Raw genomic sequence first — 113,818 nt, forward strand, 5'->3', positions numbered from 1 at the left:
CTCCGTAAAGCAGACAGGACAAGGTTTAGAAGTGTGCTGGCTTGTTCCCCTGATGCGTTAAAGCAGTGAGGGTCAGAGCACCCAGCGCACCCACCCATTACTTTTACTCTCCAAACCCTATCAAATCCGCATCATCCAGAGGTTCAGAACTCAGCCAGAATTGTGATTCCTTTGCACCACCAAAAAAAGCCGCCCTAACCAAGGCGGCCCGTCCATTACTTCTTCAATCCATCTTCCAGCGTTTGAAGCATTTCCTGTTTTTCTGAAGTGTCTGCGTGCTGCCAGATGACTTCGAACAGCACTCCAAGTCCAGGAAGCATTTTTTCTTCTCCGCTTTGGATGGCGTCAACGATTGTGTGCTCCAGTTCGTCCTGTGAATTGCCAGTGACATTGTGAAGGACAGCATTTCTCAAATTCAGATTCATATCAGATTCCTCCTTTTAAAAATAACATCTGACCGTAGCTTTCTCGAATTTCAATTTTATTATGTACAAAAGAAAGGATATAATGAGGGAAAGCACGGATAAAGGAGTTAGGATTATTGAAGAGAATAGAATCAGTACAGAATCCACGCGTAAAACAGTGGCGGAAATTACATACGAGAAAAGAACGGGATAAAACCGGCACGTTTCTTGCAGAAGGGTTTCACCTTGTGGAAGAGGCGCTGAAAAATAAAGAGCTGGTTGCGGAAGTGATTACCGGGGAGACTACACTCATCCCGAAGGATTGGAATTTGGATCATACAGATATTTATTTAGTGACAGATGAAATTTTAACGTCACTTTCTGAAACTGAAACACCTCAGGGGATATTCGCAGTCTGCAGGCAAAATAAGGTGCAGGATGATCCACAGTGGAAAAGGGTGCTTCTTCTTGATGCTGTTCAGGACCCCGGCAATCTGGGGACGATCATCCGGACGGCGGATGCAGCCGGGATAGACGGCATTGTTCTTGGGGAGGGAACGGTGGATCCCTATAACGCAAAAACGGTCCGCTCCAGTCAGGGATCCGTTTTTCATATTCCGCTCGCAAAAGGGCAGCTTGGGGAATGGATCAGCCGCCTGAACGGCCGGCAAATCCCTGTATACGGCACTGCGCTGGAAGGAGCGGTCTCCTATAAAGAAGCGGAGTCGAAGGAAGCATTTGCGCTTCTTTTAGGAAATGAAGGAAAAGGCGTCTCTCCGGAATGGCTGGAGATGACGAATCAAAATCTTTATATTCCGATTTATGGAGGAGCTGAATCGCTCAACGTGGCGATCGCTGCCGGCATTCTTATGTATCATTTACGCGGATAAGGTTGCGGCCGCGCCTTTTTTTCCATATAATAAGGCTAGACAGGTTGTGAAATAAAATACAATAATCGGCGTTTACGGAGAGCAGTAGTTTGTGAAGCAGGCCAATCAGGGAAAAAATGCCTCAGACTGAAAGCATTTTTATGGCAGCAGCAAATGAATTCACCTCCTCAGCCGGCACCGGGACCGCAGTGATGCGTAAAGGTGCCCCGGTTCAAAACCGTTATCCTTTCCAAGCGACAGACGTATTTGCTGACGGCAGATTGTCTTGAACAAGGGTGGTACCGCGAATTCAAACCTCGCCCCTTTACCGGGGGCGGGGTTTTTTATTTATTTCATTACAGCCGATAAAAGGAGGATTTCCATGCAGGAGCAATTAAAGCAGTTGCAGCAAGAAGCACTTTTGAAAATTGAAGAAGCAGACGGGTTGAAGAGCCTGAATGATATCCGGGTAGCCTATCTTGGCAAAAAGGGCCCGATTACGGAAGCATTAAGAGGAATGGGCAAGCTTTCTGCTGAAGAGCGTCCGAAAATGGGCGCACTCGCGAATGAAGTGCGCGAAGCGATTGCTTCCAAGATCAGTGAAAAGCAGGAGCAGCTCGAGAAGGAAGAAACCGAGAAGAAGCTGGCGGGAGAAACGATTGATGTGACGCTACCCGGCCGTCCTGTGAAAAAAGGGAACCGCCATCCGATTACAGCTGTAGTTGAAGAGATCGAGGATCTTTTCCTGGGAATGGGCTATTCCATTGAAGAAGGGCCGGAAGTGGAAATCGATTATTTCAACTTTGAAGCACTAAATCTTCCGAAGGGCCATCCTGCCCGTGATATGCAGGACTCCTTCTACATCACTGACGAGATTCTGCTCCGTACGCATACTTCTCCGGTACAGGCCAGAACGATGAAGAAATACAGCGGCCAGGGCCCTGTGAAAATCATCTGTCCTGGGAAAGTGTTCCGCCGCGATGATGATGATGCGACACATTCCCATCAGTTCATGCAGATTGAAGGGCTCGTGATCGATGAGCAAGTGAGCATGAGTGATTTGAAGGGAACGCTTGAAGTCCTGGCGAAGAAAATGTTCGGGGAAGAGCGGGAAATCCGCCTCCGTCCAAGCTTCTTCCCTTTCACAGAGCCGTCTGTGGAAGTGGATGTTTCCTGCTTTAACTGCGGCGGGAACGGCTGCAATGTGTGCAAAGGCACTGGCTGGATTGAAATTCTCGGGGCCGGAATGGTTCACCCGAACGTTCTTGAAATGGCAGGCTTTGATTCGAAAAAATATCAAGGGTTTGCGTTCGGGATCGGTGCTGAGCGGATCGCCATGCTGAAATACGGAATTGATGATATCCGACACTTCTACACGAATGATCTTCGTTTTCTAAAACAATTCAAAAGAGCGTAACTGGAGGGAGTAACATGTTCGTTTCCTATAAATGGCTGAAAGATTATGTGGATTTAAACGGCATAACAGCTGAAGAGCTGGCAGAAAAAATTACCCGCAGCGGGATTGAGGTTGAAGCTGTTGAGGTCCTGAATGAAGGGATCAGCGGGGTTGTGATCGGCCATGTGCTCGAGAAAGAGCAGCATCCGGATGCAGATAAACTTAATAAGTGCCAGGTGGATATCGGGCAGGGTGAACCCGTCCAGATCATCTGCGGTGCACCGAATGTGGATAAAGGCCAGAAAGTGGCCGTCGCCTCGGTAGGTGCGGTTCTTCCGGGCAATTTTAAAATTAAGCGTGCCAAACTCCGCGGAGAAGAATCAAACGGAATGATCTGCTCGCTGCAGGAGCTTGGAATAGAAGGCAAGCTTGTACCGAAAGAGTTTGCTGAAGGGATCTTTGTTTTTCCTGATGATGTGAAGCCTGGAGAAAACGCTCTAGATTTGCTGAACCTTGATGATCAGGTGCTTGAGCTTGGATTGACGCCGAACCGATCTGATGCACTTAGCATGATTGGTGTAGCATACGAGGTGGCAGCATTACTTGACCGTGAAGTGATTTTGCCGGAGACGTCCTATGAAACAGGATCCGACCGTGCGTCTGATTACGTGAACGTAACCATTGAAGCGAAAGACGCAAACCCTCATTATTTGGCTGCGGTCGTGCGGAATGTGAAAATTGCGCCATCTCCGCTTTGGATGCAGACTCGGCTTATGGCTGCCGGCATCCGACCGCACAATAACGTTGTGGATATCACCAACTTTGTACTCCTCGAATACGGACAGCCGCTGCATGCATTTGATTATGACCGTTTCGGATCCAAGGAAGTAGTGGTCCGGATGGCGAAGCAAGGAGAAAAATTCGTAACGCTTGATGAAAAAGAACGTGTGCTGAAAGAAGACCAGCTCGTCATCACGAATGGTACAGAGCCGGTTGCACTTGCAGGAGTAATGGGCGGAGCGGACTCTGAAGTGAAAAATGATACGGTCAACATTCTTTTGGAATCAGCTTATTTTGACGGCCAGACGGTCCGCAGAGCTTCAAAAGACCACGGTCTGAGAAGCGAGGCAAGTGCCCGTTTTGAAAAAGGAGTCGCTCCTGAGAGAATTGAAGCGGCAGCACAGCGTGCCATTCAACTTATGGTTCAGTATGCAGGCGGAGAAGCGTGTGAAGGTTTTGCAGAAGTGAAGCTGCACAGCCCGGAACCGAAAGTCATCTCCATTTCCCAGGAAAAGATCAATTCTGTATTGGGGATGGACATCTCTGTACAGGATATTACGGTCATTCTCGGAAAGCTCGGATTTGAGGTTCAGGCGGAAGGCGCAGAGCTTTCAGTAACCGTGCCGACCAGACGGGGGGATATTACTCTCGAAGAAGACATCATTGAGGAAGTGGCACGGATTTACGGCTATGACAACATTCCGTCAACTCTTCCGCTCTTCCGTTCCAATCCCGGCAGGTTATCGGATTACCAGGCAAACCGCAGAAAGGTGCGCGCCTATATGGAGGGGGCAGGACTGCTTCAGGCGATCACCTACTCGTTAACGAGCAAGGAAAAAGCCCTTCAATATGCCCTTAAGGAAACAGAACTGACCCATCTTTCATTGCCGATGAGCGAGGAGCGCAGTGTGTTAAGGCAAAGTCTTCTGCCTCATCTTCTGGAGGTGCTGAAGCACAACCTTTCCCGTCAGATGAATCAGGCAGCGGTTTACGAAACAGGATCTGTATTCCTCACAAAAGGCCGCGATGAGCAGCCACTTGAAAAAGAGCACCTGGCAGGAGCCATCACCGGATTATGGGAGGAGCATTCCTGGCAGGGTGAGAAAAAAGCACTGGATTTCTTTGTCATTAAAGGCATTCTCGATGGCTTGTTTGAGAAGCTTGGGGCAACTGAAAAAGTCGAGTATAAACAGGCGAAGAGAGACGGACTTCACCCGGGGCGGACTGCAGAAATCTACCTGAATGGCCAGCTTGCCGGAATCACGGGCCAGCTGCATCCTACTGTACAAAAGGATTTGGATCTTCCGGAAACGTATGTTTTTGAACTGATGCTTGAGGATTTATTCAGTGCCGAAGCAGAAGAGATCCGCTACTCTGTCATTCCAAGGTTCCCATCGATCACACGCGATATCGCTCTAGTCGTGAACAAGGAAGTTCCTGCTGGCGAAATTCTGAACGTGATCAAGGAAACAGGAGGAAAGCTCCTTTCGGAAGCCGCTATTTTCGACCTTTACGAAGGTGAAAGGATGGAGGATGGAAAGAAATCGGTCGCGTTCTCTCTCATTTACCTCGATCCTGAACGGACACTCACAGATGAAGAAGTGACGAAAACACATGAAAAAGTATTAGAGGCCGTCTCCGGACAGTTCGGAGCCGTACTGAGGGGTTAACCAATTTAACCGTCTTTCCAATCGGAGAGGCGGTTTTTTTGCAGATTTTCTGCCCGATGACGGGACAAGACCATTTTTCTCTCTTATACTCATAGATTGGTGAAAAGGGGGCTAAGCAATGGAAAAATTGAAGGCTGAGGTCATACGAGCAGAGGAATATGAGGCATCACTTTCCAGACTGCTGAAAGCGACGGTCAATGAAGGCGCGGCGATAGGCTTTCTGCCGCCGATGGGCACAGAAGAGGCAGCATCTTATTGGAGAGCCCTTCCCAGCGGACAGAATGTGATTTTGTTTGCAGTAATGGCAGACGGCGAAGCGGCCGGAAGTGTTCAGCTTCATCTGGCAGACAAGCAAAACGGGCTCCACAGAGCAGAAATTGCGAAGCTGATGACACACCCGCAGCACCGCCGGAAAGGAATTGGACGTCTTCTCATGAACAAAGCAGAAGAGCGGGCACGGGAAGAAGGGCGCTCCCTGCTTGTGCTGGATACGAGAGAAGGGGACCCATCCAACCGCCTTTACCAGTCTCTCGGCTACAAGGAAGCAGGAAGGATTCCAAACTACGCAAAATCAGCTGACGGGACGCTTCATGCAACGGTGATTTATTATAAGGAGCTATAGGAAAGAGGGACGGCCGCTGCGGCGGACGTGAACGGTGGCGAATGGTGTCGGTTAATCGCTATTCGACATTATAGATCACTTAATCGACAGGATAAGTAGCGCAATCGACAAGATAAATAGCGCAATCGACAAGATAAAGGACACAATCGACAAAATAAAAGACACAATCGACAAAATACAGTACGCAATCGACAAACGCTTAAAACCATCAACACAAAACCTAACCCAACCGGCAAAACCAGTCAGCCGCTGTCTGCCCGAATGCGGCAAAAAAAGCAGCGGATTTGAGATCCGCTGCTGATTACCGTTTCCGCCTCAGCAGATCCAGCGCTTTCTGTTTATTGGCGAAATGCGTTTTGGCATAGGTGTGTAGTACCTCTTCGCCCTGCTTGCTGATCAGTTTGGCCGCTGCTTCGTCCACTTGTTTGCCTGCGCCCTTGGGCAGGGTCATCCCCGCTGCTTTGGACAGCTTTTCAAACTCCTTCACAAAGGAATAGCGGGCGATGATGGAGGCAGCGGCTACTGCAAGGTGAATGCCCTCTGCTTTCGTGCTGAAATATGTATTTTTCCTGGAGTATGTCTGGCCTCTGAGATGGTTGAAATAGATGTTCGGATCGACGAATTGGTCGATTAAGATGGCCTCTGGTTCTTCCGGGCTGATTTTGTCCATTAAATGCCGGATCGCCTGGTTGTGGAGCCAGGCTTTCATTTTGCCCTGGGTCATGCCTTTACTCTGCATTTCATTGTATTTTTCATTTTTCAGGACGAGCAGGCTGTAGGGGATCGTTTTGATCAAATCCTTCGCGATGGCGGTGATTTGGGGATCCTTCAGCCCTTTGGAATCACGTACACCCATTTCCTTGAGCAGTGGAAGCTGCTCCTTGCTGACATAGGCTGCTGTGACGGTCATCGGCCCGAAGAAATCGCCTGTTCCGACTTCATCGGATCCTATCGCCGACAGCCCGGCAATGTTTGGCGGAGGGGCGAAACCATGTACAGTTTTCGCGGCGGATTTTGCAGGTGCGGCTGCTCCTGTGCCCCCCCAGCGGCGGGATTCTTCTTCAGCCCGGCTTCCCTGAAACAGGATTTTGCCGGATTTATAGCCTGTAACCGTACAGCCGTCTACCTTTGCTGAAAAAACAGCACCCTGCGGCAGCTTGGGAGCGGCCGATTTTTTATAGTAAGCAGCTGCTTCGTTCAGCAGCTGTGGAGTGGCTTGAATGACAGAATGTGACAAAAACATCTTCCTTCCTTGATAAATTGCGGTTTTTAGACAACGCAGCATCTCGCTCTGCTTCCCATATCGGAAATAAACATGTTATGATAAAGCTTAGGATTCCTAGGAATGGAGGAAGTGCGTTGTCTAATCGTTCAAAGACCAAAACGACTGTCGATATATACGGGCAGCAATATGCCATCGTCGGCACCGAGAGCACGAGTCATATGCGCCTTGTCGCTTCAATTGTAGACGATAAAATGAGGGAAATGAACAGTCATAACCCTTCTCTTGATATAAATAAACTGGCTGTGCTTACAGCAGTCAATGTCGTGCACGAATATTTGAAACTAAAAGAAGAATGCGAGCTTCTTGAAAGGAAGCTTTCAGAAAAGGATTGAATGAAAGCATGCTTGATCTGATTATAGCAGTCATCCTTCTGGGTGGCATACTGACTGGTCTGCGGCGGGGCTTCATTATGCAGCTCGTTCATCTGACCGGATTTATCCTCGCTTACATTGTAGCATATTTATATTATGATGATTTAGCTCCGAAGCTGGAGCTGTGGATTCCATACCCTTCTATGGGACAGGGGCAGGGGGCCATCACATTTTTTGCTGGCGCGCAGCTTGAAGAAGCCTATTACAGGGCCATTGCATTTGCGATTCTTTTTTTCGGAACGAAAATCGCTGCTCAGATTATCGGTTCCATGCTTGATTTTATCGCGATGCTGCCGGTGCTGAAACAGCTGAACCGTTGGGGAGGGAGCATTCTCGGTTTTGCAGAGGTATACCTGATTGTGTTCATTTTGCTTTTTATCGGCGGACTGCTGCCGATGGAAAATATCCAAGACGCAATGGGAGGCTCATTCCTGGCTGATGCGATCGTTCATCATACCCCTTACTTTTCAGACAAGGTGGATGAACTTTGGATTCAGTATAGCGGCAAGTCATAAGCTTCTCGAAACAGAGAGGTTTTTTCCTGTGTTTAACGAAACTTTGATGAGGTGATCGGTATGGCTGTACATAAAAAAGATGTGATTAAGCTTCTTGAAACCATTGCAATCTATATGGAACTGAAAGGCGAAAATCCGTTTAAAATATCAGCATTCCGCAAAGCGGCGAATGCTCTTGAACAGGATGAACGAAGCCTTGGCTCGATAGAGGACTTCACAAAGCTCCAGGGAATCGGAAAAGGAACTGCTGCAGTCATTGAAGAAATGATACAAACCGGAGAGTCGGAAGTTCTGAATGATCTCAAAAAACAGGTGCCAGAGGGCCTTGTTCCGCTTTTGAAGCTGCCGGGCCTTGGCGGTAAAAAAATTGCGAAGCTTTATAAAGAATTAGGAGTGGACGGGGTCGATTCTTTGAAAAAAGCGTGCTTGGAGCATAAAATACAGGGACTGGCAGGCTTTGGCCCTAAATCGGAAGAAAAGATTCTTGCAGCCGTTGAAGAAATCGGCAAAAGACCCGATCGGCTGCCGCTCGCTTTTATGCTTCCGATCGCAGATGAACTGGAAGCCTATCTCGCCCAATGTCCGGATATCATCCGCTACTCAAGGGCAGGTTCGATCAGGAGGATGGCGGAAACGGTCAAAGACTTGGATTTTATTATTTCCGCTGCGGAACCTGAAAAAGTGAGAGACTTCCTTTTGAAAATACCCAATATCGGAGAAGTGATCGCAGGCGGCGGGACGAAGGTCTCCGTCGAACTGCAATATGACTTTACGGTGAGTGCAGATTTCCGCATCGTGAAGGACGAAGAATTTGCGACCACGCTGCACCATTTTACCGGCTCTAAAGACCATAATGTAAGGATGCGCCAGCTTGCAAAAGAGCAGGGGAAAAAGATCAGCGAGTATGGGGTAGAGGATCTGGAAACCGGTGCAATCCAGACGTTTGAAGATGAAGCTGCCTTTTTTCAAAGCTTTGGCCTGCCGTTTATTCCGCCTGAGCTTCGGGAAGACGGAAGGGAAATTGAAGAATCGGACAGCCTGGAAGGCCTCATTTCGGAAAAAAGCATCATCTCGGACCTTCATATGCACTCCACTTGGAGCGACGGGGCTTTTACGATTGAGGAAATGGCGCAGGCCTGCAAGGCGAAGGGCTACAAATACATGGCGATTACCGACCACTCGCACTACTTGAAGGTGGCGAACGGCCTTTCTCCGGAAAGACTGAGGGAACAGAGAAAGGAAATCGACCGCCTGAACGAGCAGTTTGAGGACTTTACGATTCTTGCGGGAGTGGAGATGGATATTCTTCCGGACGGAACGCTGGATTATGATGATGAATTGCTTGAGGAGATGGATATCGTTATCGCCTCCATTCATTCAAGCTTTTCACAGCCGCAGGAAAAAATCATGGAGCGCCTGAAAACGGCACTGAAAAGCCATCATGTGGACATTATCGCCCACCCGACCGGGAGGCTGATCGGAAAACGGGCTGGATACGACGTCGATATCAGTATGCTGATCCAGCTGGCGAAAGAAACGGATACCGCACTGGAACTGAATGCAAACCCTAACCGGCTCGACTTAAGCGCAGAGCACCTGAAGCTTGCACAGGAGGCCGGAGTGAAAATAACGATCAGTACGGACGCCCACAGCCTTGATATGCTGGAGCACATGCCGATTGGAGTTTCTACAGCCATTAAAGGAAATGTAAAAGAGGATCATGTCCTGAACACGTGGGAGCTTGAGAAGCTGAAGCAGTTTTTGAACAGGCATCATTCCTGAAGATTTGGGAGGTCTGCAATTTGCAGGAAAAAGGATTAAAAGTACTGGAGTTTCATAAGATCAGGCAGCAGCTGACAAACCATGCTGCGTCATCATTGGGAAAAGAAAAAGCAGAGGCGCTTCTCCCTGCCTTAACGCTTGAGGAAGCAGAAAAGCGGCAGCAGGAGACGTTTGAAGCGGCCGATGTCCTGAGAATCAGGGGCCATGCTCCATTCGGCGGCCTGACGGATATCCGTGCCAGTCTGAAACGGGCAAAGATTGGCGGGGTCCTGAGCGCACATGAATGCATGGGAACAGCAGGTGTGCTTTATGCGGGACGGCAGATGAAGCAGTTTATTCTAGAGCTCGCGGAGGAAGAAATCCTGTCCATTCCGCTTTCTGAGGAGAAAGTACGGCTGATAGAGCCGCTTACGGACCTGGAACGGAAGATCAATCAATGTGTGGATGACAACGGGGAGATTCTTGATCATGCGAGCGATTTGCTGCGCTCGCTCAGGCAGCAGCTCCGGACGCTTGAATCCCGTGTCCGCCAGAAGCTGGAGTCGATGATCCGCTCTTCTTCTGCACAAAAGATGCTGTCCGACGCTATCATCACGATCCGGAACGAACGGTTCGTCATTCCGGTTAAACAGGAATATCGTTCCTCCTACGGAGGGATTGTGCACGATCAATCCTCCTCCGGTGCAACCCTTTTTATTGAACCGCAGGCAGTGGTGGATATGAACAATTCCCTGCAGCAGGCAAAAATGAAAGAAAAGCAGGAAATTCAGCGCATCTTAAGAATGCTCTCGGAAGCCATAGCAGAGCATGCGGATCTAATTTTGGAAAATCTCGAAGTGCTCGCACACCTTGACTTCATGTTCACGAAAGCACGATATGCAAAAGCGATTAAAGCTTCCCGGCCGAAGCTGAACAGTGAAGGGTACATCAATCTGAAAAGAGCCCGCCATCCCCTTTTGGACCCGGAAGAAGTGGTCGCCAATGACATTCTGCTTGGAGACAGCTATTCTACGATTGTCATTACAGGGCCAAATACGGGCGGGAAGACCGTGACCCTTAAAACGATCGGACTTTGCACATTGATGGCGCAGGCCGGTCTTCAAGTACCGGCAGCAGAGGGCTCAGAAGCTTCTGTTTTTGATTCTGTATATGCCGACATTGGAGATGAACAATCCATCGAGCAAAGTTTAAGTACTTTTTCCTCCCATATGGTCAACATTGTGGATATTTTAAATAAAGCCGATGAAAACAGTCTTGTTCTGTTTGACGAGCTCGGAGCGGGAACCGATCCGCAGGAAGGGGCGGCCCTTGCCATTTCGATTCTGGATGAGGTGTACGGCAGAGGGGCGACCGTTGTCGCGACGACTCATTATCCGGAGCTCAAGGCATATGGCTACAACAGGGACGGAGTCATCAATGCAAGCGTTGAATTCAATGTGGATACATTGAGCCCGACCTACCGGCTTCTGATCGGCGTGCCCGGACGAAGCAACGCCTTTGAAATCTCCCGCAGACTCGGTCTGTCAGAGCATGTCATTTCATATGCGAAATCGAATATGACAGCGGAAAGCAATGAAGTGGATACGATGATCGCTTCCCTCGAAGACAGCAGGAAGGAAGCGGAGGAAGAAGCAAGGGAAGCAGAAGAACTCCGCAAAGAGGCAGAAGATCTCCACAAAGAGTTGCAGAAGCAGATCCTAGAATTCAACGAGCAGCGTGACCGGCTTTATGAAGACGCTGAAAAGAAAGCCTCAGAAAAGCTTGATGAAGCGAAAAAAGAAGCAGAAGAGATTATCAGCCATCTGCGAAAGCTGCAAAAGGAACAATACGGCTCGATAAAAGAGCATGAGCTGATCGACGCAAGAAAACGCCTCGAGCAGGCTCAGCCGGTTTTCGAAAAATCGGCTCCGCAAAAGAAAAAGGATCCTGTAAAAGAAGAGCGGAAGCTGCAGCCCGGGGACGAAGTGAAAGTGCTCAGCTTCGGCCAGAAAGGCATCCTGCTCGAAAAATCCGGAAACAGCGAGTGGCACGTCCAGATGGGAATCCTGAAAATGAAAGTCAAGGAGAAGGATATCCAGTATTTGAGCAGGCCGAAACCTGTCATCGAAAAGCCGCTCGCTTCAGTTAAAGGCAAGGATTATCACGTTTCCCTCGAGCTTGATTTAAGAGGCGAGCGCTATGAGAACGCCCTGAGCAGGACTGAGAAGTACCTGGATGATGCCGTTTTGGCAGGGTATCCGAGAGTCTCCATTATCCACGGAAAAGGAACAGGCGCACTCCGCAAAGGTGTCCAGGAGCTCCTCCAAAACCACCGCAGCGTAAAAAATACAAGATTCGGAGAAGCCGGAGAAGGCGGCAGCGGTGTCACAATCGTTGAACTTAAATAAGGGGAGGCAAACAGCAAGATGAATCCTTTCTGGGAAAATGACCTGGTCCAGACGGCAGCCTATTACAGTGTAGTCGTCCTGTGCATGATTGTATTCATGAGTATATTTGAGCTCGTCACCCGCTATAAAAACTGGGATGAAATTCAGAGAGGGAACCTGGCCGTTGCCATGACAACCGGAGGGAAAATTTTCGGAATCGCGAACATCTTCCGTTTTTCCATCGAACAGCACAACTCTCTTTTTGAAATGATCGGCTGGGGCTGCTATGGATTCTTTCTCATGCTCCTCGGGTATTTCATTTATGAATTTCTTACCCCGAAGTTTAAAATCGATGAAGAAATCGAAAAAGACAACCGAGCCGTCGGCTTCATTTCCATGGTCATCTCCGTCGGACTCTCCTACGTGATCGGATCGAACATCTAATGGAAACATTAGCGAAGGTCCTAATTGGCGTATGCGGTCTGTTTGTAGTCTTAGGAGTCCTCTATCTGCTGTTTTTCCAATAAAAAGAAGCCCCCGCCGGCCGCGGGGGTTTCTTCTATTCTCCAAGTTAAAGAATGCCTGTATTGGAGTTGGCCCTTAAACTTTATAAGCAGATCCGCAAAACCTCCAAGCTTGCCAATTACCCGAAAATAGACCGAAAAACCGCCCCCAATTCTATGATAGCCCGCTGCCTCATGGCTGCCCCCAAAAATCGATGAGATTTTATGTAAATTTCAGAATATACTGTTATAATCAACTCGTAAGCCAAAAGACACAAGGGGGTAAGAAAGATGGATTTGAACAGACCGTGGCTCGATCATTATCCTGATGAAATTCCGCCGGCTCTGGCGTTTGAACCGAAAACGCTGCCTGCTTATTTAGAGGAAACGGCCGCTGAATTTCCACAGAATACAGCCATTACTTTTTTCGGGAAGAAATTGGCGTATGCAGCACTGTTTGATGAAGCGAGAAAGCTCGCCGCCTATTTGCAGGGCCTTGGGATGAAAAAAGGAGACCGGGCTGCCATTATGCTGCCAAACTGTCCACAAGGGGTCATTTCCTACTACGGAGTTCTCATGGCGGGAGGAATTGTCGTATCAACGAACCCGCTCTATACGGAAAGGGAAATTGAATATCAGATGAATGACAGCGAAGCTGAATACATGATTACGCTGGATTTGCTATTCCCGCGGGTATCCAAAGTGAAAGCGCTGACAAAATTAAAGCATGTGATTGTAGCGAAGGTTCAAGACTATCTGCCATTCCCGAAAAATATCCTGTATCCGTTCGTCCAAAGGAAACAAACGAAGTTAAAGGTTCAAATCGAGCCGAGTGAAACCACCCATCTATTCTCGGAAATCATGAAAAAACCGGCTGGAACTATGGAGAAGACGGAAATAAATCCTGTTGAAGATGTAGCCCTTCTCCAGTATACAGGCGGTACCACCGGCTTTCCAAAGGGAGTTATGCTCACACATAAGAATATCGCCGCGAACACCATCATGTGCTCGGCATGGATGTACAACTGCCGCCGCGGCCAGGAGAAGGTGCTGGGTCTGCTGCCGTTTTTCCATGTTTACGGGATGACAACGGTCATGCACTTATCTGTAACAGAAGGCTACAACATGGTCCTCCTGCCAAAGTTTGACGCAACCGACACGTTGAAGGCCATTCATAAAGAAAAGCCGACTCTTTTTCCGGGTGCACCGACGATTTATATCGCGCTTTTGAATCATCCTGAACTGAAAAAGTATGATTTATCCTCCGTTCACAGCTGCATCAGCGGCTCCGCTCCGCTTCCTGTGGAAATTCAGGAACGGTTTGAAAAGGAAACCGGAGGGAAATTGGTGGAAGGATACGGGCTTTCTGAAGCGTCTCCTGTCACTCATTCCAACTTCTTATGGGGAAGAAGGGTAAAGGGAAGTATTGGTGTTCCATGGCCGAATACGGATGCGATGATTTTATCGGTCGAAACAGGGAACCAGGCCGAACCGGGGGAAAAAGGAGAACTGCTCGTCCGGGGGCCGCAGGTGATGAAAGGCTATTGGGGCAAGCCGGAGGAAACAGAAGCTGTTTTAAAAGACGGGTGGCTGTTTACCGGAGATATCGGGTATATGGATGAGGAAGGCTACTTTTATATAGTAGACCGCAAGAAAGATATGATCATAGCCGGAGGATATAATATTTATCCCCGTGAAGTAGAAGAAATACTCTACGAATATGATAAAATACAGGAAGTCGTAGTAGCAGGGGTTCCCGATCCATACAGAGGGGAAACGGTGAAAGCATATGTCGTGCCGAAGGAAGGGGTAGTCATCACAGAAGAAGAACTGAACCTCTTCGCACGAAAGCACCTCGCCGCCTACAAGGTCCCGCGGATCTATGAATTCAGGAGCGAGCTCCCAAAAACGGCTGTCGGAAAAATTTTGAGAAGAACGCTTATCGAAGAAGAGAAAGAAAAATTAAAGAACGCGAATTAATCTTCTCAAAAGGGATGTTCCGCCTTTGGGAATTTCCCTTTTTACCCTTTGTTTTCACTTGACACAGCCTTGCTTCTTTACTATTATAAAAATATGAATGATGATTCATTCATTTCGAAAAGGAAGGTAGTCCAGTGAAACAAAACAAACCGAAATACAAACAGATTATTGATGCAGCAGTCGTCGTTATTGCTGAAAATGGCTATCATCAGGCCCAGGTTTCGAAGATTGCCAAGCAGGCCGGAGTAGCGGATGGAACCATCTACTTATACTTTAAAAATAAAGAGGACATCCTCGTTTCTCTTTTTAAAGAAAAAATGGGGCTCTTTATCGAAAAGATTGAAGGAGAGACTTCAGGGAAAACGAAGGCAGCAGACAAGCTGTATGTGCTGATCGAAAAGCACTTTTCGCTTCTTTCCGAAGATCATCACCTGGCCATCGTCACCCAGCTGGAGCTCAGGCAGTCCAACAAGGATCTCAGGCTGAGGATCAATGACGTGCTTAAAGGGTATTTGAATGTTGTGGATTCCATTATCCAAATAGGGAAGGAAACTGGAGAATTCCGGGAGGATCTGGACTTGAGGCTTGCAAGACAGATGATCTTCGGCACGATTGATGAAATCGTCACGACCTGGGTAATGAATGAGGAAAAGTATGACCTGACGGCACTGGCCGGCAAGGTTCATCATATGATTGTCCGCGGTTTCGGGAGCAGTCAATAATAAAGGATCAGGAGGATCGATAGTGGGATACTTAACGATTGAAAAAGAAGAGTACGTTGCAGCCGTCAAAATAGACAATCCTCCTGCCAATGCACTCGGTTCTTATGTGCTTGAAGAACTGGCCGCTTTTATGGAGGATGCGGAGCATGATCCATCAATCCGGGTCATTCTCCTTTACGGGGAAGGCAAGTTCTTCTCCGCAGGGGCCGACATAAAAGAGTTCACACAGGTTGAATCCGGAGCAGAATTTTCAAAGCTCGCTGCCAACGGACAGCAGCTTTTTGAAAAAATCGAGAGCTTCAGCAAACCTGTCATCGCCGCGATTCACGGTGCAGCGCTCGGCGGCGGCCTGGAGCTTGCGATGTCCTGCCACATCCGTATTGTGACGGAAAATGCGAAGCTTGGCCTTCCGGAACTGCAGCTCGGTCTGGTCCCCGGCTTCGGAGGTACGCAGAGACTTCCGCGCTATGTAGGGCAGGCAAAGGCGCTGGAGATGATGGCAACGAGCGAGCCGATCAGCGGTTCAGAAGCTGCCAGGCTTGGACTGGCCAACAAAGCTGTTCAGGATGAAATGCTTCTGCATGAAGCGAAACAGCTTGCAGGTAAAATGGCATCGAAAAGCCCGAATACGCTCAAGGCTGCACTGGAGCTGCTTCAAACCAGCAAATCAGAAGCGTTCCATAAAGGAATGGAACGTGAAGCGGCTCTGTTCGGTGAAGTATTTGATAAGCAGGATGCAAAAGAAGGCATCCAGGCGTTCCTCGAAAAGAGAAAGCCGCAGTTCAAAGGGGAATAGTCGTTGGACGGGGGTTTCCCCGCAAGGTATAATGGAAACGCATACAATGGAAGAAACAGGGGGATGGAGAAATGAACATTTTTGTAATCATGAAGCGCACGTTTGATACAGAGGAGAAGATTTCCATCAGTAATGGCAGCATTCAGGAGGATGGAGCGGAGTTCATTATCAATCCGTATGATGAATATGCCATTGAAGAAGCCATCCGCCTCAGGGATGATCAAGGCGGCGAAGTGACGGTTGTGACCATCGGCAGCGAAGAAGCGGAAAAAGAGCTCCGTACAGCATTGGCAATGGGCTGCGATAAAGCAGTGCTCATCAACACAGAGGATGACCTCGAGGATGGCGACCAGTTCACATCCGCCAAGATCCTTGCTGAATTCCTCAAGGATAAAGAAGCAGACCTGATCCTTGGCGGGAACGTAGCCATCGACGGCGGTTCCGGACAAGTCGGGCCAAGACTCGCTGAACTGCTGGATATCCCGTATGTCACGACCATCACAAAGCTTGAGATTGAAGGAACGAAAGCGACAGTAACGCGTGACGTAGAAGGTGACTCTGAAGTGATCGAAACGTCTCTTCCGCTGCTTGCTACAGCTCAGCAGGGCTTGAATGAGCCGCGATACCCATCTCTTCCGGGCATTATGAAGGCGAAGAAAAAGCCTCTTGATGAACTGGAACTGGATGATCTGGACCTGGAAGAGGATGACGTGGAACCGAAAACGAAAACAATTGAAATTTTCATGCCTGCAAAAAAAGAAGCAGGGAAAGTTCTGCAGGGTGAATTGAACGATCAAGTGAAAGAACTCGTTGGCCTGCTGAGAAACGAAGCAAAAGTGATCTGACTGCACTTCAATACATGAATGTTCGGGAATCCGGAGAAATAGGGGGAAATCATAATGGCAAGAAAAGTTCTTATATTGGGAGAAGTTCGGGATCAGTCTTTACGAAATGTTTCATTTGAAGCGATCGCTGCAGGAAAAACGGTAGCAGAAGGCGGAGAAGTCGTCGCTGTCCTGATTGGAGACAGTGTATCCGGCCTCGCTCAGGAAATGATTCAGTACGGTGCAGACCGTGTAATCACAGTGGAAGACGAAAAGCTCGCCGCTTATACACCTGATGGCTACTCACAGGCATTGATGGCGGTCATTGAAGAAGAAAAGCCGGAAGGAATGATTTTTGGACACACAGCCCTGGGCAAAGATCTTTCTCCGAAAATCGCTGCCAAGCTGCAAACCGGTCTCGTATCCGATGCCATTCATGTGGAAGAGGCTGGCGGAAACATCGTCTTTACACGCCCGATCTACTCCGGGAAAGCGTTTGAAAAGGTCATCGTAACAGACGGCGTTCTTTTCGCAACCATCCGTCCGAACAACATTGCTCCGCTGGACAAGGACGACTCCAGAAGCGGCGATGTCAGCCAGGTCTCAGCAGAAATTAAAGATCTGCGCACCATTGTAAAAGATGTGATCCGCAAAGCAACAGAAGGGGTCGATCTTTCCGAAGCGAAAGTGATTGTAGCCGGAGGACGCGGTGTAAAGAGTGAAGATGGCTTCAGCCCTCTGAAAGAGCTTGCAGATGTACTTGGCGGAGCGGTGGGAGCATCCCGCGGAGCATGTGACGCGGACTATTGTGACTACTCCCTTCAAATCGGCCAGACTGGGAAAGTCGTGACACCGGATCTTTACATCGCCTGCGGAATTTCCGGAGCCATCCAGCATTTGGCCGGCATGTCCAATTCAAAAGTGATCGTAGCGATCAACAAAGACCCGGAAGCAAACATTTTCAAAGTAGCCGACTACGGAATCGTCGGAGATCTGTTCGAGGTAATTCCCATGCTGACGGAAGAATTCAAAAAATTAAAAGTACACTCCTAAAAAAGAAAGCCCCCGAAGTGCATGCCACATAAGCATTTCGGGGGCTTTAATTTTGTAAAACCGGCCTTTAGGGGCCTAACCGAAGAAGCTGCCAGTTATGTATTGAGTAGATAGAATTGTGATGGAAAAAACGGTTCAGGTGATGCAATAAACAGTTTAGGTGATGGAAAAAACGGTTCAAGTGATGGAATAAACAGTTTAGGTGATGGAATAAACGGTTTGGGTGATGGAATAAACAGTTTAGGTGATGGAATAAACGGTTTGGGTGATGGAATAAACAGTTTAGGTGATTGAAAAAACGATTCAAGTGATGGAATAAACAGTTTAGGTGATGGAATAAACGGTTTGGGTGATGGAATAAACAGTTTAGGTTATTGAAAAAACTTTCAGCCCGATGGAATAAACGTTCAACCTGATGGAATAATCAGATCACGCAGTCCGGAAATCAATCAACCGATCCTTTAAAAAAAGCAGCGCATACCCTATCTCTGGTACGCGCTGCCTGCTTAGTGAAATTTGCAAATGATTCCCTCAGTTTTAACTTACCGGTTCACCCGCAGTTGGCTTTGCTTTTTTTGACGATTTCGATGCAAGGAGAGGAATAACGAGCACGATGCCAATCAGGAAGAACACGGCGGACAGCTGATAAACCATGGTCAGGCTCAGAAATTCTTTGAATGCACCTGCGAGACTCATCATTAGAACCATGCTCCCCATGAACATCGGCATCATGATTCCGTTCACTCTTCCTACGTACGCTTCTTCGGCATTGTTCAAAATGAGTGTGTTTACACTAATATTAATAGCGGGCATTGCCAGGCCGCTGAAGAATTGGGCAGCGAGGGTGATCCAGAGAACGTCTGAGAATCCGATTATGGATAACATGACAGCATCGATGACCATCCCCGCAGCAAGCATCCAGATCGGCGGGATTTTTTTTGCGAATGCAAATGCCAGTGCACCACCAACAAGCATGGCCGCTCCATATACGGCTAAGAACCACTGAAGAAAGCTGCTTTGCATCCCAAGCTTTTCAGTCACAATAAAGATGGCTAAAGGCTGAGTCAATCCGACCCCCAGTCCGGCCGCGATAAAGTTTCCGCTGAGAATCACAAACGTGCGGTTCTTGAAGACATAACGGAATCCGGAGGCGAGTTCCTGAAAGATGGTGGTCTTTTCCTGTTTTTCAGTTTCTTTGTCAGCCGGCAGGAAAAACAGAACGGCTGCAGATAACAGGAACATGATTCCGGTGATGCCTATGGATACAAAAATGCCGAATTGCTGATAAACAAACGTTCCGAGTATCGGTCCGAGAATCATAAACACAGCAAACATCGTCTGGTAGATCGACATGCCCATCTGCATCTGTTCACCTGGGACATGGACTTTAAACAGCTTTAATCCGGACGGCTGTGAGAACTGGGATAGAATGGCCGAGATCAGCATCGCAAAAAAGACGGCCTGCCAGCCTGCAAACAGGAGCGCGCCTAAAACCGCAAACACAGACACAGCACTTAAGACGTCGCACCAGACCATGGTTTTTCTCGGTTTCCAGCGGTCGGCAAAGGCCCCGCCAATAATGGAGAACACAAAAATCGGGGCAAACTCAGCAACAGATATTAAAGAAATGGCATACGGGTTGCCATCTGTTTTTTCCACGATAAACAGCAGGACAGAAAAATTCCGGACCCAAATGCCGATTTGCAGGAAGAGACCTGAAAGGAGCAGGGCGCGGATCACCCGGTTCCTAAATAAACCAGATAAAGCAGGGGATTGGTTCATGTTTTAAATCCTCCATCATCTTAAATTCTATATAAACAGCCTTCAGCTGTATTTGTCTGGCTCACTAATTTTCAATTATATCCTGGATATAAGAAGATATGACTGGATGCACCCGAAAGCTCATATATTTACATTCTTTTATTTCCATTAATACCCTGCTTTTTCCGCTTCGTCAATCATCATTTTATAAAAATGCTGAGGGGTAAAAGAAGCACTTAAACCGGCGGATGATTACGGCTTCCTTTGGCAATAATGACATCGAGGCAAATTCTTCGCACACTGTATATGAAGGTGCTATACTTAGAGCATATTCTTGATGATTTTAGGAGGAATACACGATGGCTATTTCACACGTAACAGATCAAAACTTCTCCGCTGAAACAGGAGAAGGCGTCGTTCTTGCAGATTTCTGGGCACCATGGTGCGGCCCTTGCAAAATGATTGCTCCCGTTCTTGAAGAACTGGATCAGGACATGGGTGACAAAGTAAAAATCGTCAAATTAGACGTTGATGAAAATCAGGAAACTGCCGGTAAATACGGCGTAATGAGCATTCCAACCCTTCTTGTATTCAAAAACGGCGAAGTGGTTGACAAAGCAGTCGGCTACCAGCCGAAAGAAGCTTTGGCGGAACTGCTTAACAAGCACGCATAACAGCGAAAATCAGCCCGGTTCCGGGCTGATTTTTTTCATATACAGCCATAAGCCTGCTAATCTTCGTAATTTTTTTCATTCTATCGTACAATATAAGGCAAGAAACTGGATGGAAGTGGTGAAATGAAAGATAAAATCAGAGAGAAGCTGGCCCTTCTTCCCGATCAGCCAGGCTGTTATTTGATGAAGGACCGGCAGGGAACGATCATTTATGTAGGGAAGGCAAAAGTGCTGAAAAACCGGGTACGGTCCTATTTTACCGGTTCCCACGACGGGAAGACCCAGCGGCTCGTCAATGAAATCGAGGACTTTGAATACATCGTGACTTCTTCCAACATCGAAGCGCTGATCCTCGAAATGAATTTGATCAAAAAGCACGATCCGAAATACAATGTCATGCTGAAGGACGATAAATCCTTTCCATTTATAAAGATTACAGGAGAGCGCCATCCCCGTCTGATCGTTACAAGAAAGATTAAAAAGGATAAAGGCAAGTATTTCGGGCCTTATCCGAATGTCCAGGCTGCAAGGGAAACGAAAAAGCTGCTGGACCGGCTGTATCCGCTGCGAAAGTGCAATACGCTGCCGGACCGTGTATGCCTTTATTATCATATGGGCCAATGTCTGGCACCATGTGTGTATGATGTGACCGCAGAGACAAACCGGAAAATGGTCGATGACATCAGCAGGTTTTTAAACGGCGGCTATAAGCAGATCAAAGAAGATTTGACTGGGAAAATGTATAAGGCATCTGAATCCATGGATTTTGAGAGGGCAAAAGAGTACAGGGACCAGATCGTTCACATCGAAGCCACGATGGAAAAACAGAAAATGTCGCTTACCGATTTTGTGGACCGCGATATTTTTGCCTATGCCTATGATAAGGGCTGGATGTGTGTTCAGGTCTTTTTCATCCGCCAGGGGAAACTGATCGAGAGAGATGTGTCGATGTTCCCGCTCTACAGCGAGCCTGATGAGGAATTCCTGACTTTCCTCGGCCAATTTTATCAGCAGAGCAGCCATTTCCTTCCGAAGGAAATTATGATCCCGGACAGCGCGGATGCGGCCATGGCTGAACAGCTGCTGAACGTCCGTGTCCTTCAGCCGAAGCGCGGCGCCAAAAAGGATTTGCTTTTGCTGGCCCATAAGAATGCCAAGATTGCACTGAAGGAGAAGTTTTCGCTCATTGAACGGGACGAGGAACGGACCATCAAGGCGATCGAAAACCTTGGGGAAACGCTCGGCATTTCTGTTCCGCTGAGAATTGAAGCTTTCGATAACTCCAACATTCAGGGAACCGATCCGGTTTCAGCCATGATTGTTTTCATCGATGGCAAACCGGCGAAAAAAGAGTACAGGAAATATAAAATCCGGACGGTTACAGGCCCGGATGATTATGAATCCATAAGGGAGGTCGTCAGAAGAAGGTACAGCCGTGTGCTGAAAGAAAATCTGCCGCTTCCTGATCTCATTATTATCGATGGCGGAAAAGGACAGATTTCAGCAGCCAAGGATGTACTTGAAAATGAGCTCGCCCTGGAAATCCCGGTTTCCGGCCTCGTGAAGGATGACAAGCACCGCACATCCAATCTGATGATCGGCGATCCGCTTGAGCTCGTCCAGCTGGAGCGGAATTCCCAGGAATTTTATCTGCTTCAGCGCATCCAGGATGAGGTGCACAGGTTTGCCATTACCTTTCACCGGCAGCTCCGCGGAAAAAATGCAATCCAGTCGATCCTTGATGAGATCCCTGGAATCGGGGAAAAACGCCGCAAAATGCTGCTGAAGCATTTCGGCTCTGTGAAAAAAATGAAGGAAGCCACGATCGATCAGATCAAGGAAGCGGGCGTTCCTTATGCAACGGCTGAACTCATTTTTGAGAAACTGAAGGAATAGTCTTGTGCTTTTCCGAATCGTTTGCTAAAATACAAACTAATTCAATACGGTCGTTTAGTTCGTTAAATGACGATAGAGGTGCGAACTTCATCAGTAGGCATAAGCAGGAAAATGGATTCCGTTATGTATGCCGAAAGGGGAGGGTCGCCGAAGGAAAGCCGGTGCCATTGCCGATTTTTCTGGTTTTGCATTGAACAAATGCAGGGCTGTCAAGAGTAAATCTTGGAGAGCTATCTCATTGTATGAGCGAAGAACTCTTTTCGTTTATGCAAGCAATGGGATATCCCATTGCTTTTTATTTTGTGCTCTTATCGGAAGAACTTGCGATACACCATTAGTGAAAAGGGAGCGATACCGTGGGACTGATCGTGCAAAAATTCGGCGGAACATCCGTCGGATCTGCAGAAAGAATTTTGAATGTTGCGAATCGGGTCATTCAGGAAAAAGAAAGAGGCCATGATATCGTAGTGGTCGTGTCCGCTATGGGGAAGACCACGGATCAGCTCGTCTCTCTTGCGGACGAAATTACGTCCAAACCAAGCAGGCGGGAAATGGATATGCTGCTGACCACCGGAGAACAGGTGACCATCGCACTGCTGACAATGGCCCTGCAGGCAAGGGGCTATGAAGCTGTTTCTTATACAGGGGCACAGGCAGGAATCGTTACAGAGTCCCGTCATGGCAATGCGCGGATCACACAGATTAACGATGAGAAAATTTCTGAAAATCTGGCTGAAGGCAAAATCGTTGTAGCGGCCGGGTTCCAGGGAATGGATGAACACGGAGAAATCACGACTCTTGGAAGAGGGGGGTCTGATACAACAGCTGTTGCACTGGCTGCAGCGCTGAAGGCGGACAAGTGCGATATATACACGGACGTAACAGGTGTCTATACGACTGATCCGCGCTATGTAAAAGGAGCCCGCAAACTTGCAGGTATTTCCTATGATGAAATGCTCGAGCTCGCCAATCTTGGTGCCGGCGTTCTGCATCCGAGAGCCGTAGAATTTGCAAAAAATTATCACGTTCCACTGGAAGTGCGGTCCAGCATGCACGAAGAACGGGGAACGCTGATCGAGGAGGAAAGTACGTTGGAAGAGAATTTAATTGTAAAAGGCATTGCTTTTGAAGACCAGGTAACACGGGTGACCGTCTGCGGACTGCCAAACAGGCTTCAGACACTCTCCACCATTTTTACAACGCTTGCCGGCAAGGGCGTAAATGTGGATATCATTATCCAAAGTGTGACGGATCAAGACCACGCTTCGATTTCCTTTTCCGTCAAAACCGCCGATCTTGAGGATACGATTGAAATCCTGGAAAAAAACAAAAGCATGCTGAACTTCAGCAAGATTGAATCGGAAAAAGGATTATCAAAGGTTTCGATCGTCGGATCCGGAATGGTTTCCAACCCGGGAGTTGCAGCCGAAATGTTCTCGGTTCTGGCGGAGGAAGGCATTGCAGTGAAAATGGTCAGCACTTCTGAGATTAAAGTATCGACTGTCGTGAATCAGGAAGACATGGTGCGCGCCGTCGAGTCGCTTCATGAAGCATTTGAGCTTTCCGGGCGGAAGGCCTCTATTTCATAAACGAAAAAAACAGGAAGCGAAGCTGTCCTGTTTTTTTCTTTGCCTGTACACATTCATTCAGAAATGGAATCTTTTTTATCCCATTTTACCGACAGGACGACCTTTCCGGTGCGGCGCTTCACCTGCTCGTAGCCTTCCGCAGCGAAATCACCCTGTCTCTGGATCTGCTCTGCCAAAAAACCGGCCTCCATTAAAAAGGAAGGTTCTTTTTGGGTCTGCATCCTCTCTTGTATGAGGCTCGATTTTAATTCAAATTCCATTTCGCCCTGCTTTCTGTGCAGCAGCTCAAGTTCTCCCCATCCGGCCTGGATGAAAAACGGGATCAGGTCCTCCGCTGTTTCGAGCGGATAGCGCCTGGCAAGCTTTCTTCCTGCCCAGTAAAGCATGGCTGGATAATCCTGTCCGAGCAATTCGGGGAGGAGGACTTCGCGGAGGATCTCGCTGCTGAAAGCCGGAACCTGAAGCTCCTCCAAAGCGGCAGCATCTGGTTGATTACGGTTATTTTTCATATTCTTTCCCCTCTTTCTAAGGCCATTATATCTCAAGTGAAGGGGAGATTAACATGAAATAATAGGAAGAAGGAGGGGAAATCCCTGAACTCGCCGGCAGGAGCCGGATGCGTAAACGGATCCCCGATTTCAATGCCGCAAAATTAAATATATTGATAAAGTTAATTTAGTAGAAAGAAAGTACAATTCGGAAAATTGTAATTTATGAACACGTTTTCTTGACGCTCTATAAGGTTAGGAGTAAAATGAATTTGTCACATTTTATCAGTTTGAAGCTTGTTTTCTCGGGGTAAGTTAAAAGTTTCCAATAGCAGATTGCCAGTTTGGAATTTTGCTGTCTGCTTTCTTTAAAAATGAGAAAACAGACGGTCTTCCGGGAAATAATTTCCGGGGAAATGCTATTTCAGTAGCTTGCCATAACGCAGACTCCCCCCGGGTTCCAGACTGAAAAATGGGATGGCAGAACCCAATATAACGAGACAACTTAAACGTAGGGGGTAAAAGATTTATGGCTAGTAATAATGAGTTCGCGCTGCGCAGGCTGCACTCGCTGCTGGGGGTCATTCCTGTAGGGATCTTCCTGATTCAGCATCTTGTCGTCAACAACTTTGCCACAAGGGGCGAAGAAGCATTTAATGAAGCGGCCCACTTTATGGAAAGTCTTCCATTCAGGCTCCTCTTGGAGACGGTAATCATTTTCCTTCCGCTATTATTCCACGCTATTTATGGTGTTTATATTGCATTTACAGCGAAGAACAATGCTTCCCGGTACGGCTACTTCAGGAACTGGATGTTTGTCATGCAGCGTGTGACAGGAATCGTAACGTTCGTCTTCGTCGTTTGGCACGTATGGGAAACGAGGATCGCCGCGTTTTTCGGAGTTCCGGTGAACTTTGATATGATGGCAAACATCTTCAGTAACCCATGGATGATCGCCTTTTATGTAATCGGTGTCGTATCCACTGTATTCCACTTTGCCAATGGCCTATGGTCTTTCCTGGTTACATGGGGAGTCACAGTTACCCCGCGTTCCCAGCTGATTTCAACATACGTTACGCTTGCGATTTTCGTTGCTCTTGCGTACGTGGGTGTTTCGACCATTTTTGCATTCGTTTAATAAGCAGACGTCAATCGAGGGAGTGGGCTAGATGAATAACAATCGGATTATCATCGTCGGCGGAGGTTTAGCCGGTCTGATGGCTACAATAAAGGCTGCCGAAAAAGGCGCCAGTGTCGACCTGTTTTCACTTGTTCCTGTTAAGCGTTCTCATTCTGTATGCGCACAGGGCGGAATCAACGGGGCAGTAAATACAAAAGGGGAAGGCGATTCTCCTTGGGAACACTTTGATGACACCGTTTACGGCGGTGATTTCCTCGCGAATCAGCCGCCTGTTAAAGCGATGTGTGAGGCTGCGCCTTCCATTATCCATCTTCTGGACCGTATGGGCGTAATGTTCAACCGCACACCTGAAGGGCTTCTTGACTTCCGCCGGTTCGGCGGCACTCAGCATCACCGTACAGCATTTGCAGGTGCTACAACCGGACAGCAGCTTTTATATGCATTGGATGAGCAGGTGCGCCGCTATGAGGTAGCCGGGCTTGTCCGGAAATTTGAGGGCTGGGAATTCCTTGGAGCCGTGCTTGATGATGACCGTGTCTGCCGCGGCATTACGGCTCAGAACCTTTCATCCATGGAAATTAAATCCTTCCGCTCTGATGCAGTGATCATGGCAACGGGCGGACCTGGAATCGTATTCGGAAAATCTACAAACTCTGTGATCAACACAGGTTCTGCGGCATCCATCGTGTTCCAGCAGGGCGCCTATTATGCAAACGGAGAATTTATCCAGATCCATCCGACGGCTATTCCGGGAGATGACAAGCTGCGCCTGATGAGTGAATCGGCCCGCGGTGAAGGCGGACGGGTATGGACTTATAAGGACGGAAAACCGTGGTACTTCCTTGAAGAAAAATATCCGGCTTACGGAAACCTCGTACCGAGGGACATCGCAACGAGAGAAATTTTTGATGTATGCGTGAATCAAAAGCTCGGGATTAATGGAGAAAACATGGTGTACCTGGATCTTTCCCATAAAGATCCGAAAGAGCTTGATATCAAGCTCGGCGGCATCATTGAAATTTATGAGAAATTCATGGGAGACGATCCGCGCAAAGTGCCGATGAAGATCTTCCCGGCCGTTCACTATTCAATGGGCGGACTATGGGTCGATTACGACCAGATGACAAACATTCCGGGTCTTTTCGCTGCCGGAGAATGCGATTACTCGATGCACGGGGCAAACCGTCTGGGAGCGAACTCCCTGCTTTCAGCCATTTACGGCGGAATGGAAGCCGGTCCAAGTGCAGCTAGATATATCCAGGGTCTTGAAACCTTCGCGGAGGATCTTCCTTCCACAATCTTTGAACGCCATGAAAAAGAGGAACAGGCAAAATGGGATGGCATCATGAGCATGGACGGAAACGAAAATGCCTATGTTCTGCATAAAGAGCTTGGTGAGTGGATGACGGATAATGTAACAGTGGTCCGCTACAATGACCAGCTGCTGAAGACAGATGAGAAGATCCAGGAGCTTGCCGAGCGCTATGAGCGCATCAACATCAACGACACAGCAAAATGGAGCAACCAGGGCGCTGCTTTCACACGCCAGCTCAAAAACATGATCAATCTGTCCCGTGTGATTACTCTCGGAGCTTACAACCGGAATGAGAGCCGCGGAGCCCATTATAAACCGGACTTCCCGGAACGGAATGACGAGGATTTCCTGAAGACGACAATGGCTAAATTCACAGGTGATCACCAGGCACCTGCCCTGCATTATGAAGAAGTGGATACCTCCCTGATCGCACCAAGGAAAAGGGATTATTCCAAAAAGAAAGGAGTAAAAGCATGAGCGAGAAAAAAATCATCCGGTTCATCATTTCCCGCCAGGATTCTCCAGAAGCCGCTCCTTACGATGAAGAATTTGAACTGGAATACCGCCCGAACATGAATGTGATTTCAGCTCTTATGGAAATCAGGAGAAATCCTGTTAACTCCAAAGGCGAGAAGACTACTCCGATTACATGGGATATGAACTGTCTGGAGGAAGTGTGCGGAGCCTGTTCGATGGTCATCAACGGCAAACCGCGCCAGTCCTGTACAACACTCGTCGATCAGCTCGAGCAGCCGATCCGTCTTGCGCCGATGAAGACCTTCCCGGTCGTTCGCGACCTTCAGGTTGACCGGAGCAGAATGTTCGACTCCCTCAAAAAAGTGAAAGCGTGGATCCCGATTGACGGAACGTACGATCTTGGCCCGGGGCCGCGTATGCCTGAAAAGAAACGCCAGTGGGCGTATGAACTGTCTAAATGCATGACGTGCGGTGTCTGTCTTGAGGCGTGCCCGAACGTGAACAGCAAATCGAATTTCATCGGGCCTGCACCGATTTCCCAGGTCCGCCTGTTCAATGCCCATCCAACGGGCGCGATGAACAAATCAGAGCGTTTGGATGCTCTGATGGGAGATGGAGGCCTGCAGGATTGCGGGAATTCCCAAAACTGTGTACAGGCTTGCCCGAAAGGCATCCCGCTTACAACTTCCATCGCTGCCCTGAACAGAGACACAAACCTTCAGGCATTCCGGAACTTTTTCGGAAGCGATCAAGCATAATATCAAGCAGTCCGCCGATCCAGCGGGCTGTTTTTTTCTGTGAATGAGCCAATAAAAAATTCACGAAGAGGGGTTTAAATGAAAGAATCTTCGTCCAGCCCGGGCGCAGTTTTTCTGTCCTGAAAAAATGGACGCCCCATTTTTTCAATTCAGTCACCGCCATGCCTGAAAGCACATACTATAATTTGACTAATCGGATACCCAAGTGCAAGCGCAGCTCTCACTTAGCAAGGAGGGTTACAATAATTGAAGGACAACGAATTTCAATCTAAGCCACTGCTCACGAAAAGAGAAAGAGAAGTTTTCGAATTGCTGGTACAAGACAAAACAACAAAAGAAATAGCAGGAGAGCTCTTTATCAGTGAAAAAACAGTTCGAAACCATATTTCGAATGCAATGCAAAAGCTTGGGGTCAAGGGGCGTTCACAAGCGGTTGTAGAGCTCCTTCGAATGGGCGAACTTGAGCTCTGATTTACTGCCGGCCGGCCTACCCGTAGGACCGCCCGGTTTTTTTATGTTCATTCTGTCTCTGCGGTTGCAATTTTTCCTCAAAACAAGGAAAATAACAAAAGGAAACAGTCTTGTTTCCAATGCAAATGAGCGGGGTCGATGATGATGAACCATCCAGCCGTTTCCGGCCATGTAGCAGATATCGAAAAACTTCTCAGAAGGATTTCGGGAAACATTAAACAAAAAGGCAGAGAAATTCTGCATCCATATCAAGTCACCCCACCCCAGTTCGTCGCCCTGCAGTGGCTTCTGGATCATGGGGATATGACGGTTGGTGAACTCGCCGGCCGGATGTACCTCGCCTGCAGTACGACAACGGATCTTGTTGACCGGATGGAGAAGGCAGGCTTTGTGGAGCGGATCCGTGATGCAAACGACCGCAGGGTTGTAAGAGTGCATTTATTGGAGGAAGGCGCACGGATTATAGAAGAAGTAATCGAAAAAAGGCAAAACTACTTGAGCGACCTTCTTGTTCATTTTGATGAATCCGAAAAGCTGAGCTTTGAACGTCTCCTGAATAAACTGCAGCAGGAAATGAAAGAAGAATGAGGCGATTTTTTGAATAGACCGATTGGAGTCATCGATTCCGGAATCGGCGGCTTGACCGTAGCAAAAGAAATGATGCGGCAGCTGCCAAGAGAAGAACTGATTTATGTGGGGGACAGCGAGCGCTGTCCATACGGGCCACGCCCCGAATCAGAGGTTTTGCAGTACACCTGGGAGATGACAGACTATCTCCTCACTGCCCACAATATTAAAATGCTCGTCATTGCGTGCAATACTGCGACAGCGATTGCCCTGGAAGACATCAAAAGCAAAGTGGACATTCCCGTGATCGGCGTCATTCAGCCTGGAGCGAGAACCGCCATCAAGCTGCAGAGAAATGACCGCATCGGTGTCATCGGCACAGTCAACACAGTGAAAAGCGGTGCTTATGAAGAGGCGCTCAAATCCCTGAAAGAAACTGTAGAGGTGACAAGCCTTGCGTGTCCGGAATTTGTTCCGCTTGTCGAGAGCGGCAAGTACGAAGGCGAACTGGCAAAAGAAATCATCCGCCAGTCTCTTAACCCTTTAAAAGAGCTCTCTCTCGATTCACTTATCCTCGGCTGCACGCATTATCCGATCTTGAGGCCGCTGATCGAAGAATACATGGGCCCTCAAGTGAAAGTCATCTCTTCAGGCGATGAAACCGCCCGGGAGGTAAGCACCATTCTTTCCTATCACCAGGCATTAAGCGAAACCGATGGCCGCAAAAATCACCGCTTCTACACGACCGGCCCCCGTGACCTTTTTGAAGGCTTCGCTTTAAAATGGTTCGATGAAGAAATCGAACATGTAGAAAGCATTGATCTGGAAGCTGCCCTGCAAAAATCCCGCTGAGTATGAGAGCGGGATTTTTTGTTTGGATGAGTGTGTGGGGGCATGTGCCGTGTGCCGTGCACTGACCCCACATTCGCTAAAGCACTAAACCTCCGTCCCCTGTATCCAGGAGTGCGGACAGGACAAGAGCTTGCCGGAAAGAACCTTATGCCCCCGCTGCTTTAAAGCAAGTGGGGTCAGAGCTGAGCACTGACCCCACATTCGCTAAAGCATTAAACCTCCGTCCCCTGAATCCAGAAGTGTGGACAGGACAAGTGCTTACTGGAAAGAACCTTGTGCCCCTGCTCCTTTAAAGCTGTGAGGGTCAGTGCACGATAAGTGCTCGGTGCACCCATCATTTTACACCTGCAGCCCGGACAAAATATTCCCATCACACTCTGCATAAAATCCCTTAAGGCTCGTATACATGGTAGTACAAACTGCTTCAGGGGGGATTATTATGCCTTTTACGAAAAGGTTGGCTGTAGCTGTGTCTTCAATTGCGGTGACTTCTGTAGTGCTGTCTGGCTGCGGTTTATTTGGCGGAGGGGAGCAGGCAGTCAAGGAAGTGGATCCGCTGCAAAAAGTAACTTATACAGATGGCGGGAAGGAAGATGCGAAGAAGGGTGAAGAAAGCTCCGAGAGTGTCGCGAGAGATATTTACCTGATTGATAAAAATGGCATGGTGGTGTCGCAGACGCTTCCGCTGCCAAAATCAGAGGGTGCGGCAAAGCAGGTGCTTGAATACCTGGTGGATGGCGGACCGGTCAGCAATCTCCTGCCTGATGGATTCCGGGCTGTTCTGCCGGCTGATACGCAGGTGCTTGGTGTATCCATCAAAGATGGAACGGCTGTTGCCGACTTTTCCAAGGAATTTGCCAACTACAAGCGGGAAGACGAACTGAAAATCCTGCAGTCCATCACCTACACACTCACGCAATTCGATGCGGTGAAAAAGGTGAAAATCTGGGTGAACGGTCATCCGCTGGATGAAATGCCTGTTAACGGCACACCGATTTCAGAGGATTTAAGCCGTGCAGACGGAATTAACCTGGATACATCCGATGTAGCGGATATTACGAATACGCGTCCTGTAACCGTCTACTTTTTAGGCGAAAATAAAGAAGGCACGTATTATGTGCCGGTTACAAGAAGGGTCGACAATAAAGAGAAGGACCCGGTTGCAGCAGCGGTAGGCGAGCTCCTCAAAGGCCCGTCCTCCCAAAGCGGTCTCCTTGATGAATTCCAGGGGAGTGTCCGGCTGAATTCCGATCCGAAGGTTGAGAACGGAAAAGTGACGCTCGATTTTAATAAATCCATATACAGCAGCTATGATGATGAAAAGAAAACCATCTCTGAAAGTGTGCTGAATTCCATTGTCCTTACCTTAACTGAACAGCAGGGGATAGAGACTGTTGCTTTAACGGTTGACGGAAAGGCTGAACTTCAGAACGAAAAAGGGGAGAAGCTTTCCAAGCCGGTTGCCCGCCCGGCGAATGTGAACACCGGTAGTTTTTAAAAGCGGATTTTTGATATACTATAAGAAGGAAGCAGAGAGGCAAGCTTATTATGAAGCTGCCTCTTATTTGCGGGTAATGGTGAACGGAGGTTTTTTTAATGAGAAGTGATGGAAGAAGCAGCAGCCAGATCCGGCCGGTAGTGATGGAGCCGGGATACATTATGCATCCTGAGGGCTCTGTGCTGATTTCGGTAGGAAACACAAAGGTTATTTGCAATGCAAGTATAGAGGACAGGGTTCCGCCGTTCATGAGGGGACAGGGGAAGGGCTGGATTACAGCTGAATACAGCATGCTGCCGCGAGCAACCGGGCAGCGTACGATCCGCGAGTCATCAAAAGGAAAAGTGACAGGAAGAACGATGGAGATCCAGCGTCTGATCGGAAGAGCGCTCAGAGCGGTAGTGGATTTGGACAAGCTTGGAGAGCGGACTATATGGATTGACTGTGACGTGATTCAGGCTGATGGAGGAACGAGAACCGCCTCTATTACAGGTGCATTTACTGCCATGACCATCGCGCTTGGAAAACTGGTGGAAAACGGTGTCCTTGCCGAACTCCCTGTAACCGGCTTCCTTGCGGCAACTTCAGTGGGGATCGACCCGGAGCTTGGTGAAATACTTGATTTAAATTACGTGGAGGATTCATCTGCAGAGGTAGACATGAACGTTGTTATGACCTCTGAGGGCAGGCTTGTGGAGCTTCAGGGAACAGGCGAGGAAGCGACGTTTTCGAGAAATCAGCTGAACCGGCTATTAGATCTTGCAGAAGAGGGTATACATACATTAGTTGAGCATCAGAAATCCGTTCTCGGTGATTGGGCATCTCACATTATCAAAAACCTTGAGAAAGAGGGATGATCATATGAGCCAAGTCATTATTGCAACGCGGAACGAGGGGAAAGCGGCCGAGTTCAAAACACTCTTTGAACCAAGAGGCATGCAGGTTGTCTCCCTATCGGATCTTGAAGGCCTTCCTGACGTGGAAGAAACCGGACACAGCTTTGAAGAAAATGCCATCCTCAAAGCAGAAACGATCTCCAAACTGACAGGAAAGCCCGTTATCGCAGATGATTCAGGCCTATCCGTTGATTCCCTGGGCGGAGACCCCGGAATTTACTCAGCCAGATACGCAGGCGAACAAAAAGATGATGCAGCCAATATCCAAAAGGTACTTGAAGGCATGAAAGAAGTAGAAAAAGATCAGCGCACCGCCCGGTTCAGATGTGCGCTCGCCATTGCAGCACCCGGGAAAGAAACGAGAACGGTCGAAGGATCGGTGGAAGGGTACATCACTGAGGAACCCGCAGGAACAAACGGATTCGGCTACGATCCGATTTTTCTCGTCAAGGATAAAGGGACGACCATGGCCCAGCTGACACAGGATGAAAAAAATAAAATCAGCCACCGGGCAATGGCAATGAAAAAACTGGAGAAGCTCATAACCGAGTATTTTTAAGGAGGAATGCAGATTGAAGGTACTCATCCTAAGCGATACTCACGGAATGATGGAAGATGAACTGAAAGAGGTGACGGAGCGCCATAGAGATGAGGCAGAAGCCATCATCCACTGCGGCGATTCCGAGCTGCAGGCAGATGACCCTGCCGTGACCCCGATGTGGATCGTAGGCGGAAACTGTGACTTTGACTCAAGACTTCCTGACGAACTTGTAAAAGAAGCGGGGCAGCACCGCTTCTTCATCGCACACGGCCATCTTCACTCTGTCAAGACAACACTCATGAACCTGAAATACCGGGCCCAGGAAGAAGGAGCCACCATCGTCTGCTTCGGCCACACCCACATCGCCGGAACGGAAATGAACGATGGCATCCTCTTCATCAACCCCGGCAGTCTAAGGCTGCCCCGCACACGTCGGGAAAGGACATATGCGATCGTGGAACTCACAGACAGCGAGGCAACCGTCATGTTTTATGATTTTTCAGGAAACCCTTTAAAAGAGCTGGAAAAATCCTTTCAAATTGCATAAAATGAAAAGGAGGAACCATTTCCTCCTTTTCCATAAAAAAATTCTAAAAGTTATTGACTTTACTATCTGAATAAAATATAATAAATCTTGTCGCTGAGGAACACAGCACACCAAACACACTGTCCCAGTAGCTCAGCCGGATAGAGCATACGCCTTCTAAGCGTACGGTCGGGAGTTCGAATCTCTCCTGGGACGCCATATTATTACATATACACCCTCTTTGCTGATGCAGAGAGGGTTTTTTTGTGTTTATGTAATGGCCGGGGTCAGTCCCGCAGTGCTTTAACGCAGCGGGGGAAGGAGACCTGACGCTGTGAGGCCATGCGCTGCAAGAGCTTCGGGAGTCGGTGCCGGAGCTTTAATTCGATAGAGAATGTGGGGACTGGCACCGTGCCAGTCCCCACATCCTTTAACGCAGCGGGGGACAGAGACTGGCAGGTTTAAGCCCTTGGGCAGCAAGGGTTTGCAAAGACGGTGCCGGAGCTTTAGTGCTTTATCAGAGTGCGGGTCTGACACCCGGCCAGCAACTCGTACCCACCCAATTCCGATTTTGATCCACCACTCCGCTTCACCCTCCAAAACACTTGCACAATATAACAACCATCCCATTTATCTCTGTCCCCAACGAAAATTCCCTGTCAGAAAAAATTCCAAAAAATTTGCCAAAATGCTTTTCCTATTGTGGCGCGGATGTAAGCGGATACAAGTTGTTTAATTAATCGAAATTATCAGTTAATTTAGAAAAAGGGTGTTGACTCACGGTTGGAACGGGCGTAAGATAGGTTCAAACATTAACATTACACGGTACTTAGAGAACTTAAAATCATCCATATAACTTCGTTATAGGATTTTTTTTACAACGTTTATTGTATTCATTTAAAGCGTCTTAACTTTAAAGGAAAGGTGTGACCTGGGATGAGTGATCAGTGGATCTTCTTAAACGGGGAATTTGTACGGAAGGAAGATGCCAAGATTTCTGTATATGATCACGGCTTCTTATATGGAGACGGAATTTTTGAGGGAATCAGGGTATATAACGGGAACATCTTCCGCATGAAAGAGCATATGGACCGGCTGTATGAGTCGGGAAGATCAATTTTGCTCAACATGCCTTACAGCCAGAAAGAGCTGACTGAGCTGGTGATTAAGACGGTTGAGAAGAATGGATTGAGGGATGCCTACATCAGGCTGGTCGTATCGAGGGGACCTGGTGATCTGGGGCTCGATCCTTATAAATGCCCGAACGCAAATGTGGTCATCATCGTAGAGCCGCTGGCGATTTTTCCGAAGCAGCTTTATGAAACTGGAATCGATATCGTGACGGTGCCTACGAGGAGGAACCGGCCGGATGTCTTAAGTCCGAAAGTGAAATCCTTAAACTACTTAAATAACATTCTCGTGAAGATTGAAGCCCATCTCGCCAACGTGAGCGAAGCACTGATGCTGAATGATCAAGGATATGTAGCAGAGGGGTCGGCGGATAACGTCTTCATTTATAAAAAAGGGAAGCTGCTGACACCGCCAGGATATATCGGAGCACTGGAGGGAATCACCCGCAATGCGATCATCGATATTGCGAAGGAGCTCGGATACGACGTGGCGGAAGAGCCGTTCACACGCCATGATGTGTACACGGCAGAAGAAGTGTTCCTGACCGGGACGGCAGCAGAAGTGATCGCGGTTGTGAAGGTTGACGGCCGCGTGATCGGGGATGGCGTTCCCGGAGAGCATACGAGCCACCTTCTTAAGCAGTTCAGGAAGAAAGTAATTGAGGAAGGCGAGAAAGTAAACCTTCCGGATGAAAATCTGCATGTAAGCTGAGCCTAACCAAATAGGTAAAACAATGATGGGGATAAGTAGCTGTCCAGATCAGCCATCACCAGAGAGCCGGGTTGCTGGAAGCCGGCGCTGGCCCTGGCAGCGAACTCGCCCCTGAGTGCCTCTTTGAAAAAAGTAGAAGAGGCCGGGTGCAGCCGAAGCACTCGTTATTAAAACGAACATTTTTTGTTCCTGAGATGGCCCGCAGGCCATGAAAAAGGGTGGTACCGCGCAGAGGAATGAACCTCTTCGCCCCTTTGATCCGATCAATCCGGGTCTTATGAGGGGTGGAGAGGTTTTTATATGGGCTGATACAGCCCGGCAAGCATAAAAAACGTTTGAAAATGAGGAGGCCTACTTAATGAAACTGCAGGAAGAGATGGATGAAGCACAGCTCGAGAGCCCTGTCCGGATGACAGGCGGCAGTATGCTGATTGAAGCCCTGAAGCGGGAAAAGGTAGAGGTCCTCTTCGGGTATCCGGGGGGAGCCGTCCTTCCGTTATACGACAAGCTTTATGATTCCGGTCTGTTTCACATTTTGACAAGACATGAACAGGGAGCGATCCATGCAGCGGAAGGGTATGCAAGGGTTTCCGGCAAACCGGGAGTGGTCATTGCCACTTCGGGACCGGGTGCTACCAATCTTGTGACCGGCCTTGCTGATGCGATGATCGATTCGCTGCCGCTTGTCGTATTCACTGGACAGGTTGCAACCACAGTCATCGGATCGGATGCCTTCCAGGAGGCGGATGTCCTTGGAATTACGATGCCGGTAACGAAGCACAGTGTGCAGGTGAGGCATGTGGGCGAGCTGCCAATGGCGATTAAAGAAGCTTTTCACATTGCTTCAACTGGAAGACCGGGACCGGTCCTCATCGATATTCCAAAGGATATTGCCGTATCAGAAGGGGAATTCCGCTATGATCAGAAGCTGGAGCTACCCGGCTATCAGCCTGTCAGCGCACCGAATCATCTCCAGATCAGAAAGCTTGTCGAAGCAGTAAGTCGGGCGAAAAAGCCGGTCATCCTTGCCGGAGCGGGTGTTTTGCACGCTAAAGCGTCGGAATATTTAAAAAAATACGCTGAGCAGCAGGGGATTCCTGTAGTCCATACATTGCTTGGTCTAGGCGGTTTTCCTGCCGGCCATGAGCTGTTCCTCGGGATGGCAGGCATGCACGGGACGTATACAGCGAACATGGCGCTCTATGAATGCGATCTCCTCATTAACATCGGGGCGAGATTCGATGACCGGCTGACCGGCAATCTGGATCATTTTGCGAAATATGCCACAGTGGCTCATATCGATATCGATCCTGCAGAAGTCGGCAAAAACGTACCGACCCATATCCCGGTCGTAGGGGATGCGCGACTTGTATTGGAAGAACTGATCCATCAGAACGGGAAAGTCGCGGATGCTGCTGAGTGGCGGGAGAAACAGGAGCAGTCAAAGAAAGAGTATCCGCTATGGTATAAGGAATCCGCTGAGACGATTAAGCCCCAAAAACTGTTGGAAATGATCTGTACGTATACAGATGGAGAGGCGATCGTCACGACAGATGTCGGACAGCATCAGATGTGGGCGGCCCAATTTTATCCTTTCAAAAGCGCGGACAGCTGGGTCACCTCCGGCGGACTGGGGACGATGGGCTTTGGCCTTCCTTCTGCCATCGGTGCCCAGCTTGCAGATAAAACGAGAAAGGTTGTAGCTGTCGTTGGAGACGGGGGATTCCAGATGACCCTCCAGGAGCTTTCTGTCATATACGAACTGCAGCTGCCGATCAAAATCGTCATCTTAAACAATCAATCACTTGGAATGGTCAGACAGTGGCAGGAAATTTTCTATGAAGAACGATACTCGCATTCTAAATTTGTTTCTCAGCCAAACTTCAACAAGCTTGCAGAGGCTTATGGCATTAAAGGGCTGACTATCAACAGCATGGAAGAAGCTTACAGAGAACTTGAAGGGGCACTGCGGTCCGATGAGCCCATGCTCATCAATGTTGCAGTGGAACAAGAAGAGAACGTCTATCCGATGATTGCACCGGGCAAAGGAATCAATCAAATGACGGGGGTGAAACCGTGAAGCGCATCATCACCATCACCGTACTGAACCGTCCGGGCGTATTGAACCGGATTACAGGGCTTTTTACAAAACGGCTGTACAACATTGAGAGCATCACGGTCGGTCACACGGAGACCGAGGGGGTTTCGCGGATCACCTTCACGGTGGATGTAGAAGACCATAAGCAGGTGGAGCAGCTGACGAAGCAGCTCAACAAACAGATCCATGTGCTAAAGGTAAATGATATGACGAATGAAAATGTCGTGGCCAGGGAGCTTGCGCTGATAAAAGTGAATGCACCTGCGGCGATCAGGATGGAAATCTATGGAGTGGTTGAGCCTTTCCGGGCTTCTGTGATTGATGTAGGAAAAGACAGCCTCGTCATCCAAGCAACAGGGGAGCCGTCAAAGGTGGAAGCACTGATTGATTTGCTGAAGCCATACGGCATCAAGGAAGTAGCCAGAACCGGTACAACGGCTTTTACAAGAAGCAGCAAACGAGGCACTCAATCGAAAACAGCATTTATCGTCTAAAAAACATGGAAATGGAGAGATGCAGGATGGCAAAGGTCTATTATAACGGGGATGTAAACGAGCAGGCACTTCAAGGGAAGAAAATTGCGGTAATGGGATATGGATCACAGGGTCATGCCCATGCACTAAACCTGAAGGAAAGCGGCTTGGATGTTGTTGTCGGAGTAAGGAAAGGCTCTTCTTTTAATAAAGCGCAAGCAGATGGACACACCGTCTATACCGTAAAAGAAGCAGCGGAGGCAGCTGATGTCATCATGGTCCTCTTGCCGGATGAGCAGCAGGCGAAGGTATACAATCAGGAAATTAAGGAAGCGCTTGAGCCTGGGAAGTCACTCGTATTCGCCCACGGGTTCAACATCCATTTCCATCAGATTGTACCCCCTGAGTTTGTCGATGTATTCCTTGTTGCGCCGAAAGGACCGGGGCATCTGGTGCGGAGAACGTATACGGAAGGTGCCGGGGTTCCCGCTCTGTTCGCCATCCACCAGGATGTTTCCGGTAACGCGCGTGATACGGCACTGGCCTATGCAAAAGGAATCGGAGCAGGGCGCGCGGGAGTTTTGGAAACGACCTTCAAGGAAGAGACGGAAACAGATCTTTTCGGAGAACAGGCTGTCCTGTGCGGAGGGCTGACATCCCTTGTGAAAGCAGGCTTTGAAACGCTTGTGGAGGCAGGCTACCAGCCGGAACTCGCCTACTTCGAATGTATGCATGAATTGAAGCTGATCGTGGACCTGATGTACGAAGGAGGACTGGAGGGAATGAGGTATTCCGTGTCCGACACCGCACAATGGGGCGATTTTGTATCCGGTCCGAGAGTAGTAGATGCAAGAGTAAAAGAATCGATGAAAGCGGTTCTGGAAGATATCCAATCCGGGAAATTTGCGAAAGAATGGATTGTTGAGAACCAGGTGAATCGTCCACAGTTCAATGCGATCAACAAGAGAGAAAATGAACACCAGATTGAGCAGGTAGGAAGAACACTCCGAAGCATGATGCCGTTCGTCAAGCCAAAAGCGAAAGAGGCGGTGACCGCTGGTGCGGAAAATTAATGTCTTTGATACGACGCTGAGAGACGGGGAGCAATCAGCAGGGGTCAATCTCACTTTCGCAGAGAAGCTGGAGATTGCAAGGCAGCTTGAGAGACTGGGAGTCGACATTATGGAAGCGGGATTCCCCGCTTCCTCCAAGGCAGAGATGAAGAGTGTGCGGGAGATTGCAAGAACGGTAAAAAACGGGTCAGTCACTGGGCTTGCCCGCTCCGTAAAAAGCGATATTGATCTTGCCTGGGAGGCGCTGAAAGACGGGGCCCACCCAAGGCTTCACGTATTCTTGGCTACGTCCCCGATCCACCGGGAGCACAAGCTGAAAAAATCAAAGGAGCAGGTCGTGGAAGCGGCAGTGGAGGCTGTAAAATACGCGAAAAAGCTGTTCCCTGTTGTGCAGTGGTCCGCAGAAGATGCATGCCGGACAGAATTGGATTATTTGAGCGAAATCGTAGAAGAGGTCATTAAAGCAGGGGCGGATGTAGTCAATATTCCGGATACAGTCGGATACATCCATCCAAAGGAGTACGGGGAAATCTTTTCCTATCTAAAGAGAAATGTTGAGGGGATCGATGAGGTGATTTTATCGGCACACTGCCATAATGACCTTGGAATGGCAGTCGCCAATTCGCTTGCAGCCATTGAGCACGGGGCCGGGCAGGTGGAAGGGACGATAAATGGAATCGGAGAGAGGGCAGGCAATGCCGCGCTCGAGGAAATAGCTGTTGCCCTTAAGATCCGCCAGGACTACTATCAATCTTACTTTGATATAAAGCTGAATGAAATTAAGCGTACAAGTGATATTGTGAGCAAGCTGACCGGCATGGTCGTTCCTGGCAATAAAGCCGTGGTGGGGAAAAACGCTTTTGCCCATGAATCCGGTATCCATCAGGACGGGGTGCTCAAAGAAAAAACGACATACGAGATCATTTCACCGGAGATGGTCGGGGTTTCCTCGAATTCTCTCGTACTCGGAAAGCATTCTGGACGCCATGCATTCGGTGCCAGAATGAAAGAGCTGGGATACGAATTGGGAGATAAAGAGCTGAAACGTGCATTTGACCGCTTCAAGGATTGGTCGGAAAAAAAGAAGGAATTTACCGATGCTGACCTGCTCTCTATTTTAATGGAAGAAAGAGCCGCGAACGGGGCTGCCGGCTATGAACTGCTGACCCTGCAGGTGCAGTTTGGAACAGCCAACCTGACGACGGCAGCCATTACGTTGAAGGATCCGCACAAAGCGGTAGTCCAGGAAGCGGCAACAGGTGCCGGAAGTGTAGAAGCCATCTACAATACGCTGGAAAGGTGCATCGGCACCCCGGTTCATTTGAAGGACTACCGGATTCAATCCAACAGCAGCGGCCGTGATGCTCTTGCTGAAGTATATGTGAAAGTGGAATTCAAAGGAGTGGAAACAAGCGGCCGCGGAATGGCCCAGGATGTTCTTGAAGCCTCAGCAAAAGCCTATGTGAATGCAGTAAATCGTGTACTGCTGTTCAGCAGTGAGGAGCAGGAAGCGGTTCAGCTGCCAGTCTGACGAAATGGGGGATGGAGAATGAAGAAGACAATCGCGATGCTTCCGGGTGACGGAATCGGCAGGGAAGTGATGAACGGAGCAAGGGAAGTCCTCTCAGTCATTGCCGAGCAATACGGACATGAATTCAATTTCACCTCCGGACTGATTGGCGGGTCAGCGATCGATGAGCGGGGTGTGCCGCTTCCGGATGAAACCCTTGAGCTGTGCAGGAATGCGGATGCTGTGTTGCTCGGAGCGGTAGGAGGGCCGAAGTGGGAAAATCAAGCTCCTGCCAACAGGCCGGAAAGAGGTCTTCTGGCGATCAGAAAGGAACTGGGCCTTTACGCGAACGTCCGTCCCGTTAAAGCCTTCGAATGTCTGGAAGAGCGGAGCCCGTTCAAAAAGTCAGTATTGCAAGGCGTTGATTTTGTTATCGTCCGTGAGCTGACGGGAGGCTTGTATTTCGGGAAACCGAGCGGCCGCAGCGGAAGCGGGGAAAAAGAATCAGCCGTCGATACACTCGTTTATACAAAAGAGGAAGTGAGACGGATCATCAAAGCAGCCTTTGAAATGGCTTCGGGTCGCAGAAAAAAGGTCACGTCTGTTGATAAGGCCAATGTGCTTGAGTCCAGCCGGATGTGGAGAGAGACGGCCGAAGAGGTGAAAAAAGAGTACCCGGAGGTGGAGCTTGAGCATATGCTCGTGGATAACGCAGCGATGCAGCTTATTCAGAACCCGGCCCGGTTTGATGTCATCGTAACGGAGAATTTGTTTGGCGATATTTTAAGTGATGAAGCGTCCGTTCTGACCGGATCGCTCGGGATGCTCCCTTCCTCAAGCCTTTCACTGAACGGACTGCACCTGTATGAGCCGGTTCATGGCTCAGCTCCGGATATCGCAGGGGAAAATAAGGCAAACCCGCTCGCGATGGTATTATCCGCTGCGATGATGCTGCGCACCTCCTTTGGACTGGAGGAGGAGGCAAGTGCCGTGGAAAGTGCTGTGCAGCATGTGCTGAACGCCGGAAAACGTACGGGAGACCTGGCGGCAGCCGATGAACAGGTGCTTACGACCGAAGAAATGATTGCGGAGATCAAAGAGAGCCTGGAAGAAGATAATGCCATCATTCATATAATGGAAGCTTATGCTTAAAAGCAGCTGAAAAAGGAGGAGGAGAAACATGAAAAGGAAAACACTTTTTGAGAAGCTGTGGGACCGGCATGTCGTAGTAAAGGAAGAAGGCAAACCCGATCTTCTGTATATCGACCTGCATCTCATTCATGAAGTAACCTCTCCGCAAGCGTTTGAGGGACTGAGAACAAAAGGCCGGAAAGTAAGAAGGCCCGATTTAACCTTTGCAACGATGGATCACAATATTCCTACTGTCAACCCGTCTGTTATTAAAGATGAAACAGCGAAAAACCAGATTCATGCGCTGGAGCGCAACTGCACGGAATTCGGTATCCGCCTGGCGGATATCGGAAGCGAGGATCAAGGGATCGTCCATGTGATCGGTCCTGAGCTCGGACTGACTCTGCCGGGAAAAACGATTGTCTGCGGAGACAGCCACACGTCTACCCACGGAGCATTTGGCGCTCTTGCCTTCGGGATTGGAACGAGCGAGGTTGAGCATGTGATGGCCTCCCAGACCTTGTGGCAGCAGAAGCCCAAAACGTTAAACATCCGCATCGACGGGGAGCTCGGAGACGGCGTGACAGCGAAAGACGTGATTCTCTATATTATTGGAAAGCACGGAATCCGTTTCGGAACGGGTTATGTGATTGAATATACAGGCAGTGTTATCCGGAACCTTTCGATGGATGAAAGGATGACGATTTGCAACATGTCGATAGAAGCTGGGGCGCGGGCAGGATTGATTGCCCCTGATGAAACGACTTTCTCCTATATAAAAGGAAGAAAGTTCGCCCCTAAAGGTGCGGAGTTTGAAAAAGCGGCAGCAGAGTGGAAGCAGTTCGCTTCTGATGAAGGAGCTGTATATGACCATACGGTTGAAATCAAGGGTGGAGAGATTGCGCCAATGGTGACCTGGGGAACCAATCCGGGTATGACTCTCCCTGTTGATGGATCAATCCCGGTGCCGGAGTCTTTTCAGACTAAGGAATCAAGACGGGAAGCGGAACGCGCGTACCTCTATATGGGGCTTGAACCGGGACAGACGATTGATTCGCTCGAGGTGCAGCACGTATTTATCGGGTCCTGCACCAATTCACGGATCCATGATCTGAGGGAAGCGGCAGCTTACGTCTCCGGAAAGAAAGTGGCACCATCAGTCCGGGCGATGATCGTGCCAGGATCAGATGCTGTTAAGCGGAAGGCAGAAGAAGAAGGGCTGCATGATCTGTTTACGGCAGCGGGCTTTGAATGGCGGCATTCCGGCTGCAGCATGTGCTTAAGCATGAACGATGATGCGGTGCCGGACGGAGAACGCTGTGCCTCTACATCCAACCGGAATTTTGAAGGGCGGCAGGGAAAAGGGGCCCGTACCCATCTCGTCAGTCCGGTGATGGCCGCTGCCGCAGCCATTCACGGCCGTTTTGTTGATATCCGGAAATCGCCATACAGGGAGGGAGATCGTCATGCTGAAACCATTTCTGCTCCATAAAGGAAAAGCAGCCGTACTGGACAGAGACAATGTAGATACAGATCAGATTATTCCAAAGCAGTTTCTGAAACGGATCGAGCGGACAGGATACGGGAGATTTGCCTTCTTTGACTGGCGCTACAAAGAAAACGGGGACCCGGACCCTTCCTTCGAACTGAATGACCCGAAATTCAAGGGTGCTTCCATCCTTCTCGCCGGAGAAAATTTCGGCTGCGGATCTTCGCGGGAACATGCTCCATGGGCGCTGGGAGACTATGGGTTCAAAGTGATCATAGCCCCGTCCTTTGCGGATATTTTTCACCAGAATTGTCTGAAGAACGGCATCCTTCCAGTCAAGCTTGATGCAGCCAAGATCGCCGTTCTGATGGAAAAGGCAGCTTTTACAGATGGAGAGCTGACAGTGAACCTTGCCGATCAGACGATCTGGAGCAGCAGCGGCCTTGAAGCGGCCTTTGACATTGATCCGCACTGGAAAGAGATGCTTATGAACGGCAGGGATGAGATCGCCTATACCCTCCTTTACGAAGACCGGATTGCAGAATATGAGGGAAGAATGTGAGAAGAGAGCCGCTCCGCTGGAACGGCTCTTTTTACTGTGGTTTCAGGTCAAGGGACAGCCTGCTTTATTAGCCCTGGCTGCTTACCGTGCGGCATTCATGCTCCTGACCGCTCGGCAGTATTCAGCCCAATCTGGCGGAGCAGCTGACTCCCGGCAGATGCCCGGCTTGTGTTCCTGACTTCCCATTGGTAAACTTGAAAAAAATGAACGCGGAGTTGGTTTGTTCATGAAAAAAGATAAACATTCAAAGGTCATCCCTTTTCCAAACCTGAAAAAGCGGCTTGTCGACAAGGGAATGGATGCTTTGAAGGAAAAGCAGTTTCACCGGGCTCTGGAGTATTTTTCAGAAGCAAGAGGCATGGATGAGGACCAGGCTGAAATTCAGCTTGGAATCGCACTTTGCTTGATGGAGATGGGAGAACTGCAGGAAGCACGGGATGTATGCAAAAAGATGCTCCATGAGGACATCGGCCATTACTTTACGGTCCTGCAGGTCTATTTAACCATACTGATCCAGCTGCGTGAATATAATGAAGTTCAAGCCACGATTGAAGCGGTACTGCAGGAAAATCAGCTTCCCGCAGAAAGTGCCGAACAATTTTACCGCCTCCTGGATTTCAGCCGGAAAATGAGCGGAACAGAAGAAGCCGGGGAGATTCAAGATGAGCCATCCTCCTACGAACCGGAAGACTGGACAGAGTCAGAGGGGTTTATGGCGGATTCATCGCGGCAGATCGACTACATCCAATCCATCCGGGACCGCAACGCGGCGAAACATATGCCGACTCTCAAGTCCATGCTGAAGTCGGCTCATGTGCATCCGGTAATTAAAACGATGATCTTGCAGGTCCTGATGGAGCATGAGATAAACAAGCCGGTTGAAGTGGAGAAATTTGGAGACGAACTCACGGTTGTCCCCGCCTCACTCGCCGATTTATCGGATACTCCCTTCGCCAAACAGGTGCTGAATCTGCTCGATGACACACTCGGTGCAGAGAATCCGACCCTGTTCGAGGCGGTAAGGGAGCTGTGGATCCGCCATCTTTTTGTCCTGTTTCCGTTTCTGCCCAAGCCATCTGATGCGTCATTGTGGGCTGCTGCTCTTCATAAAACCGGATATGAGCTCCACGGGATCGATATTGAGGAAGAGGAAATCAGTGCCTCCTATCAAATTCCATCCTTTCAGCTTAGCGAGGCGTGCAGTAAAATCCGGCAGATCGAGAGAATGTCCTACCTTGGCGATGAGCAGGGCTGAGGCTAGAAATATATAGGAATAGGTTGAAACAACATTTTTCTGTGTTATAATGAAATGGTTTCATATCGTGATGTGGAGCGGAAGACGCTCGAATTTACATAAAGCGGCGAACCGTGCCGCTGATTTGCTGAATCATGAAACTAGTTACATACTATAGATTTTTGGAGGGAAACACATGTCTGCTAAATGGGAAAAACTTGAAGGTAATCAAGGGATTTTGACTGTTGAAGTGGATGCTGAAACATTCGACGGCGCGCTTGACCAGGCGTTTAAAAAAGTCGTACAGCAAGTATCCATTCCCGGTTTCCGTAAAGGAAAGGTTCCGCGCAGCCTGTTTGAACAGCGCTTTGGAGTAGAAACTCTATACCAGGATGCTCTTGATCTTCTTTTACCGGTAGAATACGGAAAAGCAATCGAAGAAGCGAACATCGATCCAATCGACCGTCCGGAGATTGACATTGAATCCATGGGCAAAGGTGAAACATTGACTTTCACAGCTAAAGTACAGGTGAAGCCTGAAGTGAAGCTTGGAGAGTACAAAGGCCTTGAAGTGGAAAAAGACGATGCACAGGTAACCGACGAAGATGTGGATAATGAACTGAAGCAGCTTCAGGAGCGCCAGGCTGAGCTTGTCGTGAAAGAAGAAGGAAAAATTGAAGAGGGCGACACAGTTGTGATCGATTTCGAAGGCTTCGTAGACGGAGAAGCATTTGAAGGCGGACAAGCGGACAACTACTCTCTTGAAATCGGATCCGGTTCTTTCATTCCCGGTTTCGAAGAACAGCTGACCGGCCTTGAGACCGGCGCAGAAAAAGAAGTGGAAGTAACATTCCCTGAAGAGTACCATGCAGAAGATCTTGCAGGAAAAGCTGCTGTATTCAAAGTGAAAGTCCACGAAATCAAAGCGAAAGAGCTTCCTGAGCTCGATGATGAATTCGCTAAAGATGTAGATGATGAAGTGGAAACTCTTGATGCTCTTAAAGCAAAAACAAAAGAGCGCCTTGAAGAAACACGCAAAACAGAAGCTGAAAACAAACTGCGTGATGCAGTTGTTGAAAAAGCAGCTGAGAACGCTGAAGTAGAAATTCCACAGGTTATGATCGACAGCGAAGTAGAGCGCATGATGAAGGAATTCGAACAGCGCCTGCAAATGCAGGGCATGAACCTGGAGCTTTACTTCCAGTTCTCCGGACAGGATGAAGAAGCGCTGAAACAGCAAATGAACGAAGATGCTGCAAAACGCGTGAAGTTCAATCTGACTCTTGAGGCAGTTGCTGCCGCTGAAAACATCGAAATCACAGATGCTGAAGTGGAAGAAGAGCTTTCCAAAATGGCTGAAATGTACAACATGCCGGTTGACGGCATCAAGCAGGCGCTTGGCAGTACAGATGCTGTTAAAGAAGACCTTAAAATCCGCAAAGCAATTGATTTCCTCGTGGAAAACAGCAAATCAGCTGCATAATAAGCAAGGCTTGGCAGGGCACGAATCAATCGTGCCCTGTTTTCTAAACATACGGACCTGCGGAAATTGGCGACATATACATGGAGGCAGGAACGTTTCTTATTAAATAAAAACATGATAAAATACATATACATACATCAATACATATCCCTTTATGGGAATCAGGAAGCCGGCTATCCGTCCCGAACATACCGTCATGTTTTTTCTTCAAAATTTAGGGTAGGATATAGGAAAGCATACATAACAGCAATGAATCTTCAAGCGTTTCATTTCCAACACTGCAGCATTTGTGATAGAATCCGCTACATATCTGACTTACCTGCAGCTTCCAGATCTTGCTGATTGAGGCAATCTTTAAGGTAAAGGCTCTCTGTTTACACTATTGGATCCGCTGCCGGTCGGAGTTTGATCGTATGAAGAGATAAAGAATAAGGGGTGAAACACAATGTTCAAATTTAATGATGAAAAAGGCCAGCTAAAGTGCTCTTTCTGCGGTAAAACACAGGATCAGGTGCGTAAGCTTGTAGCCGGTCCGGGCGTATATATATGTGACGAGTGCATCGAGCTCTGTACGGAGATTGTAGAAGAAGAGCTTGGCACAGAAGAAGAAGTTGAGTTCAAAGATGTACCGAAGCCAGCAGAAATCAGGGAAATCCTTGATGAATACGTGATCGGCCAGGATGCTGCGAAGAAATCCCTTGCAGTAGCTGTTTACAATCACTACAAACGGATCAATTCGAGCAGCAAAATTGACGATGTGGAGCTTTCCAAGAGCAACATCGCCATGATCGGACCGACAGGAAGCGGGAAAACCCTTCTTGCGCAAACTCTGGCTCGTATCCTTAACGTACCGTTTGCCATTGCAGATGCCACTTCCCTAACGGAAGCAGGATATGTAGGAGAAGACGTTGAAAACATTCTTCTCAAACTGATTCAGGCGGCAGATTATGATGTAGAAAAAGCCGAAAAAGGAATCATCTACATCGATGAAATCGATAAAGTGGCCCGTAAATCTGAAAACCCGTCCATCACACGTGACGTTTCAGGTGAAGGAGTTCAGCAGGCCCTTCTTAAAATTCTTGAAGGAACCGTTGCAAGCGTTCCGCCACAGGGAGGACGCAAACATCCTCATCAGGAGTTCATTCAAATCGACACTACGAACATTCTGTTCATCTGCGGTGGTGCATTTGACGGAATCGAACAGATTATCAAACGCCGTCTCGGCAAGAAAGTAATCGGATTCGGTTCAGATACTTCCAATGAAGAAATGGATTCGAAGGTTCTTCTTTCCAAAGTGCTTCCGGAGGATTTGCTGAAATTCGGTCTGATCCCGGAATTCATCGGCCGTCTGCCGGTTATCTCAAGCCTTACTCCTCTTGATGAGGAAGCGCTTGTAGAAATCCTGACTAAGCCTAAGAATGCTTTGGTGAAACAATACCAGAAGATGCTTGATCTTGACGGAGTAGAGCTTGAGTTTGAAGAAGGCGCCCTTCTTGAAATCGCCAAGAAGGCGATCGAGCGCAAAACAGGCGCGCGCGGACTCCGCTCCATCATTGAGGGCATTATGCTCGATGTGATGTTCGATCTGCCGTCCCGTGAAGACATCGAAAAGTGTGTGATTACCGGGGCAACTGTAGCGGATCAGGTTCCGCCTAAACTCGTAACAAATGACGGCACCGTCATTGAAAAAGATAAAAAGACTTCTGCTTAACCGCAAAAACCAGAAATGCTGAATGCATTTCTGGTTTTTCTTTTGCATGAAGAACGTTCGCCACTCTGCAGTTGAAATAAAAAGCCTCTGTAAGGCAGACTGATATCTTATCTTTCTCTAAACTTGAGAACCTTCTCCGCTTCAAAAGTTCCACAGGCCTGTCTATGTGAATTATGGTCATCCCCAGCCGCTTCCAAATCTTCTGCTAACTGAATTACTGGGTTTATTCCTGTTCTATGGAGGAGATACTAGTGAGAAGCAAGACCGGAGATCCGGATAAGAGAGGCAGACTCTTTTACATAGAAACAGGAAGCGGCAGGAGGGACCAATATGAGTTGGACGAGCATCGCATTATTTGTACAATTGTTTTTCGGGATTATCATCGGGCTGTATTTTTGGAATTTGCTGAAAAGCCAGAGGACCCAGAAGGTTTCCATTGACAGGGAATCGAAAAAAGAAATGGAACAGCTTAAGAAAATGCGGTCAATCCGCCTGAGTGAGCCGCTGGCAGAAAGGGTGCGCCCTAAAACCTTTTCAGACATCGTGGGGCAGGAGGATGGAATCCGTTCCCTCAGTGCTGCGCTATGCGGACCGAATCCGCAGCATGTCATCATTTACGGGCCTCCGGGAGTTGGGAAAACAGCAGCAGCCAGGCTGGTGCTTGAAGAAGCGAAGAAAAATGGCAAGTCACCTTTCAGACAGTCAGCCGTATTTGTAGAGCTGGATGCAACGACGGCCCGCTTTGATGAGCGGGGAATCGCAGATCCGCTCATCGGATCTGTCCATGATCCGATCTACCAGGGCGCCGGTGCTATGGGACAGGCGGGTATCCCTCAGCCGAAGCAGGGGGCTGTCACTCATGCACATGGCGGTGTGCTGTTCATCGACGAAATCGGTGAACTTCATCCAATCCAAATGAACAAAATGCTGAAGGTGCTGGAAGACCGGAAAGTCTTTTTGGAAAGTGCCTATTACAGCGAGGAAAACACGAATATCCCTACGCATATCCATGATATTTTCCAAAACGGACTCCCCGCTGATTTCCGTTTAATCGGAGCAACGACTAGAACGCCTCATGAGATCCCGCCAGCAATCCGGTCCAGGTGTGTGGAAGTGTTCTTTAGAGAACTCGACCAGCAGGAGCTGTCGATCGTCGCACATAAAGCGGCTGTGAAAATCGGGATGGCGGTTCCGGATGAGGGGATCAGCCTGATGACTTCCTATGCGAGAAACGGCCGGGAAATCGTCAACATGATGCAGATTATCGCCGGAATGGCAATGAATGAGGACCGTCATGAAGTAACGGTTAAAGATATTGAGTGGGTCATCCACAGCAGCCAAATGGCGCCAAGACATGAACGGAAAATTGGACCTGAGGCAAAAATCGGGCTCGTGAACGGCCTTGCTGTTCACGGACCGAACACTGGCTCTTTGCTGGAAATCGAAGTTACAGTCCTCCCTGCTAAGGAAAAGGGAAGCATAAACATCACAGGCATTGTCGAAGAAGAAAGCATTGGAGACAGAGGGAAATCCATCAGAAGGAAAAGCATGGCGAAAGGATCCGTTGAAAATGTAATCACCGTGCTGAAAGCAATGGGAGTAGAAGCGGAAGCCTATGATATCCATGTAAACTTCCCGGGTGGTGTTCCAGTGGATGGTCCTTCAGCAGGTATTGCGATGGCAGCCGGGATATTCTCAGCGATCCATAAGATTCCGGTCGACCACACTTTGGCGATGACCGGAGAAATCAGCATACACGGCCATGTGAAGCCGATTGGCGGAGTTGTTCCAAAAATCAAAGCGGCAAAGGCTGCTGGGGCGAAGACGGTTATCATTCCTGCCGAAAACTGCCAGGCTATACTCGAGGACATACCGGGCATACGGATTATCCCCGTCTCCCGTTTCGAGGAAGTGCTCGATCACGCACTTGTAAATCCTCCTGCGGAACACTATTTCAATGAGAAGAAATCTGTATAAGTTCAAGTGAAAACCTCCAGCTGGACTGGAGGTTTTCCTATGGAGCCGGTCCGATGGGCAATTTTTGAACATCCAAATAGACACTCTAAAAAGAATAAGTTAGAATTAGACAAGAACTCGCACATACGCTATCAAGAAAGAGACGGAGGTGCATAGGTATGGCGAAGAAAGAGGCAACCATTCCTTTGCTTCCATTAAGAGGGCTTTTGGTCTATCCAACCATGGTTCTTCATTTGGATGTAGGCAGGGAGAAATCAGTTCAGGCATTGGAAACAGCCATGATGGACGACCATATGATTTTTCTGGCAACACAAAAAGACATTTCAATAGATGAACCCGGAGAAGATGATGTGTACCGGGTGGGAACGTATACAAAAATCAAACAGATGCTTAAGCTCCCGAACGGGACAATCCGTGTATTGGTAGAAGGTCTGGAAAGAGGGGAGATCCGCTCCTTTCAGGAGGAAAACGATACGCTGACGGTTTCCATTCAAACGCTCGAGGAAAATGCTGACAAAGATGTCGAAAGCGAAGCGCTTATGAGAACGCTTCTTGAATATTTTGAGCAGTACATCAAGCTTTCCAAGAAGGTTTCAGCTGAGACGTTCGCCTCTGTGGCAGATATTGATGAGCCGGGCAGAGTCGCCGATCTTGTCGCTTCCCATCTTCCGCTCAAACTGAAGGAAAAGCAGGAAGTGCTCGAGACCATTGACGTAAAAGAACGGCTGCATAAAGTAATCAGCATGATCAATAATGAAAAAGAAGTGCTGAACTTGGAAAAGAAAATCGGCCAGCGCGTAAAGCGGTCAATGGAGCGCACCCAAAAGGAATACTACCTCCGGGAACAAATGAAGGCCATCCAGAAAGAACTTGGAGACAAGGAAGGCAAAACGGGGGAAATCTCTTCACTTTCCGATAAAATTGAAGATGCCGGCATGCCGGAGGAAATTAAAGCAGCTGCCTTGAAAGAGCTCGACCGGTACGAAAAAGTTCCATCAAGCTCGGCAGAAAGCGCCGTAATCAGGAATTACATCGACTGGCTCCTGGCCCTTCCATGGACGGCATCCACGGAGGACCGTCTGGATCTGCGCGTTGCTGAAAAAATTCTCAACGATGATCATCATGGACTTGAAAAGGTGAAGGAGCGGGTATTGGAATACTTAGCTGTTCAGAAGCTGACCAATTCCCTTAAAGGCCCGATTCTCTGTCTTGCAGGACCGCCGGGAGTGGGGAAAACGTCACTCGCCCGCTCGATCGCCAAGTCTCTGAACCGGAATTTTGTCCGCATCTCACTCGGCGGAGTCCGGGATGAATCGGAAATCCGGGGCCACCGGAGAACCTATGTAGGAGCGATGCCGGGCAGAATCATTCAGGGAATGAAAAAAGCAGGAAGCGTCAATCCGGTGTTCCTTCTCGATGAAATCGATAAGATGTCCAGCGACTTCAGGGGGGATCCTTCCTCTGCGCTGCTCGAGGTGCTTGATCCTGAACAAAACCACACATTCAGCGATCATTATATAGAAGAAACCTATGACCTCTCAAACGTCATGTTCGTCGCAACAGCCAACAATCTTGCTACAATCCCGGGACCTCTGCGCGACAGAATGGAGATCATCACGATTGCCGGCTATACCGAGCTTGAAAAGATTCAGATTGCGAAGGATCATCTTCTTCCGAAGCAGCTGGAAGCCCACGGCCTGAAAAAGGCGAATCTTCAAGTGAAAGAAACGGCGCTTCAAAATGTCGTCCGCTATTATACAAGAGAAGCGGGAGTGCGCGGCATGGAACGCCAGCTGGCAGCCATCTGCCGTAAAGCGGCTAAGAAGATTGTGTCGGAAGAAAAGAAAAAAATCATCATTACGGATAAGAATCTTCAGGAGTACCTGGGCAAAACGATTTTCCGTTACGGTCAGGCGGAGGTAGAGGACCAGATCGGGGTAGCTACCGGTCTTGCCTACACAACCGTTGGAGGAGATACCCTCTCCATTGAAGTTTCCCTTTCCCCGGGGAAAGGAAAGCTCATTCTGACAGGTAAGCTCGGAGATGTGATGAAGGAATCAGCCCAGGCGGCCTTCAGCTTTATCCGCTCCAATTCCAAAAGCCTGAACATCGACTCTGATTTTCATGAAAAACATGATATTCACATTCACGTTCCGGAGGGGGCCGTTCCAAAAGACGGACCGTCAGCCGGCATCACGATGGCAACAGCTCTTATTTCCGCGCTGACAGGGAAGCCTGTCCGCAAAGAAGTTGGAATGACCGGAGAAATCACACTCCGCGGCCGGGTATTGCCGATCGGCGGTCTGAAGGAGAAATCCTTATCAGCACACAGAGCAGGATTGAAAAAAATCATCCTTCCGCGTGAAAATGAAAAAGATCTGGAGGATATCCCGGAGAGTGTCCGCAACGACCTCACCTTTGTCCTCGTCTCAACTATAGAAGAAGTGCTCATGCATGCATTGACTGGAGAAATGAAATGAAAGTAACCTCATCTGAAATTGTAATAAGTGCTGTAAAGCCAGAGCAATACCCGGATGCCGGCATCCCGGAAATCGCTCTGGCCGGGAGGTCCAATGTTGGAAAATCCTCCTTTATCAACAAGCTGCTCAACCGTAAAAACCTGGCAAGAACCTCATCTAAGCCCGGAAAAACACAAACGCTGAATTTCTATATCATCAATGAAATTCTCCACTTCGTAGATGTTCCCGGCTATGGGTTCGCTAAGGTGTCCAAAAGCGAGCGGGATGCGTGGGGTCGGATGATCGAGACCTATTTGACATCACGGGAGGAACTCAAGGCAGTCGTTCTGTTGATCGACGTCCGTCACGCTCCTTCAAAGGACGACGTGCTCATGTACAACTTCCTGAAGCATTATGATCTTCCCGTGCTGATCATCGCAACAAAAGCGGACAAGATTCCAAAGTCCAAATGGCAGAAGCACGTGAAGATCGTAAAGGATACACTCGAACTCGAAGCAGAAGATTCCCTCATCCTGTTCTCATCTGAAACCGGACAGGGGAAAGACGAAGCCTGGGGCGCAATCAGAAGGCTGACAGAGATTTAGAGGAAGAGCTGACCATATGGATGGTCAGCTTTTTTGTGTTTATCTTGAAGGGGGATAACCGGTTGCTCTGACCCCACACGCTTTAAAGCAGCGGGGGAACAGGCATCTATCCTCCCAGCCCTTGCTGTGCCAGCGTTTGACGGGAGGGGGGACGGAGGTTTAGTGCTTTAGCGGAAGTGGGGTCAGAGCACAGCACTGACCCCACACGCTTTAAAGCAGCGGGGAACAGGCATCTATCCTCCCAGCCCTTGCTGTGCCAGCGTTTGACGGGAGGGGGGACGGAGGTTTAGTGCTTTAGCGAAAGTGGGGTCAGAGCACCACATGTTTCGTGTGGTAAGCAAAACAAGGTTAGAACACTTGTGTTAAGCAAAACAAGATCAGACCACCACAAATTTCGTGTGTTAAGTCAAAGCACCACAGGTCTAATGAGTTAATCAAAACAAAATCACCACCACCACATCTTACGCCCCTCTGCAAAAACAAGGCCAGAGCACCAAATGCCCTGACCCTGCTCATGCACAAAGAACACTAAATGTGCATTCCCTGCATAATCCCTCATTTTTTTCTAAATAATAACAATAAACCGGCAGCGATAAACAGGAACGGCCAGAAGTTCTCGATGGAGGAGATCCCTTGATCCAGCTGGCTGAAAGATGCGGTGATCTGCCTGAAATAGTGAAGGAACAAGCCTGCAAGCAGTACAGTGAGGCCTGCCGCATATCCGCTTTTCGCTTTGATCGAAGCGATCAGAAGCGAGGCGCCGATGATGATCGTGATTCCCGCCGGGTGACCGGGCCAGGCAGGGTTTTTGCCTGACATAAGAAAGTGGATGCCGAGCCCGGCAAGAATCAGGCCGGTCACAAGATATGTATCATCTTTGCCAATCAGGCTGTTTAATATAAAAACAGCTCCAAAGAGAAGGATGAGTCCCTGCCAGCTCTCCTGTCCGGGGAAGATGGCGATATTAAATTTCTGGAGTAAAAAATAGATGCCGATGGCTGTCAAAAAATAAGCCGGCAGTACGGAACGCTGTTTCATCTGTTACACCTCATTGAATAGATTCTCTTGAAAGAAAGCGCTTTTTTTGGTAATGTACTTGGTGGAATACATAATTAGACTGTACTTTTCCTTTCATACTCTTTTCACATTTTAACAAAAGAACACATTTCTATCATGTTATAATATAAATTAGAGCGTATGTAAATGATTAGACAAAGAATGATTTTTACTTTAGAATAATTATTGTTAGTAAGAGCGGAAGGGGGTATGAATAAAGAATGCATATTTTATCTGTTGGCATCAATCATAAGACTGCCCCTGTTGATATACGGGAAAAGCTCAGCTTCGATCCAGCAGAGCTCGGACCGGCAATGGCTAAACTTAAAACGCAGAAAAGCGTTCTTGAAAATATAATCGTGTCTACTTGCAACCGGACTGAAATCTATGCAGTAGTGGACCAGCTTCATACAGGCAGATACTATCTGAAGGCGTTTCTATCTGAATGGTTCTCCCTTGAGATGGAACAATTTGCTCCGTTTTTAACGTTTTACGAGAACGATGGAGCCGTCGATCATCTATTCCGTGTCTCCTGCGGGCTCGACAGTATGATTGTCGGTGAAACGCAGATTCTAGGCCAGGTGCGTACAAGCTTCCTGCAGGGACAGGAGCTGGAAACGACGGGTACAGTCTTCAACTACTTGTTTAAAGAGGCCGTTACGCTTGCGAAGCGGGCCCATTCCGAAACAGAAATTGCAAGCCATGCTGTCTCTGTAAGCTATGCCGCAGTTCAGCTTGCAAAAAAAATCTTCGGAAGACTGTCTTCCAAGCACGTATTGATTTTAGGAGCAGGAAAGATGAGCGAACTCGCTGCCCAGAATCTTCATGGCAATGGAGTCAGCAAGGTGACGGTCGTGAACCGGACGCTTCAAAAGGCTGAACAGCTTGCCGGCCGTTTCAGCGGCAGGGCACTTGCAATGAACCAGCTTGAAGAAGCCCTTCTGGAAGCTGATATCGTCATCAGTTCAACAGGCTCAAAGGATTTTATCGTGACGAAGGATATGATGGCAGAGGTGGAAAAACACCGCAAAGGGAATCCTTTGTTTATGGTGGATATCGCTGTACCGAGGGACCTTGATCCCGAAATCGCAACCCTTGAGAGCATCTTTTTGTACGACATCGATGATCTTGAAGGAATTGTCGAGGCAAATATTAAAGAGCGCGAGGCTGCTGCGGAGCGTGTCGGTGTCATGATCGAGCTTGAAATCGTGCAGTTCAAGCAGTGGCTGAATACATTGGGAGTCGTTCCCGTTATTACAGCTCTCCGTGATAAAGCTCTATCCATTCAGGCTGAAACGATGCAGAGCATCGAACGGAAACTGCCGGAGCTTTCAGAGCGTGAGATCAAGCTGTTGAACAAGCATACGAAAAGCATCATCAATCAGCTTCTGCGCGACCCGATCCTGAAGGTAAAAGAGCTTGCCGCAGAACCTGGCGGTGAAGATTCACTTGAGCTGTTTGCCGATATATTCAACATCAGCGAACAGGTCAGACAGAACAAGGATAGCCAACACGGCCATGAGTATGAATCTGCACCGGAGAATGTGCAGCGTGTTTCTTACCCATCCTACTAGAAAGGATATGGCTTTATGACTGGGCTGGACCTGAACCGCCTGAATGAAGCGGCGGTCATTGTTTATGCATGCTGCATTCTTTTCTATTTTATCGATTTTGTTCATACGGACCGGAAGGCAAGCAGGATTGCCTTCTGGTTGCTTTCTATTGTTTGGCTTCTGCAAACAATTTTTTTGTTTTATGAAATGGCTGTATACGGGACGTTTCCGATCCTGAATATTGCAGAAGGCCTTTATTTTTACACGTGGGTGCTGGTAACGATCTCGCTCATTTTGAACTGGCTGAAGAAAGCAGATTTTATTCCTTTCTTTTTGAGTATCGTCGGGTTTGCCATGCTTGCCCTCCACACGTTTGCTTTATCCGGAAAGCAGTCGGGCCAGCTGTCTGAGCAGCTGATTTCGGAGCTGTCCATCATCCATATCACGATGGCTATCCTGTCTTATGGAGCCTTTACATTAAGCTTTGTTTTCTCCATGCTTTATTTGCTTCAATACCGGTTGCTTAAGAAAAAGCGGTGGGGGAAAAGGCTGATCCGCATTAATGATCTGTCCACACTGGATCACATTGCGTACCTGCTGAATGTTACAGGGGTGCCGATGCTGCTCCTGAGCCTGATCCTGGGTTCTATCTGGGCTTATATTAAGCTGCCGGACTTCCAATGGTATGACCCGAAGGTAACCGGTTCATTCGGGGTCATAATCGTGTATAGCATGTACTTATATAGTAAGATTGTCAAAAATCAGCAGGGGAAGCCGATCGCCCTTTGGAACGCGGCTGCATTCCTTATTCTGCTGATCAACTTTTTCCTGTTTGGAAGTTTGTCCCGTTTCCATGAATACTCATAGATTGCGGGGATGAGATTGGGAGGATAAGCATGAGAAAAATTAAGATTGGATCCAGAAAAAGCAAGCTTGCCCTAACCCAGACGAATTGGTTTATCCAGCAGCTGAAGGACCTGGGTCTGCCTTACGAGTTTGAGGTCAAGGAGATCGTGACAAAAGGGGATAAAATTCTCGATGTCACCCTTTCAAAAGTGGGCGGAAAGGGCTTGTTCGTGAAGGAAATCGAACAGGCGATGTTTGACGGCGAGATTGACATGGCCGTTCACAGCATGAAGGATATGCCGGCAGAGCTTCCGGAAGGTTTGGTGATCGGATGCACGCCTAACCGGGAAGATGTGAGGGATGCCCTCATTACAAAAGGACACCGGAAGCTTTCTGAACTTCCGGCGGGCTCTGTCATTGGAACAAGCAGCCTGAGAAGAAGTGCGCAGATTCTGTCACTCCGGCCGGATCTTGAAATCAAATGGATCCGGGGGAACATTGATACCCGTCTTGCCAAGCTTGATACGGAAGAGTACGATGCCATTGTTCTTGCCGCAGCCGGTCTTGCCAGAATGGGATGGACCAGGGAAGTGGTAACGGAGTATTTAGAGCCGGAGCAGTGCCTGCCGGCTGTCGGGCAAGGGGCGCTCGCCATCGAATGCCGTGCGGATGATACAGAGCTTCTGCAGATTCTTGCTAAGATAAATGAACCGGCCACAGAAAAGACGGTAAAAGCGGAAAGAGCCTTTTTGAAAGATATGGAAGGCGGCTGCCAGGTGCCGATTGCCGGCTATGCCGTTTTGCATGAAAATGAAATTGAACTGACCGGCCTGGTCGCTGAGCCTGACGGTACAGCGGTTTACCGCCACACGATGAGGGGAACAGATCCTGAAGCGTTAGGCAAAAGTGTTGCCCGAGAGCTCACGGAGCAAGGAGCTAAAGAGCTCATTTCCCGCATCAGCAGGGAGCTCGATCCATCATGAACGATAAGAAGCCGCTTGAAGGGAAAAGGATCTTGGTAACAAGAGAGCGAAGCCAGGCGGCTTCTTTCGTGCGTCTGCTTGAACAAAACGGCGCCGTTCCGGTCATATGCCCAATGATTGAATTCAGGCCGGCCGGAAATGAACAAACTATTTTAAACGTGCTTGGCCGTCTGGACGCCTATGACTGGCTCATTTTCACAAGCGCCAACGGTGTACGGTACTTTGAAGCATTTATGAAGCAAGGGCGTTTTTCGGTTCCGGAAAAAATCCGGACGGCTGCGGTCGGTGTTAAAACTGCCGAATGCCTCGAAGCAATCGCCATCAAACCAGACATCATACCCGATAAATTTTCAGGCGAACAGCTGGCAGAAAAGCTTGCAGGAGCTGTGAAGAAGGGTGAGCGTGTTTTAATCATACGCGGAAACCTGTCCAGGCAGGCTGTTTACAAGAAGTTGAATGACATTCAGATCGCTGCAGAAGAACTGGTCCTTTATGAAAATAAACCGGTCCGCGGCAATGAGCAGGAGCGTACTAAACTCCTGCTGGATGCGGATTACATCACATTCACAAGCCCTTCCATCGCCGAAGCCTGCCTGAAGCTTCTGGAGGAAGCAGAAGCGCCGTTCCCGGTTTTTGCGTGCATTGGAGACGTAACAGCTGAAACGGTCAGAAAATACGGGTATGATGGGCTTATAGCCCGTCCTTTCACTGGAGAAGGACTCGTACAGGCCATGATTGCCCATGCAAACAAGGAGGAATAGAAATGGATTTGCAATTTGCCAGACACCGCAGACTTCGCTCAAGCGAAGGGATGCGCGCGATGATCCGCGAGACGTTTTTGCGTCCGGAGGATTTCATTTACCCGATATTTGTTGTAGAAGGAGAAAACAAACGGAACGCGGTAGCGTCCATGCCCGGAGTGGAACAGGTTTCCCTAGACCACCTGAACTCTGAAATGCAGGAGCTCGTGGATCTGGGTATCCGCTCTGTTATTGTTTTCGGCGTACCCGGAAATAAAGATGCTGTCGGCTCAGAGGCTTACCATGATCACGGGATTGTTCAAAAAGCGATTCGTCAAATCAAAGAGAATTTCCCTCAGCTCGTAGTCGTCGCGGACACGTGCTTATGCCAGTATACGGACCATGGCCACTGCGGAGTGATCGACAACGGGAAGATCCTGAATGACCCGACCCTTGACCTGCTCGCCCGCACTGCTGTCAGCCAGGCCAAAGCAGGGGCGGATATCATCGCACCTTCCAATATGATGGATGGATTTGTTGCCGCAATCCGCAAAGGACTGGATGAAAACGGCTTTGAGGACGTACCGGTGATGTCCTATGCCGTTAAATACGCCAGTGCTTTCTACGGCCCGTTCCGCGATGCCGCCCACAGCACCCCGCAGTTCGGAGACCGGAAAACGTACCAGATGGATCCTGCCAACCGTGCTGAGGCAATGAGAGAGGCAGAATCAGATGTCCTTGAAGGCGCTGATTTCCTCATCGTAAAGCCGGCACTATCCTATCTGGATATTATGCGGGACGTGAAAAACAGCTTCAACCTTCCGATTGTAGCCTACAATGTAAGCGGAGAATACTCCATGATCAAGGCCGCTGCGCAAAACGGTTGGGTCGACGAGCGCGCCATCGTTCTTGAAAAATTAACGAGCATGAAGCGGGCCGGAGCCGATCTGATTATTACGTATCACGCAAAGGATGCAGCTCGCTGGCTGAAGGAGCAGTAAAACGATAAAGATAGGGGCGATTGCAAATGAGAAGCTATGAAAAATCGAAGCAGGCATTTAAAGAAGCGCAGCAGCTGATGCCGGGCGGCGTAAACAGTCCGGTTCGCGCTTTTAAATCTGTTCACCTTGATCCGATTTTTATGGAGCGGGGAAAAGGGTCCAAAATCTATGATATCGACGGCAACGAATACATCGATTATGTTTTATCATGGGGGCCGCTGATCCATGGCCACACGAACGATCAGGTAGTCGAAGCGATTAAAAAAGTGACGGAATCCGGGACGAGCTTCGGGGCTCCTACTCTTGTCGAGAATGAACTCGCTAAGCTTGTCATTGACAGAGTGCCTTCTATTGAAATCGTGCGGATGGTAAGCTCCGGAACAGAAGCGACAATGAGTGCTCTCCGCCTGGCAAGAGGCTACACCGGCCGGAACAAAATTGTGAAATTTGAAGGCTGCTATCACGGACATGGAGATTCTCTGCTGATCAAAGCAGGCTCAGGCGTTGCCACTCTAGGACTTCCCGATAGCCCCGGGGTGCCTGAAGGAGTCGCTAAAAATACCATTACCGTGCCATACAATGACCTGGAAAGCATCCAGGCTGCGTTTAAAGAATTCGGTGAAGACATTGCCGGAGTCATCGTTGAGCCTGTAGCGGGCAACATGGGAGTCGTGCCGCCGCAGCCGGGCTTCCTGGAAGGCCTGCGTGAAGTGACGGAGCAATACGGTTCCCTCCTGATTTTTGATGAGGTTATGACCGGCTTCCGCGTAGACTATCAATGTGCCCAGGGCTACTTCGGTGTCACCCCGGATCTGACTTGCCTCGGCAAAGTCATCGGCGGCGGTCTTCCTGTCGGCGCCTACGGAGGCAAAGCGGAAATTATGGAACAAATTGCGCCGAGCGGTCCAATCTACCAGGCAGGAACGCTCTCCGGCAACCCGCTCGCCATGACAGCCGGCCTGGAAACCCTTCGCCAGCTGACTCCTGAAAGCTATCAGGAGTTTTCCAGAAAAGCAGATCTGCTTGAAACAGGACTGTCAGAAGCAGCTGTTAAGCATGGGGTCCCGCATACGATTAACCGTGCCGGCTCCATGATCGGACTCTTCTTTACAAATGAGCCGGTCATCAATTATGAAACAGCCAAAAAATCAGACCTCGAATTCTTCGCCGGCTATTACAGAGAAATGGCAAACGAGGGCGTGTTTCTGCCGCCATCCCAATTCGAAGGACTGTTCCTTTCCACCGCTCATACGGATGAGGACATCCAAGCGACTGTTGCTGCGGCCGAAAAAGCGTTCAGCCGATTGAAATAAGGAAAAACCGCCCGCTGGAGGGCGGTTTTTTTGTATGGAGATTGGAGGTGACGGGGTTTTAACGGCGGGGTCAGTCCCGCTCTGCTTTAACGCAAGCGGGGACAGAGACTTGCTGCTGTAACCCCTTTAGTAGCAAGGGTTTGCAGAGATGGTGCCGGAGCTTTAGTACGGTAGAGAAAGTGGGGACTGGCACGGTGCCAGTCCCCTGCTGCTTTAACGGAGCGGGGGACGGAGGCTTGAGTCTGTGAACCCGTTTATACCAAGGAATCGCAGAGTCGGTGCCGGAGCTTTAGTGCTTTATCAGAGCGGGGGACTGACCCCGCTCTATCCAATTAGCTGTGCCTTGACCCCATTTCCAGCCCGGAGCCTAACCTCAAAGTTCTTTTTCGCCTCGTTCGTTCATAAATTAGGAGTGTCAGTCTTATGAAAGGGGGAAACAGCTTGACACAGGATGCTGCGTTGCATTTTTCTGTTGAAGAGTCTGTGTGGTTCCAAAAGGGACAGGAAGTATTTGAACTTCTATCGATTTCTCTGGATCCGAATATAGCAATCGAAGAGCACGATCAATATGTTTCCATTAGAGGGGCGCTTCAGCTTACGGGTGAGTACCGTCCGGTGCTGAATCCGGAGGCGGAGAGCGAGGAGTTTGAGTTTTCGGCAGCAAGGTTTGTGCAGGAGGTCACGGTCCGCGAGGATGGAACCCATGAGCTGATTCACCGTTTTCCGGTGGATATCACGATTCCGAAAAACCGGATTGAGAGGCTGGAGGAAGTGTTTGTCTCGATTGATTCGTTCGATTACGATCTGCCGGAGACGAAGTGTCTGAAGCTTTATGCCGATCTGTCCATTACGGGAATCGGTGAGAGCAGGGAGTATGGGAACGTCCAGGCCATCGAAGAGGTGCAGGCGTACGAGGCGGAAGCGCGTGCAGAGGAGCAGCAGGAAGAAGGCGGCTTCGAGGAAGAAGCGGCCCGCTCTGAAGAGGAAAAAGAAGAGGCCTTTGAAGAGCTGTATGCTTTCAGGGGAGAAGAACAGGCGGTTCTGTACGAAGAAGAAGCAGAAGCTGAATACCCGGAAATCGAGATAGAGGTACGCAGGCAGGCGCATGAAATTGAAGAGATCCAGCCTCTTTATGCAGAGAAACAGAAGCAGGCACCTGCAGCGGAGCAGCGGTCTGAACGGAATGAGCAGCAGCAGGCGCAGGCCGAGAACTCTTTGCTGCTGACGAAACTGTTCGGACGGGAGGATGAGGAAGAGCAGGCTAAGCTGAAAATCTGCATCGTCCAGCAGGGAGATACGATCGATGCGATTTGCGAACGGTATGCCGTGACGTCACAGCAGCTGATCCGGGTCAACCATCTGGCAGCGGACAAAGAGGTATATGAAGGACAGACGCTTTATATTCCGCAATACGCCGCCAGCAAATAACCATTTGAAAAAGCTGAGGCAGCTCAGCTTTTTTCCATGACATATTGAATAGCGGGGAATTTGTATGGAGGATTTTCAAGCAATCCTGGATCAGTATCAAGTCAAACTTGAATTTGCCGAGCAGCATAGTCCGAGGCTGGTAAAGGTGTATTCACCTCAGGGAACGTTCGGGTTAAAGTCTTTAAGGAATTCAAGGACGAAGGATTTTGCGGAGCGGGTCCGATCGGTATATGAAAACGGCTATACCCATCTTGTGCCGATTTACCGGAATGTGTACGGATCGCTCGTAACAGCAGGAAAAGAGAGCTATTATTATCTCATGCCATGGCTTCCGGATTCGCAGGCTGATGAACGCAGCGCCAGACACGATTACTTATTTAAAGAGGCGGCGAGTCTGCACCGCCAGACCGTTCAGGAGATCAAGCTGCAGGGCGGAGAAGCGGAAGCGGGCTTTGAGGCCATGAAAAAGAAATGGGAAGACCAGAAGAATGCGTATGAGGCTTATGTAGAGCAGTGTGAGAAGCAATGGTATCTGTCGCCGTTCGAGCTGCAGGCTGTCACGTATTTTACGGAAACAGCACGAGCAACAGACTTTGCCATTGAGAAGCTTGAAGAATGGAATGAAGCGATGAAGGAGCAGGAGACGGTCCGGACCGCTTTTAACCATGGCAGTCTGTCTGTCCAGCATGTGGTGTATGACTCAAGCGAGAAAAGCTACCTGCTGAATTTTGAAAAAGCACACCGTGCTCCGCCTATGAATGATTTGCTGCAGTTTTTTAACAAAACGTTCCGCACCTACCCGATCCGCTGTGAAGAATGTGTAGACTGGTTTTATACGTATCAGAAGAACTTCCCGTTCAGAAAAGAGGAAATGCCGCTCTTTATCAGCTATCTCGCTTATCCTGAAGCGGTCTACCGGATCGTACTCTCTCCGGACCATCAGAACAATAAAGGCTCGCAGCTCCAAAAGAACCGGGAGCTGATCAAAGCATACTGGTACTTTAAAAACAACGAGTACTTTGTGATGAGGCTCGTGGACATCGAAAATAAGAAAAAGGCTGAAGCGCAGGCAGAGGGATGATTTCATTCCTCTTTTTGCGTTACAGCCATTCCATATGAAAGGACAGGGCCAGAAAAATCAGAGCAGCAAGCAAAATGACGTCAAAGGCGGTCGGGAAGATTAACGTCCGGACACCCTGGAAAATCGTCAGCGGGATAATAAACTGGACCGCTGTTACCCTTAACTCCTTCACCCAAGGCGGAACGGAATAGGAGCTGAATCTTTTTCTCAATGTGCATCACCTCTGAATGTAGTGGAGCCTAACGTATAATCAATGTATGAACAGAACCGCTGCTTGTGCATGGGAGGTATAATTTAATAAAAATAGGGGGAAGATGTTGACGGAAAAAACATTTTTATAATACTATTATGAGTAGATGCGAAACTGAATATGCTAAAAGCTTTGAAAGGGAAGAGTACAGGCTTGCCGCGCCAAAAGAGAGGGAGATCATCAGCTGAAAGATTTCCCGGGAAAGCGGAACTGGAAGGTCGCCCTTGAGCAGTTTTTCTGAACTCCTTTAGTAGGAAAAGCCGGCGCAGGCCGTTAAAACAGTTAAGAGCACAGGGATATGCTTTATTTCCTGTGAAAAAAGGTGGTACCGCGAAATCAGCTCCTTTCGTCCTTTTGGATGGGAGGAGTTTTTATTTTGGCTATAAATAGGAGGAACCCGAGAATGAATGAGCAGCAGCATAACCTGCCGACTAAATACGACCCGAGTGCAGTAGAACAGAACCGCTACCAGTTCTGGCTGGACGGAAAATATTTTGAAGCAGAGAACGACCAGGAAAAACAGCCGTACACGATTGTCATCCCGCCGCCGAACGTAACCGGAAAGCTTCATTTGGGGCATGCATGGGATACAACGCTTCAGGATATCCTGACGCGGATGAAACGGATGCAGGGATATGATGTTCTTTGGCTTCCGGGCATGGACCATGCAGGGATTGCCACCCAGGCGAAGGTGGAAGGAAAGCTGAAAGAAGAAGGAAAGTCCCGTTATGATCTTGGCCGTGAGGCGTTCGTTGAAGAAACGTGGAAGTGGAAGGAAGAATATGCGTCTCATATCCGGGAGCAGTGGTCGAAGCTTGGCCTTGGGCTGGACTATTCCCGTGAACGCTTTACTCTTGATGAAGGTCTTTCCAAGGCGGTACGTGAAGTGTTTGTAACGCTTTATAATAAAGGACTGATCTACCGCGGGGAATACATCATCAACTGGGATCCGGCAACTAAAACGGCTCTTTCTGATATCGAGGTCATTTATAAAGATGTACAGGGAGCGTTTTATCACATGCGTTATCCTCTTGCAGACGGAAGCGGGCACATTGAAATCGCCACGACACGTCCTGAGACCATGCTTGGGGATACAGCAGTTGCGGTTCACCCTGAGGATGAGCGCTATAAGCACCTGATCGGCAAGATGGTCACTCTTCCGATCACCGGCAGAGAGATTCCGATCGTAGGCGATGATTATGTGGATATGGAGTTTGGATCAGGCGCTGTAAAAATTACACCGGCCCATGACCCGAATGACTTTGAAATCGGCAACCGCCATGATCTTCAGCGCATTCTTGTAATGAATGAAGACGGAACGATGAATGACAAGGCCGGGAAATATGAAGGCATGGACCGTTTTGACTGCCGCAAGCAGCTTGTCAAGGACCTCCAGGAGGAGGGTGTTCTTTTCAAAATTGAAGATCATCTTCATTCAGTGGGACACAGTGAGCGCAGCGGGGCAGTAGTGGAGCCTTACCTGTCTACCCAGTGGTTCGTTAAAATGCAGCCGCTCGCCGATGCAGCAGTCGAACTGCAGCGGTCCGGAGAAAAAGTGAACTTTGTGCCCGAGCGCTTTGAAAAAACGTACTTGCACTGGATGGACAACATCCGCGACTGGTGCATCTCCAGACAGCTTTGGTGGGGCCACCGTATACCGGCATGGTATCATAACGAAACCGGTGAAGTGCACGTCGGGCATGAGCCGCCGCTCGACCCGGAGAACTGGAAACAGGATGAAGATGTGCTGGATACGTGGTTCAGTTCAGCACTATGGCCGTTCTCTACGATGGGCTGGCCGGATGAGGAATCGATTGATTATCAGCGCTTCTATCCGACCGATGTACTCGTAACAGGCTATGATATCATCTTCTTCTGGGTTTCACGGATGATTTTCCAGGGTCTTGAATTTACCGGGAAGCGCCCGTTCAATGACGTTCTGATCCATGGACTGGTGAGAGACGAGCAGGGACGCAAAATGAGCAAGTCACTAGGAAACGGCGTCGATCCGATGGAAGTGATCGAACAGTACGGTGCCGATGCCCTGCGCTACTTCCTTGCGACAGGTAGCTCACCTGGACAGGATTTGCGCTTTAGCTTTGAAAAAGTGGAGTCTACGTGGAACTTCGCCAATAAAATCTGGAACGCATCCCGATTCGCACTGATGAACATGGACGGTCTTAAATACGAAGATATTGACCTGAGCGGGAAAAAATCCGTTGCGGATGAATGGATCCTGACCAGACTGAACGAAACGATCGAACAGGTGACAAAGCTTGCCGACCGCTACGAGTTCGGCGAAGTCGGCCGTGTGCTGTACAACTTTATCTGGGATGATTTCTGTGACTGGTACATTGAGATGGCAAAAATTCCGCTGTATGGCGAGGACGAAGCAGCTAAACATACGACCCGTTCCATTCTTGCCTATGTTCTTGACCAGACATTGAGACTGCTGCACCCGATCATGCCGTTCATCACCGAAGAAATCTGGCAGAGCCTTCCTCACGAGGGAGAATCGATTACAGTAGCAAAATGGCCGGAAGTGAACGAGAAGCACACCAATGAACAGGCTGCAGCGGACATGAAGCTGCTCGTTGAAATGATCCGTTCTGTCCGGAACATCCGTGCAGAAGTAAACACGCCGATGAGCAAGCAGATCACGCTGAAAATCAAAACGAAGAATGAAGAAATCGCCGCACGTCTTGAAAGCAACCGTTCTTATCTGGAGCGATTCTGCAACCCTAGCTCTCTTGAGATCGGCACAGACCTTGCTGCGGATGACAAAGCGATGACCGCAGTCGTTTCAGGGGCGGAACTGATCCTGCCGCTTGAAGGACTGATCAACATGGAGGAAGAAATTAAACGCCTCGAAAAAGAGCTGGATAAGTGGAAGAAGGAAGTAGACCGTGTGCAGAAAAAGCTCAGCAATGAAGGGTTTGTAAAGAAAGCACCTGAGAAGGTCATTGAAGAGGAACGCGCAAAAGAAAAAGAGTATACGGAAAAATACAACTCGGTCCTTTCAAGAATAGATGAACTGAAAGGCTGATTGGTTTTGGGTGGTCACAAACGTGATCACCTGCTTTTTTATTCGCTTTGCTAAAGCGGGGTGCTGACGGAGCGGAAAGCAAACGCCTGCCGGCTGCAATCAGCATCCAAGTTTTACAGAACTTATACTAAAGGGAGGCAGACATACATGCTGCATACATATGAAGAAGCATTGCATTGGATTCACTCCCGGCTCCGCTTCGGAATCAAGCCGGGGCTTGAACGGATGCAGGGAATGATGGAGAAACTCGGAGATCCCCACCTGAACGTTCCCGTCATCCATGTTGCGGGGACAAACGGAAAAGGCTCGACCGTTTCCTACATGAGGTCCATGCTCAATGAAGCAGGGTACAAGGCTGGAACCTTTACCTCTCCTTATCTGGAATCCTTTAATGAACGGATCAGTATGGACGGCATGCCGGTCAGCAGTGCTGATCTTGTCAGCATAGCCAACAAAGTGAAGCCTGCAGCAGAGGCAGTTGAAGCGGAAACCGGAGAGGCTCCGACCGAATTTGAGATCATTACAGCGATGGCTTTTTATTATTTTGGAGAAGTGAACCGGCCGGATTTTCTGCTTCTGGAGGCCGGTCTCGGCGGCAGGCTGGATTCGACCAACATCACAGAGCCGGTGCTGTCTGTCATCACGAATATCGGCTATGACCATATGAATATCCTCGGATCATCTATTGAAGAAATCGCTTTTGAAAAAGCGGGCATCATCAAACAGGGCATCCCTGTCGTTACAGGTGCGGAAAAAGGGAAAGGCCTTCAGCAGATTAAGGAGAAAGCAGCAGAAAGGCAGTCAGAGATCTATGCCCTCGGTGCTGACTTTTTCATAACGAAAGCTGCTTCGAATGCGGAGGGGGAGCGCTTCTCCCTTGCCGGCACCTTCGGTAAATGGGACAATCTGCAGATCAGCATGTTCGGTGCACACCAGACCGGAAATGCCTCCCTTGCACTTGCTGCACTCTCTCTGATGGAGAAAAAGGGGCACCTTAAACTGGATAAGAAAGCAGCGGAAACGGGCCTTTTAAAAGCAGCCTGGAGCGGAAGGTATGAAATCTTCAGCCGCTCACCACGGATCATTCTCGATGGAGCCCACAATAAAGAAGGGGCGGCAAGCCTTGCGGATACGTTGAAAAGGCATGAAGCGGGCAGGAAAATCCATTTGCTGTTCACGGCCCTTGAGGACAAAGAATACAAAAGCATGCTGGACATTCTGGGGAAAGCGGCTGACTGCATGTATGTCACTCAATTTGATTTTCCAAGAGCAGCAGAAAGCGATGCCCTTTTTCAGGCATGCCAATCACCATGCAAATCCGCAGTCCCTGATTGGAAAGCCTTCCTGGATTCATTTCCTCTGCAGCTTAAAAAAGATGAGACACTTGTGATATGCGGTTCTCTTTACTTTGTGTCGGAAGCAAGGTCCCATTTAAAAGTTTTCGGGTAAAAAGACCTAAATAATTTACACAAACATCAGAAAATTTGCTAAAATATAGAATAATCAGGTATAGGGGAAGGGGGATTAGGTATGGCTAAGCGCAGGCAGATTATTCTATGGGCCGTTTGGGCGGTTGTTTCGCCAATTATTTTATATATGACCTATCAGATCTGGCCGCCCGAGCTCTCGGAAAATGCTTTCCGGGATTTCGGCCTCTTCCTCATACTTCTGTGTGCCGTTGCACTCATGCCGATTGTAGTGAATGGGACACCGGTCTTTTTTGTAGAAGGAGTGTCCCTTGCGGTCTTTTTATATTTCGGTATATTTGCAGAAATGGTGCTCGCCCAGCTCTCAATCATTGTACTGATGCTGAGGCTGCGGATCGGCTGGAAGGACCTTTACCGCTATCCGGTCAACTTCCTGATGTTCTTATTCATCTCCCTTATTAGCGGGGCCGTTTATGAATGGATGGGCGGGGCACACGGGCCGCAGAGCCTGTCTCTCATCTTTTTCGGCGAAGTATTCATCTATTTCCTCGTTTCCCTTACAGTCAATCAGTTTTTATTGAATAATATTGTCTGGAGATACATTTACAACCGAAAGTCCCCATTCTTTTCAAAGGATTTTATCTGGGAAGCTTTTGCTGCAAGCATTGTCTCTCTGTTCGGGGTGATTCTCTTCATCCTTTACAGCCAGATCGGCAATGTGGCCCTGGTTTATGCAGGCCTTCCCATCGTCCTGATCTCCGTCGTGCTGAATCACTATTATGCGGCGAAACTGATCAATGAACAGCTTCAGAAAGCAAGTGAAGTAGGCTATCAGCTGACAGAAAAACTCCACGTAAACGATGTATTGGACGTTTTTGTGGAGAAAATTGCAGACATTATCCAGGTGGACTACGCTTATATTGTGGATGTGATTGACGGAAAATCGTTAAAAGTGATCAGAAAAATGGAGAGCGGAAAGCAGCAGCAGAGTCCGGGTCATACAGTTCCGGTAAGTGAAGGAATAAGCGGGTTTGTCTTCGCAGCAAAAAAGAGCCTGCTCTACCATAAGCGGACGCAATGGGAGCATATGGGGATCTATATTCCGAAAGCTGCCCAAAGTCTGATGGCCTTTCCTGTTTTTCGCCATCAGAAGGTGGTTGGAGTGGTGATTCTCGCCTCTAATAAAAGAAGAAAATTTGAAAACCATCAGCTCATGCTCGTTAATCTTCTGATCGCCCATCTGGCAGTGGCCATTGAAAATGCACGCCATCACGAGCAGACAAGGGAACAGTCTGTGCGCTGCTCGCTGACCGGCCTCTACAATCACCGCTTCATGGAATCGGAGCTCGAGAGGGAGTTTGAGAGAATTCGGGAAGGAGACCTTTCCTGTCTTTCTTTTATCCTGTTTGATCTTGATCATTTTAAAAAGGTGAACGATACATACGGACATCAATCAGGAAATGAAGTCCTGATCCAGCTTGGACAGCGTTTAGAAGCTTTCATAGGGACGAAAGGCACAGCTGCCCGATACGGCGGGGAAGAATTTGTCGTCCTCCTCCCGGAAATGGAACGCAACCAGGCGTTAGCTCTCGCTGAAGGACTCCGCCATGAAATAGCATCCAAACCGTTCTGTATCGAACAGGATATGGTGAGCGGCAGCAGAAAGCAGATTTATGTCACTGCAAGCATCGGTCTTGCTACAGCCCCGGATGACGCCGATGATCCGCTATCCCTTGTTCGCCATGCCGACCGGGCCATGTACACTGGCGCCAAGCAGGCAGGCCGCAACAAAGTCGCCGGCTACTCAAAATAAAGAATCCAGCCTCAGGGCTGGATTTTTATTGTCGAAAAAATAACGCATATATGATAGGAGAAAAGTAGTATCTATTTCTATTAATTTGTTATAATGGTAAAGTCAAGACAAAGTATTGTACATTCTATGAGCCATTAGGAGGAGCACTAGATGATAAAAAGGATAACTGCCGCTTTATTGCTTATGTCGCTGCTGATTTCGTCATACTTTATTCCCGGTGAGCCTGCTGCGGCGGCCGAGGAAGATATTCGAATTGATTCGTCTGTTCGTGCGTCCTCTCAAAATATTAGAATGGTTCATGGGATTAATGCAGAGTCTATCTTGGATATCGAAGCCATACCGAAGGGGGAAGCGCCCAAAACAGAACGGCCTCCGATCGACGTGGTGTTCGTATTCGATAAATCAGGGTCGATGAATGACATCGTCCAGGGAAAAAGCAAACTGGAGCATGCTAAAGAAGCAATGGCAGCAGCACTGAAAATCTTTAATGAAAACAACAAGCCGAGAACAGTCAAAGACCGGTTCGCTTTCGTAGCATTTGATTCAGGCGTTAATCCGGACAACTCCCAGTTCACATTGAATTCAGATACTTCAGGGATTGCTTCAAAAGTGTCTGCCATTAAAGCAGAAGGCGGAACAAACTACACTAACTCTCTTGAAAAGGCGAGAATGATACTCGAGTCTGGTAAAGGTTCAGATGCCAGGAATCAGTACATTTTATTCATGACAGACGGCAAGCCGACCAATTCAGAAAAAACCGAGCAGACAAATAAAAGATACCTTGAATTAATAGAAGAAAATGAATACATCAGCAAGTACGGATACTATTGGTCTGGTTTAGGGAAGTATTGGTCAGGCAATGTGACAACTTTTAAAGACAAGACATACATGATTGGGGATTCCAATAACCGGACTGTCCAGATTTCAGGTGCGAAAAAAATGCACTTTGATACAAATCCGGGACGGAACTATATAATAGTGGAGCACAACGGCAAATATTATATTGAACGGAGTACCGCGTCTGCTGTGCAGGAGGAAATAAATAAGCACATTACGGACCAGGCAAAGGTTATTAAAGAAAAGAATATCATCCTGAATTCGATTGGGTTCGGGGAATCCTCGCAGGTCGATATGAAGCTGCTTGAAGACATTTCTTCACAGGCAAAAAATGCTACAGACGGAGGAATCGTTGAAATCTATCAGGAGCTGTCTAAAAAATGGTCTTCACCGACCCCTATTTTGTCAGACGTTCAGATTCAATTTAACCTTCCGGATGGGGCAGTTTTAAGAAATGCTGCTGATGCAGTTTTATTAAAAAACGGAAAATATAAAATCAGCCTGCCTGACGTGTTATACAATCCGCTGCCAGCGTTCCAGGATCCTAAAATGAAGGATCCGAGAAAATATACTGCACAGCTCCCGATTGTTTTTACGAAGCCGGGAGAGTATACGATAAATATGGAAGTGGTCTATACAAAGGACAATGCGGAGTTTAAAAAACCAATTGCTCCTGTAACCGTAAAGGTGGAAGAAGTGAAACTGGAAAAAGCGGTGTTTAAACCGATTGAGGTCAAAGTAGGAGAAACCGTTGTACTGAATGACAAAATCGAATATTTTCCTGCGGATGCAACGTACAGAGAGATACGCCAAATGCAAAAAGGACCATCCAACGCTTTTGAATTAACCTTTGAAAACGGGCAATTTAAAGCGAAAGGAATTAATCCTGGCTTCAACACAATCCAGGCAACGGTCGTAAGCGGAAGCGAACAAATCACAGCAAATGGAACAATCCAGGTTGTTTCCTCAGGAAATGATCAGCTTAAATGGTAACAAAAAGAACGCCTTTCCGGAGAAAGGCGTTCTTTTTTATCTTGTTATGATCGTTTCACCCATAATAATTTGGTACTGATCGACACGCGGGAGAGCATCAAGCTGGTCGATTAAGACGGTAGGATCGTGAGTGACACTGAATCTGGAATGCTGATTGTCTTGCCCTTGGAAAGAGGGGGTTTCGATCTGGAGCACTTTATTGCTCTGCCTGACAGAATTCTGGCGGATCGCATGGATCGTTAACTGATCCTCTGCGAAAATGCCGCCATTTATTTTGTAAATTGAGCCTACTCCGAAGAGTTCAGCTTTGGCGTCTGTGTAAAGAAAGGCATCAAGCGGATTCCTCTCGGCTTTGCTGTATTCAGTAAATTCGTTAATTCTTGAAACGTTCAAATCTTTCTTCGTCATTACGACAAGCTGACTGTCATCGAATCCTGACAAGTTTGTATTGGATATAGTCGTTCCACCTAGAGCATAGATGGTTGAATCTACTTGTATCGTATCATCCTCGACCGTTTCCGCTCCTCCTGATGCGTTCGTTTCGTTTCCTTTAATCGTCAGATTCCCCGTCACAAAGATGTTTCCCTGCAGTTTAATCGGCTGATTTGAATTGGCGAGGATTTCGAGATCCCCATGTACGATCATCCATTTTTTATCGGCCAGGGAAAAATCGGTTTGAATGGTTAGTTTATGCGGCAGAAAAACGAGATTATTTTGAATACTCGAGAAATTTGAAGCAACTACGTGTTTGGATAAACTGTTGGTAACAGAAAAGATGTCGGCCGGTTTTGCAAAACTGTTGATCGTTTTAATGGTTTGGGGACATTTATCGGTCAGTATAGGAATTCCGATAACAGGATTTAGTAAATTAAGCAGCTGGCCCTCACATTTTGTGCTTCCTGATGTCACAATTTGTTTAATCACTTGATCGAGCTTGGCAGAATTTGTGATGTCATTTTCTGTGATTTTTGATGCAGCCGTTCCTCCAACTTCTTTTATCACCTGCAGCAACGTATTCTCAAAATTGACCGGAATGTACAGATCATTCTCTTTTTGAAAAGTGACAGCGGACTTCTGATCAAAACGGCTTAGTAATGCAGGGCGGTCAGAAAAATTCGCTATCCCATTCACGTCAGATCGGATCAGGGCCTTTCCATTCACACGCGGGTACAATGTGGACGCACTTTTTGCTTTTCCGTTTGATGAAGCATCGTAATATTGAGCTTTGTTTTCTGTGATGAGTTTTTTTGTATAGATGTTTCCTTTAAATTCGGAGGCTCCATTTAAAAGCATCTCCCCCTCAGGACCGGTGCCTGCTGCGTAATTAAAAAAGGACGGTGTGGGGGAGAGAAACACTTTCTTTTTGACGGTCTTTTTTCTGGAACCGTCCTGAAGGGTGTAGCTGAATTCATAAACCCTCGACAGGTAATTCGTTGTATCAATTTTAAAACCGTCAGCAGCGGATGTGGATAAATCCCGGATCTGCAATGGCTCTCCAGTCCCTGTTTTAGCCTTCGCGATAAGGGTTTCACGGGCGTTGATCAGTTTCGAATTAATCAAGCTGATATCAGCGGGGCTGACGGCATTGGTTAATTTGAACGCGATGGGGTCGGTAACAGTCTTCGTGAATTCTGCGATCGCTTCGTTCAGCTTTCTTTCCACTTCTGCGGTTAACTCGATATCCCCTATTCTGATTTCCGTTCGTTTGGATCCGCCGAGTGCACTAGTGATGATGGCTGCACCCAGCACCGTGAAAATGAGGGAAATGACCATTACAGTCAAAAGACTTTGTCCTCTTTCATTATTGAACATTCAAGCACCTCCTTTTAAAATCCAAATTGGCTGTTCAGGATCATAGGTTTAACATGTATCGTACGGTCGCTACCGTAATCTGTATCCTGTATAGCGATCGTGATATCGACGATCCCTGCTTTGCATACATCCGGATTTCCGGCTGCCTCCTCGTAGCAGATCACTTCTACTTTGCTGTCTCCGGGAATGACCTCATATGGGTCAGAGATCAGCTGCTCTTCTTGGTTTTCATTGCCTTTTACTGTTTTCTTCACGGAATGATTAAGAAGGAAGGTTGTAGTGACGGATACATCCTCGTTTTCTTCCAAGAACACGCCGCTTTTTTCTGTGATTTTCTTATTTTGTGTGAATTCAATGCATGGAACAGAGGGAGATGAGCACTCTCTCATTTCATCAATTTTGGACTGCTGCAGAACATCCATTAGATCAGATAAAACATAGTCCGCTTCATCTCTTAGCTGAATTTCGACCCCTGTTTTTTGATAGGCAGTAATGCCCATGATAAAGACGTTGTAGAAAACCGTTAATACAATAGACGATATGACCAGCGTTCCCAAAACTTCAATTAATGTGAAGCCGCGCTGCTCCCTGAGCAGGTTACCGATTCTTTTCACTGGTGATATACCCCTCCAGACTGGTTTCGTTTTCCTCCCATTGAACGTTCACTGTCATGGGAATAAGCGAATCGCTTAAATCTTTGGCATCTGTCTTTTTATACGGAGAAAGGGTTACAGTCACCGCGAATGACCGGTTGTTGACCGTCGGAGTAAAAAACACCGGACAGTTCGAAAGTCCCTCATTAATCGATTGGTTCAAAACAAATTCTCCGGAGGGCATTTTATCGCTGCAGGCATCTTTATCGATGACTGTGCCATCGGAGGAAGTTTTAATGTATCGATCATTTATGTTCTGAAAGTTTTGCTGTTTCATAAAGTTCATCATGTTTCTTGCTACATAGATTCCAAGTGTTTTATCTTCATTTTTATTGGTGAAATCAAGGGCCTGGTTAAAGAATTGAAGCATGCCCAGCGTGAGAATGCTGAAAACTGTTATGGAGATCAGAACCTCTATTAACGTGAAACCCTGCTGCTTTTCACGGGAAAATATTCGTTCAATCAAAAGAATCCCTTCTTTCAAATTCAATAAAGTTATTATACAATAAGTGATAGTCGAATATTGTCTTTTTCAGGGATTTTTTTACTGGTTTTTGATTTTTATAGTTCAATACGCATAATTCTTTCGACTGAGGTGATGAATTGAATTTTACTAGTTGGAGTTTTATATGGTTTTTACTTGCCGGCCTTGCAATTTGGATTCCGGTATTCCTTTTGATTCCGATAAAGATGAGATCGGAAGGGAAATGGGTGATTACCGCTGCTTCTTTTCTGCTTGCACTGCTGTATTTTGGTGCTGCCCAGATTATGCCGGTATGGCAGGCTGTCCTCATTACAGCGATGCTGCTTGGAATGTGCGGTTATTTTCTGCATCAGAAGGGCAATCATTTAATCGCTGTGCAGGAACGTGCAGAAGATGAATCACCTTCGTTTGAGCAATCATATTTTAAAAGCTTAGAAGATTCATCGTTTTCTGCAGGAGAAGACGATCCTGAACGGGAAGAAGCAGATCAGAAGCCCGGGCAGGATGAATCCACTTTCAATGAGGGACCGGAACAATGGGAAGCGGACTGGTTTGAAGAGGAGAAGAAAGACGAAGAGCAGCCGGAACCCCAAATCGTGGGAGCTGATGACGAATCTGAGCTTGAGAGGATTCAGGATGAGGAAATTCATCATGCAGCCGCTGCAGAAGATGAAGAGTTTGATTTTGAACGGATGCAGTTGTCTGAGTCTGAATCAGACAGCGAAGTGGAAAGCCCTGCACAAGATTTAGAAAGCAGAGATTTCTTGAACGAACTTTCAGAACAAACCGAAGCTTCAGAACCTTCTGCGGAAGAGGATTGGTATGAAACAGAGGAAGAAGCTGAAGAAGAGGCCGTACCGTTAGAAAAGGAACAAATGGAGCCTTCGATTACAATGGAAGAGCGGGAAGTGTTTGAATCCTGGCTTGATGAAGATCTTCTGCATGAAGAAGAACTGAACGATGAAGGGGAAGAAGACAGCATACAGCCTGAAAACGTGAAAGCCGGGGAAAATGATGCTGACATCGCAATCGTTGATGAACGGGAAGAAGCGCAGCATGAACCTGAAGGGGTTGAAGATTCTTTCGGTCATGACGATGAAGAAGCAGAAGAATTCCCGCCGCCAGAGGAAACAGAAGCATCTATTTTTGAAGGCCAGAAAAGCATGCCGGATGATCTGCTTGAAGCCGTCCGGGAGCAGCTCCTTGTTTTAAGAGAAAACTCTTCAGGGCACGATTTTAAAGCCGTCATGAATGATGTGATCATCCAGTCAACAGGTGCCCGTGAATATTTTGTATTTGTTCAACTATATCTCAGCTATCTGGCGGAAGCCGGTGAAGAGACCGAATTCAGCAATCTGTATACGGAAGCATCTGAACACTTGAGTAACTATCCGTATTTAACCGAGCAGCTATCCTGGATTCAGCAGCACAAGGAAATTTACTAATTGATTAGGTGTGGTGAACGATGAAGAAGAGTATTGAAATTGTAGGGCTTCCAATCATCTGCATTACAGAGGGAACGGAAGCGGGAGAGGTCAAATCACTCGTTATTAACCCGGAGAAAGGAACCGTTGATTTTCTGACTGTTGAGCATGCCGAGTGGCAGGTCAGTGTGAAAGCCATCCCGTTTAAGAAAATTGTCGGAATCGGTGAATATGCTGTGACGATCGAGTCAGAAAACTCAATCATCGATCTGAATGAAATTCCGATCGCGAATCAGCTCGTGAATAAGCGGATCAAGATCAATGACACACGTGTCATGACGCGAAAAGGCCAGCTGCTTGGCGAGGCACGGGAATTTTATGTGGATGAAGATAACGGAACGATCCTAGGTTTGCAGATCGCTCAGCGCGATAAGCAGGTCATCATTCATTCCGAGGACGTTATGACGTTCGGAAAAGACATTCTTATCGTGAAAGAAGATGTCCGCTATTTCGAAACCCCTGAAAAATTAACAGCTGATGAAGCTGCTGCTGACGCGCAGGCTGAAATAGAAGAAATCGAGGAAATAACGAGCAGAATCATGCTTGAACCTGTTGAGGACGAAGACCACACGGAGAATGTCCCGGATCAAATGGAAGAGATTAAAGGGAAACAGCTGAAGCTGCTGCAAGGCAAGCGGGTTGTAAAAGATATTTATGCAAAATCCGGTTATCTGCTCGCATCAAAGGATAGTGTGCTGACGGAAGAAATCATCCGCCAGGCGCAGGATGAGGGACCCGGCATAATAGTAGAATTATCGATGAATGTTGAAATGTAAGGGGTAGAGTAAGGTGAGAAAATCGGGCTTAAACGTAGTCCTTGCCCTCTTGATTTGTACCGCCTATTTAACGGGGTTTTCCTACGCAGGCAATGCTGTGTGGGATTTCCTCGGCAACGGCGGCCGGTTTGAACCCAACACGACGATTGCCTCCATAGACATTTCAGGTCTGCCCCCTAAAGAAGCTGCACAAAAGGTAGAGGAAACGATCAACCAATGGAAAAATGAAAACCCTGTAACACTGACTTTTTTAAAAAAGGAAGCAATCCTTCCTGCGGATGCTCTTCAATTTAAAGTGGATAAAAGCGTACGTTCTGCAGTCGGCGGACAGCAAAATACGCTTGAAGTGTCGCTGGACAGTATGCTGGTTGATACGGTTTTGGCAGATCTTGCTTCAAACGAGGCTGACCTGATCGATCTGGACATGCTCAAAAAGCAGCTTGCAGATTCTGCCGCTGTGTTATCGACGGAATCAAGCTACAGCCTGGAAAAGTTTACAGCGGGAGAAGAAGGTGTAATCTACGAGTCTTCTCTTAATGTCCCGGCAGATGATCCGGAGATCCTCCAGTTCGTCCAGTCAAATCCAACAGTGAAAATAGCCGGCCAAGCGCAATGGTCCCTGCTGAAGCAGTTCCCTCAGGCGACAGATCAGAACTCACTCGGTTTTATCGCATCTGCTGTGTATCAGACTGTGCTGGGCACAAATTTTGTAATTGTAGAAAGGCATACAGGCATTATGATGCCGGATTATGCGAGTCCCGGTCTGGAAGCAAAAGCCGTTCCGGGTGAGATGGACTTTAAAATCTTCAACCCGAATGAGACGGATTATACGCTGGCCTTTGAACTTGCCGACGGGAAACTGAACGTCAGTATTTCAGGGAAACCGCTGCTGTATACGTATGAACCGGTCATTTCTGAGCCGGACTACTATCCGTTCAAACAAATTATTCGTTACAATCCGCTCCTTTCTGTCGGTGAGGAGAAAGAAGTGAGAAGCGGCGCAGAGGGAATTCTTGTTCAAACATCAAGGCGTGTATTGGACAGCCAGGGCTTTTCGCTCGGGATAGAGGAAATAGCCGAAGACTTTTATCCGCCGGTCCATGAAATTTTGGAGAAGCGTTACTATGTACCAATCGAAGCAGCGGACCCTGTCATTAATGATTTACTGAATCCGGAGACCGGACTGCCTGAAAACACGGTGCCTGTCCTGCCGGATGAAACGGACCCTGATAATCCTGATCCGGTACCGCCTGAAGCAGCAGAGCCTCCTGCAGACTCAGAACAGCCAGCGGCGGATTCAGAACAGCCTGCGGAGGAAGAGCCGGCAGCGGAAGCCGGGAACGAACAGGAACAGGAAGCACCAGAAGCAGAACCGGCCGGAGAGATGGATGAAGAGCCTGTTGAAAAATAATACACCGGGGGCGAAAAAGGCATGACGACAACCCGAAAAAGGCTGGGTGATCTGCTTGTCGAGGCTGGTCTCATCTCAGAAGAGCAGCTTAACCAGTCCTTACAGGACAAGCAAAAGGGGCAGAAGCTTGGAGATGTCCTTGTAGAGAAGGGTTTTGTAACGGAGCAGCAGCTGATCGAAGTGCTCGAGTTCCAGCTCGGCATTCCTCATATCAGCCTGTACCGCTATCCGTTTGATGGTAAGCTCATGAATATTGTCCCGAAGGAGATGGCGAAACGAAATCTTGTCGTCCCTTTAAAGAAAGAAGGGGACAAGCTGTTTGTTGCCATGGCAGATCCGATGGATTTCTACACCATCGATGACCTGCGTCTGGCAACAGGCTTCCAGATTCAGACCGCCATTGCTTCAAAGGATGACATCATTAAGACGATTGCGAAATATTACGAGACCGATGACGGCATGTCTGACATTATGGATCAAATATCTGCCGTTGAAGAGCGGGTTGAAGAAGAGACCATCACCGGCGAAGACTCACCGGTCGTCCGGTTAGTGAACCAGATCCTGCAAAGTGCTGTTCAGCAGAAGGCAAGTGATATTCACATTGATCCGCAGGAGACAAAGATCCTCATCCGTTACCGGGTGGACGGTGTTTTGAAAAATGAGCGGACCCTGCCAAAGCACATGCAAAGCGTGCTGACTGCGAGGATTAAGATTATGTCCAATCTGGATATTACGGAGCACCGAGTCCCGCAGGACGGTAGAATCAAGACAGCCATTGAATTTAACCCCGTCGATTTACGGGTATCGACTCTTCCGACTGTCTACGGGGAAAAAATTGTTATGCGGATTCTGGATTTAGGGAGCACGCTCAATGATTTAAACAAGCTCGGGTTCAATTCCCTGAATCTTCAGCGTTTCAATAAACTCATCGAACAGCCGACGGGAATCGTGCTGATCACCGGTCCGACGGGCTCCGGAAAGTCCTCTACCCTGTATGCAGCACTGAACAAGCTGAACAGTGAAGAGGTCAACATTATTACCATCGAAGATCCGGTGGAGTACCAGCTGGAAGGAATTAACCAGATTCAGGTGAACACCAATGTCGGCATGACCTTTGCAAAAGGGCTGCGTTCCATGCTCCGCCAGGATCCAAACATCATCATGGTCGGAGAGATCCGTGACCGCGAAACGGCTGAAATTGCGGTAAGGGCTTCTCTTACCGGCCACTTGGTTTTAAGCACCTTGCATACGAATGACTCACTTGGAACGATTACAAGACTCATCGATATGGGAGTGGAGCCGTTTCTCGTCGCTTCCTCGCTGACAGGTGTTGTTTCACAGCGCCTTGTGCGCAGGGTATGCCGCGACTGTGCGGAAGAACAAAAAGTGACAAAACGTGAGGCTGAAATTTTTGCCCGCCGCGGCTTGAAGATCGAGAAAACCGTCAGAGGACGGGGCTGCGGAATGTGCAGCATGACCGGCTATAAAGGACGGCTTGCCATTCACGAACTACTGGTCATTGATGATGAAATGAAGCGAATGATCCTGAACAATGAGTCCTTTTCGGCTCTGCGCGATCTGGCGGTCAAAAATAAAACGATCTTCCTGATTGACGATGGTCTGCTGAAAGTGAAACAAGGCTTAACGACTACAGAAGAAATCCTCCGGGTAGCGATTCCGGATTAAGTGGTGACCCAGTCATGAAAAATCAAATTGATGCAATCCTGAAGACCGCATTTGAACGGCAGGCATCCGATATCCATCTGTCTGTCGGCGTCCCGCCGGTCCTCCGCATTAACGGAGATCTGGTCAAGCTTGGCGATAAGCCGCTAATGCCGGCAGACACGGAAAGCATGTCAAAGGCCATCATTTCCAAAACAAAGTGGACTCTTTTTGAAGAAAAGGGAGAGCTCGACTTTTCCTACGGTATACCAGGCATCTCCAGGTTCCGGGTCAATGCATTCCGGCAGCGGTCCTGCATTTCCCTTTCCATCCGGATTGTTCCGAGAACCATTCCGTCCATTGATTCCATGGAGCTGCCTCCTATCCTTAAGGATATGGCAGAAAAGCCGCATGGTCTTGTGCTTGTAACGGGGCCGACGGGCAGCGGGAAATCAACGACGCTTGCCGCTATGATTGATTACATGAATAAATCGATGCGCAAGCATGTCATTACCCTTGAAGATCCGATCGAGTATTTGCACAAGCATCAAAAATGTGTGGTGGAGCAAAGAGAGATCGGCTTTGATACAACTACGTTCGCAACCGGTCTGAAGGCAGCCCTCAGGCAGGACCCCGATGTCATTCTTGTAGGAGAGCTGCGTGATCTCGAAACCATCCACACAGCGATCACCGCAGCGGAGACGGGGCATCTTGTTCTCGCAACCCTTCATACCTCATCTGCTGCTACAACGATTGACCGGATGATTGATGTGTTTCCTGCCAATCAGCAGCCGCAGATCCGCCTTCAGATTGCCTCCGTCCTAATCGGGGTCGTGTCTCAAAGGCTATTCCCGACGTCCGATCGGAAGGGCAGGAGAGCGGTGACCGAAATCATGATGAACAATTCAGCGGTGGCCAACCTGATCCGGAATGAAAAAACGCACCAGATCCCCAGTGTCATTCAGACGAGCCGGGCTCAAGGGATGCATTCCTTCCAGAGCAAGCTCGATGAATTGGTGAAAAGCGGAATCATCGAAATGGAATCCGCACTGCCGTATATGCAGGGAGCGGCTGAATAATGGGCAGATATGTATATGAAGGCCGGGACAAAACCGGCAGGGTAAACGGAAAGCTTACAGCTCCTTCTAAAAGAGAGGCTGTTTTCAAGCTCGGTGAATCCGGCATTCGGGTTACGAAGCTGAGCGAGGTTCCGGAAACCTTTTTGACGAAGGATATCAGCATTGGAAACCCTGTTAAACTGCAAGACTTTGTCATTTATCTGCGCCAGTTTTCCACCTTGCTGAAGGCGGGAATCTCGGTTGTAGAGGCAACGAACATCCTGGCTAAACAGACTGAAAGCAAAGCGCTCAGGAAGGCACTGGAGCAGATGGAAGAGGACATGCGGTCAGGGAACCCGCTGTCAGCTGCCTCCTCCAAGCATTCCAAAATCTTTTCCGGTATGTTCGTCAATATGATCCGTGCAGGGGAAGCGAGCGGAAACATGGACGAGACACTCGAGCGGCTCGGCGAGCATTATGAAAAGCAGAACCGGACAAAGCAGAAAATACAGTCCGCACTAGCCTACCCAATGGCTGTCGCGGTCGTAGCCGTAGGAGTCGTCATTTTCCTGCTGCTGTCCGTAGTGCCTACGTTCGTCACCATGTTTGAAGGCTTTGGCGCAGAGCTTCCTGCTATCACAACTTTCGTATTGAACGCGAGTAACTTTATGCAAGGGTACTGGTGGGTCGTACTGATCTTGTTCTTGCTGGCAGCAGGTGCATTCATCATCATGCGCAAAAATCCGGTTACCCGCTATTACCTGGATTACGCAGCACTGCGTGTTCCAATATTCGGGAAGATGATTCAAAAAGCCGTTCTTGCCCGGATGACGAGAACCCTGAGCTCACTGTTCTCAAGCTCGGTTCCTATTTTGCAGGCAATGTCCATTGTAGAAAAGGTTGTTGAAAATGAAGTCATCGCCAAAGTGATCAGCGATTCGAAAAAATCACTGGAGAACGGATTCTCCATCACCGAGCCCATGAAAAAGCACTGGGCCTTCCCGCCGCTTATCACACAGATGATTGCGATCGGAGAAGAGACCGGCTCCCTGGACGCCATGCTCGGGAAAGTAGCCGATTTTTACGAGGAAGAAGTCGAAAACAGTACAGACCGCCTCAAATCAATCATCGAACCGCTGATGATCGTGCTGCTCGCCGGAATTGTAGGGACAATCGTCACGGCGATAATAGTCCCGATGTTTGATATATTCAACCATGTTCAATAAGAAATTTTGTCAAAAAAATGTATCGCTGTGCCTAATGGTGTTGTATAATGAATCTAGTAAATTAGGTTAAATTTACTAATTAAACTTAGGGGGAAACCTGATCATGTTCAAAAAAATGTTCAAAAATCAGCGCGGTTTGACACTGATTGAGTTGCTGGCTGTTATTGTTATCTTAGGGATTATTGCTGCAATTGCGATTCCGGCTATTGGCGGGATGATTAAAAATTCAAAAGTTGACGCTCATATTGCAAACGCTCAACAAATGGCGAATGCTGCAAGATTGTATACAACAACTGAGAATATTAAAATTACTGCCTCAGGACAGGATGTAACACTAGGTGCCTTAAAAACAGCAGGTCATATGGATGATATTAAAAATCCTAGTACTAATGCAAAGTATGATTTAACTAATAGCTTAGTAAATGTGAGATTAGAAAGTGCAACATCCAACAACGTAATATATGTGGTTACTTTAAAAGAAGGAACAACCACATATATTGATGCAAAAAACGCTAAAACGCTTGTTAGAACTGATGTAACCAATCCATAAAATTATAAGTCCTCCCCAACAGGAGGACTTTACCCTTTTAAAACAATCTCCCACAAGAAGGTGAACCCAACATGACCGCTACAATCCCTATCCTCATCCACACGTACCTCTTCACCCTCGGAGCCGTCCTCGGATCCTTCTTCAACGTGGTCGGGCTGCGTGTTCCGGAGGGGCAATCAATTGTCCATCCCCGGTCCGCCTGTCCGAACTGCCATCATACCCTGACTCCTAAAGAACTGATTCCGATCTTCTCTTTTATGTTCCAAAGAGGAGCATGCTCGAACTGCCGCAAACGGATTTCACCGATCTATCCGTTTATGGAGCTTGTGACTGCGCTGTTGTTTGCTGCCGCTCCTTTAGTGATCGGCTGGTCTCCTGAACTGCTTGTTGCCTTCACTTTGGTTTCGCTCTGCTCCATCATCATCGTCTCTGACGTCCGCTATATGATCATCCCGGATAACGTGCTGCTTTTTTTCCTTCCGCTGTTTGTTGCAGAAAGGGTTTTTATCCCGCTTGATCCATGGTGGGATCCGCTCGCAGGGCTGCTGCTCGGAGCGTTTATCCCGTTTGTCATCATCCTTGCGAGCCGCGGGGGGATGGGGGCGGGAGATATGAAGCTGCTCGGGGTGCTGGGCATTGCTCTCGGGTGGAAGCTGGTGCTTCTTGCATTCTTTCTTTCTACTTTATATGGAACGGCAGCCGGTCTTGCTGGAATGGCATTCGGCAAGGTGAAAAAGGGCAAGCCCTTTCCCTTCGGACCATTCATCGTTCTTGGTGCATTGACTGCGTATTTTTATGGAGAGATCCTCATCCACTGGTATGTCTCATCCTTTTTCGTCCTGTAATGATTTCAAATTGCTGCAAAGGAGCTATTCTCGATGAAATATTCCCTTTTTCGTTCCAGGTCCGGCTATGCGAGCCTGCTGTTCACAGACTATTCGATTCAATATCTAGAACTGAAGTCGGAGGATCCCCTTGTTGTTCATGATTTCGGAGAGCATTTTCTCCCTGAAGGCATCATCGTGAATGGCAGGATCCAGGATTATGATAAGCTCTCTCTCATCTTGGATGAGTGCATTCAGGAGTGGTCTCTGAAACGGAAAAAGATCCGTTTTGTGATTCCGGATTCCTTTATTGTCGTTAAAAAGGTAGAGGTCCCTGCTGATATTCTGGAAGATGAAATTAAAGGTTATTTATACTTGGAACTTGGAAACAGCATTCATCTGCCATTTGAAGATCCAATTTTTGATATCCATGTGATCCGCCGGACATTGGAGAGCAGGGATGTTTATCTATTTGCAGCACCGGAATCGGTGGTTCAGGATTATTCGCAGGTGCTGGAGCAGCACAAGCTTCCGCCGGCTGCAGCAGACGTCTCGCCGCTTTGCCTGTTCCGGCTCCGCCAGAGGCTGAATAAAACGAAAAACGAGAGCAGTCTCTTAATTCAAGCGAACATGAAGTCTGTCACTTTTTCCATTTTTGAACAGGACGAGCTTCTGATGATGAGGAGTCTTCCGGTGGAGACGAGCATGAAGGAGTGGGACTGCCAGTATTTATCCTCTTCAGGCGATTACTTTACGCTGACTCCGAAAAGCCAGTCGCCTGAGGAAGCACTCACCGTGTATGATGACAGCTTAAGAGAAATTGAACGGGTAATGAATTTCTACCAATATACGTTAAATGAAGGAAACCGCAAAATCGAGAAAGTCTACACGGCAGGGGATCACCCTTATTTGAAGGATTTATCAGCCAGAATAGCCGATGCTGCAGCTGTACCTGTCTCTCTTAGTTTGACGGATACGATCTATACATCAGAAAGTGAAGCATTGCCCGGGAAATTTGATGTCCTGCTCGGGCTTGCTTTAAAAGAGGTGCAATAGGATGCTTGCTGAAATCAATTTATTGCCGGAACGAAAACGGAAAAATTACGCCTCACTCTTATTGATTGCAGCACTGGCGGTCGCTGCAGCTGGTTTGCTTGTTTTCATGCAGGGCCAGTACAGCAAAAATGAAGCAGAGATCAGCCAGCTGAAAAACGAGGATTCAGCCCTTCAGGAGCAGCTTGCTGTTCCGGCCGAATCCGGCATCGAGGGAGGAACAGCCTTCGAAACGCTTGCGAACGCGGTCACTTGGACAAAAGACTATCCAGTCGAATTCGTACCGATCATGGATGATTTACGCAAAAACCTGCCGAACAGCGGCTATTTTCAGGCACTTGGCTATACCGAAGCAAATAAGCTTGTTGTTTCCATCCACTTGGAGGAAACGAGAGAAGCTGCCTTTTACATGAACCGGTTAAAGAAAATCCCGTATTTTCAATCGGCCAAGCTTATGGAAATGACCGCAGTTGAACTGCAGGAGCTGGAAGAGACCGAAAATACGGCCGGTTCCATAGATGAACAGCAGCCCTTTCTAGTGACGTACGAATTAGAGCTGGACCGTGAAAAGTGGAAGACTTTACAGCTTGAGAAGCTTCAGGAGAAAGAAGCAGACGGGGAGGGGCTGCAGGATGATTCAGTTCAATAAAAAGCATCTTACTGTCGCCGTTCTCACCGTTTTGCTGCTTGGAGCTGCTTATGCGGGATTTTATTTTCTGATCCTTGATCCAATGGAAGTGCAGAAGGGGTCATACAGGGACAACATCCGTACCTCTGAGGAGCTTTTGGCTGCGGCTGAAGGAGGCGGGGGGAACGCTGCTGTTTTAAACCAGTATTCTCTTGCTGAACTGCAGATGGAGGTTCCGAACAACCGCTTTGAAGAACAGTTCCTGCTGGATCTTGAAAAGGCGGAGGTCCTCTCGGGAAGCAAGGTCACCTCTGCCGTTTTTGCCGATCAGGAGTTTACCGATGAAACAGCTGAGCAGCAGCAAGAAGCGGCAGCTGAAGAACAGGCTGATGAACCAGCAGCTGAACCAGCAGCTGAAGCACCGCCTGCAGAAGATGATCCTGAAGAAGCAGCCGAGCAGACGCCTGAAGGAGAGCCGGCATCCGATGAACCGTCCCTTCCGGCAGGTATGCAAAAAGTAACGATGACGGTTTCACTGGAGTCCGGAGATTACGAAGGAGTCAAACGGTTTTTATCTACACTCGAAACGGTAAGGCGGATCACGCAGGTGGAATCTGTCACGCTTGCCAATCCGGAATCGGGGATGCTTGAGGAAACCGATGAGGAGCCTCTGACATACGATGTGATTGTATCGGCTTATTACTTGCCAAGCCTGGAGGAATTAAAGGAACAGCTCCCTCCGTTCCCGAAAACAAATCCGGGAAGCGTCATCGATCCGTTTGAATCTCCTTCAGACGAAAACATTGGCGAAACAAGTGAATAGGTGGCGAAAACCTTTTGGAACAAGACGACAAATGTCTTGTTCTTTTTTATATTCCATATGCTAGCATGTAGGAAAAGCAGTGATTAGAGGCGGTGATTTCATGGACAAGCAGAACAAGAAGGCTTCAATCCGGGTCGTATTGAAGGGGGAAAATGCTGAGAAGGAAACGCTGATTCCGATTACTTCGTGGAAAGACCGGGCAGCGAGGGAAACGGCTGCTTCAGCGGAGAAGGACGAGTTTGATTGGATCCTCCCGGATGAGGAGGAAGATATTTATAAAGAAGATCCAAAAGTGCAAATCGGCAAAAAAGAAAAACGGAAGGGCGCTTCTTTAAATTTTGAGAGCAAAAATGACCGGTTGTTCCCGGTAAAGCAGTTTCTTACGACAGCTTTGATTGCTGTCGTCCTCGGTGTGGCATTTGGCTTCATCGCTTTGAATGTCATCTCAGATCAGGAGATGCCTGCTGCCGTTCAGCCTCAGGCAGCATCTCCGGCAGCGGCAGAGCCAGCAGCAGAGCCGGCACAGCAGCCTGCTAAATCAGCGAGTAACGGCCGTCTGGCGACTTTTGTTGTTCAGAATGGGAAATTTTCTTCAAAAGGAGCCGCTGAAAGTCTGGCTGAGGAAATGAAGGGCAAGGGGTTTGCGGCGGCGGTAGTTGAGAGTGACGGAGCTTTTTTCGTATACGGAGGGGTTGGATTTTTGAAAGAGGAAACAGCGGCTCTCGGCCAAACGTACCAGAAGCAGCAGGTCGAGGCTTGGGGAGGAAAGCAGGCTGAGTGGCTTGTACCCGAGAGTTCCTCCAGCGGGAAACTGCAGGAAGCTGCAGAAACGATTCTCTCTGCTTCCCTGAAGCAAATTGCTGGCAGCAAGGCAGATGAGAGTGCCATTCAAGCCGCATCCGGCCTGGCAGCCGGGGTAAAGGAAGACTCTGCTTTTAAAAAAAGTTTGACAGAAGCGGCCAAACAGCTCTTGAACGATTCCTCAGCCTCAGCTGGGTGGAAAGCGCAGCAGCTGATCTTAGACGGTTTGGCAGCGAAGTAACGAATAAAAAGCACTCCAGCCTGCGGAGTGCTTTTTTGCTGTCTGTATCGATCGCTTCCTTCCATTGTATGCGTATAACCAGGCAAAGCGGAAGCATACTGAAAGCAACTGCCTTTTAATGAAGGAGCGGAAATTATGCGCGCCAAAACGAAAAAAAACAAACTGAACGCGATGGAAGCGCATCGTTTACGGTGGACAGCTGAAGCGGTTGCGCCGCGGCTCGCTGAAAATAAAGCCAAGATCGAGGAAATGCTCGGAAGCAGTACGGATCTCGTCACTCAGATGTATGTTCAGGAGTCATTCTCCTTTTTACTCGTTTACTTGGAAAACATGGCCGAAAGGCAGCAGATCGAAGAGTTCATCACGGCCCCTATCCTTCAGAAGATGGAGAAGAACATTCCGGAAGGCAAGTGGCTGGAGCAGGCGATTTCCTCCTCGGCGGGCATCCGTACGGTTCTTCACTTTGGAGAGGTGGCCGATGCTCTCGTTACAGGATCCGTTCTCATCTTCGCAGATCATCAAAGCTTTGCTTTTTCGATTCCGCTGAATTTCATGAAAGGAAGAACGGTGGAAGAGCCGCAGTCGCAGACGATGGTCAGAGGTCCCCGGGACGGATTTGTCGAATCACTGCCTGTCAACATCCCGCTTCTCCGCCGGAGGATTGCGAGCCCGCTGCTTCACTTTAAATCGCTGCATGCCGGCAAAATTACTCAAACCAAATTGGTCGTTGGGTATATGGAAGGCCTTGTTGATCAGAAAGTGCTCAATCATCTCCTGACCAAACTGTCCGGTTTAAAAACAGACAAACTATTTGAAACCGGGATGCTTGAAGAACTGCTGAAGGAGAATAGCTGGTCCCCTTTCCCGATGTTTCTCTCAACCGAACGGCCGGATGTTGCCGCCTCGGCGCTGACTGAAGGGAAGGTTGTCATCTTGATGGAGGGGACCCCTTTTTGCATCATCGCCCCTGCAACATTCTGGTCCTTCTTCCAGGCGGCGGAAGATTATTACCAGAATGCTGATATCGCCTCTCTCGTGAGGGTGATTCGGCTCATCGCCTATCTCGTGTCCCTTGGTTTTCCGGCTCTTTACATTGCTGTTACCACCTTTCATCAGGAACTGATCCCATCCGAGCTTCTCATCAGCTTAGCTGCACAGCGGGAAGGGGTGCCGTTTCCGGCATTTGTAGAAGCCCTGCTGATGGAAGTAATTTTTGAAATTCTGCGCGAAGCAGGGGTCCGGATGCCGAGGCCTGTCGGGTCCGCCGTGTCCATCGTGGGGGCAATCGTCATCGGAGAGTCAGCGGTCGCAGCCGGTCTTGTTTCCCCGGCTATTGTAATCGTGGTATCCCTGACGGCCATTTCAAGCTTCGTTGCTCCTTATTATTCTTTCTCGGGAGCAAGTCGGCTCCTGCGGTTTGTATTGATGGTCATCGCCTCCACACTTGGAATGTACGGAATGCTGATTTTTGCCATCGGCCTTGTCATTCATCTGGCATCTCTTTCGTCAGCTGGATCCGCTTACCTTGGGCCCCTGGCACCGTTTGAACTGGAGGAGCAGAAAGATGGATTTTTCCGGCTGCCGCTCTGGGTCTCAAATACGAGACTGTATAAAGCGCTTCAAAGAAAACAGGAAAGCGGGGGACTGGGGTGAAAAAATGTGTGCTGGCTGCAGCGATGGTTATTTTGCTTGCTTCCTGCGGGAGAGTAGAGCTGAACGAACTGTTTATTGTCTCTGGTCTTGGCTTTGATCCTCACCCTGATGGCCTGCTGATGTCTTTTCAAGTCATAAATCCCGGGGGGTCTGCGAAGTCGACAGGAACCAGCGGCGGCGGAGGGGCAGGCAGCGCGGTCTATACGTATACCATCAGCGGAAGCAGCATAACGGCAATTATGGAAAAAGCCAGGAATATGTTTTCCAGGAAGCTGTATTTTTCCCATCTATCCGTTATTCTTGCAGGCGAGGAATTAGCTGCCAATAACGGTTTGATGCCTATCATGGATTATTTGGAACGATATTATCAATTCAGGGACAATGTGAGTTTGTATGTGACGAGGGAAAGCTCTGCGAAAGAACTTTTATCGGTCTCCCATCCAATTCAGAACCTCCCAGCTGTTTCGATGTCGAGAAGGCTCAAAACCTACGGGGGGAGTGCGGGACTGAGCAAAGGAATGGAAGTACAGGAATTCCTTGCGTTAAATTACGGAGGCTTTACAGAGCCGGTTGTTCCGGGCTTGAAGAAATATATGCAGACAGACGCATCCGATTCATCCATATTGAACCAGATAGATGGCGATCAGAAAATGTTTGAAATGACCGGATTCGCTCTGTTTAAAAATGATAAGCTGGCAGCCTGGCTGACTCCTGAAGAGTCAAGAGGATGGTCTCTTTTAACGGACAAAACGAAAACGTTCGAGACATCCGTCGAATGCCCTGGCTATCCGGAAAAAAAGATCGGGCTCCGTTTTACAGAAACAAAGGGAAAGCTGAAAAGTACGAGTGTAGAGCCCTTGCTTTTCCAAGGGGAAGTATCTGCATCTGCCAATATACAGGAAGTCACCTGTCCGGTAAGGCTTGAAGACCCTGGTGAGCTCAGGAAAATAGAAAAAGCCGCAGAGGAAAAGCTGAAAACCGAAATGCAGAAGGCTTTTTTGAAGATGCAGGAGGTAAATTCGGACGGATTCGGTCTGCGCCAGCTGCTCTATGAGAACCATTATAAAGAATGGAAAAAGATGAAAAAAGATTGGGAAAAAGAGTTTCCGGAAGCCCGTCTGGAAGCATCAGCTCATATTACGCTGAAACTTACTGGATTAAGGATTAAGAGCATCTATGAAAAGTAAACGGTACCGCTTCACATTGTCGGGTTTCTGGCTGTTTACCGGAATTTATGGGATTTGTGCCTTTTTTGAATTGGATCTGCTGCCTGCAGATCTATGGATCAAGTCTGCACTTGACCCGATTTACAGGCTGATGTTTGGAGGGGGCTGAAGATGAATCATATACTGTCCAGGCAGCAGCTGTTTCTGCTTGTGATTAGCTTTATTACCGGAAGCTCCGTCCTGATGGCCCCTGGGCTTACAGCATCCTTTGCTCAAAATGACGCATGGATTTCAATGGTTCTTGCTGTTCTGGCCGGATTGCTGCTGAATACGGTACTGATCTTCCTGCTGAAGAAATACCATTACGCATCCATTTTTGAGATTTTTGAAAAAGTGCTCGGCAAGCTGTTCGGTTTTTTATTGAGCGGCACTGTCGTCTTCTATTCCCTGCACTTAGCGGCTTATGTGTTAAGAAACTTAAGCAATTTTATGACTACTTCGATCAGCCCGGACAGCAGCCCGGCGAATTTCCAGATTCTTATGCTGCTTATTGTCATGTACTCCGTGTTTTTTGGACTGAATAATCTGGGCAGGGTGAACCAGTTTTTTATTCCGCTGATGCTCGTGCTGCTATTTGCATCCCTGCTCCTCGTGCTGAATCAATTTAAGGTCTCAAATCTTAAGCCGTTTTTTAAAGAGGGTTTTTTGCCGATTGTACATGGAGCCTATCCCTCCCTCGGTTTCCCGTTCATTGAAATCATTTTAATGGCATCGATCCTCACCTATGTCCGTCATAAAAAAAAGCTCGGGCGGATTTATTTAACTTCTATTCTAATTGGGGGCAGCATACTGGCGGTCACGGTTTTTATCAGCATTGGGGTCCAGGGCTATGACCTAGTAACGAGGCAGACCTATTCCACCTTCGAACTGGTCAGGGATATTACTGTCATCCGCTTATTTGAGCGGATCGAAGTCCTGATCGGCATCTACTGGATTTTCGGGATTTTTGTAAAAATTACATTTTGTCTTCAGACCGCTCTGCTTGGTTTTAAAACGATGACAAAGCATACGACATATCGTCCGTTCATTCTTCCGTGCTCCGTTTTTATCTGGGTGATGTCCAACCAGCTTCATCCAGCTCTGCCGGGCTTTAATGAATATGTCACAAAATATTGGACGTTATGGTGGATGGGTCTATACCTCCTGTTCATTTTTGTGCTAGCTGCCGGACTTTGGGCGGGGAAGCATAAAGCTTTTAATAAGGGGAAAAACGAAATTTGACCTGTTAAACCTTCATTCTTTAAAATTGTGATAATTGCGCCTATTTGGTACGATACGTCTGTATCTCCCTGCGAATCACGAAAGGATGAACGTTTATGAATGAGCATCTCGAGCAGCATTTAATCCTTGCTTCCGGTTCTCCCAGAAGAAAAGAGCTTCTTGAAAATCTTAAGGTCCCTTTTAATGTCATGATCACAAATGTGGACGAAACCATTTCAGAAGGAACCGGCCCGGAAAAGGCCGTTCAGCAGCTGGCAAGGAAAAAGGCGGTCCATATAGCCGGGTCTTTTCCTGATTCCTTTATTGTTGCCGCTGATACCGTTGTAGTTCTGGATGGAGACATTTTAGGCAAGCCAAAGGATGAACAAGAAGCGATCCGGACATTGGGACGTCTTTCCGGAAGGACCCACCATGTGTATACGGGTGTCTCCATAATAAAAGGGAAGAAAGAACGAATATTTCATACCGCCACGGAAGTTACTTTTTATGACCTTTCCGGAGAGGAAATCCAGAAGTATGCGGAAACCGGAGAGCCGCTTGATAAAGCAGGTTCATATGGCATCCAAGGTTTGGGTAGCCTCTTTGTCAAAGAAATAAAAGGTGATTACTATTCGGTAGTCGGTCTTCCGGTTGCAAGGCTGCTGAGGGAATTAAGAGAGATAGGCTTTACGATATGAGATGAGCGCAGGGAATCCGGGAGGAACATAATGAATACCCTGTTGAAAATCCGTGATTTTCCTGCTGAAGAACGTCCGAGAGAAAGACTGGTGAGTGAAGGCCCCGGCAATCTCTCTAATCAGGAGCTGATTGCCATCCTGCTGAGGACAGGTTCCAGCAGTGAATCTGTTCTCCAGCTGTCCTCGAGAATCCTTTCCCATTTTGAGGGACTGAAGCTCTTAAAGGAAGCATCCATCGAAGAAATGACGGCTATTTCCGGGATCGGCCAGGCTAAGGCAGTCCAGATTATGGCGGCCATGGAGCTTGGCAGAAGGATCCAGAAGCTTTCGGCTGAGGACCGGTATGTCATCCGCTCGCCGCAGGACGGGGCAAACTATGTGATGGAAGAAATGAGGTTTCTGACACAGGAGCATTTTGTCTGCCTGTATCTGAACACGAAAAATCATGTCATTCATAAGCATACCGTCTTTATCGGCAGCCTCAATGCCTCGATCGTCCATCCGCGGGAAGTGTTTAAAGAAGCTTTCCGGAGAGCGGCAGCATCCTTTATCTGCATCCACAATCACCCCTCAGGTGACCCTACTCCGAGCCGGGAAGACATTGACGTGACGAAGAGACTTTCCGAATGCGGCAAAATGATTGGAATCGAATTGCTGGACCATTTGATCATCGGCGACCAAAAATACATCAGCTTAAAGGAAAAAGGATATTTGTGACCCTAAATTCACTTTTTTTTTTGTCGTTTTACGTTATAATAAGGTTTATGAGTTTTTTCGTTAACGTTCAACCATATTATGAAAGCTGTGTTAAATTCTGAAGCTGATTACGGTTTGAAAAAACGGTCCGCGGACAAGCTTAACAGAGCCCATTATAAAAAAAGTGATTCGTTTCAGAAAGGGAGATACACGAATGTTTGGAATTGGTACTAGAGACCTTGGCATAGATCTGGGTACGGCGAATACCCTTGTGTTTGTTAAAGGAAGAGGAATTGTTCTGCGCGAGCCTTCTGTCGTTGCCTTGCAGACAGATACAAAATCAATCGTTGCTGTCGGAAACGACGCGAAAAACATGATCGGCCGCACACCGGGGAATGTCGTTGCCCTGCGCCCTATGAAAGACGGGGTTATCGCAGATTACGAGACAACTGCAACGATGATGAAATACTACATAAAGCAGGCTACAAAAAACAAAAGTCTGTTCTCCAGAAAACCTTATGTGATGGTATGTGTGCCTTCGGGCATCACGGCAGTGGAAGAGAGAGCCGTTATTGATGCAACAAGACAGGCGGGGGCAAGGGATGCCTATACGATCGAGGAGCCTTTTGCAGCTGCCATCGGTGCGAATCTCCCGGTCTGGGAGCCGACCGGAAGCATGGTCGTTGATATCGGGGGCGGTACGACGGAAGTAGCCATCATTTCTCTTGGCGGAATCGTGACAAGCCAGTCCATCCGCGTCGCGGGCGATGAAATGGACGATGCGATTATCAACTACATCCGGAAAACCTACAACCTGATGATCGGGGACCGCACAGCAGAAGCCATCAAGATGGAAGTCGGCTCAGCCGGATCTGCTGAAGATGTAGAGAACATGGAGATCCGCGGAAGAGACTTGCTGACAGGTCTTCCGAAAACGATTGAAATCACAGCGAAGGAAGTAGCAGAAGCTCTTCGCGACACCGTGTACACCATTGTGGACGCTGTGAAAAACACGCTTGAAAAAACGCCGCCGGAGCTGGCAGCAGATATTATGGACAGGGGCATTGTCCTGACAGGAGGCGGCGCTTTGCTCCGCAACCTGGACAAAGTGATCAGCGAAGAAACAAATATGCCGGTTCTGATTGCCGAGAACCCGCTGGATTGTGTGGCAATCGGAACAGGCAAGGCGCTGGAGCACATCCACTTGTTTAAAGGCAAAACAAAAAACCTTCGATAAACTATTTTGCATTCGGTGCCCTGGACGGGGCGCCGAATCCTTTTCACCCGGACTGTCTGCATATGGAAATCAAACGTTAAGAGGTGTAAATGATGCCGCCTTTTTTTATGAACAAACGGCTTATCCTGCTTCTGGCAAGCGTCATTTTGCTCGTTGCATTAATTGGCTTCTCGCTGAAAAGCGACCGGGAGCTTTCCTGGCCTGAACGATTCGTGAAAGATTCAGCCGGCCTGTTTCAATCTGTTTTCCACAAGCCTTCCCAGTTTATCGGCGGGGCTTTTGAAGAGGTAAACGCCTTAAGGGATACATATGATGAGAACCAGTACTTGAAATCCAGAATCGAAAAGTACGCGAGCATTGATTCCGAGGTTCAATCTTTAAGAAAAGAGAATGAAAGACTGCGTGAAGATCTTGCTGGTAAAGACAAGCTTGCGAATATGAGAGAATACGAGACGATTGTCGGCACGATGATCGCACGCAATCCGGACCGCTGGTATGAATACATTACCATCGACCGCGGCAAAAGAAACGGTGTGGAAGAGGATATGGCGGTCATGACTTCCAAAGGCCTGATCGGCAAGATCAAGAGTGTGAACGAATTCACCTCTACCGTCCAGCTTCTCAGTGCCCAGGACCGTGTGAATCAAGTGCCTGCCATTGTGAAAGGGAAATCGAATATTTTTGGTTTGATAGCGGGCTATGACGAAGAAAGAGAGATGCTTCTCTACCGGAACATCAATACGAGCATGGATATCAAAAAGGGTGATCTGGTAACAACGGCAGGGAACGGCGGTGTATTTCCTTCAGATTTGACGATCGGAACAGTAGAGGATGTACAGCCGGACTCGTACGGACTTACCAAAATGGCTTACGTAAAGCCAGCAGCCAACCTGTATGATGTGGAAAATGTCATGATCCTGAAGCGCACTGCTCCTGTCCCGCCTGAAGGCGACGTGAGCAGCGGCGATACGGAGGAGGAAGCGGAGTGAGACGTTTCCTGCTTCCGGTCGTCGTTCTGTTCTTCTTTATCATGGAGAGCACTGTTGTTGACCTGGTGCTGATCCCCTCTTTTTCAGAGGACATGTATTATGTGCCGCGCTTTACACTGCTCGTCCTTATTTTTATCGCCGTCTATGTGAGGGACCAGCTTGCTATAGCCTATGCAATCTGTTTCGGTCTTCTCCATGACATTGTTTACACGGAAGTTCTCGGAATTTATCTTTTTGCCTATCCGTTCTTAGCCCTTATTTCAGGCAGGGCCCTTCGTATTCTGCAGAACAATGCCTTTGTTGTGTTATTAATTGGAATGCTCTCGATCAGTGTCCTGGAATTCTACGTTTATGGGATCCAGCTTGTCATTAATCCGGATCCGCTCAGCTTCTATGAATTTATCAACCGGCGGTTCCTTCCAACACTGGCCGTGAATTCGATTGCCGGTCTTGTTATCATTTTTCCTCTTAAACTGTTCCTTACCCGTCTCAAAAAACAGACGGAGGACTAAAAAGAGGCTGCCTGCTGCAATGCCGGCTGTTTTCCTGACCGAATGCAGCGATTGATCCGATCAAAAGAGGAAATTTGGACTGGTTTGTCGAATTTGTATGGGTATTGAGGTGAACACCGTGAAAGCTCAAAAAAAGCAGCATGTAACAATAAAGGGAACGAAAGATGGCCTGACACTCTATCTGGACGATGAGTGCTCGTATGAAACACTGATTCTTGAACTGGAAGAAATGCTTTCCTCAAAGCAATACGTCCAGGAGAACGGCCCCCTGATCGGGGTGATCGTCAAATCCGGCAGACGGCTCCTGACGGATGACCAGGAACAGACAGTGAAAACCGTTATCCGTAAAAAGAAAACGCTGTTTGTGGAAACCATCGAATCCGACGTCATGACAAAGGCTGAAGCGATGAAGCTTAAAAAAGAAACGGAAGTGGCCAAGGCAGCGAGAATCGTCCGTTCCGGCCAGGTCCTCCGTGCAGAGGGCGACCTCCTGCTGATCGGCGATGTGAATCCGGGAGGCACCGTCATTGCGAACGGCAGCATCTATATCCTCGGTGCATTAAGGGGTACTGCCCATGCCGGCTGCAGCGGAAACACACGAGCCATTATTGCTGCTTCTGTTATGGCCCCGGCCCAGCTCAGAATTCATGAGTCACACAGCCAGTCCCCGGAGCGCGTCCGGGAAGAGGAACATGGAATGGAATGTGTATACATAGATGAAGAAGGGCAAATGAAACACGACAGGCTGCAGAATGTAATGCATATCAGACCTGATTTAACTACGCTTGAGGGGGGAATGTAGCCATGGGAGAGGCGATAGTTGTAACCTCCGGTAAAGGCGGAGTCGGAAAAACGACAACCTCCGCCAATTTAGGAACATCTCTGGCCATCCTGGGCAAGAAAGTCTGCCTAGTGGATACAGACATCGGCCTTCGCAACTTGGACGTCGTGATGGGCCTTGAAAACCGGATTATCTATGATTTAGTGGACGTGGTGGAAGGACGGTGCAAAATCCATCAGGCCCTGGTAAAAGACAAGCGGTTTGATGAACTCCTCTACCTTCTTCCTGCAGCCCAGACAAGCGATAAATCAGCCGTCAATCCGGAACAGATGAAAAAACTGGTGGACGAGCTGAAGCAGGATTACGATTATATTGTCATAGACTGCCCGGCCGGGATTGAGCAGGGCTTCAAGAATGCTGTAGCAGGAGCGGACAGGGCCATCGTCGTCACGACCCCTGAAGTATCCGCAGTAAGAGACGCAGACCGGATTATCGGCCTTCTTGAAAAAGAAGAGATCGAACCGCCGAAACTTGTCATTAACCGGATCCGCACCCATCTTGTTCAAAATGGAGATATGCTGGACGTTGATGAAATTGTCGCCCACCTCTCCATTGATCTTCTGGGAATCGTAGCAGATGACGATCAGGTAATCAAAGCTTCAAACAGCGGAGAACCAATCGCCATGGACCCAAACAACCGGGCATCCATCGCCTATCGCAATATCGCACGGAGAATCCTCGGAGAATCAGTGCCTTTGCAGACACTCGATCCTCAAAACCTCGGATTCTTCGATAAAATCAAGAAATTCTTCGGAGCACGCGTATAAGTGTTCCCCCAGAGCAGCCTGATCATAGGCTGCTTTTTTTATGCTTTTAAAATGAGCGAGGGGTACTTTCGGGGATTGGGAATTGTGTGGATAGGATTGGCTATTGGGGACTGGGTATTGGGTGAATTGGCAATCTTGTACTGATTATCGTTCATTGACTATGGTGCACTGACCCCGCATTCGCTAAATCACTAAACCTCCGTCCCCTATGTATCCGATCCCTTTGCTGCCAAGGGCTGCAGCGATTCAAGCTTGTTCCCCACTTGCTTTAAGCAGCAGGGGTCAGAGCAGCCAACCCCAAACCCCCAAATCGAGCAGCCAACCCACCCCCCAAACCCACCCCCCAAACCCAATCCCCCACACCCAAATCCACCGAAAACCATTCCGCCCGTGTCCGCTCTTCAAAAATCCATCTTCCCTCCGCTCTATTTTTCTCCCGGGTCCAAAACATATATTTACCGGACAAGTCATAGACTTGTACAAACGGAGAGCAGAAGGGTGATGAGGATGCCGAACAGAGCGGATGAAATCAGGAAACGGATGGCAAAGCGGAAAAAAGCGAGAACGTCAGAGACAGCCGCAGAGCCGGTTGTTTGGAAAAAGGAAGCGATCATTGAAGAAGAGGAGAAGTATGCCGGGATTGTTCATACGTATGAGGGCGGTCCTGATACCTTGCAGGATACCGGACCGGGGCATCCGCTTTTTAAGCCTCAGGTGTTTGTGTTGAAGTTGTTCCTGTCTGCCTGCCTTGTGCTTGTGATGGCAGTGGTTTTTAAGAACCAGCCCCCTGGTACCGGACAGGTGAGAACCGCGGTCGAGGATACACTCGGGCAGGAGTTTCAGTTCGCTGCGGTTTCAGCGTGGTACCAGCAGCAGTTTGGTCATCCGCTTGCGCTGTTTCAGGCTGCTCCGGTTGAGCCTGCTCACGATCCTGAACAGCTGAATAAAGCACTGCCTGCTTCTGGAAGAATCATGGAAAATTTTAAAGCGAACGGACAGGGCGTTCTGATTGAAACGGATCTTCCGTCTATAAAAGCGATGGGTGAGGGGATTGTCATTTCGGCCGGCCAAAAACCGGATTCCGGGCTTACCGTTGTGGTTCAGCATGCAGATGGAAGCGAAACGTGGTACGGGAACCTGGAATCAGCGAATATTGCCTCTTATGACTTTGTGAAAAAAGGGCAGGAGCTTGGAACCGTTCAGATAAAAGATAACAAAAAAGGAACGTATTATTTTGCCATCAAACAGGGCGATCAGTTTGTGGATCCCATTCAGGTGATTTCGCTTGATTAAATATGCATCGCTTTTTACAAAAATCCATATCCATCCGCTGCTGTGGGCCATGATGGCGGTCAGTGCAGCTACTGCCCAGTTTAAAACACTGGCTATCCTGCTGGTGATTGTGCTTGTACATGAGCTCGGGCATGCTGTCTGTGCTGCTTACTTTTCCTGGAGAATCAAATCCATCATGCTGCTGCCGTTTGGAGGAGCTGCAGAGATGGAGGAGCATGGGAACCGTCCGGTAAAAGAGGAGCTTGCTGTAATACTTGCTGGGCCTCTTCAGCATCTGCCCATGCAGGGTGCTGCGCTGCTGGCCCAGTTTTACGGGATCATCACTCCTGAAAGCTACGCCCTGTTCACTTTTTACAATTTATCAATCCTGCTTTTTAATCTGCTTCCCATTTGGCCTCTTGATGGAGGGAAGCTGATGTTTATTCTTTTTTCCCTCTACAAGCCGTTTCCTTCTGCGCATAAATGGATGATGGTTTTTTCAGCATGTGCTTTGCTTGTTTACAAAGGGGCGGTTCTTGCCTTCTTTCCGTTTCAGCTGAATTTATGGATGATTACGGTTTTCCTCTGCTATAGCCTGTTTATGGAGTATAAGCAGCGGCATTTTATCCATTTGCGCTTTTTAATGGACCGGTACTATGGAAGCGGGAAAGCGATTCAAAAGCTGGTGCCTATAAAAGCTGAATCAGGAGAAGACCTGCTTTCAGTGATGGCCCGATTTAAAAGGGGCTGTAAGCATCCCATCATCGTTTACCGGGGCGGCGCAAAGTGGTCAGAGCTGGATGAAAATGAATTGCTGCATGCCTTCTTTTCTGAAAAGCGGACAAATTCCAAGGTGGAGGAGCTCGTCTACGCGTATTGACACGCTTGGTGAAACATGAGTAAATGGGGGCAGCGAAGCTTTGAAAGAGGGAAAGAATTGAAAACGTTATTGATTCAGGCAAAATTGCCGGTTAAACGGCTGGCACTATATGAGAATGGAAAACTTGCGGATTTAAAAATAATCGGTCCCGGGAAGGGCCGGGCCGGAAGCGTGTATTGGGGCAGGGTGGCTCAGGTTGTAAAGGGGATGGAAGCGGCGTTTATCGACATCGGCCTGGAACGGAACGGCTTTATGAGGCTTGAAGATCTTCCGTCCTACAGAAAGCAAAGGGACGCCTCCGGCAGCATATCCTCCTATCTTCATGAAGGACAAAAGCTGATGGTCCAGATTAAAAAAGAAGGGGATCAGTGGAAGGGTCCGGCACTCTCCGGAAACATTGAATTCCCGGGAAGTTCCCTTGTGTACATGCCCTTTGGCGGGAAAGTGACCCTCTCAAGGAAAATCGGAGAGGATTCAATCCAGCGGTTAAGGGAGTGGGGAGCAGCCGTATTGGAGGGAGAAGAGGGGATCCTCCTTCGAACGGCCGCTGAGGCCAGTGAAGAAGGAGATTTGCTGCAGGAGCTTCAGGCGCTGCGAAAAGATTACAAGAGTCTCGAGCCTGCTGCAGACCGCAAAGCGCCCCACCTGTTGAAGGAAGGCGGCGATTTGGTCGAAACCATCCTTGCAGAGCGGCCGCTTTCATCCTATCACCAGATCTTCAGCGATTCCAGGGAAGTTGCAGCGCAGCTAAAAAAACACCTTCCTGAAGAGGACCAATCCTCTATTATTTATGAAAAGGAAGACGCTGTTCAGTTTGCAGACCTGGAGGCGGACGTGGCCAAACTGCAAAAAAAAGCAGTCTGGCTGAAAAACGGCGCCTATCTGCTCGTGGAAAAAACAGAAGCGCTTCATGTAATCGATGTAAACTCCGGAAAGTTTACCGGACGCGATTCTAAGCAGCGGACAATTCTTGAGACCAACCTGGAGGCAGCCGCCGAGGCAGCGAGGCAGATCCGGCTCAGGAACTTGAGCGGCATGATCCTGATTGATTTTATCGATATGAAGGAAAAGGCTGATCAGCAGAAAATCGTTTCCCGGCTGCAGAGTGAATTCGGCAGGGACCGGATCCAGACGAGAATCATCGGCTTTACTGAACTGAACCTGCTGCAGATTACCCGAAAAAAAACAAGCGAGGATCTTGCAGGCCAGTCATCTTCACCGTGCCGGGTCTGCGGGGGCAGCGGAGCTGTCCCGTCGGCTGAAACGGCGGCCCTGGAGCTGGTCAGCGAACTTCGCCGCCACCGCAATATCGACAGCGAAGCCATCTGGGTGGAAGCGGACGGGGAAGTGAAAGCTCTATTTGAAGAAATGGGGGAAGATTGGCCTTTTAAACTGTTTTTAACATCAGGCCCATTCAGTAAGCCGGAATACATAATCCGCCAGGTCGGAGACGAAGCTGAGATCAGGTCCCGGATCCTGCAATAAATTATATTGACAAAGAGGATGCTTTTTTGGTAACATTCTCTTGTTACTGTTTGTAGCACCCGTGCTACAACCGCTCGGAACCAGGTCTTAAGCAGCCGCTTAGGCGCTCACCTGCAAACCGGCGAGTCTGAGTATAAATAGGAGGTGCAGTGGAATGTACGCAATTATTGAAACTGGCGGAAAGCAAATTAAAGTAGCAGAAGGCCAAGCAGTCTACATTGAAAAAGTGGCAGGCGAGCAAGGTGAAACCGTTACTTTTGACAAAGTTTTATTCGTAGGAGGCAGCGACGTTAAAGTCGGAAGCCCTCTAGTAGCAGGAGCAACCGTTACGGCGAAAGTTGAAAAGCAGGGCCGTGCGAAGAAATTGGTTGTTTTCAAATACAAAGCGAAGAAAAACCAGCGTAAAAAGCAAGGTCATCGTCAGCCATACACAAAAGTTGTTATTGAAAAAATCAACGCGTAAGGCTTGATCCTATGATAAACGTTACCGTTAACCGCTCTAGCAGCGGTGCCATTCAATCCTTTTCCATGTCGGGACACGCAGAGTTCGATGATACAGGTAAAGATCTTGTCTGCGCTGGAGCATCATGTGTAGCTTTCGGCTCCATTAATGCTGTTCATGCACTGACAGGCATCGATCCTGTTATCGAAACGGACCAGAAAAATGGATACCTTTCTTTTCAATGGCCGGAGTCTGCTTCAGGCGAAGCTTTTGAGAAGGGACAGCTCCTGCTTGAAGGCATGCTTGTTTCCATGAGAACGATTGAAGAACAATACGGGGAATATATCCGTATTGCCATCTTGGAAAAATAGGAGGTGAATCTCATGTTTTTGAAATTGGACATTCAATTTTTCGCTTCCAAAAAGGGAGTAGGTTCCACAAAAAACGGCCGTGATTCCATGTCGAAGCGTCTGGGCGCAAAACGTGCTGACGGACAATTCGTTACAGGCGGATCCATCCTTTACCGCCAGCGCGGTACAAAGATCTATCCGGGTGAAAACGTTGGCCGCGGCGGTGATGACACTCTGTTTGCAAAAGTTGACGGTGTAGTGCGTTTCGAACGCCTTGGCCGTGACCGCAAAAAAGTGAGCGTATACCCTGCAGCTCAAGAAGCTTAATTCAACCGAAACTCCAGCTGAATTCAGGCTGGAGTTTCTTTTTTTTGCAGTCAGGAAGGCGCAGCCGATCAGGAGGCGCAAGCCGGCTGCAGTCCATTCTTTTTTAAAGGCTATGGTAAAGCATGCTGCTGATTTTTCATATATGCCGAATTCAACCTGCCGCGAAAATCAACAGCCTGTTTTAACGGAGCTTTATTCAAAGAAACACCCCATGCTTCCCCGAATTCCTTATTTTCTGCATAAACCGTTTCTTTTCCTCTCAGAGGTTTGCTATAATTTCATCAAGTAATCTTTTTATCAGAATAAGGTTGTTCACTCAATTATTAGCCGTAAAACAATAACACATGCTCCTAAAAGAAATAGAAAGAGTGGAGTCCGGATGACAAATGAGAGTAAAAACTGGAATATGGTTGATGCGATCAGCCACTACCGCCACGATTGGATGAACCGGCTGCAGCTGTTAAAAGGCAACTTGTCTCTCGGGAAATACGAACGAGTTAATGAAATTATGGAAGAAATCATTATTGAAGCACAGCAGGAATCCAGGCTTTGCAATCTGAAGGCGCCTGAGCTCGCTGAACAGCTGATCAGCTTTGCCTGGGTACGGCATTCCTTTTCACTGGAGTATGAAATCATCGGGGATATGTTTTCGCTTGACAGGCATGATCATGAATTGTCTCATTGGTTCAGGGAATTTTTTCTGCTGCTGGATCAATGTGCAGGGGAACGAAGCGAGAATCAGCTGATCCTGACCATTGAAATGCTGGAAAATACGGGACAGGTTCGTTTCTTTTTTGATTTTCATGGCATCCTAACAGAAACGGAAAGCCTCCTTGCATACTTTCAAAAATTGCCGGAGAAAAAAGTCACGGAATTGTCTGCAACAGCTGAAGAATTAACGGCAGCTGTCTTATATGATACGAAGTAACAGGGCATCACAGAACGGAGGAAAGACAGTATGTTTGTCGATCAGGTCAAGATTTATGTAAAAGGCGGCGACGGAGGCAATGGAATGGTAGCCTACCGCCGCGAAAAATATGTTCCGGACGGAGGGCCGGCAGGGGGAGACGGAGGCAAAGGCGCCAATGTCATTTTCGAAGTGGATGAAGGACTCCGCACCCTGATGGATTTCCGGTACCAGCGTCATTTTAAAGCAGACCGTGGAGAACACGGTATGTCTAAAAACATGCATGGCCGGAACGCCGAAGAGATGGTTGTAAGGGTGCCGCCCGGTACTGTCGTAATGGACGATGATACAAAACAGGTCCTGGCCGACTTAACGGAACACGGACAGCGGGCCATCATTGCAAGAGGGGGCAGAGGCGGCCGTGGAAACACACGCTTTGCAACGCCTGCGAACCCTGCACCGGAAATCGCTGAAAATGGCGAGCCGGGCCAGGAACGATACATTGTCATGGAGCTGAAGCTTCTGGCGGATGTCGGACTTGTCGGGTTTCCGAGTGTCGGTAAATCCACTCTGCTGTCTATTGTATCGGCAGCGAAGCCGAAAATTGCGGATTACCATTTCACGACGCTCGCGCCAAATCTCGGAATGGTTGAGACTCAGGACGGACGCAGCTTTGTCCTGGCTGACCTTCCCGGGTTGATTGAAGGTGCCCACGAGGGGATCGGGCTCGGCCACCAGTTCCTCCGCCATATCGAACGGACAAGAGTCATCGTTCATGTTATTGATATGTCAGGTCTTGAAGGAAGGGATCCATATGAGGATTACCTCACCATCAACGAAGAGCTCAAGCAGTACAACCTTCGTCTGACTGAACGTCCGCAGATTATCGTGGCGAACAAAATGGATATGCCGGATTCAGAAGAAAATCTCATCGCTTTTAAAGAAAAGCTTGAAGACGATTATCCGGTCTTTCCTATCTCAGCTGCAACGAGGCAGGGAATCCGCGACTTGCTCTTCAACATCGCAGATACGCTTGAGACCACGTCTGAATTCCCGCTTCACGAAGAAGAGGAAGATCTCGGTGTTCACCGCGTCGTATATACGCTCGAAGAAGAAGAAACGCCGTTTATCATTACGAGAGACAGCGCTGGAATCTTTGACGTGACAGGCGAGAAAATCGAGAAACTGTTCAAGATGACAGACTTCTCAAGAGAAGAATCGATCCGCCGGTTCGCCCGCCAGCTCCGTACGATGGGCGTAGATGAAGCCCTTCGCAAAAGAGGCGCTAAAGATGGAGACACAGTAAGGCTTCTGGATTACGAATTCGATTTTGTCGACTAAAAAACAAGGTGTCCAGGCTGTTGCTGCCTGGACATTATACATATACAGAGCTTACGTGTTCCAGTAAGGAGTGTTGGGATTTGAAGGAAGAAACGTTTTTTCTCGTCCGTGAAGATGTACTCCCGGAAGCCATGAAAAAGACACTGGATGTAAAGAAGATGATTGAAAGGGGGAAGGCAGCCTCCGTTGCAGATGCCGTTCAAAAGGCAGACCTCAGCCGGAGCGCCTTCTATAAATACAGAGATGCTGTTTTTCCCTTCCATTCCGTCGTAAAAGAAAAGATCATCACACTGTTTTTTCAGCTCGAAGACCGGGCCGGCACTCTGTCCGAGCTGCTCGGGATCGTAGCAGGCGCAGGCTGCAATATTCTCACAATCCATCAGACGATTCCGCTGCAGGGGCGTGCAAATGTAACCCTGTCGCTGAATATTAACGGTATGAACGAAGACATTAACCAGCTGATTTCCCGTTTCAAAAAAATGGAGTTTGTTGACAAAGTAGAGATTCTTGGATCAGGGGCTTAAGGAGAGTAGATAGACGTTGAGTTACCGTATTGGATTTTTAGGACCGGAAGCTACATTTACCCATTTAGCTGTATCTAAATTTTTTCATGCCCAGACCGAGCAGATCCCTTACGCCACCATTCCTGCCTGCATGGATGCTGTGGCAGGAGGCGACGTCGATTTTGCGATCGTTCCGCTTGAAAATGCCATTGAAGGGTCAGTCAACCTGACCGTAGATTACCTCGTCCATGAACAGCCGCTTCATATCGTAGGCGAACTGGTCGTGCCGATCAATCAGCATCTGATGGTACATCCGAGCCGTGCATCATCATGGAGAGACTTGGAAAAAATCATTTCGCACTCCCATGCGATCGCTCAGTGTCACCGTTATCTCCATAAAGAATTTCCAAAAGCAGAGCACTCGCATGCTGCCTCCACCGGAGCAGCCGCCCGTCACATCAGCTTGAATCCGCATGAAAATGCAGCGGTCATCGCCAATGAGATGGCTTCCGAAGTATATGGTTTAACCATTGTGGAACGTGACATTCACGACTACCATTATAATCATACTCTTTTCGCCATCCTGCACCCCTCGATGAATGAAAAGCCGCCAACTCTGCCGGGCTTCGAAGGAAAGGACAAAACCACCATCATGGTGACACTCCCCTCCGACCAGGCGGGCACGCTCCATCAGGTGCTTTCAGCCTTCTCATGGAGAAAGCTGAACATGTCAAAAATCGAGTCGCGGCCTATGAAAACAGGCCTCGGCAACTACTTTTTCCTGATTGATCTGGAGCATGCCATGGACGGCATCTTAATCCCCGGCGCCATCAGTGAGCTTGAAGCACTCGGCTGCGGAGTGAAGGTGCTCGGAAGCTATAAAGCATTTTTTGCATAAAGAAAAGAAACGGATCGCGGGAATCAGCGGTCCGTTTTTTTGATGTGGGATTACCTGTGGGTGAATGGAAAGGGCGGGGGGACTTCATTCAGGTGAAAGCGGGGTCAGTACTTCATTCGGTAAAAAGCGGACTGAGTCTCTCATTCAGGAAAAAGCGGGGTCAGTCCCCCACTCAGATAAAGCACTAAAGCTCCGGCACCATCCCTGTCAACCGTTGGGGCACAAGGTTTCAGCGTGTAGAGTCTCTGTCCCCTGATGCGGTGAAGCGTGTGGGGACAGACCCGGTGCCAGTCCCCATGTTCTCTGCCGAACTAAAGCTCCGGCACCATCCCTGTCAACCGTTGGGGCACAAGGTTTCAGCGTGTAGAGTCTCTGTCCCGCGCTGCGTTAAAGCAGAGCGGGACAGACCCCGCCAAACTCCGTTTACCAGTGAGAGGTTTCTGTGGAAAATGGTGTCTGGCCATCCCCGCCTCCCCAAAAAAGCTGAACCTCCAAGGTTCAGCTTTTTTCAATCTCCTCTTATTAAAAATCCCGCTTTGTCCAGGGCAAGGCACACTTCGTCCAGGATCTCTTCTGTATCGGCTGTGATGGTGTGCATGTGAACGCCGTCTGTCAGCTGGGAGAGATAGAAGGACTGGCTTGATGTAATTTTCCTTATGAATTCTTTAACTTCCTTGCGGCTGTGCACCTGGATGGATGCTGTGAGGTCCCCGTAAACGGGGTGCTCGACACGGACATCCTTCACTGCGGCACCGTTATCAACTACTATGTTCAGTTCTTCCTCCGCCTGCTCCGGTGTATGGACACAGGCGATCAGCCGCTCGGCGTGTGCCGGGGCTGCCTGCTGATGGATATACAGGTAGCCCTGGCTTGTCGCGATGATGGGTTCGGACCGGGCTTTTAATAGAGAAATATCCTGGACGATGACCTGACGGCTCACGTTCATGGATAGTGCCAGTCCGCTTCCTGTCAGGGGTTCGGATGAGGTTTTGAGCTGGTGGAGGATTAGGTTTCTGCGTTCTTCTCCGTATACTTTTTCGTTCATTCCGGCGTCATCCTTTCTAATGCTGCCCCGCAATGCCGGTGTAAAATGGTCTCCACCTGCTCCATATGAGACAGAGTGGTGTTCCTTCCCGTGGAGATCCGAATAAAGCTGTGGGCTTCTTCTTCCGGAATTCCGAGGGAGAGAAGTGTTTCCGGGGGCTTGGCCATTCCGGAGTGGCAGGCACTTCCGGTCGCGATGGCGATGCCGTTTTGGCTGCAGGCAAGCATCGCGTACTGGCCTTCTCTATTATGCAATAAACAGCCCATGATTCCCGGGAGCTGCTGGTGGGGCTGCGGGGCTTCGATCAGCCTTCCTACTTGAGATTTTATAAGAAAGCGGGAAAAATGCTCTCTGTATTGTCTCATTTTCTCCTGTTCCCTGTCCATCGACTCTACCGTTTCAGCGGCTGCTGCGGCAAATGAGACAATGCCGGGTACATCCACCGTCCCTGGCCGGAAGCCGTTCTCATGGGAAGTCCCCGGAATGCAGGGTTTCCAGAACATATTCGGTGAAAGATAGGCAGCTCCAAGCCCTTTTGGACCGTGTACTTTATGAGAGGAGACGGTGAGAGCACTGATCCCCCAGCTCTCGGCTTCCAGTGGGAGCTTGCCGAAGGTTTGGACGCAATCCGAGTGAAAGAGAATCTTTTTTTCAGCGGCAAGGCGGCTGATTCCCGCGATGTCGTGAACCAGGCCGGTTTCCGAGTTGGCGTGTTGGATGGTGATCAAAGCGGTACGGTCCGTTATATATTCTGCCGTTTCCTTTTCCGTTATGATGCCATGTTTCCCGGGCAGTACGGTCTTTATCACATACCCTCTGCTTTTCAGGCTGTCTAAGTAGGTGCGGATCGAAGCATGCTCAGTTGCACCCATAATGATTTCATTTTTGCCTTCTTCAGCGCCGTTTAAAAGAGACTGAATAGCGAGGACATTCGCTTCGCTGCCGCTCCCTGTAAAATACAGTCCGTCTTCACTGCCTCCGATTAAAGCTGCGATCCTTCGCCTGCTGACCGCGAGCCATTCAGATGCTTTTCCGCCTTCATCATGAAGGCTCCTGCTGTTGGCATACGCCTCTTTTGCTGCCTGTGCGTAAGCTTGCAGAGCCAGCTCACTCATGGGGGCGGAAGCTGCAAAATCCAAATAAATCAATCGTGTTCCTCCATTCAAAAAAAGCCTTGTGCTTATTTTAAAATTATGTAAAGATAGGTGTCAAGACACATGTAAAGCAAGGTGAAAAAAATGCCGCAAACAGACGTTGTGATAGTCGGAAGCGGAATCGCTGCATTGGCAGTGGCTTATTATATTTGTGAAGAACTGAACGTAGTTATGCTGACAAAAGGCCGTGTACAGGACGGAAATTCAGCTATGGCCCAGGGCGGGATTGCAGGGGCCCTTGCAAAAGAAGATTCATGGCGGCTTCATGGTGAAGACACGGTTCTTGCAGGTGACGGCCATACCGATAGAGAGGCAGCGATGCAGCTTGCCAAAGAAGGAAAAGAGCTTTTGCTTCACCTGCTTCAAGATGGGCTTCCGGCAGACCGGGATGTGGATGGATCGCTCAAACTGGGGATGGAAGGGGCGCACCGCTTGCACCGGATCGTTCACTCCGGCGGCGATGAATCCGGGAGGATGACGGTTCAATTTTTGCTGGAAAAAATCCGCCATAAAGTAAAAATCATTGAGCACACAATGGTGACGGAGATCTTGGTTGAAAATGGGGTCTGCTATGGAGTCCGCACACTTGGGAGGGATGGCAGGCATGCTGAACTGACAGCCGGTGCGGTGGTCCTTGCTGCGGGAGGGTGCGGAAAGCTCTATGCCCATACCTCCAACCATCCTTCCTCAACCGGTGATGGACCCGCTCTCGCATATAGAGCAGGTGCGAGGCTTGCAGATATGGAATTTGTCCAGTTTCATCCGACGATGCTTGTGAAAGACGGCCATGTAAAGGGGCTTATTTCAGAAGCGGTAAGAGGCGAGGGAGCGTTCCTTCAGGACAGCAGCGGGGAGCGAATCATGGAGAAGGCTCATCCCCTGAAGGATCTTGCTCCGAGAGACATCGTTTCCAGGGAAATATTCAGGCGGCTTCAAGCAGGGGAAAGCACCTTTCTAAATATCCGGTCGATTCGTTCTTTTGACAAGAGATTTCCCGGCATTGCTTCTCTTTGCAGAAATCATGGAATTTCTCTTGAGCATGGACTGATTCCGGTTAAGCCGGGCATGCATTTTTTTATGGGAGGCGTGAAAACCGGCAGCCGCGGCCAAACGAGCCTCAGACGCTTGTATGCAGCGGGTGAGAGTGCCTGCACAGGCGTGCATGGGGCAAACCGGCTTGCGAGCAATTCGCTGCTGGAAGGTCTCGTTTTTGGAAGAAGAATCGCAGCTGAGCTGAAGAACGTAAAACAGGCAGAGAAAACATCCGTCCCGGGGAGAACCCTCATAAAAGCCTATTCCGTAAGCCGGCTGGAACTTGAAGAAATGATGGAGGCATACGCAGGCATCGAAAGGTCGGGAGAGGGGCTGCGGCGCCTGACAGACTGGTTCCGGAGCCTGACTTATAGAGAGGCCGATTCCGGCAGCTTAACCTGGGAGGAGATCGAGCTTTCCAACATGGTAACGGCCGCCGGAATGATCGCGTTCTCTGCACTGGAAAGAGAAGAGAGCAGAGGAGGCCATTACCGCTCAGACTTCCCGGTGAAACGGGAGGAGTGGCTCCGGAAAGAGATTATTTGGGAACGTGTGAAAAAACGTTTAGAGGTGACAGGATGAACCGGCTAAAAGTGGAACAGAAAATCAGAGAATTTTTACTTGAGGATTTGGGGGACCGTGATGCGACATCAGAAGCGATCTTTTCTGATGATGCAAAAGGAGAGGCTGTCATTTATGCAAAGGAAACTGGGGTTTTTGCTGGAGAAGCGGTGCTTACATGCGCTTTTTCCATGCTGGACCCGAGCGCTGAAATAACCGTTTTTAAGAAGGATGGCGAAACAATCGAAAAAGGAGAAGCTGCCGCTGCTGTCAAAGCGACCATCCGCTCCATTCTTGGTGCAGAGCGTACAGCCCTTAACCTGCTGCAGCGGATGAGCGGTATTGCAACGATGACCTCTGAAGCGGTTAAAAAGCTGGACAGTCCTGAGACGGCAATATGCGATACCCGGAAAACAGCTCCGGGCCTCAGGATGTTTGATAAATATGCTGTGAGATGCGGGGGAGGAAGCAATCACCGCTTCGGGCTTCATGATGCCATCATGATCAAAGATAATCATATTTCTTTTGCAGGCAGCATCCGTAAGGCGGTTGCTATGGCTAGGAGGTCAGCAGGTCACGCTGTAAAGATCGAAGTGGAAATCGAAACCGAAGAACAGCTTCTGGAAGCGATCGAAGCGAAAGCAGATATTATTATGTTTGACAACCGGACGCCCGCGGAGGTTAAAAGGTTTGCAGAGCTCACACCATCCCCGTTCATAACGGAAGCATCGGGGGGAATCGACGTGGACAATATTTCAATGTACCGCGGGACGGGGGTACAGTATATTTCACTCGGCTGCCTCACCCATTCAGTCCGGGCTCTGGATTTCAGCTTACTGATGAAACAGGAGGAAACAAAACATGGCGTCTAATCTGCTTCTTGGAGGAGCTTTATCCCTTTTGCCCGAGCATTACAGGTCGATGGAAGTGACGGAAATGGAAGATCGGATCCGGGAGATTAAGCAGCGTTTCGGGAAAAAACTTTTTATTCCCGGCCATCATTATCAAAAAGATGAAGTGATACAGTTCTCCGATTGCACGGGAGATTCTTTGCAGCTTGCGCAGGCTGCTGCTGAAAACAAAGAAGCAGAGCACATTGTTTTTTGCGGTGTGCATTTTATGGCTGAAACAGCAGATATGCTTACAGGCAGTGATCAGCACGTATATCTGCCGGATATGAGAGCCGGCTGCTCCATGGCGGATATGGCAAATATTCAGCAGACTGAACGGGCATGGAAGCGTCTGACCGAACAGTTTGGCGATACGATCATCCCGCTCACCTACGTCAATTCCACAGCAGCCATAAAAGCCTTTGTCGGGCGTAATGGCGGGGCGGCTGTTACATCATCGAATGCGAGACGCATTGTTCAATGGGCTCTCAGCCAAAAGAAAAAGATCCTTTTCCTGCCGGATCAGCATCTTGGACGGAACACAGCCTTTGATCTTGGGATTCCGCTTAAGGATATGGCCGTTTGGAACCCGCAGGAGGAGATGCTCGAGCATGAGGGGGCAGCGGACCATTTACGGATCCTGCTTTGGAAAGGCCATTGCTCGGTTCATGAAAAATTCACAGTGAAAAATATTGACCATATCCGGAAGACGAAACCGGATATGAAAATTATCGTCCATCCGGAATGCACGCATGAGGTCGTCCAGCTCTCGGATCTCGCTGGCTCGACGAAATACATCATCGAACAGATCACCGCCGCTGCCCCGGGTACGAAGTGGGCAGTAGGGACAGAGATGAATCTTGTTAACCGCCTGATCCAGGCGAATCCGGACAAAGAAGTGATTTCACTAAATCCATATATGTGTCCGTGCCTGACTATGAACCGGATTGATCTCCCGCATTTGCTCTGGTCTCTCGAAGCGCTGGAGAGCGGAGCAGGAGTGAACCGTATTTCAGTTGACCCAGACATAACAGAGCAGGCCGTTCTGGCACTTGACCGGATGCTGTCCATCTAAATAAAAGGCCGTTCTGATTCAAACCCTCTTGGATAAAATCCCGGGGGTTTTTTCTGCTGCAAAAATGAGATGAAAGGTGCGGTCCGGAAAAAAATCCGCACGTATCTTGCCGGTAGAGCCCATGGGATCGCGGTGCATAACCCGGCTTCTCTGGTGGAGGAACGGGGGCATTTGTGGAATTATTTTTCAAAAAGTGGCACATATATCACGGTTTTTGCGTTTTATAATAGGGAAGTTTCAGGAGGGAGAACAGGCGCGCATTTTCAAAAGGCATATTCGCCCCGGTTTATGCATAACTTGTGGTGAAGAATAACGGCAATTTGCCTGTATGTTTTTCCTGTACAGTTAATGCATAGGAGGGGGAACCTTTGAAAATCCATATCGTTCAAAAAGGGGATACATTGTGGAATATCTCAAAAAAATACGGAGCCGATTTTGAAGAACTGAAAAAGATGAACTCCCAATTAAGCAACCCGGACTCCATAATGCCCGGAATGAAAATTAAAGTACCTTCGGGAAGCGTCCCTGTTAAAAAAGAAGCTCAAGTTAATTTTAACGCAAAGAAAGAAATGCAGATGCCTGCAAAAGAACAGCCGAAAAAAGAGGTTCAGGCAGCAGAGGAGCCGAAAAAAGAGAAACCTGTTACTCCTTTTATGCCGAAGATGCCGAATATCCCGCAGCCTGTTTACCCTGAAATGGATATTAACAATTATTATATGGTGAACATGTCCTTGCCTCCAAAGCAGCCAAAGCTTCCTGAGAAAAAGGCGAATGTAATGCCGGAGATGAAAAAGCCGGCCAATGTCATGCCTGAATTGAAAAAGCCGGCCAATGTCATGCCGGAAATGACAAAACCCGCAGAAAAGCCGAAAGAGAAGACTGCTGGAAAGCAGGAGGCGCAAAAGGCAGTTTCACCAGCCATGAAAGAGGAGGCAACAAAGAAAATGGAGAAAATGCCGAACATGCCTTATTCTGCTCCTTCTGGAGTAGCAGGAGCAATGCAGCCATCCATGCAGCAGCCGATGTACGGCGGCCCTGGATATGGAATGCAGGCTCCGATGCAAGGATATGGCTATCCTATGCATCATCACCATCACTGTCCGCCGCCGCCGATGCCATATTGGTGCTATCCTTCACCGCCAATGATGCCATACGGTGTAGCGGGAGCAATGGATGAAAACATGCCGAATGTGATGGGCGCCATGGATGAAAATATGCCGAACGTGATGGGTGCGATGTCCCCGAACATGCCGAACGTAATGGGTGCGATGTCTCCGAACACGCCAAACGTGATGGGCGCATTCGAGAACCAGCCAAACGTAATGGGTGCGATGTCTCCGAATATGCCAAACGTGATGGGTGCATTCGAGAACCAGCCGAACGTGATGGGTGCGATGTCCCCGAACATGTCGAATATGCCGAACGTGATGGGTGCATTCGAGAACCAGCCAAATGTGATGGGTGCGATGTCTCCGAACATGCCGAACGTAATGGGTGCGATGTCTCCAAACATGCCAAACGTGATGGGTGCCATGGATGAAAACATGCCGAACGTGATGGGTGCTCAGAGCATGATGCCGCAAATGATGCCGCAGGGATATTCCCCATACCCGCCTGGATGCACTCCGATTTCCCCGGTAATGCCTGGTTCCGGATTCGGTCCCGGTGTGATGGGTGCGATGTCTCCGAACATGCCGAACGTGATGGGCGCGATGTCTCCGAACATGCCAAACGTGATGGGTGCCATGGAAGAAAATATGCCGAACGTAATGGGTGCCCAAAGCGGAAAAGGCCAGCCGCAGATGCAGGCAGGAGCTTACGGCCAGGATTGCGGATGCGGCCAGCCTTCTTACGGAATGCAGCCCGGATATGGCGGAATGTTTGGACGTCCGGACTTTTACAATACAGAAGAAGATTAATGATCACGCAGGAGGCGACTCACAATCGTCTCTTTTTTTGTTCAGGTTAAGATCATAGCTCTGGAAACCGGTCCATCTGACTGGAGGGAACTGTCAACATGAAAACTCCTTCTCCTGCACACTATAATCAGGAGCACATGTGCTCAGGATGGTCAAATAAGGGCAGGGGGTTGTCATTTTGATAAAAAAAACGATCCAATACGGTTCTGCGGTTTTGCTTACAGGAATGCTTGCCGGCTGTAATTCAGGCGGCAATGACAATGCCACGAACTACAACGACAACATGCAGCCAGTAGGCATGTACTCAAACGAACATGACGGAAAAGGCCGCGATCATGCAGATAATGACGGGCCGATTACCGAGATGATGGATGGGGACCGCAATGACCGCCCAAACAGAATGACCAACGATAATGGTCCGGTTCCAGTAGCAGATGAGAACGGCTACTACTCGAATGATGACCAGAAAATTGCTGACAGAGTGGCAAAAAAAGTATCAGACATGAAAAATGTGGATGATGCGAGAACCGTCGTAACCGATGACAACGTGATCGTTGCAGTGGATACAAATGATAAAAACAACAAAAGTGTCAAAAATGCCATCGTTAAGGAAACAAGAGAGCTTGCAGAGGGCAGAAACGTCGATGTGTTTACGGATGAAGGATCGTTCAACCGCATCAAACAAATCGACACGAACATCCGGAACGACAAACCCCGCGAAACGATTGATGCCGATATTCGAGATTTTATGAAAAATACCGGCAAAACCATTCAGCGCACGCTCAACCCGAACGAGTAATTTCAGCCAGGGATTTTTCCCTGGTTTTTATTCTGTTTATCATTAAAGGCGAGAAGACCCCCACCTCAAGGAATGAGAAGGGCGCAGCCCAATGAGTAGGTGGGGGATGAATCGCCTTCGGACAAGAGATAGCTTTAGCTATCTCTTGTCCGATTGTTCAAGTGCTACTTGCAATAGATGAAAAATAGCTTGTGTACGAGTGCCAAAGCCCTTTTCCTCTTTGAATCTGTC

At 48.6% G+C, this 113,818-nt stretch carries 101 protein-coding genes, 1 tRNA gene, 1 pseudogene, 1 riboswitch and 3 other annotated features; of the genes and pseudogenes, 92 read left to right on the forward strand and 11 right to left on the reverse strand.

The window, feature by feature from the left end:
- Window positions 1-215: 215 nt before the first annotated feature.
- Entirely contained in the window at window positions 216-425 is a 210-nt protein-coding gene (gene sspI / locus GKZ89_RS05720; protein ID WP_155111437.1) for a small acid-soluble spore protein SspI, read from the reverse strand.
- A 98-nt stretch (window positions 426-523) separates the two neighbouring features.
- Between sspI and GKZ89_RS05725 the strand changes: the two genes are divergently transcribed.
- The 4 genes from GKZ89_RS05725 to GKZ89_RS05740 all read left to right on the forward strand — a co-directional run bounded on the left by GKZ89_RS05725 (window position 524) and on the right by GKZ89_RS05740 (window position 5,741).
- The gene (locus tag GKZ89_RS05725) at window positions 524-1,294 is read left to right on the forward strand and encodes a TrmH family RNA methyltransferase (protein ID WP_430696829.1); all 771 of its coding nucleotides are present in this window, start codon (window positions 524-526) and stop codon (window positions 1,292-1,294) included.
- Window positions 1,295-1,655: 361 nt separating this feature from the next.
- On the forward strand, window positions 1,656-2,690 hold the full coding sequence (gene pheS / locus GKZ89_RS05730) for a phenylalanine--tRNA ligase subunit alpha (protein ID WP_155111439.1): 1,035 nt from the start codon (window positions 1,656-1,658) through the stop codon (window positions 2,688-2,690).
- 14 nt (window positions 2,691-2,704) lie between these two features.
- Complete coding sequence (gene pheT, locus GKZ89_RS05735) at window positions 2,705-5,119, forward strand: phenylalanine--tRNA ligase subunit beta (protein WP_155111440.1); 2,415 nt, start codon at window positions 2,705-2,707, stop codon at window positions 5,117-5,119.
- A gap of 118 nt (window positions 5,120-5,237) precedes the next feature.
- On the forward strand, window positions 5,238-5,741 hold the full coding sequence (locus GKZ89_RS05740) for a GNAT family N-acetyltransferase (protein WP_155111441.1): 504 nt from the start codon (window positions 5,238-5,240) through the stop codon (window positions 5,739-5,741).
- Window positions 5,742-6,042: 301 nt separating this feature from the next.
- Here the strand turns inward: GKZ89_RS05740 and rnhC are convergent, their stop codons facing one another.
- A complete protein-coding gene (gene rnhC, locus GKZ89_RS05745; RefSeq protein WP_155111442.1) occupies window positions 6,043-6,978 on the reverse strand; it encodes a ribonuclease HIII in 936 nt (311 codons plus the stop codon).
- A gap of 122 nt (window positions 6,979-7,100) precedes the next feature.
- On the opposite strand from rnhC, the gene zapA reads away from it, so the two are divergent.
- From zapA to GKZ89_RS05795, 10 genes are all read left to right on the forward strand, one after another.
- Window positions 7,101-7,358, forward strand: a complete 258-nt coding sequence (zapA, locus tag GKZ89_RS05750; protein WP_155111443.1) for a cell division protein ZapA — start codon at window positions 7,101-7,103, stop codon at window positions 7,356-7,358.
- Between the two features lie 8 nt (window positions 7,359-7,366).
- Entirely contained in the window at window positions 7,367-7,912 is a 546-nt protein-coding gene (locus tag GKZ89_RS05755; RefSeq protein WP_155111444.1) for a CvpA family protein, read from the forward strand.
- A 60-nt stretch (window positions 7,913-7,972) separates the two neighbouring features.
- Window positions 7,973-9,694 (forward strand): DNA polymerase/3'-5' exonuclease PolX, encoded by a 1,722-nt coding sequence (polX, locus tag GKZ89_RS05760; protein ID WP_155111445.1) that lies wholly within the window; start codon window positions 7,973-7,975, stop codon window positions 9,692-9,694.
- Window positions 9,695-9,714: 20 nt separating this feature from the next.
- Complete coding sequence (locus GKZ89_RS05765; RefSeq protein ID WP_155111446.1) at window positions 9,715-12,081, forward strand: endonuclease MutS2; 2,367 nt, start codon at window positions 9,715-9,717, stop codon at window positions 12,079-12,081.
- 18 nt (window positions 12,082-12,099) lie between these two features.
- The gene (locus GKZ89_RS05770) at window positions 12,100-12,504 is read left to right on the forward strand and encodes a DUF350 domain-containing protein (protein WP_155111447.1); all 405 of its coding nucleotides are present in this window, start codon (window positions 12,100-12,102) and stop codon (window positions 12,502-12,504) included.
- A gap of 350 nt (window positions 12,505-12,854) precedes the next feature.
- The gene (locus GKZ89_RS05775) at window positions 12,855-14,543 is read left to right on the forward strand and encodes an AMP-binding protein (RefSeq protein ID WP_155111448.1); all 1,689 of its coding nucleotides are present in this window, start codon (window positions 12,855-12,857) and stop codon (window positions 14,541-14,543) included.
- Window positions 14,544-14,677: 134 nt separating this feature from the next.
- Window positions 14,678-15,265 carry a fatty acid metabolism transcriptional regulator FadR gene (gene fadR, locus GKZ89_RS05780; protein WP_162356528.1) on the forward strand — a complete coding sequence of 196 codons (588 nt, stop codon included), beginning with the start codon at window positions 14,678-14,680 and terminating at the stop codon, window positions 15,263-15,265.
- Window positions 15,266-15,287: 22 nt separating this feature from the next.
- The gene (locus tag GKZ89_RS05785; RefSeq protein ID WP_162356530.1) at window positions 15,288-16,061 is read left to right on the forward strand and encodes an enoyl-CoA hydratase; all 774 of its coding nucleotides are present in this window, start codon (window positions 15,288-15,290) and stop codon (window positions 16,059-16,061) included.
- Window positions 16,062-16,132: 71 nt separating this feature from the next.
- A complete protein-coding gene (locus GKZ89_RS05790; protein WP_155111450.1) occupies window positions 16,133-16,906 on the forward strand; it encodes an electron transfer flavoprotein subunit beta/FixA family protein in 774 nt (257 codons plus the stop codon).
- A gap of 54 nt (window positions 16,907-16,960) precedes the next feature.
- Window positions 16,961-17,938 (forward strand): electron transfer flavoprotein subunit alpha/FixB family protein, encoded by a 978-nt coding sequence (locus GKZ89_RS05795; protein WP_155111451.1) that lies wholly within the window; start codon window positions 16,961-16,963, stop codon window positions 17,936-17,938.
- A 537-nt stretch (window positions 17,939-18,475) separates the two neighbouring features.
- Here the strand turns inward: GKZ89_RS05795 and GKZ89_RS05800 are convergent.
- A complete protein-coding gene (locus GKZ89_RS05800; RefSeq protein ID WP_155111452.1) occupies window positions 18,476-19,720 on the reverse strand; it encodes an MFS transporter in 1,245 nt (414 codons plus the stop codon).
- A 338-nt stretch (window positions 19,721-20,058) separates the two neighbouring features.
- Between GKZ89_RS05800 and trxA the strand changes: the two genes are divergently transcribed.
- The 3 genes from trxA (at window position 20,059) to GKZ89_RS05815 (ending at window position 23,858) form a co-directional block, all read left to right on the forward strand.
- Entirely contained in the window at window positions 20,059-20,373 is a 315-nt protein-coding gene (gene trxA / locus GKZ89_RS05805; protein WP_155111453.1) for a thioredoxin, read from the forward strand.
- 123 nt (window positions 20,374-20,496) lie between these two features.
- A complete protein-coding gene (gene uvrC, locus GKZ89_RS05810) occupies window positions 20,497-22,269 on the forward strand; it encodes an excinuclease ABC subunit UvrC (RefSeq protein ID WP_155111454.1) in 1,773 nt (590 codons plus the stop codon).
- Window positions 22,270-22,334: 65 nt separating this feature from the next.
- A riboswitch (Lysine riboswitch) is annotated at window positions 22,335-22,510 on the forward strand.
- A gap of 115 nt (window positions 22,511-22,625) precedes the next feature.
- Window positions 22,626-23,858: an aspartate kinase gene (locus tag GKZ89_RS05815; protein ID WP_162356532.1), complete on the forward strand. Its 1,233-nt coding sequence runs from the start codon at window positions 22,626-22,628 to the stop codon at window positions 23,856-23,858.
- 53 nt (window positions 23,859-23,911) lie between these two features.
- On the opposite strand, the gene GKZ89_RS05820 is transcribed toward GKZ89_RS05815, so the two are convergent.
- Entirely contained in the window at window positions 23,912-24,367 is a 456-nt protein-coding gene (locus tag GKZ89_RS05820; RefSeq protein ID WP_155111455.1) for a YslB family protein, read from the reverse strand.
- 508 nt (window positions 24,368-24,875) lie between these two features.
- Between GKZ89_RS05820 and GKZ89_RS05825 the strand changes: the two genes are divergently transcribed.
- The 25 genes from GKZ89_RS05825 (at window position 24,876) to yihA (ending at window position 53,035) form a co-directional block, all read left to right on the forward strand.
- The gene (locus GKZ89_RS05825) at window positions 24,876-25,484 is read left to right on the forward strand and encodes a succinate dehydrogenase cytochrome b558 subunit (RefSeq protein ID WP_155111456.1); all 609 of its coding nucleotides are present in this window, start codon (window positions 24,876-24,878) and stop codon (window positions 25,482-25,484) included.
- 31 nt (window positions 25,485-25,515) lie between these two features.
- Complete coding sequence (gene sdhA / locus GKZ89_RS05830) at window positions 25,516-27,279, forward strand: succinate dehydrogenase flavoprotein subunit (protein WP_155111457.1); 1,764 nt, start codon at window positions 25,516-25,518, stop codon at window positions 27,277-27,279.
- On the forward strand, window positions 27,276-28,037 hold the full coding sequence (gene sdhB / locus GKZ89_RS05835; protein WP_155111458.1) for a succinate dehydrogenase iron-sulfur subunit: 762 nt from the start codon (window positions 27,276-27,278) through the stop codon (window positions 28,035-28,037). The genes sdhA and sdhB overlap by 4 nt, the downstream gene beginning before the upstream one ends.
- Before the next feature lie 246 nt (window positions 28,038-28,283).
- On the forward strand, window positions 28,284-28,508 hold the full coding sequence (gene gerE, locus GKZ89_RS05840) for a spore germination transcription factor GerE (protein WP_155111459.1): 225 nt from the start codon (window positions 28,284-28,286) through the stop codon (window positions 28,506-28,508).
- A 144-nt stretch (window positions 28,509-28,652) separates the two neighbouring features.
- Window positions 28,653-29,096, forward strand: coding sequence for a MarR family winged helix-turn-helix transcriptional regulator (locus GKZ89_RS05845; RefSeq protein WP_155111540.1), 444 nt, complete (start codon window positions 28,653-28,655; stop codon window positions 29,094-29,096).
- A gap of 9 nt (window positions 29,097-29,105) precedes the next feature.
- Window positions 29,106-29,927 carry a glutamate racemase gene (gene racE, locus GKZ89_RS05850; protein ID WP_155111460.1) on the forward strand — a complete coding sequence of 274 codons (822 nt, stop codon included), beginning with the start codon at window positions 29,106-29,108 and terminating at the stop codon, window positions 29,925-29,927.
- A gap of 439 nt (window positions 29,928-30,366) precedes the next feature.
- Window positions 30,367-31,425, forward strand: a complete 1,059-nt coding sequence (locus GKZ89_RS05855) for a GerMN domain-containing protein (protein ID WP_155111461.1) — start codon at window positions 30,367-30,369, stop codon at window positions 31,423-31,425.
- A 98-nt stretch (window positions 31,426-31,523) separates the two neighbouring features.
- On the forward strand, window positions 31,524-32,282 hold the full coding sequence (gene rph, locus GKZ89_RS05860; RefSeq protein ID WP_155111462.1) for a ribonuclease PH: 759 nt from the start codon (window positions 31,524-31,526) through the stop codon (window positions 32,280-32,282).
- A 4-nt stretch (window positions 32,283-32,286) separates the two neighbouring features.
- Window positions 32,287-32,880, forward strand: coding sequence for an XTP/dITP diphosphatase (locus tag GKZ89_RS05865; RefSeq protein WP_155111463.1), 594 nt, complete (start codon window positions 32,287-32,289; stop codon window positions 32,878-32,880).
- A 13-nt stretch (window positions 32,881-32,893) separates the two neighbouring features.
- Window positions 32,894-33,409, forward strand: a complete 516-nt coding sequence (locus tag GKZ89_RS05870) for a metallophosphoesterase family protein (RefSeq protein WP_155111464.1) — start codon at window positions 32,894-32,896, stop codon at window positions 33,407-33,409.
- A gap of 121 nt (window positions 33,410-33,530) precedes the next feature.
- Window positions 33,531-33,607, forward strand: a tRNA-Arg gene (locus tag GKZ89_RS05875).
- A gap of 717 nt (window positions 33,608-34,324) precedes the next feature.
- Window positions 34,325-35,230, forward strand: coding sequence for a branched-chain-amino-acid transaminase (ilvE, locus tag GKZ89_RS05880; RefSeq protein WP_155111465.1), 906 nt, complete (start codon window positions 34,325-34,327; stop codon window positions 35,228-35,230).
- Between the two features lie 13 nt (window positions 35,231-35,243).
- Window positions 35,244-35,487: a binding site (T-box leader), on the forward strand.
- A 101-nt stretch (window positions 35,488-35,588) separates the two neighbouring features.
- A complete protein-coding gene (gene ilvB, locus GKZ89_RS05885; protein WP_155111466.1) occupies window positions 35,589-37,310 on the forward strand; it encodes an acetolactate synthase large subunit in 1,722 nt (573 codons plus the stop codon).
- Complete coding sequence (gene ilvN, locus GKZ89_RS05890) at window positions 37,307-37,822, forward strand: acetolactate synthase small subunit (protein WP_162356534.1); 516 nt, start codon at window positions 37,307-37,309, stop codon at window positions 37,820-37,822. Before ilvB ends, ilvN begins: the two co-directional genes overlap by 4 nt.
- Window positions 37,823-37,848: 26 nt before the next feature.
- Window positions 37,849-38,874, forward strand: a complete 1,026-nt coding sequence (gene ilvC, locus GKZ89_RS05895; RefSeq protein WP_155111467.1) for a ketol-acid reductoisomerase — start codon at window positions 37,849-37,851, stop codon at window positions 38,872-38,874.
- Window positions 38,861-40,405, forward strand: coding sequence for a 2-isopropylmalate synthase (locus GKZ89_RS05900; protein ID WP_162356536.1), 1,545 nt, complete (start codon window positions 38,861-38,863; stop codon window positions 40,403-40,405). The genes ilvC and GKZ89_RS05900 overlap by 14 nt, the downstream gene beginning before the upstream one ends.
- Before the next feature lie 18 nt (window positions 40,406-40,423).
- Window positions 40,424-41,536: a 3-isopropylmalate dehydrogenase gene (gene leuB, locus GKZ89_RS05905; protein WP_155111469.1), complete on the forward strand. Its 1,113-nt coding sequence runs from the start codon at window positions 40,424-40,426 to the stop codon at window positions 41,534-41,536.
- Window positions 41,537-41,564: 28 nt separating this feature from the next.
- The gene (gene leuC / locus GKZ89_RS05910) at window positions 41,565-43,007 is read left to right on the forward strand and encodes a 3-isopropylmalate dehydratase large subunit (protein WP_155111470.1); all 1,443 of its coding nucleotides are present in this window, start codon (window positions 41,565-41,567) and stop codon (window positions 43,005-43,007) included.
- Window positions 42,985-43,566 carry a 3-isopropylmalate dehydratase small subunit gene (gene leuD / locus GKZ89_RS05915; RefSeq protein ID WP_155111542.1) on the forward strand — a complete coding sequence of 194 codons (582 nt, stop codon included), beginning with the start codon at window positions 42,985-42,987 and terminating at the stop codon, window positions 43,564-43,566. The genes leuC and leuD overlap by 23 nt, the downstream gene beginning before the upstream one ends.
- Window positions 43,567-43,792: 226 nt before the next feature.
- Window positions 43,793-44,821 carry a tetratricopeptide repeat protein gene (locus GKZ89_RS05920; protein ID WP_155111471.1) on the forward strand — a complete coding sequence of 343 codons (1,029 nt, stop codon included), beginning with the start codon at window positions 43,793-43,795 and terminating at the stop codon, window positions 44,819-44,821.
- A 175-nt stretch (window positions 44,822-44,996) separates the two neighbouring features.
- Entirely contained in the window at window positions 44,997-46,283 is a 1,287-nt protein-coding gene (gene tig / locus GKZ89_RS05925) for a trigger factor (protein WP_155111472.1), read from the forward strand.
- Between the two features lie 445 nt (window positions 46,284-46,728).
- Entirely contained in the window at window positions 46,729-47,994 is a 1,266-nt protein-coding gene (gene clpX / locus GKZ89_RS05930; RefSeq protein WP_155111473.1) for an ATP-dependent protease ATP-binding subunit ClpX, read from the forward strand.
- A 330-nt stretch (window positions 47,995-48,324) separates the two neighbouring features.
- A complete protein-coding gene (gene lonB / locus GKZ89_RS05935; RefSeq protein ID WP_155111474.1) occupies window positions 48,325-49,971 on the forward strand; it encodes an ATP-dependent protease LonB in 1,647 nt (548 codons plus the stop codon).
- A gap of 158 nt (window positions 49,972-50,129) precedes the next feature.
- The gene (gene lon, locus GKZ89_RS05940; RefSeq protein WP_155111475.1) at window positions 50,130-52,451 is read left to right on the forward strand and encodes an endopeptidase La; all 2,322 of its coding nucleotides are present in this window, start codon (window positions 50,130-50,132) and stop codon (window positions 52,449-52,451) included.
- A complete protein-coding gene (gene yihA / locus GKZ89_RS05945; protein WP_155111476.1) occupies window positions 52,448-53,035 on the forward strand; it encodes a ribosome biogenesis GTP-binding protein YihA/YsxC in 588 nt (195 codons plus the stop codon). The genes lon and yihA overlap by 4 nt, the downstream gene beginning before the upstream one ends.
- Before the next feature lie 555 nt (window positions 53,036-53,590).
- On the opposite strand, the gene GKZ89_RS05950 is transcribed toward yihA, so the two are convergent.
- Window positions 53,591-54,073, reverse strand: a complete 483-nt coding sequence (locus GKZ89_RS05950; RefSeq protein WP_155111477.1) for a hypothetical protein — start codon at window positions 54,071-54,073, stop codon at window positions 53,591-53,593.
- A gap of 239 nt (window positions 54,074-54,312) precedes the next feature.
- On the opposite strand from GKZ89_RS05950, the pseudogene hemA reads away from it, so the two are divergent.
- The 8 genes and pseudogenes from hemA to ysxE form a co-directional block, all read left to right on the forward strand.
- Window positions 54,313-55,575: pseudogene (gene hemA, locus GKZ89_RS05955) on the forward strand (glutamyl-tRNA reductase); the annotation flags it as partial.
- A 105-nt stretch (window positions 55,576-55,680) separates the two neighbouring features.
- Entirely contained in the window at window positions 55,681-56,511 is an 831-nt protein-coding gene (locus GKZ89_RS05960; protein WP_155111479.1) for a cytochrome c biogenesis protein, read from the forward strand.
- Between the two features lie 29 nt (window positions 56,512-56,540).
- Window positions 56,541-57,473: a hydroxymethylbilane synthase gene (gene hemC, locus GKZ89_RS05965; RefSeq protein ID WP_155111480.1), complete on the forward strand. Its 933-nt coding sequence runs from the start codon at window positions 56,541-56,543 to the stop codon at window positions 57,471-57,473.
- Window positions 57,470-58,234 carry a uroporphyrinogen-III synthase gene (locus GKZ89_RS05970; protein WP_155111481.1) on the forward strand — a complete coding sequence of 255 codons (765 nt, stop codon included), beginning with the start codon at window positions 57,470-57,472 and terminating at the stop codon, window positions 58,232-58,234. Before hemC ends, GKZ89_RS05970 begins: the two co-directional genes overlap by 4 nt.
- Window positions 58,235-58,236: 2 nt before the next feature.
- Window positions 58,237-59,214: a porphobilinogen synthase gene (gene hemB, locus GKZ89_RS05975; protein ID WP_155111482.1), complete on the forward strand. Its 978-nt coding sequence runs from the start codon at window positions 58,237-58,239 to the stop codon at window positions 59,212-59,214.
- A gap of 26 nt (window positions 59,215-59,240) precedes the next feature.
- The gene (gene hemL / locus GKZ89_RS05980) at window positions 59,241-60,527 is read left to right on the forward strand and encodes a glutamate-1-semialdehyde 2,1-aminomutase (RefSeq protein WP_155111483.1); all 1,287 of its coding nucleotides are present in this window, start codon (window positions 59,241-59,243) and stop codon (window positions 60,525-60,527) included.
- Between the two features lie 441 nt (window positions 60,528-60,968).
- A complete protein-coding gene (gene spoVID / locus GKZ89_RS05985; protein ID WP_155111484.1) occupies window positions 60,969-61,955 on the forward strand; it encodes a stage VI sporulation protein D in 987 nt (328 codons plus the stop codon).
- A 64-nt stretch (window positions 61,956-62,019) separates the two neighbouring features.
- Window positions 62,020-63,036 carry a spore coat protein YsxE gene (gene ysxE, locus GKZ89_RS05990; protein WP_155111485.1) on the forward strand — a complete coding sequence of 339 codons (1,017 nt, stop codon included), beginning with the start codon at window positions 62,020-62,022 and terminating at the stop codon, window positions 63,034-63,036.
- 19 nt (window positions 63,037-63,055) lie between these two features.
- On the opposite strand, the gene GKZ89_RS05995 is transcribed toward ysxE, so the two are convergent.
- Window positions 63,056-63,247, reverse strand: a complete 192-nt coding sequence (locus tag GKZ89_RS05995; protein ID WP_155111486.1) for a hypothetical protein — start codon at window positions 63,245-63,247, stop codon at window positions 63,056-63,058.
- Between the two features lie 162 nt (window positions 63,248-63,409).
- Window positions 63,410-63,643: a binding site (T-box leader), on the forward strand.
- Between the two features lie 46 nt (window positions 63,644-63,689).
- Between GKZ89_RS05995 and GKZ89_RS06000 the strand changes: the two genes are divergently transcribed.
- From GKZ89_RS06000 to GKZ89_RS06015, 4 genes are all read left to right on the forward strand, one after another.
- Window positions 63,690-66,332 carry a valine--tRNA ligase gene (locus tag GKZ89_RS06000; protein ID WP_155111487.1) on the forward strand — a complete coding sequence of 881 codons (2,643 nt, stop codon included), beginning with the start codon at window positions 63,690-63,692 and terminating at the stop codon, window positions 66,330-66,332.
- Window positions 66,333-66,479: 147 nt separating this feature from the next.
- Window positions 66,480-67,781 (forward strand): bifunctional folylpolyglutamate synthase/dihydrofolate synthase, encoded by a 1,302-nt coding sequence (locus GKZ89_RS06005; RefSeq protein WP_155111488.1) that lies wholly within the window; start codon window positions 66,480-66,482, stop codon window positions 67,779-67,781.
- 81 nt (window positions 67,782-67,862) lie between these two features.
- A complete protein-coding gene (locus tag GKZ89_RS06010; RefSeq protein WP_155111489.1) occupies window positions 67,863-69,572 on the forward strand; it encodes a sensor domain-containing diguanylate cyclase in 1,710 nt (569 codons plus the stop codon).
- 150 nt (window positions 69,573-69,722) lie between these two features.
- Complete coding sequence (locus GKZ89_RS06015) at window positions 69,723-71,402, forward strand: VWA domain-containing protein (protein WP_155111490.1); 1,680 nt, start codon at window positions 69,723-69,725, stop codon at window positions 71,400-71,402.
- Window positions 71,403-71,438: 36 nt separating this feature from the next.
- Here GKZ89_RS06015 and GKZ89_RS06020 read toward each other — a convergent pair whose 3' ends face one another.
- Genes GKZ89_RS06020 through GKZ89_RS06030 form a run of 3 tightly spaced genes read right to left on the reverse strand, consistent with a single transcriptional unit; the run spans window position 71,439 to window position 74,333 of the window.
- Window positions 71,439-73,214, reverse strand: coding sequence for a hypothetical protein (locus tag GKZ89_RS06020; protein ID WP_155111491.1), 1,776 nt, complete (start codon window positions 73,212-73,214; stop codon window positions 71,439-71,441).
- Window positions 73,215-73,228: 14 nt separating this feature from the next.
- Window positions 73,229-73,828 (reverse strand): prepilin-type N-terminal cleavage/methylation domain-containing protein, encoded by a 600-nt coding sequence (locus GKZ89_RS06025; protein WP_155111492.1) that lies wholly within the window; start codon window positions 73,826-73,828, stop codon window positions 73,229-73,231.
- On the reverse strand, window positions 73,812-74,333 hold the full coding sequence (locus GKZ89_RS06030; RefSeq protein WP_162356538.1) for a type IV pilus modification PilV family protein: 522 nt from the start codon (window positions 74,331-74,333) through the stop codon (window positions 73,812-73,814). Before GKZ89_RS06030 ends, GKZ89_RS06025 begins: the two co-directional genes overlap by 17 nt.
- A 137-nt stretch (window positions 74,334-74,470) precedes the next feature.
- On the opposite strand from GKZ89_RS06030, the gene GKZ89_RS06035 reads away from it, so the two are divergent.
- From GKZ89_RS06035 to pheA, 33 genes are all read left to right on the forward strand, one after another.
- Complete coding sequence (locus GKZ89_RS06035; protein ID WP_155111494.1) at window positions 74,471-75,796, forward strand: hypothetical protein; 1,326 nt, start codon at window positions 74,471-74,473, stop codon at window positions 75,794-75,796.
- A gap of 20 nt (window positions 75,797-75,816) precedes the next feature.
- Window positions 75,817-76,611, forward strand: coding sequence for a PRC-barrel domain-containing protein (locus GKZ89_RS06040; protein WP_155111495.1), 795 nt, complete (start codon window positions 75,817-75,819; stop codon window positions 76,609-76,611).
- Window positions 76,612-76,624: 13 nt separating this feature from the next.
- Complete coding sequence (locus GKZ89_RS06045) at window positions 76,625-78,022, forward strand: VanW family protein (RefSeq protein WP_155111496.1); 1,398 nt, start codon at window positions 76,625-76,627, stop codon at window positions 78,020-78,022.
- A 21-nt stretch (window positions 78,023-78,043) separates the two neighbouring features.
- A complete protein-coding gene (locus GKZ89_RS06050) occupies window positions 78,044-79,708 on the forward strand; it encodes a GspE/PulE family protein (RefSeq protein ID WP_155111497.1) in 1,665 nt (554 codons plus the stop codon).
- 14 nt (window positions 79,709-79,722) lie between these two features.
- A complete protein-coding gene (locus GKZ89_RS06055; protein ID WP_155111498.1) occupies window positions 79,723-80,763 on the forward strand; it encodes a type IV pilus twitching motility protein PilT in 1,041 nt (346 codons plus the stop codon).
- Window positions 80,763-81,968 (forward strand): type II secretion system F family protein, encoded by a 1,206-nt coding sequence (locus GKZ89_RS06060; protein ID WP_155111499.1) that lies wholly within the window; start codon window positions 80,763-80,765, stop codon window positions 81,966-81,968. Before GKZ89_RS06055 ends, GKZ89_RS06060 begins: the two co-directional genes overlap by 1 nt.
- Before the next feature lie 103 nt (window positions 81,969-82,071).
- Window positions 82,072-82,518, forward strand: coding sequence for a prepilin-type N-terminal cleavage/methylation domain-containing protein (locus GKZ89_RS06065; protein ID WP_155111500.1), 447 nt, complete (start codon window positions 82,072-82,074; stop codon window positions 82,516-82,518).
- Between the two features lie 71 nt (window positions 82,519-82,589).
- Window positions 82,590-83,363, forward strand: a complete 774-nt coding sequence (locus tag GKZ89_RS06070) for a prepilin peptidase (RefSeq protein ID WP_155111501.1) — start codon at window positions 82,590-82,592, stop codon at window positions 83,361-83,363.
- A gap of 33 nt (window positions 83,364-83,396) precedes the next feature.
- Window positions 83,397-84,398 carry a type IV pilus biogenesis protein PilM gene (gene pilM, locus GKZ89_RS06075; RefSeq protein ID WP_155111502.1) on the forward strand — a complete coding sequence of 334 codons (1,002 nt, stop codon included), beginning with the start codon at window positions 83,397-83,399 and terminating at the stop codon, window positions 84,396-84,398.
- Window position 84,399: 1 nt separating this feature from the next.
- Complete coding sequence (locus tag GKZ89_RS06080; protein ID WP_155111503.1) at window positions 84,400-85,044, forward strand: hypothetical protein; 645 nt, start codon at window positions 84,400-84,402, stop codon at window positions 85,042-85,044.
- Window positions 85,028-85,846, forward strand: a complete 819-nt coding sequence (locus GKZ89_RS06085; RefSeq protein ID WP_155111504.1) for a hypothetical protein — start codon at window positions 85,028-85,030, stop codon at window positions 85,844-85,846. Before GKZ89_RS06080 ends, GKZ89_RS06085 begins: the two co-directional genes overlap by 17 nt.
- 100 nt (window positions 85,847-85,946) lie before the next feature.
- Window positions 85,947-86,888: a hypothetical protein gene (locus GKZ89_RS06090; RefSeq protein ID WP_155111505.1), complete on the forward strand. Its 942-nt coding sequence runs from the start codon at window positions 85,947-85,949 to the stop codon at window positions 86,886-86,888.
- A gap of 135 nt (window positions 86,889-87,023) precedes the next feature.
- Window positions 87,024-88,541: a spore germination protein gene (locus GKZ89_RS06095; RefSeq protein ID WP_155111506.1), complete on the forward strand. Its 1,518-nt coding sequence runs from the start codon at window positions 87,024-87,026 to the stop codon at window positions 88,539-88,541.
- Window positions 88,538-89,728 (forward strand): Ger(x)C family spore germination protein, encoded by a 1,191-nt coding sequence (locus tag GKZ89_RS06100; protein WP_155111507.1) that lies wholly within the window; start codon window positions 88,538-88,540, stop codon window positions 89,726-89,728. Before GKZ89_RS06095 ends, GKZ89_RS06100 begins: the two co-directional genes overlap by 4 nt.
- On the forward strand, window positions 89,718-89,876 hold the full coding sequence (locus GKZ89_RS06105) for a hypothetical protein (RefSeq protein WP_155111508.1): 159 nt from the start codon (window positions 89,718-89,720) through the stop codon (window positions 89,874-89,876). The genes GKZ89_RS06100 and GKZ89_RS06105 overlap by 11 nt, the downstream gene beginning before the upstream one ends.
- A gap of 2 nt (window positions 89,877-89,878) precedes the next feature.
- Window positions 89,879-90,988 (forward strand): GerAB/ArcD/ProY family transporter, encoded by a 1,110-nt coding sequence (locus GKZ89_RS06110; protein ID WP_155111509.1) that lies wholly within the window; start codon window positions 89,879-89,881, stop codon window positions 90,986-90,988.
- Between the two features lie 95 nt (window positions 90,989-91,083).
- On the forward strand, window positions 91,084-91,665 hold the full coding sequence (locus GKZ89_RS06115; protein ID WP_155111510.1) for a Maf family protein: 582 nt from the start codon (window positions 91,084-91,086) through the stop codon (window positions 91,663-91,665).
- A gap of 30 nt (window positions 91,666-91,695) precedes the next feature.
- Window positions 91,696-92,382 carry a RadC family protein gene (gene radC, locus GKZ89_RS06120; protein WP_155111511.1) on the forward strand — a complete coding sequence of 229 codons (687 nt, stop codon included), beginning with the start codon at window positions 91,696-91,698 and terminating at the stop codon, window positions 92,380-92,382.
- 193 nt (window positions 92,383-92,575) lie between these two features.
- Window positions 92,576-93,598: a rod shape-determining protein gene (locus GKZ89_RS06125; protein WP_155111512.1), complete on the forward strand. Its 1,023-nt coding sequence runs from the start codon at window positions 92,576-92,578 to the stop codon at window positions 93,596-93,598.
- Between the two features lie 92 nt (window positions 93,599-93,690).
- Entirely contained in the window at window positions 93,691-94,587 is an 897-nt protein-coding gene (mreC, locus tag GKZ89_RS06130) for a rod shape-determining protein MreC (protein ID WP_155111513.1), read from the forward strand.
- The gene (gene mreD / locus GKZ89_RS06135; RefSeq protein ID WP_155111514.1) at window positions 94,584-95,099 is read left to right on the forward strand and encodes a rod shape-determining protein MreD; all 516 of its coding nucleotides are present in this window, start codon (window positions 94,584-94,586) and stop codon (window positions 95,097-95,099) included. Before mreC ends, mreD begins: the two co-directional genes overlap by 4 nt.
- 118 nt (window positions 95,100-95,217) lie before the next feature.
- Complete coding sequence (gene minC, locus GKZ89_RS06140; protein ID WP_488225884.1) at window positions 95,218-95,901, forward strand: septum site-determining protein MinC; 684 nt, start codon at window positions 95,218-95,220, stop codon at window positions 95,899-95,901.
- 2 nt (window positions 95,902-95,903) lie between these two features.
- Window positions 95,904-96,707: a septum site-determining protein MinD gene (gene minD, locus GKZ89_RS06145; protein ID WP_155111516.1), complete on the forward strand. Its 804-nt coding sequence runs from the start codon at window positions 95,904-95,906 to the stop codon at window positions 96,705-96,707.
- 507 nt (window positions 96,708-97,214) lie between these two features.
- On the forward strand, window positions 97,215-98,000 hold the full coding sequence (locus tag GKZ89_RS06150) for a M23 family metallopeptidase (protein ID WP_155111517.1): 786 nt from the start codon (window positions 97,215-97,217) through the stop codon (window positions 97,998-98,000).
- Window positions 97,993-98,859, forward strand: a complete 867-nt coding sequence (locus GKZ89_RS06155) for a M50 family metallopeptidase (protein WP_277753197.1) — start codon at window positions 97,993-97,995, stop codon at window positions 98,857-98,859. The genes GKZ89_RS06150 and GKZ89_RS06155 overlap by 8 nt, the downstream gene beginning before the upstream one ends.
- A gap of 57 nt (window positions 98,860-98,916) precedes the next feature.
- Window positions 98,917-100,344, forward strand: a complete 1,428-nt coding sequence (locus tag GKZ89_RS06160; protein ID WP_162356540.1) for an Rne/Rng family ribonuclease — start codon at window positions 98,917-98,919, stop codon at window positions 100,342-100,344.
- Window positions 100,345-100,402: 58 nt separating this feature from the next.
- Window positions 100,403-100,483: a sequence feature (ribosomal protein L21 leader region), on the forward strand.
- A gap of 15 nt (window positions 100,484-100,498) precedes the next feature.
- Window positions 100,499-100,807 carry a 50S ribosomal protein L21 gene (rplU, locus tag GKZ89_RS06165; protein ID WP_155111519.1) on the forward strand — a complete coding sequence of 103 codons (309 nt, stop codon included), beginning with the start codon at window positions 100,499-100,501 and terminating at the stop codon, window positions 100,805-100,807.
- 11 nt (window positions 100,808-100,818) lie between these two features.
- A complete protein-coding gene (locus GKZ89_RS06170) occupies window positions 100,819-101,157 on the forward strand; it encodes a ribosomal-processing cysteine protease Prp (RefSeq protein WP_155111520.1) in 339 nt (112 codons plus the stop codon).
- A gap of 12 nt (window positions 101,158-101,169) precedes the next feature.
- Window positions 101,170-101,463, forward strand: a complete 294-nt coding sequence (gene rpmA, locus GKZ89_RS06175; RefSeq protein ID WP_155111521.1) for a 50S ribosomal protein L27 — start codon at window positions 101,170-101,172, stop codon at window positions 101,461-101,463.
- Window positions 101,464-101,842: 379 nt separating this feature from the next.
- A complete protein-coding gene (locus tag GKZ89_RS06180) occupies window positions 101,843-102,391 on the forward strand; it encodes a Spo0B C-terminal domain-containing protein (protein ID WP_155111522.1) in 549 nt (182 codons plus the stop codon).
- A 30-nt stretch (window positions 102,392-102,421) separates the two neighbouring features.
- Complete coding sequence (gene obgE / locus GKZ89_RS06185; protein ID WP_155111523.1) at window positions 102,422-103,711, forward strand: GTPase ObgE; 1,290 nt, start codon at window positions 102,422-102,424, stop codon at window positions 103,709-103,711.
- A gap of 80 nt (window positions 103,712-103,791) precedes the next feature.
- A complete protein-coding gene (locus tag GKZ89_RS06190; protein WP_155111524.1) occupies window positions 103,792-104,235 on the forward strand; it encodes an ACT domain-containing protein in 444 nt (147 codons plus the stop codon).
- 16 nt (window positions 104,236-104,251) lie between these two features.
- Window positions 104,252-105,112, forward strand: a complete 861-nt coding sequence (pheA, locus tag GKZ89_RS06195; RefSeq protein ID WP_155111525.1) for a prephenate dehydratase — start codon at window positions 104,252-104,254, stop codon at window positions 105,110-105,112.
- A gap of 508 nt (window positions 105,113-105,620) precedes the next feature.
- Here the strand turns inward: pheA and GKZ89_RS06200 are convergent.
- Window positions 105,621-106,157 (reverse strand): transcription repressor NadR, encoded by a 537-nt coding sequence (locus GKZ89_RS06200; protein ID WP_155111526.1) that lies wholly within the window; start codon window positions 106,155-106,157, stop codon window positions 105,621-105,623.
- Window positions 106,154-107,305, reverse strand: coding sequence for an IscS subfamily cysteine desulfurase (locus GKZ89_RS06205; protein ID WP_241680137.1), 1,152 nt, complete (start codon window positions 107,303-107,305; stop codon window positions 106,154-106,156). Before GKZ89_RS06205 ends, GKZ89_RS06200 begins: the two co-directional genes overlap by 4 nt.
- 90 nt (window positions 107,306-107,395) lie before the next feature.
- On the opposite strand from GKZ89_RS06205, the gene nadB reads away from it, so the two are divergent.
- The 5 genes from nadB to GKZ89_RS06230 all read left to right on the forward strand — a co-directional run bounded on the left by nadB (window position 107,396) and on the right by GKZ89_RS06230 (window position 113,587).
- Window positions 107,396-108,925: an L-aspartate oxidase gene (gene nadB, locus GKZ89_RS06210; RefSeq protein ID WP_155111527.1), complete on the forward strand. Its 1,530-nt coding sequence runs from the start codon at window positions 107,396-107,398 to the stop codon at window positions 108,923-108,925.
- Window positions 108,922-109,776 (forward strand): carboxylating nicotinate-nucleotide diphosphorylase, encoded by an 855-nt coding sequence (gene nadC, locus GKZ89_RS06215; protein WP_155111528.1) that lies wholly within the window; start codon window positions 108,922-108,924, stop codon window positions 109,774-109,776. The genes nadB and nadC overlap by 4 nt, the downstream gene beginning before the upstream one ends.
- On the forward strand, window positions 109,766-110,869 hold the full coding sequence (nadA, locus tag GKZ89_RS06220; protein ID WP_155111529.1) for a quinolinate synthase NadA: 1,104 nt from the start codon (window positions 109,766-109,768) through the stop codon (window positions 110,867-110,869). The genes nadC and nadA overlap by 11 nt, the downstream gene beginning before the upstream one ends.
- Before the next feature lie 368 nt (window positions 110,870-111,237).
- On the forward strand, window positions 111,238-112,788 hold the full coding sequence (safA, locus tag GKZ89_RS06225) for a SafA/ExsA family spore coat assembly protein (protein ID WP_155111530.1): 1,551 nt from the start codon (window positions 111,238-111,240) through the stop codon (window positions 112,786-112,788).
- Window positions 112,789-112,966: 178 nt separating this feature from the next.
- Window positions 112,967-113,587, forward strand: coding sequence for a YhcN/YlaJ family sporulation lipoprotein (locus GKZ89_RS06230; protein WP_155111531.1), 621 nt, complete (start codon window positions 112,967-112,969; stop codon window positions 113,585-113,587).
- Window positions 113,588-113,818 lie beyond the last annotated feature (231 nt).

This window comes from Metabacillus mangrovi, from assembly GCF_009711125.1.
GTDB lineage: Bacteria > Bacillota > Bacilli > Bacillales > Bacillaceae > Metabacillus_B > Metabacillus_B mangrovi.

Excerpts from the sequence above, each read along its gene's own strand:
- GKZ89_RS05825 (WP_155111456.1), top strand. The coding sequence starts at position 24,876 with ATGGCTAGTAATAATGAGTTCGCGCTGCGCAGGCTGCACTCGCTGCTG.
- GKZ89_RS06005 (WP_155111488.1), top strand. The coding sequence starts at position 66,480 with ATGCTGCATACATATGAAGAAGCATTGCATTGGATTCACTCCCGGCTC.
- ilvC (WP_155111467.1), top strand. The coding sequence starts at position 37,849 with ATGGCAAAGGTCTATTATAACGGGGATGTAAACGAGCAGGCACTTCAA.
- GKZ89_RS06150 (WP_155111517.1), top strand. The coding sequence starts at position 97,215 with ATGCCGAACAGAGCGGATGAAATCAGGAAACGGATGGCAAAGCGGAAA.
- hemB (WP_155111482.1), top strand. The coding sequence starts at position 58,237 with ATGGATTTGCAATTTGCCAGACACCGCAGACTTCGCTCAAGCGAAGGG.
- GKZ89_RS05845 (WP_155111540.1), top strand. The coding sequence starts at position 28,653 with ATGAACCATCCAGCCGTTTCCGGCCATGTAGCAGATATCGAAAAACTT.
- lonB (WP_155111474.1), top strand. The coding sequence starts at position 48,325 with ATGAGTTGGACGAGCATCGCATTATTTGTACAATTGTTTTTCGGGATT.
- GKZ89_RS06040 (WP_155111495.1), top strand. The coding sequence starts at position 75,817 with ATGAAGAAGAGTATTGAAATTGTAGGGCTTCCAATCATCTGCATTACA.
- ilvB (WP_155111466.1), top strand. The coding sequence starts at position 35,589 with ATGAAACTGCAGGAAGAGATGGATGAAGCACAGCTCGAGAGCCCTGTC.
- GKZ89_RS06115 (WP_155111510.1), top strand. The coding sequence starts at position 91,084 with ATGAATGAGCATCTCGAGCAGCATTTAATCCTTGCTTCCGGTTCTCCC.
- nadC (WP_155111528.1), top strand. The coding sequence starts at position 108,922 with ATGAACCGGCTAAAAGTGGAACAGAAAATCAGAGAATTTTTACTTGAG.
- rplU (WP_155111519.1), top strand. The coding sequence starts at position 100,499 with ATGTACGCAATTATTGAAACTGGCGGAAAGCAAATTAAAGTAGCAGAA.
- GKZ89_RS06200 (WP_155111526.1), bottom strand. The coding sequence starts at position 106,157 with ATGAACGAAAAAGTATACGGAGAAGAACGCAGAAACCTAATCCTCCAC.
- GKZ89_RS06050 (WP_155111497.1), top strand. The coding sequence starts at position 78,044 with ATGACGACAACCCGAAAAAGGCTGGGTGATCTGCTTGTCGAGGCTGGT.
- ysxE (WP_155111485.1), top strand. The coding sequence starts at position 62,020 with ATGGAGGATTTTCAAGCAATCCTGGATCAGTATCAAGTCAAACTTGAA.
- tig (WP_155111472.1), top strand. The coding sequence starts at position 44,997 with ATGTCTGCTAAATGGGAAAAACTTGAAGGTAATCAAGGGATTTTGACT.
- GKZ89_RS05855 (WP_155111461.1), top strand. The coding sequence starts at position 30,367 with ATGCCTTTTACGAAAAGGTTGGCTGTAGCTGTGTCTTCAATTGCGGTG.
- rph (WP_155111462.1), top strand. The coding sequence starts at position 31,524 with ATGAGAAGTGATGGAAGAAGCAGCAGCCAGATCCGGCCGGTAGTGATG.
- GKZ89_RS06095 (WP_155111506.1), top strand. The coding sequence starts at position 87,024 with ATGCGCGCCAAAACGAAAAAAAACAAACTGAACGCGATGGAAGCGCAT.
- GKZ89_RS06125 (WP_155111512.1), top strand. The coding sequence starts at position 92,576 with ATGTTTGGAATTGGTACTAGAGACCTTGGCATAGATCTGGGTACGGCG.
- pheS (WP_155111439.1), top strand. The coding sequence starts at position 1,656 with ATGCAGGAGCAATTAAAGCAGTTGCAGCAAGAAGCACTTTTGAAAATT.
- leuC (WP_155111470.1), top strand. The coding sequence starts at position 41,565 with ATGAAAAGGAAAACACTTTTTGAGAAGCTGTGGGACCGGCATGTCGTA.
- GKZ89_RS05775 (WP_155111448.1), top strand. The coding sequence starts at position 12,855 with ATGGATTTGAACAGACCGTGGCTCGATCATTATCCTGATGAAATTCCG.
- GKZ89_RS05960 (WP_155111479.1), top strand. The coding sequence starts at position 55,681 with ATGACTGGGCTGGACCTGAACCGCCTGAATGAAGCGGCGGTCATTGTT.
- GKZ89_RS05770 (WP_155111447.1), top strand. The coding sequence starts at position 12,100 with ATGAATCCTTTCTGGGAAAATGACCTGGTCCAGACGGCAGCCTATTAC.
- GKZ89_RS06080 (WP_155111503.1), top strand. The coding sequence starts at position 84,400 with ATGCTTGCTGAAATCAATTTATTGCCGGAACGAAAACGGAAAAATTAC.
- pheT (WP_155111440.1), top strand. The coding sequence starts at position 2,705 with ATGTTCGTTTCCTATAAATGGCTGAAAGATTATGTGGATTTAAACGGC.
- polX (WP_155111445.1), top strand. The coding sequence starts at position 7,973 with ATGGCTGTACATAAAAAAGATGTGATTAAGCTTCTTGAAACCATTGCA.
- GKZ89_RS05865 (WP_155111463.1), top strand. The coding sequence starts at position 32,287 with ATGAGCCAAGTCATTATTGCAACGCGGAACGAGGGGAAAGCGGCCGAG.
- GKZ89_RS06010 (WP_155111489.1), top strand. The coding sequence starts at position 67,863 with ATGGCTAAGCGCAGGCAGATTATTCTATGGGCCGTTTGGGCGGTTGTT.
- rpmA (WP_155111521.1), top strand. The coding sequence starts at position 101,170 with ATGTTTTTGAAATTGGACATTCAATTTTTCGCTTCCAAAAAGGGAGTA.
- sspI (WP_155111437.1), bottom strand. The coding sequence starts at position 425 with ATGAATCTGAATTTGAGAAATGCTGTCCTTCACAATGTCACTGGCAAT.
- GKZ89_RS06060 (WP_155111499.1), top strand. The coding sequence starts at position 80,763 with ATGGGCAGATATGTATATGAAGGCCGGGACAAAACCGGCAGGGTAAAC.
- GKZ89_RS05820 (WP_155111455.1), bottom strand. The coding sequence starts at position 24,367 with ATGAAAAATAACCGTAATCAACCAGATGCTGCCGCTTTGGAGGAGCTT.
- GKZ89_RS06055 (WP_155111498.1), top strand. The coding sequence starts at position 79,723 with ATGAAAAATCAAATTGATGCAATCCTGAAGACCGCATTTGAACGGCAG.
- GKZ89_RS06180 (WP_155111522.1), top strand. The coding sequence starts at position 101,843 with ATGACAAATGAGAGTAAAAACTGGAATATGGTTGATGCGATCAGCCAC.
- GKZ89_RS06170 (WP_155111520.1), top strand. The coding sequence starts at position 100,819 with ATGATAAACGTTACCGTTAACCGCTCTAGCAGCGGTGCCATTCAATCC.
- sdhB (WP_155111458.1), top strand. The coding sequence starts at position 27,276 with ATGAGCGAGAAAAAAATCATCCGGTTCATCATTTCCCGCCAGGATTCT.
- leuB (WP_155111469.1), top strand. The coding sequence starts at position 40,424 with ATGAAGAAGACAATCGCGATGCTTCCGGGTGACGGAATCGGCAGGGAA.
- nadB (WP_155111527.1), top strand. The coding sequence starts at position 107,396 with ATGCCGCAAACAGACGTTGTGATAGTCGGAAGCGGAATCGCTGCATTG.
- GKZ89_RS06020 (WP_155111491.1), bottom strand. The coding sequence starts at position 73,214 with ATGTTCAATAATGAAAGAGGACAAAGTCTTTTGACTGTAATGGTCATT.
- sdhA (WP_155111457.1), top strand. The coding sequence starts at position 25,516 with ATGAATAACAATCGGATTATCATCGTCGGCGGAGGTTTAGCCGGTCTG.
- GKZ89_RS05970 (WP_155111481.1), top strand. The coding sequence starts at position 57,470 with ATGAACGATAAGAAGCCGCTTGAAGGGAAAAGGATCTTGGTAACAAGA.
- GKZ89_RS06105 (WP_155111508.1), top strand. The coding sequence starts at position 89,718 with ATGAAAAGTAAACGGTACCGCTTCACATTGTCGGGTTTCTGGCTGTTT.
- GKZ89_RS05950 (WP_155111477.1), bottom strand. The coding sequence starts at position 54,073 with ATGAAACAGCGTTCCGTACTGCCGGCTTATTTTTTGACAGCCATCGGC.
- hemL (WP_155111483.1), top strand. The coding sequence starts at position 59,241 with ATGAGAAGCTATGAAAAATCGAAGCAGGCATTTAAAGAAGCGCAGCAG.
- GKZ89_RS06090 (WP_155111505.1), top strand. The coding sequence starts at position 85,947 with ATGGACAAGCAGAACAAGAAGGCTTCAATCCGGGTCGTATTGAAGGGG.
- GKZ89_RS05755 (WP_155111444.1), top strand. The coding sequence starts at position 7,367 with ATGCTTGATCTGATTATAGCAGTCATCCTTCTGGGTGGCATACTGACT.
- obgE (WP_155111523.1), top strand. The coding sequence starts at position 102,422 with ATGTTTGTCGATCAGGTCAAGATTTATGTAAAAGGCGGCGACGGAGGC.
- GKZ89_RS05800 (WP_155111452.1), bottom strand. The coding sequence starts at position 19,720 with ATGAACCAATCCCCTGCTTTATCTGGTTTATTTAGGAACCGGGTGATC.
- uvrC (WP_155111454.1), top strand. The coding sequence starts at position 20,497 with ATGAAAGATAAAATCAGAGAGAAGCTGGCCCTTCTTCCCGATCAGCCA.
- GKZ89_RS06015 (WP_155111490.1), top strand. The coding sequence starts at position 69,723 with ATGATAAAAAGGATAACTGCCGCTTTATTGCTTATGTCGCTGCTGATT.
- GKZ89_RS05740 (WP_155111441.1), top strand. The coding sequence starts at position 5,238 with ATGGAAAAATTGAAGGCTGAGGTCATACGAGCAGAGGAATATGAGGCA.
- lon (WP_155111475.1), top strand. The coding sequence starts at position 50,130 with ATGGCGAAGAAAGAGGCAACCATTCCTTTGCTTCCATTAAGAGGGCTT.
- trxA (WP_155111453.1), top strand. The coding sequence starts at position 20,059 with ATGGCTATTTCACACGTAACAGATCAAAACTTCTCCGCTGAAACAGGA.
- clpX (WP_155111473.1), top strand. The coding sequence starts at position 46,729 with ATGTTCAAATTTAATGATGAAAAAGGCCAGCTAAAGTGCTCTTTCTGC.
- GKZ89_RS06085 (WP_155111504.1), top strand. The coding sequence starts at position 85,028 with ATGATTCAGTTCAATAAAAAGCATCTTACTGTCGCCGTTCTCACCGTT.
- GKZ89_RS05790 (WP_155111450.1), top strand. The coding sequence starts at position 16,133 with ATGAACATTTTTGTAATCATGAAGCGCACGTTTGATACAGAGGAGAAG.
- mreC (WP_155111513.1), top strand. The coding sequence starts at position 93,691 with ATGCCGCCTTTTTTTATGAACAAACGGCTTATCCTGCTTCTGGCAAGC.
- GKZ89_RS06110 (WP_155111509.1), top strand. The coding sequence starts at position 89,879 with ATGAATCATATACTGTCCAGGCAGCAGCTGTTTCTGCTTGTGATTAGC.
- hemC (WP_155111480.1), top strand. The coding sequence starts at position 56,541 with ATGAGAAAAATTAAGATTGGATCCAGAAAAAGCAAGCTTGCCCTAACC.
- GKZ89_RS05795 (WP_155111451.1), top strand. The coding sequence starts at position 16,961 with ATGGCAAGAAAAGTTCTTATATTGGGAGAAGTTCGGGATCAGTCTTTA.
- GKZ89_RS06000 (WP_155111487.1), top strand. The coding sequence starts at position 63,690 with ATGAATGAGCAGCAGCATAACCTGCCGACTAAATACGACCCGAGTGCA.
- yihA (WP_155111476.1), top strand. The coding sequence starts at position 52,448 with ATGAAAGTAACCTCATCTGAAATTGTAATAAGTGCTGTAAAGCCAGAG.
- GKZ89_RS06065 (WP_155111500.1), top strand. The coding sequence starts at position 82,072 with ATGTTCAAAAAAATGTTCAAAAATCAGCGCGGTTTGACACTGATTGAG.
- GKZ89_RS05920 (WP_155111471.1), top strand. The coding sequence starts at position 43,793 with ATGAAAAAAGATAAACATTCAAAGGTCATCCCTTTTCCAAACCTGAAA.
- radC (WP_155111511.1), top strand. The coding sequence starts at position 91,696 with ATGAATACCCTGTTGAAAATCCGTGATTTTCCTGCTGAAGAACGTCCG.
- nadA (WP_155111529.1), top strand. The coding sequence starts at position 109,766 with ATGGCGTCTAATCTGCTTCTTGGAGGAGCTTTATCCCTTTTGCCCGAG.
- minD (WP_155111516.1), top strand. The coding sequence starts at position 95,904 with ATGGGAGAGGCGATAGTTGTAACCTCCGGTAAAGGCGGAGTCGGAAAA.
- pilM (WP_155111502.1), top strand. The coding sequence starts at position 83,397 with ATGAAATATTCCCTTTTTCGTTCCAGGTCCGGCTATGCGAGCCTGCTG.
- ilvE (WP_155111465.1), top strand. The coding sequence starts at position 34,325 with ATGAGTGATCAGTGGATCTTCTTAAACGGGGAATTTGTACGGAAGGAA.
- GKZ89_RS06070 (WP_155111501.1), top strand. The coding sequence starts at position 82,590 with ATGACCGCTACAATCCCTATCCTCATCCACACGTACCTCTTCACCCTC.